At 41.8% G+C, this 115,343-nt stretch carries 105 protein-coding genes and 2 other annotated features (2 of these 107 cut by a window edge); of the genes, 82 read left to right on the plus strand and 23 right to left on the minus strand.

Features of this window, described 5'->3' with window-relative positions; translation table 11 throughout:
- The 7 genes from R2B72_RS00610 to leuS form a co-directional block, all read left to right on the plus strand.
- A protein-coding gene (locus tag R2B72_RS00610; RefSeq protein WP_318614155.1) for a 3-keto-5-aminohexanoate cleavage protein crosses the window boundary here: on the plus strand, window positions 1-72 show its 3' end. The gene continues 747 nt to the left of window position 1, outside the view; 72 of the gene's 819 nt are visible here — the last part of the coding sequence; its start codon lies off the left edge, out of view; the stop codon is at window positions 70-72.
- A 29-nt stretch (window positions 73-101) separates the two neighbouring features.
- Window positions 102-1,466 carry a TIGR00366 family protein gene (locus tag R2B72_RS00615; RefSeq protein WP_318614156.1) on the plus strand — a complete coding sequence of 455 codons (1,365 nt, stop codon included), beginning with the start codon at window positions 102-104 and terminating at the stop codon, window positions 1,464-1,466.
- Window positions 1,467-1,501: 35 nt separating this feature from the next.
- On the plus strand, window positions 1,502-2,458 hold the full coding sequence (locus R2B72_RS00620) for a 3-hydroxyacyl-CoA dehydrogenase family protein (RefSeq protein ID WP_318614157.1): 957 nt from the start codon (window positions 1,502-1,504) through the stop codon (window positions 2,456-2,458).
- A gap of 94 nt (window positions 2,459-2,552) precedes the next feature.
- Window positions 2,553-3,293 carry a 3-oxoacyl-[acyl-carrier-protein] reductase gene (gene fabG, locus R2B72_RS00625; protein WP_318614158.1) on the plus strand — a complete coding sequence of 247 codons (741 nt, stop codon included), beginning with the start codon at window positions 2,553-2,555 and terminating at the stop codon, window positions 3,291-3,293.
- A 132-nt stretch (window positions 3,294-3,425) separates the two neighbouring features.
- Window positions 3,426-4,112: a CoA transferase subunit A gene (locus R2B72_RS00630; protein ID WP_318614159.1), complete on the plus strand. Its 687-nt coding sequence runs from the start codon at window positions 3,426-3,428 to the stop codon at window positions 4,110-4,112.
- Window positions 4,113-4,131: 19 nt separating this feature from the next.
- Window positions 4,132-4,791 carry a 3-oxoacid CoA-transferase subunit B gene (locus R2B72_RS00635; RefSeq protein WP_318614160.1) on the plus strand — a complete coding sequence of 220 codons (660 nt, stop codon included), beginning with the start codon at window positions 4,132-4,134 and terminating at the stop codon, window positions 4,789-4,791.
- Between the two features lie 42 nt (window positions 4,792-4,833).
- Window positions 4,834-5,056: a binding site (T-box leader), on the plus strand.
- A gap of 71 nt (window positions 5,057-5,127) precedes the next feature.
- Window positions 5,128-7,545, plus strand: a complete 2,418-nt coding sequence (gene leuS, locus R2B72_RS00640) for a leucine--tRNA ligase (RefSeq protein ID WP_318614161.1) — start codon at window positions 5,128-5,130, stop codon at window positions 7,543-7,545.
- A gap of 167 nt (window positions 7,546-7,712) precedes the next feature.
- Here the strand turns inward: leuS and R2B72_RS00645 are convergent, their stop codons facing one another.
- Window positions 7,713-8,978: an NAD(P)/FAD-dependent oxidoreductase gene (locus R2B72_RS00645; protein ID WP_318614162.1), complete on the minus strand. Its 1,266-nt coding sequence runs from the start codon at window positions 8,976-8,978 to the stop codon at window positions 7,713-7,715.
- Between the two features lie 236 nt (window positions 8,979-9,214).
- Between R2B72_RS00645 and R2B72_RS00650 the strand changes: the two genes are divergently transcribed.
- The gene (locus tag R2B72_RS00650) at window positions 9,215-10,831 is read left to right on the plus strand and encodes a polysaccharide biosynthesis protein (RefSeq protein ID WP_318614163.1); all 1,617 of its coding nucleotides are present in this window, start codon (window positions 9,215-9,217) and stop codon (window positions 10,829-10,831) included.
- Window positions 10,832-10,837: 6 nt separating this feature from the next.
- A complete protein-coding gene (locus R2B72_RS00655; protein ID WP_318614164.1) occupies window positions 10,838-11,557 on the plus strand; it encodes a pseudouridine synthase in 720 nt (239 codons plus the stop codon).
- 50 nt (window positions 11,558-11,607) lie between these two features.
- Here the strand turns inward: R2B72_RS00655 and R2B72_RS00660 are convergent, their stop codons facing one another.
- The gene (locus R2B72_RS00660; RefSeq protein WP_203246612.1) at window positions 11,608-11,829 is read right to left on the minus strand and encodes a DeoR family transcriptional regulator; all 222 of its coding nucleotides are present in this window, start codon (window positions 11,827-11,829) and stop codon (window positions 11,608-11,610) included.
- A 320-nt stretch (window positions 11,830-12,149) separates the two neighbouring features.
- Here R2B72_RS00660 and dat point away from each other — a divergent pair, with 320 nt between their 5' ends.
- Genes dat through R2B72_RS00680 form a run of 4 tightly spaced genes read left to right on the plus strand, consistent with a single transcriptional unit; the run spans window position 12,150 to window position 15,577 of the window.
- Entirely contained in the window at window positions 12,150-13,004 is an 855-nt protein-coding gene (dat, locus tag R2B72_RS00665; protein WP_412177766.1) for a D-amino-acid transaminase, read from the plus strand.
- A gap of 34 nt (window positions 13,005-13,038) precedes the next feature.
- Entirely contained in the window at window positions 13,039-14,025 is a 987-nt protein-coding gene (locus tag R2B72_RS00670; protein ID WP_318614166.1) for a nuclease-related domain-containing protein, read from the plus strand.
- 27 nt (window positions 14,026-14,052) lie between these two features.
- Window positions 14,053-14,700, plus strand: coding sequence for a tRNA (guanosine(46)-N7)-methyltransferase TrmB (trmB, locus tag R2B72_RS00675; protein ID WP_318614168.1), 648 nt, complete (start codon window positions 14,053-14,055; stop codon window positions 14,698-14,700).
- A 34-nt stretch (window positions 14,701-14,734) separates the two neighbouring features.
- Complete coding sequence (locus tag R2B72_RS00680) at window positions 14,735-15,577, plus strand: YtnP family quorum-quenching lactonase (RefSeq protein WP_318614169.1); 843 nt, start codon at window positions 14,735-14,737, stop codon at window positions 15,575-15,577.
- Between the two features lie 132 nt (window positions 15,578-15,709).
- Here R2B72_RS00680 and R2B72_RS00685 read toward each other — a convergent pair whose 3' ends face one another.
- The gene (locus R2B72_RS00685) at window positions 15,710-16,024 is read right to left on the minus strand and encodes a hypothetical protein (RefSeq protein ID WP_318614172.1); all 315 of its coding nucleotides are present in this window, start codon (window positions 16,022-16,024) and stop codon (window positions 15,710-15,712) included.
- Between the two features lie 171 nt (window positions 16,025-16,195).
- On the opposite strand from R2B72_RS00685, the gene R2B72_RS00690 reads away from it, so the two are divergent.
- The 9 genes from R2B72_RS00690 (at window position 16,196) to R2B72_RS00730 (ending at window position 25,589) form a co-directional block, all read left to right on the plus strand.
- The gene (locus R2B72_RS00690; RefSeq protein ID WP_318614173.1) at window positions 16,196-17,269 is read left to right on the plus strand and encodes a M42 family metallopeptidase; all 1,074 of its coding nucleotides are present in this window, start codon (window positions 16,196-16,198) and stop codon (window positions 17,267-17,269) included.
- A 69-nt stretch (window positions 17,270-17,338) separates the two neighbouring features.
- Entirely contained in the window at window positions 17,339-17,857 is a 519-nt protein-coding gene (locus R2B72_RS00695; RefSeq protein ID WP_318614174.1) for a DUF84 family protein, read from the plus strand.
- 383 nt (window positions 17,858-18,240) lie between these two features.
- Complete coding sequence (locus tag R2B72_RS00700; protein WP_318614176.1) at window positions 18,241-18,768, plus strand: hypothetical protein; 528 nt, start codon at window positions 18,241-18,243, stop codon at window positions 18,766-18,768.
- Between the two features lie 4 nt (window positions 18,769-18,772).
- Complete coding sequence (locus R2B72_RS00705; protein ID WP_318614177.1) at window positions 18,773-19,591, plus strand: DUF1444 family protein; 819 nt, start codon at window positions 18,773-18,775, stop codon at window positions 19,589-19,591.
- Window positions 19,588-20,193: a YtpR family tRNA-binding protein gene (gene ytpR / locus R2B72_RS00710; protein ID WP_318614179.1), complete on the plus strand. Its 606-nt coding sequence runs from the start codon at window positions 19,588-19,590 to the stop codon at window positions 20,191-20,193. The genes R2B72_RS00705 and ytpR overlap by 4 nt, the downstream gene beginning before the upstream one ends.
- Window positions 20,194-20,305: 112 nt before the next feature.
- A complete protein-coding gene (locus tag R2B72_RS00715) occupies window positions 20,306-22,864 on the plus strand; it encodes a DNA translocase FtsK (RefSeq protein WP_318614180.1) in 2,559 nt (852 codons plus the stop codon).
- A 54-nt stretch (window positions 22,865-22,918) separates the two neighbouring features.
- On the plus strand, window positions 22,919-24,232 hold the full coding sequence (gene murC, locus R2B72_RS00720; protein WP_318614181.1) for a UDP-N-acetylmuramate--L-alanine ligase: 1,314 nt from the start codon (window positions 22,919-22,921) through the stop codon (window positions 24,230-24,232).
- A gap of 210 nt (window positions 24,233-24,442) precedes the next feature.
- Entirely contained in the window at window positions 24,443-24,907 is a 465-nt protein-coding gene (locus tag R2B72_RS00725; RefSeq protein WP_318614182.1) for a DUF948 domain-containing protein, read from the plus strand.
- Window positions 24,908-24,977: 70 nt separating this feature from the next.
- Complete coding sequence (locus tag R2B72_RS00730) at window positions 24,978-25,589, plus strand: YtxH domain-containing protein (RefSeq protein ID WP_318614183.1); 612 nt, start codon at window positions 24,978-24,980, stop codon at window positions 25,587-25,589.
- Window positions 25,590-25,648: 59 nt separating this feature from the next.
- Here R2B72_RS00730 and R2B72_RS00735 read toward each other — a convergent pair whose 3' ends face one another.
- The gene (locus tag R2B72_RS00735; RefSeq protein ID WP_318614185.1) at window positions 25,649-27,817 is read right to left on the minus strand and encodes a cell division protein FtsA; all 2,169 of its coding nucleotides are present in this window, start codon (window positions 27,815-27,817) and stop codon (window positions 25,649-25,651) included.
- Between the two features lie 131 nt (window positions 27,818-27,948).
- On the opposite strand from R2B72_RS00735, the gene R2B72_RS00740 reads away from it, so the two are divergent.
- Together R2B72_RS00740 and ccpA are read left to right on the plus strand one after the other, a co-directional pair.
- Window positions 27,949-29,031, plus strand: a complete 1,083-nt coding sequence (locus R2B72_RS00740; protein WP_318614186.1) for a bifunctional 3-deoxy-7-phosphoheptulonate synthase/chorismate mutase — start codon at window positions 27,949-27,951, stop codon at window positions 29,029-29,031.
- Between the two features lie 131 nt (window positions 29,032-29,162).
- Window positions 29,163-30,161, plus strand: coding sequence for a catabolite control protein A (ccpA, locus tag R2B72_RS00745; protein WP_318614187.1), 999 nt, complete (start codon window positions 29,163-29,165; stop codon window positions 30,159-30,161).
- Window positions 30,162-30,204: 43 nt separating this feature from the next.
- On the opposite strand, the gene R2B72_RS00750 is transcribed toward ccpA, so the two are convergent.
- The 4 genes from R2B72_RS00750 to tnpB form a co-directional block, all read right to left on the minus strand.
- Window positions 30,205-31,371 carry an acetoin utilization protein AcuC gene (locus R2B72_RS00750; protein ID WP_318614188.1) on the minus strand — a complete coding sequence of 389 codons (1,167 nt, stop codon included), beginning with the start codon at window positions 31,369-31,371 and terminating at the stop codon, window positions 30,205-30,207.
- Window positions 31,368-32,015, minus strand: a complete 648-nt coding sequence (locus R2B72_RS00755) for an acetoin utilization AcuB family protein (protein ID WP_318614189.1) — start codon at window positions 32,013-32,015, stop codon at window positions 31,368-31,370. Before R2B72_RS00755 ends, R2B72_RS00750 begins: the two co-directional genes overlap by 4 nt.
- A 16-nt stretch (window positions 32,016-32,031) precedes the next feature.
- A complete protein-coding gene (locus tag R2B72_RS00760; protein ID WP_318614190.1) occupies window positions 32,032-32,664 on the minus strand; it encodes a GNAT family N-acetyltransferase in 633 nt (210 codons plus the stop codon).
- Between the two features lie 156 nt (window positions 32,665-32,820).
- Window positions 32,821-33,969: an IS200/IS605 family element RNA-guided endonuclease TnpB gene (gene tnpB, locus R2B72_RS00765; RefSeq protein WP_318614359.1), complete on the minus strand. Its 1,149-nt coding sequence runs from the start codon at window positions 33,967-33,969 to the stop codon at window positions 32,821-32,823.
- Between the two features lie 226 nt (window positions 33,970-34,195).
- Here tnpB and acsA point away from each other — a divergent pair, with 226 nt between their 5' ends.
- Window positions 34,196-35,914, plus strand: a complete 1,719-nt coding sequence (gene acsA, locus R2B72_RS00770) for an acetate--CoA ligase (protein ID WP_318614191.1) — start codon at window positions 34,196-34,198, stop codon at window positions 35,912-35,914.
- Between the two features lie 60 nt (window positions 35,915-35,974).
- Here the strand turns inward: acsA and R2B72_RS00775 are convergent, their stop codons facing one another.
- Window positions 35,975-38,863 (minus strand): transglycosylase domain-containing protein, encoded by a 2,889-nt coding sequence (locus R2B72_RS00775; RefSeq protein ID WP_318614192.1) that lies wholly within the window; start codon window positions 38,861-38,863, stop codon window positions 35,975-35,977.
- A gap of 583 nt (window positions 38,864-39,446) precedes the next feature.
- On the opposite strand from R2B72_RS00775, the gene tyrS reads away from it, so the two are divergent.
- Window positions 39,447-40,712, plus strand: coding sequence for a tyrosine--tRNA ligase (gene tyrS / locus R2B72_RS00780; RefSeq protein WP_318614193.1), 1,266 nt, complete (start codon window positions 39,447-39,449; stop codon window positions 40,710-40,712).
- A 54-nt stretch (window positions 40,713-40,766) separates the two neighbouring features.
- On the opposite strand, the gene R2B72_RS00785 is transcribed toward tyrS, so the two are convergent.
- From R2B72_RS00785 to rpsD, 3 genes are all read right to left on the minus strand, one after another.
- Complete coding sequence (locus tag R2B72_RS00785) at window positions 40,767-41,579, minus strand: cobalamin-binding protein (RefSeq protein ID WP_318614194.1); 813 nt, start codon at window positions 41,577-41,579, stop codon at window positions 40,767-40,769.
- A gap of 114 nt (window positions 41,580-41,693) precedes the next feature.
- Window positions 41,694-41,921, minus strand: coding sequence for a hypothetical protein (locus R2B72_RS00790; RefSeq protein ID WP_318614195.1), 228 nt, complete (start codon window positions 41,919-41,921; stop codon window positions 41,694-41,696).
- 200 nt (window positions 41,922-42,121) lie between these two features.
- A complete protein-coding gene (rpsD, locus tag R2B72_RS00795) occupies window positions 42,122-42,724 on the minus strand; it encodes a 30S ribosomal protein S4 (RefSeq protein ID WP_318614196.1) in 603 nt (200 codons plus the stop codon).
- 344 nt (window positions 42,725-43,068) lie between these two features.
- On the opposite strand from rpsD, the gene R2B72_RS00800 reads away from it, so the two are divergent.
- Window positions 43,069-44,931, plus strand: coding sequence for a sensor domain-containing diguanylate cyclase (locus tag R2B72_RS00800; RefSeq protein ID WP_318614197.1), 1,863 nt, complete (start codon window positions 43,069-43,071; stop codon window positions 44,929-44,931).
- Window positions 44,932-45,014: 83 nt separating this feature from the next.
- The gene (locus R2B72_RS00805) at window positions 45,015-46,205 is read left to right on the plus strand and encodes an aminotransferase class I/II-fold pyridoxal phosphate-dependent enzyme (protein WP_318614198.1); all 1,191 of its coding nucleotides are present in this window, start codon (window positions 45,015-45,017) and stop codon (window positions 46,203-46,205) included.
- 80 nt (window positions 46,206-46,285) lie between these two features.
- On the opposite strand, the gene R2B72_RS00810 is transcribed toward R2B72_RS00805, so the two are convergent.
- The gene (locus R2B72_RS00810; protein ID WP_318614199.1) at window positions 46,286-46,765 is read right to left on the minus strand and encodes a GAF domain-containing protein; all 480 of its coding nucleotides are present in this window, start codon (window positions 46,763-46,765) and stop codon (window positions 46,286-46,288) included.
- Window positions 46,766-46,968: 203 nt separating this feature from the next.
- On the opposite strand from R2B72_RS00810, the gene ezrA reads away from it, so the two are divergent.
- The 8 genes from ezrA to rarD all read left to right on the plus strand — a co-directional run bounded on the left by ezrA (window position 46,969) and on the right by rarD (window position 55,090).
- Entirely contained in the window at window positions 46,969-48,660 is a 1,692-nt protein-coding gene (ezrA, locus tag R2B72_RS00815) for a septation ring formation regulator EzrA (RefSeq protein WP_318614200.1), read from the plus strand.
- A gap of 289 nt (window positions 48,661-48,949) precedes the next feature.
- Window positions 48,950-50,083 carry a cysteine desulfurase family protein gene (locus R2B72_RS00820; protein ID WP_318614202.1) on the plus strand — a complete coding sequence of 378 codons (1,134 nt, stop codon included), beginning with the start codon at window positions 48,950-48,952 and terminating at the stop codon, window positions 50,081-50,083.
- Window positions 50,083-51,285, plus strand: a complete 1,203-nt coding sequence (gene thiI, locus R2B72_RS00825; protein ID WP_318614203.1) for a tRNA uracil 4-sulfurtransferase ThiI — start codon at window positions 50,083-50,085, stop codon at window positions 51,283-51,285. The genes R2B72_RS00820 and thiI overlap by 1 nt, the downstream gene beginning before the upstream one ends.
- An 82-nt stretch (window positions 51,286-51,367) precedes the next feature.
- Entirely contained in the window at window positions 51,368-51,568 is a 201-nt protein-coding gene (locus R2B72_RS00830; RefSeq protein ID WP_318614204.1) for an alpha/beta-type small acid-soluble spore protein, read from the plus strand.
- A gap of 182 nt (window positions 51,569-51,750) precedes the next feature.
- Window positions 51,751-51,957, plus strand: coding sequence for an alpha/beta-type small acid-soluble spore protein (locus R2B72_RS00835; RefSeq protein WP_318614205.1), 207 nt, complete (start codon window positions 51,751-51,753; stop codon window positions 51,955-51,957).
- A 163-nt stretch (window positions 51,958-52,120) separates the two neighbouring features.
- Window positions 52,121-52,324 (plus strand): alpha/beta-type small acid-soluble spore protein, encoded by a 204-nt coding sequence (locus R2B72_RS00840; RefSeq protein WP_318614206.1) that lies wholly within the window; start codon window positions 52,121-52,123, stop codon window positions 52,322-52,324.
- 124 nt (window positions 52,325-52,448) lie between these two features.
- On the plus strand, window positions 52,449-54,017 hold the full coding sequence (gene mbcS, locus R2B72_RS00845) for an acyl-CoA synthetase MbcS (protein ID WP_318614208.1): 1,569 nt from the start codon (window positions 52,449-52,451) through the stop codon (window positions 54,015-54,017).
- A 167-nt stretch (window positions 54,018-54,184) separates the two neighbouring features.
- Window positions 54,185-55,090 (plus strand): EamA family transporter RarD, encoded by a 906-nt coding sequence (gene rarD, locus R2B72_RS00850; RefSeq protein WP_318614210.1) that lies wholly within the window; start codon window positions 54,185-54,187, stop codon window positions 55,088-55,090.
- A gap of 743 nt (window positions 55,091-55,833) precedes the next feature.
- On the opposite strand, the gene R2B72_RS00855 is transcribed toward rarD, so the two are convergent.
- A complete protein-coding gene (locus tag R2B72_RS00855; RefSeq protein WP_318614212.1) occupies window positions 55,834-56,634 on the minus strand; it encodes an NAD kinase in 801 nt (266 codons plus the stop codon).
- A 107-nt stretch (window positions 56,635-56,741) separates the two neighbouring features.
- Here R2B72_RS00855 and sppA point away from each other — a divergent pair, with 107 nt between their 5' ends.
- The 6 genes from sppA (at window position 56,742) to R2B72_RS00885 (ending at window position 61,927) form a co-directional block, all read left to right on the plus strand.
- Window positions 56,742-57,752 (plus strand): signal peptide peptidase SppA, encoded by a 1,011-nt coding sequence (sppA, locus tag R2B72_RS00860; protein ID WP_318614214.1) that lies wholly within the window; start codon window positions 56,742-56,744, stop codon window positions 57,750-57,752.
- Between the two features lie 13 nt (window positions 57,753-57,765).
- Complete coding sequence (locus R2B72_RS00865) at window positions 57,766-58,338, plus strand: RDD family protein (protein ID WP_318614216.1); 573 nt, start codon at window positions 57,766-57,768, stop codon at window positions 58,336-58,338.
- 44 nt (window positions 58,339-58,382) lie between these two features.
- Window positions 58,383-58,889: a thiol peroxidase gene (tpx, locus tag R2B72_RS00870; RefSeq protein WP_318614217.1), complete on the plus strand. Its 507-nt coding sequence runs from the start codon at window positions 58,383-58,385 to the stop codon at window positions 58,887-58,889.
- 65 nt (window positions 58,890-58,954) lie between these two features.
- Entirely contained in the window at window positions 58,955-59,866 is a 912-nt protein-coding gene (locus R2B72_RS00875) for a class I SAM-dependent methyltransferase (protein ID WP_318614219.1), read from the plus strand.
- A 52-nt stretch (window positions 59,867-59,918) separates the two neighbouring features.
- On the plus strand, window positions 59,919-61,109 hold the full coding sequence (locus tag R2B72_RS00880; RefSeq protein ID WP_318614220.1) for an acetate kinase: 1,191 nt from the start codon (window positions 59,919-59,921) through the stop codon (window positions 61,107-61,109).
- Between the two features lie 113 nt (window positions 61,110-61,222).
- A complete protein-coding gene (locus R2B72_RS00885) occupies window positions 61,223-61,927 on the plus strand; it encodes a class I SAM-dependent methyltransferase (protein ID WP_318614221.1) in 705 nt (234 codons plus the stop codon).
- A 57-nt stretch (window positions 61,928-61,984) separates the two neighbouring features.
- Here the strand turns inward: R2B72_RS00885 and R2B72_RS00890 are convergent, their stop codons facing one another.
- Entirely contained in the window at window positions 61,985-62,437 is a 453-nt protein-coding gene (locus R2B72_RS00890) for a universal stress protein (protein ID WP_318614222.1), read from the minus strand.
- 294 nt (window positions 62,438-62,731) lie between these two features.
- On the opposite strand from R2B72_RS00890, the gene ald reads away from it, so the two are divergent.
- Window positions 62,732-63,850 (plus strand): alanine dehydrogenase, encoded by a 1,119-nt coding sequence (gene ald / locus R2B72_RS00895; RefSeq protein WP_318614223.1) that lies wholly within the window; start codon window positions 62,732-62,734, stop codon window positions 63,848-63,850.
- Between the two features lie 134 nt (window positions 63,851-63,984).
- Here the strand turns inward: ald and R2B72_RS00900 are convergent, their stop codons facing one another.
- Window positions 63,985-65,085, minus strand: a complete 1,101-nt coding sequence (locus tag R2B72_RS00900) for a Xaa-Pro peptidase family protein (RefSeq protein WP_318614224.1) — start codon at window positions 65,083-65,085, stop codon at window positions 63,985-63,987.
- Between the two features lie 106 nt (window positions 65,086-65,191).
- Between R2B72_RS00900 and R2B72_RS00905 the strand changes: the two genes are divergently transcribed.
- Window positions 65,192-65,872 carry a metal-dependent hydrolase gene (locus R2B72_RS00905; protein ID WP_318614225.1) on the plus strand — a complete coding sequence of 227 codons (681 nt, stop codon included), beginning with the start codon at window positions 65,192-65,194 and terminating at the stop codon, window positions 65,870-65,872.
- Between the two features lie 157 nt (window positions 65,873-66,029).
- Complete coding sequence (locus tag R2B72_RS00910; RefSeq protein WP_318614226.1) at window positions 66,030-67,337, plus strand: DRTGG domain-containing protein; 1,308 nt, start codon at window positions 66,030-66,032, stop codon at window positions 67,335-67,337.
- A gap of 40 nt (window positions 67,338-67,377) precedes the next feature.
- Here R2B72_RS00910 and R2B72_RS00915 read toward each other — a convergent pair whose 3' ends face one another.
- Window positions 67,378-67,692 (minus strand): YtpI family protein, encoded by a 315-nt coding sequence (locus tag R2B72_RS00915; RefSeq protein WP_318614227.1) that lies wholly within the window; start codon window positions 67,690-67,692, stop codon window positions 67,378-67,380.
- A 92-nt stretch (window positions 67,693-67,784) separates the two neighbouring features.
- On the opposite strand from R2B72_RS00915, the gene R2B72_RS00920 reads away from it, so the two are divergent.
- The 8 genes from R2B72_RS00920 (at window position 67,785) to R2B72_RS00955 (ending at window position 77,994) form a co-directional block, all read left to right on the plus strand.
- Window positions 67,785-68,720, plus strand: coding sequence for a bifunctional oligoribonuclease/PAP phosphatase NrnA (locus R2B72_RS00920; RefSeq protein ID WP_318614228.1), 936 nt, complete (start codon window positions 67,785-67,787; stop codon window positions 68,718-68,720).
- Window positions 68,721-68,741: 21 nt separating this feature from the next.
- Window positions 68,742-71,783: a DNA polymerase III subunit alpha gene (locus tag R2B72_RS00925; RefSeq protein ID WP_318614229.1), complete on the plus strand. Its 3,042-nt coding sequence runs from the start codon at window positions 68,742-68,744 to the stop codon at window positions 71,781-71,783.
- A 163-nt stretch (window positions 71,784-71,946) separates the two neighbouring features.
- Window positions 71,947-72,606, plus strand: coding sequence for a FadR/GntR family transcriptional regulator (locus tag R2B72_RS00930; RefSeq protein WP_318614230.1), 660 nt, complete (start codon window positions 71,947-71,949; stop codon window positions 72,604-72,606).
- Window positions 72,603-73,463 carry an acetyl-CoA carboxylase, carboxyltransferase subunit beta gene (gene accD, locus R2B72_RS00935; RefSeq protein WP_412177767.1) on the plus strand — a complete coding sequence of 287 codons (861 nt, stop codon included), beginning with the start codon at window positions 72,603-72,605 and terminating at the stop codon, window positions 73,461-73,463. Before R2B72_RS00930 ends, accD begins: the two co-directional genes overlap by 4 nt.
- Window position 73,464: 1 nt before the next feature.
- A complete protein-coding gene (locus R2B72_RS00940) occupies window positions 73,465-74,418 on the plus strand; it encodes an acetyl-CoA carboxylase carboxyltransferase subunit alpha (protein WP_318614231.1) in 954 nt (317 codons plus the stop codon).
- Window positions 74,419-74,497: 79 nt separating this feature from the next.
- The gene (gene pfkA, locus R2B72_RS00945; protein WP_318614232.1) at window positions 74,498-75,457 is read left to right on the plus strand and encodes a 6-phosphofructokinase; all 960 of its coding nucleotides are present in this window, start codon (window positions 74,498-74,500) and stop codon (window positions 75,455-75,457) included.
- A 77-nt stretch (window positions 75,458-75,534) separates the two neighbouring features.
- A complete protein-coding gene (gene pyk, locus R2B72_RS00950) occupies window positions 75,535-77,295 on the plus strand; it encodes a pyruvate kinase (protein ID WP_318614233.1) in 1,761 nt (586 codons plus the stop codon).
- A gap of 315 nt (window positions 77,296-77,610) precedes the next feature.
- Window positions 77,611-77,994, plus strand: coding sequence for an FxsA family protein (locus tag R2B72_RS00955; protein ID WP_318614235.1), 384 nt, complete (start codon window positions 77,611-77,613; stop codon window positions 77,992-77,994).
- Here R2B72_RS00955 and R2B72_RS00960 read toward each other — a convergent pair.
- Window positions 77,984-78,958, minus strand: coding sequence for an AI-2E family transporter (locus R2B72_RS00960; RefSeq protein ID WP_318614237.1), 975 nt, complete (start codon window positions 78,956-78,958; stop codon window positions 77,984-77,986). The genes R2B72_RS00955 and R2B72_RS00960 overlap by 11 nt on opposite strands.
- Window positions 78,959-79,138: 180 nt before the next feature.
- On the opposite strand from R2B72_RS00960, the gene citZ reads away from it, so the two are divergent.
- The 15 genes from citZ (at window position 79,139) to dnaI (ending at window position 95,795) form a co-directional block, all read left to right on the plus strand.
- Entirely contained in the window at window positions 79,139-80,254 is a 1,116-nt protein-coding gene (citZ, locus tag R2B72_RS00965) for a citrate synthase (protein WP_318614239.1), read from the plus strand.
- 92 nt (window positions 80,255-80,346) lie between these two features.
- A complete protein-coding gene (gene icd / locus R2B72_RS00970) occupies window positions 80,347-81,615 on the plus strand; it encodes an NADP-dependent isocitrate dehydrogenase (RefSeq protein WP_318614240.1) in 1,269 nt (422 codons plus the stop codon).
- A 103-nt stretch (window positions 81,616-81,718) separates the two neighbouring features.
- Window positions 81,719-82,657, plus strand: coding sequence for a malate dehydrogenase (mdh, locus tag R2B72_RS00975; protein ID WP_318614241.1), 939 nt, complete (start codon window positions 81,719-81,721; stop codon window positions 82,655-82,657).
- 95 nt (window positions 82,658-82,752) lie between these two features.
- Window positions 82,753-83,229 carry a MaoC/PaaZ C-terminal domain-containing protein gene (locus R2B72_RS00980; RefSeq protein ID WP_318614242.1) on the plus strand — a complete coding sequence of 159 codons (477 nt, stop codon included), beginning with the start codon at window positions 82,753-82,755 and terminating at the stop codon, window positions 83,227-83,229.
- Window positions 83,230-83,244: 15 nt separating this feature from the next.
- The gene (locus R2B72_RS00985; protein WP_318614243.1) at window positions 83,245-83,961 is read left to right on the plus strand and encodes a response regulator transcription factor; all 717 of its coding nucleotides are present in this window, start codon (window positions 83,245-83,247) and stop codon (window positions 83,959-83,961) included.
- Window positions 83,961-85,376 (plus strand): two-component system histidine kinase PnpS, encoded by a 1,416-nt coding sequence (pnpS, locus tag R2B72_RS00990; protein WP_318614362.1) that lies wholly within the window; start codon window positions 83,961-83,963, stop codon window positions 85,374-85,376. The genes R2B72_RS00985 and pnpS overlap by 1 nt, the downstream gene beginning before the upstream one ends.
- Window positions 85,377-85,473: 97 nt before the next feature.
- A complete protein-coding gene (gene hflK, locus R2B72_RS00995; protein WP_318614244.1) occupies window positions 85,474-86,442 on the plus strand; it encodes an FtsH protease activity modulator HflK in 969 nt (322 codons plus the stop codon).
- Window positions 86,442-87,464, plus strand: a complete 1,023-nt coding sequence (gene hflC / locus R2B72_RS01000) for a protease modulator HflC (RefSeq protein ID WP_318614245.1) — start codon at window positions 86,442-86,444, stop codon at window positions 87,462-87,464. Before hflK ends, hflC begins: the two co-directional genes overlap by 1 nt.
- A gap of 139 nt (window positions 87,465-87,603) precedes the next feature.
- Window positions 87,604-90,228: a DNA polymerase I gene (gene polA, locus R2B72_RS01005; protein WP_318614246.1), complete on the plus strand. Its 2,625-nt coding sequence runs from the start codon at window positions 87,604-87,606 to the stop codon at window positions 90,226-90,228.
- Window positions 90,229-90,237: 9 nt separating this feature from the next.
- Window positions 90,238-91,110, plus strand: a complete 873-nt coding sequence (gene mutM / locus R2B72_RS01010; RefSeq protein WP_318614247.1) for a bifunctional DNA-formamidopyrimidine glycosylase/DNA-(apurinic or apyrimidinic site) lyase — start codon at window positions 90,238-90,240, stop codon at window positions 91,108-91,110.
- Window positions 91,111-91,122: 12 nt separating this feature from the next.
- Window positions 91,123-91,719 (plus strand): dephospho-CoA kinase, encoded by a 597-nt coding sequence (coaE, locus tag R2B72_RS01015; protein ID WP_318614248.1) that lies wholly within the window; start codon window positions 91,123-91,125, stop codon window positions 91,717-91,719.
- Between the two features lie 128 nt (window positions 91,720-91,847).
- Window positions 91,848-92,870 (plus strand): glyceraldehyde-3-phosphate dehydrogenase, encoded by a 1,023-nt coding sequence (locus R2B72_RS01020; RefSeq protein WP_318614249.1) that lies wholly within the window; start codon window positions 91,848-91,850, stop codon window positions 92,868-92,870.
- Between the two features lie 120 nt (window positions 92,871-92,990).
- Complete coding sequence (nrdR, locus tag R2B72_RS01025; protein WP_318614251.1) at window positions 92,991-93,452, plus strand: transcriptional regulator NrdR; 462 nt, start codon at window positions 92,991-92,993, stop codon at window positions 93,450-93,452.
- Between the two features lie 38 nt (window positions 93,453-93,490).
- Entirely contained in the window at window positions 93,491-94,849 is a 1,359-nt protein-coding gene (locus tag R2B72_RS01030) for a replication initiation and membrane attachment family protein (protein ID WP_318614253.1), read from the plus strand.
- 1 nt (window position 94,850) lies between these two features.
- Window positions 94,851-95,795 carry a primosomal protein DnaI gene (gene dnaI, locus R2B72_RS01035; RefSeq protein ID WP_318614254.1) on the plus strand — a complete coding sequence of 315 codons (945 nt, stop codon included), beginning with the start codon at window positions 94,851-94,853 and terminating at the stop codon, window positions 95,793-95,795.
- Window positions 95,796-95,867: 72 nt separating this feature from the next.
- On the opposite strand, the gene R2B72_RS01040 is transcribed toward dnaI, so the two are convergent.
- The 3 genes from R2B72_RS01040 to R2B72_RS01050 all read right to left on the minus strand — a co-directional run bounded on the left by R2B72_RS01040 (window position 95,868) and on the right by R2B72_RS01050 (window position 98,790).
- Window positions 95,868-96,083 (minus strand): hypothetical protein, encoded by a 216-nt coding sequence (locus R2B72_RS01040; protein ID WP_318614256.1) that lies wholly within the window; start codon window positions 96,081-96,083, stop codon window positions 95,868-95,870.
- An 81-nt stretch (window positions 96,084-96,164) separates the two neighbouring features.
- On the minus strand, window positions 96,165-97,742 hold the full coding sequence (locus R2B72_RS01045; RefSeq protein ID WP_412177768.1) for an FAD-dependent oxidoreductase: 1,578 nt from the start codon (window positions 97,740-97,742) through the stop codon (window positions 96,165-96,167).
- Between the two features lie 70 nt (window positions 97,743-97,812).
- The gene (locus R2B72_RS01050) at window positions 97,813-98,790 is read right to left on the minus strand and encodes a polysaccharide deacetylase family protein (RefSeq protein ID WP_318614258.1); all 978 of its coding nucleotides are present in this window, start codon (window positions 98,788-98,790) and stop codon (window positions 97,813-97,815) included.
- 180 nt (window positions 98,791-98,970) lie between these two features.
- Here R2B72_RS01050 and R2B72_RS01055 point away from each other — a divergent pair, with 180 nt between their 5' ends.
- From R2B72_RS01055 to R2B72_RS01090, 8 genes are all read left to right on the plus strand, one after another.
- On the plus strand, window positions 98,971-100,041 hold the full coding sequence (locus R2B72_RS01055) for a Fe(3+) ABC transporter substrate-binding protein (RefSeq protein WP_318614260.1): 1,071 nt from the start codon (window positions 98,971-98,973) through the stop codon (window positions 100,039-100,041).
- A gap of 68 nt (window positions 100,042-100,109) precedes the next feature.
- Window positions 100,110-101,741 carry an iron ABC transporter permease gene (locus R2B72_RS01060; protein WP_318614261.1) on the plus strand — a complete coding sequence of 544 codons (1,632 nt, stop codon included), beginning with the start codon at window positions 100,110-100,112 and terminating at the stop codon, window positions 101,739-101,741.
- A 1-nt stretch (window position 101,742) separates the two neighbouring features.
- Entirely contained in the window at window positions 101,743-102,486 is a 744-nt protein-coding gene (locus R2B72_RS01065; RefSeq protein WP_318614262.1) for an ABC transporter ATP-binding protein, read from the plus strand.
- A 492-nt stretch (window positions 102,487-102,978) separates the two neighbouring features.
- Entirely contained in the window at window positions 102,979-104,913 is a 1,935-nt protein-coding gene (gene thrS / locus R2B72_RS01070; RefSeq protein WP_318614264.1) for a threonine--tRNA ligase, read from the plus strand.
- A 70-nt stretch (window positions 104,914-104,983) separates the two neighbouring features.
- Window positions 104,984-105,131, plus strand: a sequence feature (ribosomal protein L20 leader region).
- Window positions 105,132-105,209: 78 nt separating this feature from the next.
- A complete protein-coding gene (gene infC, locus R2B72_RS01075) occupies window positions 105,210-105,728 on the plus strand; it encodes a translation initiation factor IF-3 (RefSeq protein WP_203246966.1) in 519 nt (172 codons plus the stop codon).
- Between the two features lie 27 nt (window positions 105,729-105,755).
- Window positions 105,756-105,956, plus strand: a complete 201-nt coding sequence (gene rpmI / locus R2B72_RS01080) for a 50S ribosomal protein L35 (RefSeq protein WP_203246687.1) — start codon at window positions 105,756-105,758, stop codon at window positions 105,954-105,956.
- Between the two features lie 41 nt (window positions 105,957-105,997).
- Window positions 105,998-106,357: a 50S ribosomal protein L20 gene (gene rplT, locus R2B72_RS01085; protein WP_318614266.1), complete on the plus strand. Its 360-nt coding sequence runs from the start codon at window positions 105,998-106,000 to the stop codon at window positions 106,355-106,357.
- Window positions 106,358-106,480: 123 nt separating this feature from the next.
- The gene (locus R2B72_RS01090; protein ID WP_318614269.1) at window positions 106,481-106,771 is read left to right on the plus strand and encodes a DUF1294 domain-containing protein; all 291 of its coding nucleotides are present in this window, start codon (window positions 106,481-106,483) and stop codon (window positions 106,769-106,771) included.
- Window positions 106,772-106,801: 30 nt separating this feature from the next.
- Here the strand turns inward: R2B72_RS01090 and R2B72_RS01095 are convergent, their stop codons facing one another.
- Window positions 106,802-107,182 (minus strand): sigma-w pathway protein ysdB, encoded by a 381-nt coding sequence (locus R2B72_RS01095; RefSeq protein ID WP_318614270.1) that lies wholly within the window; start codon window positions 107,180-107,182, stop codon window positions 106,802-106,804.
- Window positions 107,183-107,275: 93 nt separating this feature from the next.
- Between R2B72_RS01095 and R2B72_RS01100 the strand changes: the two genes are divergently transcribed.
- The 6 genes from R2B72_RS01100 to R2B72_RS01125 all read left to right on the plus strand — a co-directional run bounded on the left by R2B72_RS01100 (window position 107,276) and on the right by R2B72_RS01125 (window position 113,752).
- The gene (locus tag R2B72_RS01100; protein ID WP_318614271.1) at window positions 107,276-107,761 is read left to right on the plus strand and encodes a dUTP diphosphatase; all 486 of its coding nucleotides are present in this window, start codon (window positions 107,276-107,278) and stop codon (window positions 107,759-107,761) included.
- A 93-nt stretch (window positions 107,762-107,854) separates the two neighbouring features.
- Window positions 107,855-108,349, plus strand: coding sequence for a helix-turn-helix transcriptional regulator (locus R2B72_RS01105; protein WP_318614272.1), 495 nt, complete (start codon window positions 107,855-107,857; stop codon window positions 108,347-108,349).
- An 80-nt stretch (window positions 108,350-108,429) separates the two neighbouring features.
- On the plus strand, window positions 108,430-109,221 hold the full coding sequence (locus R2B72_RS01110) for a metallophosphoesterase (protein ID WP_318614273.1): 792 nt from the start codon (window positions 108,430-108,432) through the stop codon (window positions 109,219-109,221).
- Between the two features lie 128 nt (window positions 109,222-109,349).
- On the plus strand, window positions 109,350-110,327 hold the full coding sequence (locus R2B72_RS01115) for a zinc-binding dehydrogenase (RefSeq protein WP_318614363.1): 978 nt from the start codon (window positions 109,350-109,352) through the stop codon (window positions 110,325-110,327).
- Window positions 110,328-110,441: 114 nt separating this feature from the next.
- Window positions 110,442-112,121: a formate--tetrahydrofolate ligase gene (locus R2B72_RS01120; protein ID WP_318614274.1), complete on the plus strand. Its 1,680-nt coding sequence runs from the start codon at window positions 110,442-110,444 to the stop codon at window positions 112,119-112,121.
- Between the two features lie 173 nt (window positions 112,122-112,294).
- Entirely contained in the window at window positions 112,295-113,752 is a 1,458-nt protein-coding gene (locus R2B72_RS01125; protein ID WP_318614275.1) for a GGDEF domain-containing protein, read from the plus strand.
- 54 nt (window positions 113,753-113,806) lie between these two features.
- Here the strand turns inward: R2B72_RS01125 and R2B72_RS01130 are convergent, their stop codons facing one another.
- Window positions 113,807-115,343, minus strand: the 3' portion of a protein-coding gene (locus R2B72_RS01130) for a M3 family oligoendopeptidase (RefSeq protein WP_318614277.1). 161 nt of this gene lie beyond the right edge of the window; 1,537 of the gene's 1,698 nt are visible here — the last part of the coding sequence; its start codon lies off the right edge, out of view; its stop codon occupies window positions 113,807-113,809.

A 115,343-nucleotide genomic window follows, 5' to 3' on the forward strand; every position in this document is an offset into this window, starting at 1 on the left:
TCGACTATGTTAGGAAGAGAAGTTGCAACTCCTAATGAAGCAAGGGAGATTTTAGGACTGAAAAAAAGATAACTATCTGCAGAAGAGGTGGGTGAAAAGCTATGTTGTGGAAAATTTCGAAGAGGTTTCAATTTGCAGCTGATAGATATATTCCTGAAACATTGGTATTTAGCTTAATCTTGACGGTAGTAGTTATGGGGATGGGCTTATTTATAGCAAGTCCAATTGAAGTTGTTACAAGCTGGTATGGCGGGTTATGGAATATGATTGCATTTGCATTTCAGATGTCTATTATGGTTATTGCTTGTGGAGCCGCCGCCAAGGCCCCACAGGTCGATAAACTTTTAGTGAAAGTTGCAAAGTTAACGCAATCTAGAGTAGTTGCAGTTGTTGTTTTAATGTTAGTCGCAGTCTCAGCAAGTATTGTTAACTGGGCATTTGCTCTAATCTTGACGGCTATTTTATCTAAGAAACTTTCTGTCCATGTGAAGGGATTACATTTCCCTTTGTTGATCGCTCTTGGCTATTCGGCAATGCTTTTAGGGCAAAGTTGGTCACCAACTGCTTCTGTCTATGCATTACTTGCTACGCCAGGGCATTTTCTAGAGGATCAAATAGGTATACTTACTCAGTTTGAAACGACATATAATCCTATTAACACAGTAATTTTTTTTATTATTTTGATTGTGACATTATTAATCTCTATCTTTATTAAGCCTCCTTTGGAAGAAGTTGTTTCATACGATGAAACGAAAGACAATGATATTGCGCTAAAAGAAATGCAAGCAAAAGCAGACGCTGTAATAGTGAAAGAAGATAGAACTCCGGCGGATCGCATGAATAGTGGAAGATTTTTAATGTACTTCTTTGGGGCAGTTGGAATTGTAGTAATTATCAACTCCTTTATAACGAAAGGAGTTATTGGGTCATTAGATTTAAATTTTGCGATATTTCTTTTTATTGTTTTATGTTTATTTCTATATAACACTCCAGAATCATTTATGGGAGCCTTTAAAAGCTCAATTACATCTGCAACAGAGATTATGGTTATGTTCATTTTTTATGGTGGTATTATGGGGATTATGGCTGGAACTGGCTTAACAAAAGTAATGGCGGATTCTTTGCTTGCAGTAGCTACTACTGGTACTCTTCCTTTATTTACGTATTGGTCTGCCTCTTTCATTAACTTATTCGTACCTTCACAAGGCGGACAATGGATTATTCAAGGTCCAGTTCTTATCGAAGCAGCTCAGGCGTTGAAAGTGGATATTGGACTTATTGCAAATGCATTTGTTTATGGTGATGAAGCTACAAATCTATTACAACCACTGTATGCAATTCCTGCTCTCGCAATTGTAGGTATGAAACTTAAAGATGTATGGGGACTCATGGCATTTATTTGGGCTATCTGGTTCGTAGTCACTTCTCTAGCATTTGTTGTTCTTCCTCCGCTTTTTGGGTATTAAGATATAAGAGCATATTATGAATGAGAGGATGTCTAATGATGCTGAAAAAGATTGCTGTATTAGGTGCTGGAACGATGGGGCATGGAATAGCAGAGTCATTCGCAATACATGGTTACGAGGTAAACTTATTTGATAATGATGCAACACGTTTAGCTATTGCAAAAGAAGAAATAGAAGCAGAGCTTGAGTTATTAGCACTCGAGAAGTTTATTGAACCTGGTGTCGTACAGTCGATTCTAAATCGAATTACGCTAGTAACGGATTTGAAGCAGTGTGTAATAGATAGAGATTATGTTATTGAAGCAACTTTTGAGGAAATTGGATTAAAGCAAGAACTTTTTAAAACATTGGATGAGCTTTGCCCGCCACATACGATTCTTGCGAGTAATACATCTACATTGCAACTTTCTGAGATGACTAAATACGTTTCGGTAGAGCGAAAAGAGAAAGTGATTGTTAACCACTGGTATAACCCAGCGCATTTAATGCCGATAGTTGAGCTGTCTTACTTTGGGAATATGCCAGATTCAACGTATGGACAAATTGAAAAACTGTATGAGTCCATTGATAAAACAACTGTAAAGGTTCTGAAGGATATTCCAGGGCTAATTGCCAATCGAATTGCACAAGCAATCGCCCGAGAAGTCTTTTCACTTATTGAAATGGGAGCCGCCGCTCCTGAAGATATTGACAAGGCATTACAGGCCGGGCCAGCATTTAGATATGCAACAACAGGCCATTTAGAAATCGCAGATTTAGGCGGATTGGATATTTGGTATACTTCTGTCAACAACATACTGAAAGACATTGAAAGCACAACAGAACCAAGTAAATTATTAAAAGAAAAAGTGAATGAAGGAAAATTGGGAATTAAGACTGGTGAAGGTTTTTATAAATATGAAGCAGAAGAGGTTTTACTTACAAAAGAAAGATTTAATAAAAGATTAATCAATCAGTTAAAGGCAATGAAAAAAATGGCTGAAATCAGATAGTATGGAATAAATCTTGATCGACTCATAATATATTAATTGTTATAGATTGAACTAATCATTTTCTCACTAACTATCATTAAAGGGTGGAGTTACTATGAAATTATTGAATAAAGTCACACTCATTACGGGGGCTGGCAAAGGAATTGGCGCAGCGACGGCTAAAAAGTTTGCAGAAGAAGGTTCGAAAGTTGTTTTAGTAGACATTAATCGAGAAGATTTGGATCGTGTTGCGGACGAAATTTTTGAAATGGGTCAGGACGTATTAAAAGTCATAGTGGACGTCACAAAGAGATCGGAAGTTTTGAATTTATTTAAAGAAGCCAGCGAGCATTTTGGAAATGTAGACATTGTGATTAACAATGCAGGAATTGTACAGGATGCTCAAATTTTAAAAATGACTGAAGACCAATGGGATAATGTAATTGATGTCAATCTAAAAGGAGTATTTAATGTGGCTCAGGCAGCTGCCATTCTAATGAAAGAACAAGGAAGTGGGGTTATTTTAAATGCTTCTTCTATTGTTGGTACATACGGAAACTTTGGTCAAACTAATTATGCCGCTGCCAAATGGGGTGTGAACGGTATGACGAAAACATGGGCCAAAGAGCTAGGTAAACATGGTATCCGTGTAAACGCTGTTGCACCTGGATTTATTAGTACGGAAATGACGGAAAATCTTCCGGAAAAAGTTCAAGAAATGATGAAGAGTAAATCTCCACTGAATGCGATGGGTACGGTAGAAGATGTGGCAAATGGGTATGCATTTCTTGCATCAGATGAAGCAAAATTTATTACGGGTACCATATTGAGTATCGATGGTGGGCTTGTAATTTAAGTTGTGATATAAAGAGTGTAGATTATTTAAAAGTGGGTAGACATACTTTGAATTTAGCAAAATAACCTTTTAAAAGAACGACTATATTCAATTGGAAGGAACATGTACTATTAGTATAAGGGGGATGAAAGTATGAAACCGATTTATTCATCAGCTATGGAAGCGGTTACAAGTATTGGAGATGGTGCAACATTAATGGTTGGCGGCTTTGGATTAGTAGGCATTCCAGAACAGCTTATCTTGGCACTTGTTGACAAAGGAGTAAAGGATTTAACAGTTATTTCGAATAACTGTGGAGTCGATGATTGGGGACTTGGACTTCTACTGAAAAATAAGCAGATTAAGAAAATGATTGGCTCGTATGTAGGGGAGAATAAAGAGTTTGAGCGTCAGGTGCTGTCAGGCGAAATCGAAGTGGAGCTAACGCCGCAAGGCACACTTGCTGAAAAAATACGTGCGGGTGGGGCAGGTATTCCCGCGTTTTACACGCCTGCAGGTGTTGGGACAGTCGTTGCAGACGGTAAGGAAATTCGTATGTTTGACGGGAAAGAGTATGTGCTTGAGAAAGCGTTGCGTGCAGATTTTGCGCTGATTCGTGCAGCGAAAGCGGATAAGTTCGGTAACCTTATTTACAATAAAACAGCGCAAAACTTCAATCCAATGATGGCTGCTGCTGGCAAGTTCACGATTGCAGAAGTGGAAGAAATTGTTGAAACGGGTGATTTGGATCCGGCGATAGTCCACACACCAAGTATCTACGTGCAAGGGTTATTGCAAGCTGTGCAAGAAAAGCGCATTGAACGTCTGACAACACGCTAAGGGGAGGAGACTTTTGAGCATGACACAAGTAAACATAAGGGAACGCATAGCGAGACGAGCAGAACAAGAAATCGAAGATGGCAACTACGTCAATTTAGGTATTGGCATGCCAACACTTGTTGCGAACTATATTTCGGCCGATAAAACAGTCGTGCTACAATCGGAAAATGGACTGCTGGGTATTGGCCCTTATCCGACTGAAGATGAAGTGGACCCTGATTTGATTAACGCAGGGAAAGAAACGGTGACGACTATTCCGGGCTCTGCTTATTTTAATAGTTCGGAATCCTTTGCCATGATCCGCGGGGGACATGTCGATGTAGCAATCCTGGGTGCGATGGAAGTGTCTGAAAAAGGGGATCTTGCCAATTGGATGATTCCTGGCAAGATGATTAAAGGCATGGGCGGTGCGATGGATCTTGTGCACGGCGCGAAGAAAATCATCGTCATTATGGATCACGTTGCGAAAGATGGCTCTGCCAAAATTAAAAAACATTGCTCACTTCCTTTAACGGGGAAAGCTGTCGTTCATAAAATTATTACGGAGCGTGCATTGATAGATGTGACGCCTGCAGGATTAGAATTGAAAGAAGTTTTCGAAGGTTTCACAATTCAAGAGGTCGTTGATTCGACGGAAGCGCCATTGATTGTTAAAGATGTTATTGAAGGTGGAAAATGATTGTTGTTAAAATGATAAGATTCGGGTAAACTAATAGCAATAGCTTTGGCATTGATGAGGAATAGTAATCTTTGCTGTCGATTTTAGAGAGCAGGCGGTTGGTGAAAGCCTGTACGACAGAGATGAACTCGCCTTGGAGCCTGCATTGGTGAATTTATTAATCCATTAGTAACCCGTGCCGTTTTCCGCGTTAAGGAGTCAAGTTGGGCGGCATTGTCGTCAATTTGGGTGGCACCGCGGGAATTATAGTACTCTCGTCCCTTATATTTTTAAGGGACGGGAGTTTTTTATTTTCATTCAGCGGATGTCACAGATTTTGAATAGGAGGAGTTATACATGAGTTACAATCACGGTCAAATTGAAAAGAAGTGGCAGCAATATTGGAAAGATAATAAGGTATTTAAAATGACGGATGATCCGTCGAAACCGAAGTTTTTTGCGCTAGATATGTTCCCTTATCCATCAGGAGCTGGACTTCACGTTGGGCATCCGCTCGGCTATATCGCAACAGATATTTTGAGTTCATTTAAACGCAAACAGGGCTATAATGTGTTGCATCCGATGGGATGGGATGCCTTTGGTTTACCGGCGGAACAGTATGCATTAGATACAGGTAATGATCCTGCTGAATTTACAGCTAAAAATATTGCGACGTTTAAACGTCAGATGAATGACCTAGGTTTTTCGTATGACTGGGATCGCGAAATCAATACGACAGATCCTTCGTACTACAAATGGACACAGTGGATTTTCATTCAACTGTATAATAAGGGCTTAGCTTATGTAGATGAAGTAGCTGTTAACTGGTGTCCTGCGCTTGGCACGGTTCTTGCCAACGAAGAAGTTATTGATGGGTTATCAGAGCGTGGTGGACACCCGGTTGAGCGCCGTCCAATGCGTCAATGGGTATTGCGTATTACGAATTATGCGGATCGCTTGTTAGAAGATTTGGATGAATTGGATTGGCCGGAAAGCTTGAAAGATATGCAACGCAACTGGATTGGTCGTTCAGAAGGCGCACAGTTGACGTTTGACATTGATGGCACTGACTTATCATTCGAGGCATTCACTACACGTCCGGATACGATTTTCGGTGCGACTTATGCGGTGTTGGCACCAGAGCATAAGTTGGTTGCTAAAATTACGACAGCTGAACAACAACAAGCGGTTGAAAAATATTTGAATGAAGTGAAAATGAAGAGTGATCTAGAACGTACGGATTTGGCAAAAGAGAAAACGGGTGTATTCACCGGTGCTTATGCCATTAACCCAGCAAGTGGCGAAAAAATGCCGATTTGGATTGCAGACTATGTGTTAGCTACGTACGGTACAGGTGCAATTATGGCAGTTCCTGCACATGATGAGCGTGATTATGAATTTGCGAAAGAATTTAATCTGCCAATCATTGAAGTTGTAGCAGGTGGCGATGTTGCGAATGAAGCGTATGTTGGAGATGGGGAGCATATCAATTCGGGCTTATTGGATGGCTTAGGCAAAGAAGAAGCGATTGACAAAGCAATCGCTTGGTTTGTTGAACAAGGCAAAGGCGAGAAGAAAATTACGTTCCGTCTACGTGATTGGTTATTCTCGAGACAGCGTTATTGGGGAGAGCCGATTCCAATTATTCATTGGGAAGATGGCACGATGACACCAGTTGACGAAGCTGATTTGCCGTTGAAATTACCGGTGACAGATGACATTAAACCGAGTGGTACAGGTGAGTCACCACTGGCGAATATTACGGAATGGGTGAACGTAGTCCATCCGGTGACAGGCATGAAAGGTCGTCGTGAGACGAATACAATGCCACAATGGGCAGGTAGCTGCTGGTATTACTTGCGCTACATCGATCCTGATAATGATGAAATGATTATTGATCCAGAGTTGGCGAAACGTTGGTTGCCAGTCGACATTTACGTCGGTGGCGCAGAACATGCGGTTCTTCACCTGCTATATGCACGATTCTGGCATAAAGTGTTGTACGATATTGGTGTGGTTCATACGAAAGAGCCATTCCAAAAATTATTTAACCAAGGAATGATTCTTGGTGAAGGTAATGAAAAAATGTCGAAATCAAAAGGTAATGTTGTCAATCCTGACGATATTGTTCATTCACACGGAGCAGATTCACTTCGTTTGTATGAAATGTTCATGGGACCGCTAGAAGGTTCAAAAGCATGGACGACAAATGGTCTTGATGGCGCACGTCGATTCCTTGACCGCGTATGGCGTCTATTGGTCAATGAAGATGGCACATTGAGTGCAAAAATTAACGGCGAGCCAGGCGGCGAGCTTGAAAAAGTCTATCATCAAACGGTGAAAAAAGTGACCGAAGACTTTGAAGCAATGCGCAATAACACAGCGATTTCTCAGTTAATGGTGTTCATTAACGATGGCTATAAAGCTGATTCAATTCCACAAGAATATGTGGAAGGCTTCGTTAAAATGATTTCTCCAATTGTGCCGCATTTAGCGGAAGAGTTATGGGAGAAATTAGGTCATAGCGATACGATTACGTATGAAGCATGGCCAACGTATGATGAAACGAAATTAGTCGATGATACAGTTGAAATGGCTGTTCAAATTAACGGTAAAGTTCGTGCGAAAATCGTTGTATCAAAAGATGTGACAAAAGACGAGCTTGAAAAGTTAGCCGTGGAAGATGAGCAAGTCAAGGAGCTTCTTGCAGGTAAAGAAGTGAAAAAAGTTATCGCGATTCCAGGAAGACTGATTAATATTGTTGTTGCTGGTTAATTAAAATAAAGAAATCCGCGGAAGAGGTGATTCGCCTCTTCCGCGGATTTTTTGTTGTGTAGTTAATGGGATTAACAGCATAGATAGGTCGTACAGTTCCTACAGGGTAGCCCAGTTTCCCACAAAGGTAGTCCAGTTTGCTAAAAAGGTATCCCGGTTCGCCAAGATCATTGCCCCAAAGCATATTCTCCAGCACTCATCCCGGCAATTCGTCCGGTAACCAGCGCCGACGTAATATTATAGCCACCTGTGTAACCGTGAATATCTAAAATTTCACCGCAGAAATAAAGACCGTCTTTTTTACGCGATGCCATCGTCTTCGGAACAATTTCTTTCACAGACACACCGCCGCCTGTGACGAAGGCTTTTTCAATAGGCTGTGAGCCATTGACGTTCATCGAGAAGGCTTTTAATAATTTTGCCAGTGCACGCATTTTCTCAGCGGACATTTGAGCGCCCGTTTCGGCTAGATCAATACCAGCTTGGTCGAATAAAAAGAGCAACCAGCGTTCAGGTGTGAGTCCTTTTAACACATTTTTTATAGCTTTTGTTGAATCTTCTTTTAGCATGGCATGTAACATTTGAAATACTTTTTCTTCATTCATCGAAGGCAGTGAATCGATGCGCATTTCAACAGGCTGATTGCCATTTTTCATGCGTTCTTTGACGACGAATTGGCTACAACGTAAAATGGCAGGGCCACTCAATCCGAAGTGCGTAAACAGCATGTCCATTTGATGGGTAATCAATGTTTTGCCTTTGGCATTCAAGACAGAAACGGCGACATCGCGTAAAGCAAGGCCTTGTAATTCTTTTGAGACGATGAATCGCTCGTTGGATAATAGAGGCACTTCCGTAGGGTAGAGTGTTGTCACTGTATGGCCGGCTTTTTGAGCCCATGGATAACCATCTCCTGTTGAACCCGTTTGAGGAACTGCTTTCCCGCCGACAGCTAATACGACAGCCTGTGAGCGGATTTCCTCGCCAGAATCTAGTCTGACACCTAGAATTTGTTCATCATCCATTAGTAATTTTTTAACTCGTGTCTCTAGTCGAACTTCAACGTGTAAACGATCCATTTCCGTTAGCAATGCATTGACAACATCTTTTGCCTTATTGGAAACGGGGAACATTCTACCATGATCCTCTTCTTTCAACGCGACACCAAGACCTTCAAAGAATTGAATGATGTCTTCATTATTAAATACGGAGAACGGTCCATATAAAAATCGACCGTTGCCTGGAATGTTTTTCACGATTTCTTCTTGTGGCAGTCGATTCGTTACATTACAGCGTCCCCCGCCAGAGATCGCTAGTTTGTTACCTAGTTTTTTTCCTTTTTCGAGCAGTAGAACTTTGCGACCATTTTCAGCCGCAGCGATAGAAGCCATCAATCCTGATGGACCTCCACCGATGATTATGACGTCATACATATTAGAAACCACACTTTCAGTTTTTCTTCATTATACACAAATGACCGATAATTATTGTGAAAAACATTTCTTGAGGGTAAACTGTATGAAGTAGATTTACCTGTTTTCAGTTGAATACAGGTAAAGCCTCCGGCGGATGTCACGGATTTTTTAGGGGAACTTTTCGAGCTCGCTCGAAAAAAATCCGGACGCAATTACGCCGAGGCGTAATTGATAGGAGAATGGAAGGATAAAAAATGTCATCGAATCTTTTAAAAGGCACTGCGATATTAACAATTGGGTTATTTCTTTCAAAAGCGCTTGGGCTGTTGTATGTTATTCCGTTTTATGCAATCGTTGGGCTAGAAAGTGTAGGGCTCTACCAATATGCATATATTCCGTATAATATAGCACTGTCTGTTGCGATTGCAGGAGCACCACTCGCTTTTTCAAAATACGTTGCAAAATATAATGCACTTGGTGATTATGCGACTGGACGGAAATTGATGAAGTCTGGCATGAGCGTCATGGCCATTACGGGCGTCTTATCATTTCTGGTCCTTTACTCTTTAGCGGAGCCGCTTGCCCATCTCGTGCGGAAAAGTGATGAACAAGATTTCACCATTAACGAAATTGCTTCCGTCATCCGGTGGGTAAGTTTTGCATTGCTTGTTGTACCCATGATGAGTCTTGCACGCGGTTTTTTGCAAGGCTATCAGAAGATGGAGCCAACTGCCGTTTCACAGTTAGTGGAACAAATTGTGCGGATTATTTTTGTGCTTGCTGGGGCATTTATAGTTGTCAATCTTATGGATGGATCGCCAAGAACGGCCGTTAATTTCGCAGTATTCGCTGCATTTATAGGAGCGCTTGCAGGGGGAGCGGTTCTATATAAGTATTGGAGAGGTTTTAAACCGGAGTTCGATCATCTACTAGCGAACAGTCCACCAGCAGAAGATGTGTCGTTTAGGAGTATGTATAAGGAGTTATTTGCTTATATATTTCCCTTCATTCTCGTGGGAGTCATTAACCCACTCTATCAATTTGTTGATATGATTACTTTCAACGACGCGATGGATTCTATAGGACTAGGGAGTGTGACGGATGACTATTTTACAATGCTGAATTTTTTAACGCATAAAATCGTGATGATTCCCGTCATGGTTGCTACAGGATTTTCAATGGCACTTATTCCGGTCATTACAGGATACTATGCGAAAAAAGATCAAAATGGCATCTCACGTTCACTTGATCAAACGTATCAAATTATGTTGTTTCTAACGATTCCTATGGTAATTGGAATGATGGTTTTATCTAATGAGCTATATTTATTCCTTTATGAAAAAGATGTGATGGGTGCAGAAATTTTAGCAAGTTACGCCCCTGTTGCGATTTTGTTTGGTTTGTACACGGTGACAGCTGCGATTTTACAAGGCATTGATCGTCATAAGTGGATTGTTTTCACATCATTGCTTGGCTTACTTTTCAAATTGGCGCTCAATATCCCGCTTATCAAATTATTTGAAACAAATGGAGCAATTCTGGCAACTACAATCGGCTACACCATAGCGGTTGGTATCAATATCCTAATTATTAAAAAGACTTTAAACTATAGGTCTAAGATGGTGTTTAGGCGATTGATTCTCATTTTTTTATTAAATGTGGCCATGTTTATTGCGGTAATTGCCTCGTTAAAAGGATTGACAGCAATCAGTCCCGCAGGTGGAAAAATGCATGCGTTTCTATACATTTTGATTTGCACGATTGTCGGTGCGGCTATTTACGGCTATTTGTCATTCAAAACAGGTTTGGCACAAAAATTATTCGGCGATCGCTTAACACGATTGACCAACAAGCTAGGGTTAAGGAGATAAAATTGCATGCGACTAGATAAATTATTATCCAATATGGGCTTCGGCTCGCGTAAAGAAGTGAAACAGTTATTGAAAAAAGGTGCGGTCCGTGTCAATGCGGAAGCGGTAAAAGATGCCGCATTGCACATTGATACAGAAAAAGACGAAGTGACGATACTCGGTGAGCGCGTTGTCTATAAAGAATTCATTTATCTAATGATGAACAAACCGCAGGGGGTGTTGTCTGCGACGGAGGATAAACATGATCAAACAGTCATCGATTTGTTAGATGCGGATAGTCAGCATTTTGAACCGTTTCCTGTTGGTAGGTTGGATAAGGATACAGAAGGTTTTCTGTTGCTAACGAACGATGGCAAGCTAGCTCATAATTTATTATCTCCGAAAAAAGGTGTGCCAAAAACGTATTATGCACATATTGAGGGTGTTGTGACCGAAGAAGATGTGGAACGATTCGCGGAAGGTGTCATACTGGATGATGCTTATTTAACGAAGCCAGGTAAGCTGCGAATCTTGAAATCCGCAGACGTATCGGAAATTGAATTGACAATTACGGAAGGAAAGTTTCATCAAGTGAAGCGGATGTTTGTGGCGGTGGGTAAACAGGTTGTCTATTTAAAACGACTATCCATGGGGCCTCTCTCATTGGATGAAAATCTACCACTTGGTTCTTACCGAGAGTTGACGGAAGAGGAATTACAACTCCTTCTAAGTCTTTCCGATCAATGAAAAAAGGCTGAGCCGCTTTTTCCGGTTCAGCCTCTCTTATTGTGCGCAGGTCAAGAAGATAATTTCACTTTCTTTGCTGTCGTCGTCCATTTACCGCGGATTGGACTCATAATGAGCCCGTTGTATTCAAGGACATTTAAATCCCTTTGGACAGTACGGTGAGTGATGCCAAATTCTTCGACCAAATTCTCTGTTGTGACTGTACCGTTATCATGGATATACATGTAGACATCCTTGATGCGGGTCAGCATACGATCAGTAGCAGGTTTCAAGTGTGGAATCACCCCTTCATCTTCATTTTCCAAAATAACAATGGACATGAGACTTATGAATGTTGCCTAAAGCACGTTGATAATATCCCTGACACTGCACATCCTTTCCGAATCAAAGCACTCTGTCAGAATCAAATCCTATATTATATGGAAGTTAAATGTTCTGACAATACTAGTATAACGTATTGTCAGATAGTTTGCATGCATTTTCTGTAAAAAAATAAATTGTATGGATTGCACTTTATTTTATGAGCTTAACGTGTGAGAATAGTATAATCGGGAAAAGAAAAGGAACATTAGCGTGTGGAAGGGGAATGACGATGACATTATATTTTATGGACGGCCAGTTTACAGAACGGGAAGAATTGAGAGTATCGATTGACGACCGCGGTTACTATTTTGGTGATGGTGTGTATGAAGTCATTAAAGTATACGGTGGTGAATTGTATACGGCCGAACAACATATCGCTCGATTATTTCAAAGTGCTTTGAAAGTGAAAATGACAATCCCGTATACAGAGGAGCAATTGGTGGAAATCGCACGTGAGTTGACTATGCGCAATGAGATTTCGGTTGGGCATGTCTATATTCAAGTAACACGTGGGGCTGCTCCTCGTACACATCAGTTCCCTGCGGCTACTGTTGCACCGGTTGTGACGGCATATGCTATCCAGAATCCGAGACCTGCGGCAAGCATCGAAAACGGTGTTGCAGTCAAGTCAGTGGAAGATATTCGTTGGCTTCGTTGCGACATTAAAAGTCTCAATTTACTTGGCAATGTACTTGCAAAGCAAGAAGCTCATGAAGCGGGCTGTATAGAAGCACTTCTTCATCGAGATGGTGTTGTCACGGAAGGATCCTCGTCCAATTTGTTTGGTATTAAGAATGGAACGATTTATACGCATCCCGCAAACAATCTAATTTTGAACGGTATCACGCGTCAAGTCGTGTTAGGACTGTGCCAGGAACTCGCAGTGCCAGTGGAGGAAAAGCCATTTACACTTAAAGAGTCATTCGATATGGATGAACTTTTCTTAACATCTACAACATCAGAAATAATGCCGATTACATCGATTGATGGGCGCCTAATTGGTTCGGGAACTCCAGGAAAATTGACAAGGCATTTACAAAAAGTGTTCGCTTTACAAATCCCTTCTTCAAATGTGGGTGAGTAAACGTAGATGCAATGTAAAATTGGAGTGATTGAAAATGGCGCAACTAGTCAAACTGGTCGATTATGTATCCAGATATGAACATGATTTATCCCGCTACCCTACGCAGTATATTCGGTTAAAAAAATACCAATGGGAACGCATGAAGACCCAATGGGAAAATGGCCCGGAATTAACGGAATGGCAACAAGAAGGGATAGAGGCGGTGGAAGAGCCTGAAGAGGGAAAATGGTTTGCGCCTCTTTTTCGGCTTTTTGGTCAACGGAAAACGGTTATCGATGAGGAAGTTCCAGAGGTTGATCATGAAGAAAATGAGGAACAAGATCATTTTGGGTTCAGTCCAAATATTGTCTACAATCCTAAAAACATTGAACAATTAAGAAAGCTCTATTTAGACCAGCTTTTTCATTTTCAGATTAAATGGGCAAGCTCTACACTAATGGACAAGTCGCGGGTTGACCCGCGTTATATGCGAGATTCCTTATTAAGGAGTTTCGCACAGTATTTACCTGATAATTATTTGCTGTTCTATTATCCAATTCTTAAGTTGAAAAAAGCGCCTGTTGAGCTTGATATTATTATGGTGACTCCAGTTGAATGCATGTGTATTACGGTACTGGAGGCAGAAGATATTTCAGCTTTTGTAGGCAGTGGTGATCGATTCTGGGTGAAAAAGTCAGGAGAGAAAGAAACGAAGCTGTTGAATCCGCTTATTGCATTAAATAGGAATGAGAAAATTGTTACTGGCGTTCTAAATGGACAAGAAATTGATTTTCCCGTTAAAAAGTATCTGATTTCCCGCAACGGTTATATTGATTATCCGAGTGCGCCGTTCGACGTGACGATTATTGATAGACGCTCCTATGAAAAATGGTTTTCGGCGTTACAAAAATTGTCTGTTCCATTGAAGTCTACTCAATTTAAAGCAGCGCAAGCTATATTAGATATCGGTCATACAACATCGATGAGTCGATTTTTTGAAGAAGATGAAGAGCAACAACGAGAAGAAGACAACGAATCATAACATTGAATAGAAAAGAGAGTGTGTGTAATGCGGCTTCGCAATAAACCATGGGCAAGGGATTACATGGCTGAACACCCAGATATCCTATTAGCAGAACCTGAAAAAATGAATAACGGCTGGCATGATCTTTTTGGTAATAATCATCCCATCCATATTGAAGTAGGAACGGGTATGGGGCAATTTATCATTGGTATGGCCATTGCCAACCCAGATATTAATTATATTGGCATTGAACACTTTGACAATGTCATTGTTTCAGCACTTGAAAAAGCGATTGAGGCAGGCAAACCGTCCAATTTACGGTTATTCCGAGCAAATGGAATGGACCTCGCGAACATTTTCCACAAAGGCGAAATCGACAGAGTGTACTTAAACTTCTCTGATCCTTGGCCGAAAAAGAGAAATGCCAAACGTAGATTGACACATGAAACCTTCTTAAAGTTGTACGAAACGGTACTGATTGCTGGAGGAGAAATTCACTTCAAAACGGATAATCGTAGCTTGTTTGAATATTCGCTAGTGTCACTATCCGATTACGGTATGAAACTGAAAGACGTATCGCTCGATCTGCATGCGCAAATGCCGGAAGATAATATTATGACAGAGTACGAAGAAAAGTTTTCTGCAAAGGGGCAGCCGATCTACCGGCTGGAAGCGCAATTCAATAATTTGTAATTCGTATAACAAAGGGAATGGGAGGATGTTTTCGATGGATGCATATACATTTCATGGCATGGAGTTGACGTGGTTAGACGGGGGAGTCAACTACTTAGATGGCGGAACGATGTTTGGTGTTGTTCCGAAGGCACTTTGGTCGAGACGCTATGAGGTGGATGACGATAACTTAATCGAGCTGCGCACGGATCCAATTTTAGTCCGTTATGCGGGCAAGACTATTTTAATTGACGCAGGCATCGGAAAAGGTAAGCTTGATGACAAAAAGAAGCGTAATTTAGGTGTACGAGCCGAATCGAGGGTCGAGGAGAGTCTTGGGGAACTCGATTTGACGCCAGAAGCGATTGATATTGTACTGATGACACATTTACATAATGACCATGCGGCGGGTTTGACGGAGTGGCAAGGGGAAGAGCTCGTTTCGGTTTTTCCGAATGCTGACATTTATGTATCTCAGATTGAATGGGACGAGATGCGCAATCCTAATATTCGCTCGCGAAATACGTATTGGAAAGAAAATTGGGAGCCGATTCAACAACAAGTGAAAACTTTTGAGGGAAGTATAACCGTTGTCCCGGGTATTGAAATGATTCATACGGGCGGTCATAGTGATGGTCATAGCATTATTAAGTTGACGCAAAATGATGAAACGGTTCTCCATATGGGGGATATTATGCCAACGCATGCGCATAGCAATCCATTGTGGGTACTGGCCTATGACGATTACCCGATGACATCCATCTTCGCGAAAGAGAAGCTGATGAAAGAGGCCATTCCAGGAGGTTACCGATTCGTTTTTTATCATGACGCGGTGTATAGACTTGTGAAGTGGAATGAAACAGGTAAAGAGATTGTAGAATCTGTTAAACGAACATAAAGATAAAACCGTCACACGACCAGGGAAATCTGGTTATGTGACGGTTTTGTTAAACTCTCGGTTGCCGGGCCACTGAAACCATTCGCGTCCTTCCGCGAATTATAGCAGTGACTGGCACCCGACTATTATTACTCACATTTTCGTTAGTTCAACGACAGAGCCTGTTTTAGCATCGGCAGCGAATTCAAATTGTTCCAGTTCGCCATCTTTAATGCGTGAAATCCCACCACGGTAGACGTCCATTGTAATGACATTGTTTGTGAATGGTTCTGTTTTCATGATGATCCATGAACCATCTATTGGACCTTCGTTTTTAAATGCACTTTTGACTGTATTCAAGACGGTATCAGCTGCAACATTGCGGTTTGTGCGGTCAATGGCTTCGTTGACAACGATTCCAGCTGCAACACCTGTTAATACACCTGCTAGAAAATCTTTTACTTTCATGATTAGGTAGCCCCCCTACATTATTCTTTTCACCAGTGTACCACAATTTTACACAATATAGCAGAGAGTGAGGCTTTTAGATAATTCGATTTCCTAAATAAAAAGATGGAAAATGTCTGAATAATCGACTACACTATTTACAGTACGTACATAAGTGGGGAGGCTAATGCAATGCATAAAGAGACAATTGAAATGTTCAAGACGTTAACTGAACTTCCGGGGGCGCCAGGGAATGAGCATGCCGTTAGAAAGTATATGCGCAGTGAGCTTGAGAAGTATTCTGATGAATTAATTCAAGATAATCTTGGGGGTATTTTTGGAGTAAGAAGAGGTCCAGAGGATGGTCCACGCATTATGGTTGCCGGTCATATGGATGAAGTTGGCTTTATGGTAAGCGCTATCACAGATAACGGGATGATCCGATTCCAACCACTAGGCGGCTGGTGGAGCCAAGTTTTATTGGCACAACGTGTTGAAATTATGACGGATAATGGTCCAGTCGTTGGTGTAATCGGTTCAATTCCACCACATCTGCTAAGTGATGCAGTGCGCAACAAGCCAATGGATATTAAAAATATGCTCATTGATATTGGAGCAGATGACAAAGAAGATGCAGAAAAAATAGGCATTCGACCTGGTCAGCAAATTATTCCTGTTTCTCCGTTTACACCGATGGCAAACGGCAAAAAAATTCTTGCGAAAGCGTGGGATAACCGTTATGGCTGTGGGCTTGCTATTGAACTATTGAAAGAACTACATGGTGAAAAATTGCCGAATAATTTATATTCGGGTGCCAATGTTATGGAAGAAGTCGGGCTTCGTGGTGCGGCAGCCGCAGCAACGATGATTAACCCGGATTTGTTCTTTGCATTAGATGCCAGTCCTGCAAATGATGCTTCAGGTGATAAAAATGAATTTGGGCAACTTGGTAAAGGGACATTGCTGCGTATTTTTGACGGCTCGATGGTTACCCATCGCGGTATGCGGGAGTTCATCCTTGATATGGCAGAAACGCATAACATCCCTTATCAGTACTTCATTTCTCCAGGTGGGACGGATGCAGGGCGTGTCCATATGTCAAATGAAGGTGTGCCAAGTGCAGTGATTGGCATTTGTTCACGTTATATCCATACATCTGGTTCGATTATTCATACGGACGACTATGCGGCGGCAAAAGAACTGCTTGTTAAGCTTGTCAAAGCATGCGATAAAACGACGGTGGCAACGATTAAAGGTAACGTATAAGTAATCCGTCCTTCTACTCTCATGTGGAGTGAAGGACGGTTTTTTATTCAACCATAGGGGGGATTATAGATGGAATTTATGATTGGAACGACAAATCCAGCAAAAGTGAAGGCGGCTAGACGTGTCATTACTAGTCAATTTCCACAAGCAACTGTTTGGGAAGTCGAAGTTAACTCGGGGGTTTCAGACCAGCCTTTTGGGGATGAGGAGACGCGACTCGGCGCTATCAATCGGGCATTACGCGCAACAGAGACGAAAGAGGATGTTATTGGAATCGGCTTGGAAGGTGGCGTCCGGATGTTGGAGGGGCAGATGTACCTTTGCAACTGGGGAGCGTTGGTCCTTCCAGGTGGGAAACGTTTTACAGCAGGTGGTGCGCAGATTCCATTGCCGCAGGAAATCGCCAATGAGCTACTCGAGGGTAAAGAGTTGGGACCGGTTGTCGATGACTATTTCACGGCGAATGGCATCCGTCATAAAGAAGGTGCAATGGGCATGTTTACGGCTCATACAGTGAATCGAGATCAGCTGTTTGAACATGTATTGCTATTGTTAATAGGTCAATTGAAATATGCCACGAAAGAGTAACAAGCCCGTAGTTTCAATGAGTCGCATGAATCCCAAAGGTTGCAACTGCACGGGGATAACTTTAAAATAGAGTTGATGTTAACTTTATTCAACAGTTCAAAGCCCTGCTAAATAAGGAGGAATGAAGTTCAATTCCTCCCTGTTAAGCCTCCGGCGGATGCCACAGATTTTTTAGGGGAATTTAAGAAGGCAGTCTAAGTGCGCGACGTCCTAATCATGTGCCTTAATTTCTGCAAAAGCACAGAAATACGGCAAATCGAACCCTTCGCAGTTCGATTCGCAACGACTGCATGACCTACTTCCTGTAGGCCCCAAGCACGATAAAAATCTGGACCAAATACGCCGAGGCGTATTTGATATAAATAATGATTGGAGGAAATCGAATGTTCCGGAAATGGAAGTTCATATTCCTGCTAGTGATGTCAGCATTGCTACTTACGGCATGTAGCGAATCACTCGGTGAAAGGGCAAAAGTCGGCATCAATGCGGCGGAGGAAGCCTTTCATACAAACGATAAAGAACCTACGGAAGAAATCGATGGTGTCAAATTATACAAGCCTATTGGATTAATGATTAGCGAAAAGTCTGATGCGCAAAATATCGTTTTTACAAAAGGTAAAGAAACTTTCATTTTGTTCATCAATCCTAATGAAAAAAGTGATAGTCAACTGTTTTATGATTTGTTACTGGCAGATCAAAACAAGGAAATTATCGAGCAAGCAACGTTTACGGATAAAGACATATTCGGCTTTGCGGCAGTTGTGAAAAGTGAAGATGACCATGTTGAACTTATAACGAGTGTGGGCGGCTCGAAAATGACTACACTGACAACCAAAAAGAACATCGAAGAAAACTTAACAGAGATGATGGAAGTCGTGCGTTCTGTTGAGAAAGAGAATGGAGGGAATTAGGTAGATGAATTCTGAACAACTACTAGACATTTTAAAAGAACATCTTCCGTCCGACCATTTTCAATGGCGGTTTGATCGGAAAACGGATAAGGTTCGCCTTGAACATGCTGTTTTAAAAAAAGGCATGGATATCTCACTACCAGAAATCCTCGTGAAATACGAAAAGAAGAAAGATGCGGCGATTGAAGAACTCGTCCATATCATCCGGGAAACCTTTACTGCGATGGAAAAAGAACAAACAGAAGGGTTTGTCAGTAGTTCCGCCATCTATCCTGTTATTCGGTCGACATCCTTTCCAAAGGAGTCAGCTGCAGGGCAACCATTTTTAATGAAAGATCATACGGCGGAAACTCGTATCTATTATGCACTAGATCTAGGAACGACGTACCGATTGATTGATGAAGGCATGCTAGCAGCCATAGGTCTAACTGAAGTGGAAATAATGGAATCGGCTATGTTCCGAGTAAGGTCGTTACCAACCGCTATGAAACGGGATGAAGTCTCGGATAATATCTATTACTTCATCAATAATAATGATGGCTACGACGCCAGTAGATTGTTAAATAGTGCATTCCTGAAAGAAATGGAAGGCAAAATTGAAGGTCACATGACGGTTTCAGTCCCACATCAGGATGTCCTGATCATTGGCGATATTCGTAATGACACAGGGTACGATGTACTAGCGCAGATGGCGATGCATTTCTTCACAACAGGTTCTGTTCCGATTACGTCTTTGTCATTTGTCTATAAAGATGGTAAGCTTGAACCTATTTTCATTATGGCTAAAAATCGTTTGGCAAGAAGGGAAGGAAAGAACAAGTGAATATATTTTATAACAGGGATGGTGTAGGAGATGTGCTGTTGATTCAGCATACTGTTACACGTCCAGATGCAGTGACAACAGCCTCTTATGGAGATGTGACAGTAGTCCGAAATGCGGAGACTGGAGAGGTAGCTGCTATTAACTTATTTAAAGCGTCCTCTTACTTCAAGGTTGAAGCGATTGGCAAAGTGGAGCTGACAGAAGACTTTGTGCAGCAGTTGCAAGCGGCATTCGAGAAGAATGGAGCAAATGTTGAACTTGACGCCGATTTTTCACCAAAATTTGTTGTCGGACATGTATTGACGAAAGAAAAGCATCCGAATGCAGATAAATTAAGTGTTTGCACAGTTGATATTGGAAGTGAAAGGGTTCAAATTGTTTGTGGAGCACCGAATGTAGAGGCAGGGCAAAAGGTCGTCGTTGCAAAAATCGGGGCAGTGATGCCATCAGGAATGGTTATTCGTGATGCGGAGTTACGTGGTGTGGCTTCCACAGGTATGATTTGCTCGGCGAAGGAACTTGCATTGCCTGATGCACCTGAAGAAAAAGGGATTTTAGTGTTAGATAGTCAGGCTGTTGTTGGCGAAGCATTTACAAAATAAGCAAAAGAAAAACGTGCCGTCATGGTACGTTTTTCTTATTTCAAAGATTGATTTGATTTAGTAGTGTCGGTACTGTTAAAATAGATTGATTGACACGAAAAGAGTGATAGTCTTGAGTTGGTTTAATACACTAATGAACCGGCTTTTTGGGCCGGATGATAACAGTAAAGAAGAAGTGGTTTATGAAGAATCTAAGAATGATTATGAAGTGGATGAAGCGGTAGAACAACTGGAGCGGAGGCAAGCCTCATCATTCCGTTTTCCAATTGTCTCTGATGCGGAAATATACGGATGGGATGAGGAGCCGTCGAAGGAACGTCAAGTGCCGCAACCTGCAGCAAATCATACGGATGCGGACGATGATTACGAACCGACGCCTCTTTATGAAAATGATAGATGGCAGGGTGATCCGACGGTGTCCAATGTTTTTCGGGCTGGATCAACGCCGAAATATGGGACAGCATCAGTGCCTAAAACGACTATCTTTGGATCTGATGAAGAGGAATATCGAGAGAAACAACCTGCACAAGTAAAAGCACCTATACAAAAACGTTCTAGCAGACCCTTCAGTCCAACGTCCGTACCTTCTCCAGTCTATGGTTATAAGAATCCGAGAAAAGAAGTATCATCAATTCCAGATGAAGAGGATATGAAGCTGTCGCAATTGGAAGAAGCTGTTATACCTATTGAATCAGTCATTTATGAAGACAATGCAGTACAACAACAGTTTGCTCATGCCGATGAAGACGAACAACTTACTATTGTGCAGCCTATAATGGAATTTCCAGTAATAGCATCAGACACCGTGGATGACAAAGTCGACGTAGTTGATGAAACTTACCAGACTACAGTAGAACTGCCAGTTACGGAGCCGGACAAACGGGACAACGAGCTAGATGTTGTTGAAGTGAATTCAACTGTAATTGAACCTTTGGAAATGGCGCATACTAATGACTCATTTCCGAAGGTTAAGGAAGAAGTTTTTGTTGAACAGACGGATTTACCAGAACAACCAGTAATAGAACAACCAGTACCAGAACAGAAAAAAGAACGGATTGTTCCCTTCAATGTATTAATGTTAAAATCCGATAAGGAAAAAATAACACGGGATTATCCTCTGGCAGCAAAATTAGATACATCTATAAAAATGAATGAGCCGATTGCCCCTGCACCTGTGTTCCGTGTAGTGGAAGAGGTTTCGCAAGAGGTACCAGAACAACCAAGTGATGATGAACATATAGACGAACAACCTTATTATGCATTCCCTTCGCTTGATTATTTAATCCCACCTGAAGCGCAAATTGAGGATAGTGAGTGGTTGGAGTCTCAGTCGGAAAAACTGGAAGAGGCATTATCCCATTTTGCAGTCCAAGCAACGGTTATCGAAGCTGTTCAAGGACCGACCGTGACACGTTTTGAATTAACAGTTGGGCAGGGGACAAAAGTAAGCAAAGTCCGTAATTTGACGGATGATTTGAAATTGGCACTGGCAGCTGAAGATATTCGAATTCAAGCACCAATTCCGGGCCGTAGTTCAATTGGGATTGAAATACCGAATCGCAAAACGCGGGCGGTACGAATATCTGAAGTGATTGCGACGGACAGCTTTGAGGCCTCTACGTCCCCATTAGAAGCCGTACTAGGTCTTAGTCTAACAGGAACTCCAGTCACGCTAGACTTACGGAAAATGCCGCATGGGATGATTGCAGGGGCTACAGGTTCAGGGAAATCCGTGTGTATTAATTCGATTTTAGTCAGCTTGCTGTACAAGGCTACACCAACTGATTTGAAGATGATGCTTATTGACCCTAAAATGGTTGAACTTGCGCCATTCAATGGGATTCCACATCTCATTAGTCCTGTGATTACCGATGTTAAAGCCGCAACAGCTGCCCTGAAATGGGCGGTTGCAGAAATGGAACGTCGCTATGAGCTTCTTGCTCATTCAGGTGTAAGAGATATTGAACGCTATAATAAATTGGTCATGGACAGTCGACGTTTTTCATTGAAAATGCCCTATTTGTTGATTGTCATTGATGAGCTTGCTGATTTGATGATGATGGCGCCGGCGGATGTCGAGGTGTCCATTAGCCGGATCGCACAGAAGGCACGTGCTTGCGGTATCCATTTGATCATCGCAACGCAGCGTCCATCAGTCGATGTCATTACCGGGACAATTAAAGCGAATATCCCGACACGTATTGCGTTTTCGGTGTCATCTCAAATTGATTCAAGGACAATTATTGATTCCCCAGGAGCAGAGCGGCTACTTGGCAAAGGTGACATGCTGTATATCGGCAATGGACAGTCGGCTGGTGTCCGGCTTCAGGGGACGTTTGTCACGGATGACGAGATAGAACGTATAATAGAACACGTTCGCAACGAGGCGGCACCAGACTACTTGTTTGGTCAGGATGACCTTCTTGCAAGTGCCGTCGAGGAAGAAGAGACGGATCCACTATTTGAAGAGGTATGTCTATTCGTTCATGAACAAGGTAGTGCATCGACATCCTTATTACAACGAAATTTTAGTATCGGTTACAACCGCGCAGCTAAATTGATTGATCGAATGGAAAAGCATGGTTTCATCTCTGGGCAGCGAGGCAGTAAAGCGCGTGATGTCTTTTTGACGGAAAGCGATCTGGATCGGCTGACGGAGCGTTTAGAATAAAGTTTAGTTAGATTTATTATAGGGGAAACAGAAATGATCCCAGGAGGTTGCAATATGACATTGTTCCATTTTATAGGGATTAAAGGGTCGGGGATGAGTTCGCTCGCCCAAATTCTCCATGATTCCGCCAATGAAGTGCAAGGTTCAGATGTGGAAAAGTATTTCTTTACGGAAGATCCACTTCGTGAAAGAAATATTCCTATTTTGACTTTTGATGAAAATAATATTACAAAAGAAATGACAATAATTGCAGGAAATGCATTCCCAGATAGTCATCCAGAGATTGTGAAATCGAGAGAGCTTGGACTTGAAGTCATTCGCTATCATGATTTTTTAGGAAACTATATGGAAAAGTTTATCTCTGTTGGCGTAACGGGTTCTCATGGTAAAACATCGACAACAGGTTTGCTTGCGCATGTTCTATCAGGTCATTCACCTACGTCTTATTTAATTGGGGATGGCACGGGGAGTGGACCAGAAAACAGTGAGTATTTCGTCTTTGAAGCCTGTGAATACAAAAGGCATTTTCTGGCCTATGAACCAGACTATGCCATCATGACGAATATCGATTTCGATCATCCAGATTATTTTAAGGACTTAGCGGATGTGATGGATGCATTTGGAGAAATGGCGTTGCGTGTTAAAAAAGCACTCATCGCTTGTGGGGATGATAGCCATCTCCAACAAATTCATGCGAAAGTACCCGTTGTCTATTATGGATTTGATGAGTCGAATGATTTTGCAGCAAAAAACATAGTGAAAACAGTAGAGGGATCGACATTCGATGTTTTTGTGCGCAACGAATTTTATCATACGTTCTCAATCCCACAAGCTGGAGACCATACAATTTTGAATTCTTTAGGCGTGATTGCACTTTGTCACTATGAAGGCGTTGAGGCTTCAATTATCCAACAACGCTTATCCACTTTTGGTGGGGTGAAGAGACGCTTTACAGTTGCCGAAGTAGAGGACCGGATCATCGTGGACGACTATGCGCATCATCCGACTGAAATACAAGCCACTTTGCAAACAGCGAAGCAGAAATATCCGGACCGGGAAATTGTAGCGATATTCCAACCACATACATTTACACGGACAGCTGCTCTATTAACAGAATTTGCGGCTAGTCTTTCAGGTGCTGACCATGTTTATCTATGTGATATATTTGGATCTGCTCGTGAAAAGTCCGGAAATTTAACCATCAAGGATTTAGTGGATAAAATTCCAGGTGCAAAACATCTCGTGCTAGATAATATTCAAGTACTAGATACGACAGGACGTTCAGTGTACTTATTTATGGGTGCGGGTGATGTTCAGAAATTTATCAGTGCGTTTAAAGCGCATTTGAATAAAGCGGCAACAGATTGAAAAGGAAGCAGCTGGATCGGGAATCAAGGCCATATACCTTGATTCGGAGACGGCTGTTTTTTGATGTGAAGGTCAGGAAAAAGAAAAAGTTTCTATTTCTATGCAGGGAAATCGACAATGGTGTCGAAGAGGTTATAGAGACATAACGTTTAATTTCCCTTTAAATAGGGTAAACAGTACTTATGTGTAGTAGTTGAAGGAGGCAATACCATGGAAAATTTATTGTACATAGCGGCTATTGTTGCTGCCATCGCATTTTTAATTTTATGCGTGAGCTTGGCGATGACGTTGTTCTCGGTGAAGACAACATTGCAAACCGTTTCGGAAACGATGGATGGGTTAACGACCCAATTAGAGGGTATCACAAAGGAGACAGCAGATCTTCTTCATAAGACCAATAGTCTTGCCGAGGACATCCAACATAAGGCGGAGAAATTGAACTCAGTTGTCGATGCTGTTAAAGGGGTTGGCGACTCTGTTACGGGACTAACTTCTTCTGTGCGTCGGGTTTCCGATACCATTACGACGGAAGCAGAACGCAACGGCGATAAAATTGCACAAGTTGTTCAATGGAGCAATGTAGTAATTGATATTGTCGGTAAAGTGAAAGAACGTCAACCAAAGAAAACGGCTGGTTGGACGGCGTATAAGCCTGTCACAGGGAAGAAAAAGTAAAGTCTTTTTAAAGATTGCCTATCATAATAACTAATAGAGACATTAGACATAAAACTAGGAGGAATTAACTATGAATGAGAATCGCAATCATGAACATGACACAGAAAAAAAACAATATGAAAATTCTTTTGGTGAACCATCTTATTTGCCGGTGAGCTATGAATACGACCGTAATCATACGGATTCATTCTATGAGGAAAAGGATAGCTCTGCAGCTGGTAGCTTTTTGTTTGGTGCTCTTGTTGGAGGAATAATTGGTGCGGCAACAGCCTTGTTCTTAGCGCCGAAATCAGGCAGTGAAATGCGTGTAGATTTTACAACACAGGCTGTACAATTGAAGGATAAAAGTATTGAAATTAGTTCGGTTGCCAAAGAAAAGGCAACTGAATTCACTTCTGTTGCAAAAGAGAAAACAGGTGAATTGTCAAAATCAATTCAAGAGCAGTCCGAACAACTCGTTGAAAAGGTTAAGTCGATGAAGTCAAAAACTTCTGTTCCAATGGATGATGGCACTGCCTCATCTGAAGGGGAAGAGCCGATGGAGTTTATTGAGAAGGCGGTATCAAAAGATGAGGATGCAGTTGAAGTAGAAGAACTAGAAACCTCTACTGCAGAAGCATTCCATCAAGCAGTTGTTGGACAAACGGATACTGTGTCCGATAGTACTGATACTGAGAAATAAATAACCAGCTCAAATCACATAATAAAGGCCCGTCTACCAATAAGGTGGACGGGCCTTTATTATGTGAAGAGAATTTCAAGTACATCCCCACCGAAAATCTGGTCATTAAATCCGATTTGAGAGCCATTTCGAAGCAGTTGGTAATTGCTTGAAGAATTTTCTGGTAAATTGTAATCTGTAAAAGCAAAGATATCACTAAAGAAAATAGGGCTATCGTCAAGCGAGGTAAAATCAAGTTTGTTGCCTAGCTGAACAACTTCGATTCCTGTTGCCGGTTGTCCATTTAGCAAAATGGATAGCCGCGGTTTTCGAATAGTAAGGGCTGCCCCATTAAATGTCACAGTTATTTCATCAAATAATTTTTTCCCGATTTCTAATGCAACTTCAGCTACACTGGGAAGAGGTTGCTTTTGTAATGTAATCACATCTCCATCATTTATTACATAAGAGGGACGTATAGGCATATTGCCAACAAAAAACTCTAAATTACGTTTTTTTAATGTCATTGATTTTTGATTGATGGTGACTGTGAAATCATCTTCTTCCAATAGCTTGTTTCGGTTGACTTTTGCTAATGCAGTAGCTAATGTCCTTGTTTGCGAAATTATGATTTTATCCCGATCTTGTACGTTTGTGTCAATAGATTTTTGTTGTCCGTTGATGATGATTTCAGGTTCTAATACGATTGGCACTCCGTCGATTGTTGCATGGATTGACACTGTTTCTTCTAGCAAATCCCGTATAGTTGCACTAGCATCCACACCGTTTTGCCCTGGCACTAATTCGATTTGATCGCCATCTGTAATACAGTCTTTTGTACTAGCTGATTTGCCATTTAAGAGAACGGTAGATGGCGTACCATGCTCTCCGGGGATGAGGATATCATTACCATTTATAGATACGGACATACCTAGGCCGGGCATACCGTATAGTTGACGGCTTGTAATATTGGCGGCAAGAAGTGCATCACCGACTGTCATTTCCTTTAGTTCGAAAAGTCGTATCGTCTTGTTATTTACGGAAACAGACATGTAGTGAATAGGAGCTCTTCTAGCTGCAATGGCAATCCCGATTGGCGTCACAAGTTCGGGTGAAGAGACGATACCTGGCTCCAGTGTGATACCAGTGAGTGCATCCAATCCCCGAATGCCAACCCTATTTTCCGGAAGCTCAAGACAACTACTAATATCTTTTGTCAGTCCTGGCGTGAGGCTACCACCACCAACAACCATGACTGCTTTAGGCGACTGTCCGTTATTAAGTCGCTTGATTTCACCAGCGATTGATTTTGCCAGGCGCTCAACAGCAGGCTTGATAATGGCGGTTACATCGGCTGCCGGAACATGTTGTTCAAAGCCAAGAATATCTGTTAGCACAATGTCATCGCCAGCCGATATTTTCCTTTTAGCAATTTCTGCGAGTGGAAAATCAAGAAGATAGTGATTGCTAAGTTCTTCTGTAATTTCATCTCCTGCAAGTGGTACCATGCCGTAAGCGACAACGGTGTTGTTATCGGTTATGGCAATATCTGATGTTCCAGCCCCAATATCAACGAGTGCGACGTTGAGACGTCTCATGGAAGGAGGAATTAGAACACTGATAGCTGCAATAGGCTCCAGTGTTAATGCCTCCATCTCCAGTCCAGCTCGTTTTAGTGCAGATAGCAATGATTCGACGACGACTCGTGGTAGAAATGTCGCGATAACGTCCACAGATGCGGAACGTCCTGCTTGGTCAATCAGGCTACCGATTTCTTCACCTTCCAGTTTGTAGTGAAGGACGGAATAGCCAACACAATAATAATATTCATCTTTTGAAATGGAGTTGGACGATAATAATTTTTGTTGGGCTTGTTGGACTGCTGCCAGTTCCAGTCGGTTGACATCCTCGATTGAAATAAGCGAGTGCTCAGAAATGTCGACAGCCATTGTACCTTCCGCTGTTTTTAAAGCACGACCCGCGGCAGCGACACTCACACGATTAAGTGAGCCATGTTTGTCCTCAAGAGTAGTTTTAATTTCTGAAATGACGCTGGCAACACTTAAAATATTATGTATTTGTCCATCAATCATTGAACGCTCTTTATGTTCAATCGAAATGAGATCAGCAATATGATAAATACCATTATCCTCCTTGAGGATAATGCCAACGACGGAACGAGTCCCGATATCAAGTGCGAATAATGTAGTAGCCAGAATAATTCCCCCTTTCTGTCGATAAATAACCAATATAAAAAATAATTTGAAGAAATAACGTGACTTTTCAAATAGTCTTCTTTATACTAGGTCTATTATCTAAAAATGTAACATATATTCCCCTCTTCGGAAAGGGAATCATATGTGGGGGAGGAGACGGACAGATGAAACAGAATGAACTAGATGAATTACGTGGCCGTATAAACGAGCTAAACATCAAAGTTTTGGATCTCATTAACGAAAGAACAGCTGCAGTGCAAGAAATTGGTAAAGTGAAAGAGAAGCAAGGTGTTAATCGTTATGACCCAATTCGCGAGCGAGAAATGCTTAACTCGTTGAAAGAGTATAACAACGGTCCGTTGCCAAATGGAGTTCTCGAGCAGATTTTTAAAGGGATCTTTATGTCTGCACTTGAAATACAAGAAGATGAACAACGCAATGCATTACTTGTATCACGTAAACGCAAAGCGGAGGATACAATTATTGATATTAATGGTCACAAAATTGGTGATGGCAATCCATCATTCATTTACGGTCCATGTGCAGTTGAATCGTATGAGCAAGTACTAGCTGTCGCAAAATCGATTAAAGCTAAAGGGTTGACGATGATTAGAGGTGGTGCTTACAAGCCACGTACATCGCCATACGACTTCCAAGGCCTCGGCTTAGAAGGTCTGAAAATTCTAAAGCGTGTATCTGATGAAACAGGTCTTTCAGTTGTAACGGAAATCATTACACCTTCACATCTAGAAGAAGCAATGGATTATATCGATGTCGTTCAAATTGGCGCACGAAACATGCAAAACTTTGAATTGTTGAAGGAAGCTGGTATGATTAATAAACCAGTCCTTCTGAAACGTGGTTTAGCTGCAACAATCGAAGAATTCATTCATGCTGCTGAATACATTATGTCAAAAGGAAATAGCCAAATTATTCTTTGTGAACGTGGTATCCGAACTTACGAACGGGCAACTCGTAACACATTAGATATTTCAGCTGTTCCAATTTTGAAACAAGAAACGCATCTACCAGTATTCGTTGATGTAACGCATTCAACAGGTAGAAAAGACTTGTTACTACCGACAGCAAAAGCTGCAATTGCAGTAGGCGCAGACGGCGTAATGGCGGAAGTACATCCTGATCCAGCAGTCGCATTGTCCGATTCTGCACAACAGATGGACTTGCAACAGTTTGATGAATTTTACGAAGCAATTGCACGATTCATGAACACTCATCAAACCGTTTAATAAGTACAGACGCCGGACCTTCATGGTTCCGGCGTTTTAACTTAATTTACACCTTGGCGTAATTGATTTATTATAGTAGTACAGGACTGGCCCTGCTGCATACATAGAAGGATGAAAGGAGTTAAAAACTAATGGCTGTAACAATTTATGACGTTGCCAGAGAGGCAAATGTGTCGATGGCAACTGTTTCACGCGTAGTAAATGGCAATCAAAACGTCAAGCCCGCAACGCGAAAAAAAGTATTGGATTGTATTGAACGACTTGGCTACCGCCCAAATGCCGTGGCGAGAGGACTTGCGAGTAAGAAAACGACGACAATCGGAGTGATTGTCCCTGATATTTCAAAAAACTTCTATTCTGAACTTTCTCGAGGGATAGCAGATGTGGCGACGATGTACGAATACAATATTATATTGTCAAATTCTGATGAGCGTACAGCGAGGGAAGTAGAATTGATTGAGGACCATCTTGGTAAACAGGTAGATGGGCTTATTTTCATGAGTGATTCGATTTCTGATGAAGTGCGACAGGAGATGTCGACAGCGAGTGTTCCAATTGTTTTAGTGGGGACGCTAGATGTTGAAAAGCAATTGGCGACAGTGAATATTGATTATGAAGAAGCTGCTTTTGAAGCGGTTAATAAACTAATTGCCAACGGTCATAAAAGTATTGTTTTTGCTTCAGGGCCACTGACGAAGGATATCAACCGCATTAGTAAAAGAGCGGGTTATATTCGCGCTCTACAAGCTGCAGGACTTGTTGTGAATGAAGAACTGATTATTGAAATTGAAAATACGTATGATGGCGCCTATGAAGATTGTAAAAAAATCTTTCAATTACCGGGTAAACCGACGGCTATTTTTACAGGCAGTGATGTATTGGCAGTCGGCTTGCTGAATGGTATAAGGGACAGTGGTCTATCTGTACCAAGCGACTATGAACTGATTTGTTTTGAGCATTCCATTTTACCAAGAGTCGTCAGACCGCAATTGACGTCGATTGTCGTGCCGCTCTATGATTTAGGTGCAGTTTCGATGCGTCTATTGACGAAATTGATGAACGGCGAAGAGGTCGATGACAAGCAAGTCATTTTACCATTCAGGCTTGAAGAACGCGATTCAACAAAATAATAAAAGAGCAATGTCATTAATTGGGATGGCATCGCTCTTTTTTTCATTTATTCATTTTTTCATTGCGAATCATATGTAAGGCCCGACTAAGCATTTGTTCATTTTTCTCGGTTATTTCTGCTTTCCGTGGGATGGGCTCATAAAGTGGATTGGGGTCTTCCCATGTCGGAATGAGCGGCACAGGAGACTGTTCTTGCCATGCTGTGAGCCAGTCCGCAGGGAGAGGGCCAGTAGGGGCTGAATCCGTAGTCATAGCTAACCAAATATGAGCCCAAGCTCTCGGTACGACACGCCAGATATCGTAGCCCCCCCCACCAACGGCAATCCATCGGCCATTACAATATTGATCGGCTATTTCCCGGGCAATACGAGGAATTTCTTTGTAAATTGCCATCGTTCCATATAAATGAGTAAGAGGATCGAAGTAATGTGCGTCAGCCCCGTTTTGTGTCAAAATAACATCCGGTTTAAAAAATTCAGTCACTTCCGTGATAGCAGCTTTATAAACGGATAGAAATGACTCATCCTCCGTAAAAGCATCAATTGGAAAATTGAAAGATGTACCATAACCAGTCCCATTGCCACGCTCCGTGATATTACCAGTGCCAGGAAAGAGGTAGCGGCCGGTTTCGTGGATAGAGAGTGTGCAGACTGATGGATCATCGTAGAAGCTCCACTGGACACCATCCCCGTGGTGAGCATCGGTGTCGATATATAGGACACGTGCCCCGTACTTCTCTTGCATGTATTTAATAGCGACGGAACTGTCGTTATAGACACAAAAGCCGGAGGCCCGGCCATGGAATCCGTGATGGAGTCCGCCGCCAAGATTCAAGGCATACTTTGAGCGGCCTTCCATCACCTCGTCGACTGCTGTCAATGTACCTCCGACTAGCATAGCGCTTGCTTCGTGCATGTTTGGGAAGATAGGGGTATCATCTGTGCCGATGCCGTAAATGTCACTCACATCTTCATGTAACTCCCCTTTTCCAGCTTTTTTAACAATGTCAATAAATTTACTATCATGAGCAAGCAGTAATTCATCATCCGTTGCCATTCGTGGCGGAACGATATCGCTGTCCTGTATGGCTCCAGATTTCTTTAATAAATCAAGTGATAATAGAATTCTCTTTTGATTGAAAGGATGGGTATCTGAAAAGGAATATCCAAGTTGTTCTTCAGAAAAAATAAATGTGGCTTCTTTTTTCATAGGACTACTCCCGGCACGTTTGGCCAAAGGACCTCAAATCCGCTGTCTTTCAATCCTTGGATAATACTAAGTGGATTCATAGAATTTATGCGGATCACGAGAATCTTCGTTGCATCACTTTCTTTATCAGGATAGACAAGTACGCTCAAGACATTTGTTTTCTGTTCATGAAAGACTTTGGATACTTCAAAAAGGATACCTGGTACGTTAGGTACTCGGACCTCAATTTGCGAACCAGGCTGATGTGCTCCTGTCAATTCAATATATTTATAGAGCAAGTCAGTTTCTGTGATAATACCAACTAGTTGGTTGTTTGAAACGATTGGAAGGGCACCGATTTTATTGTCATAAAATATGACAGCTGCTTCTTCCACAAAATCCATAGGGTGACCGATAATTAAGTTTGTCGTCATAACATCAGCAAGAGCAGTATCGTAAACACTATGGTCGATTATTTCAGAAATAGAAGATGGGACAATTTCTTTTAAGTCTCGATCTGTCACAATACCGATAACCATACCTTCCGTCGAGAGAATGGGTATATGACGGATTTTTTTGTGGTGCATCGTTTGAAGAGCATCTTTCACTGTGTTGGAAGGTGAAAGTGTTGTGACCTCTTTAATCATGATTTCTTCAATCAGCATTTGAATACCTCCACTTTCAATACATGAATCGATTCATAAACCGTAAACTATCGAATTGTTGGATGGAATCTTGGGTAATTCTTTTTCCAATCCGTGCCATTAAACAATTGGCAGGATGCGAACATATTTCTGGGTCATCTGTTGCATAGTACACTAAACCACCTTCGTTCATCATTTTCTCCATAACTTTGCGGTATTCCCAAACATTTAGCTTCGTACCTTTCAAATCCCAATGCCAATAGTATTCGGTTGTCAAAATGATATAATCCTCCATTGCATCATCCATCATGGAAACCCGCAGTAGTGATTTACCAACACCGCCACCTCGAAATTTAGGAATGACTTCAATAGCCCCAAGTTCAATTAGGTTTTCCATACTCCCTTGTGACCAGCGCTCCAGTGGATCAGGATACAAATACGTGACGTAACCAACGACTGTATTCATATCGCGCACGATTAGTATGCGTCCTTCCGGCAGTCCGGCGATTTCAACTAACGCTTTATGTTGCTGGGCAGGAGGTCTAAATGCGACAAGATCTTCGTGGAAGTCCAATCCTTCAAGATCGCCTGCCGATATCGGTCCTTCAATAATAATATCACCGTTCTTATGCTTAATTTCCATTGCGTTATACGTTTTTACATGTTCCAACACGATCACCGCCTCATTAGGTATGCACATGCTCTAAGTATACAACAAAATCAACAATTAAAAGCCCGCTGTTTCTTACAAATTGAACTACCCCCACCTTAACTACGTTTAGAGGTGGGAGATTCCTAAGAACACCTTCGTAACCGAAAGTTTGGATTAGGCTAGCCCCGCAGTCCCTGCGGTTAGAAGTCTTATAGCTTCATTTTCAAGATTGATACTTGCGTTACGATCACGGTCGTGACTTGAATTGCATTCTGGGCATACCCATTCACGTAATGCGAAATCCTTAACGTCTTTATGGCGGTAGCCGCAGCTTGAACAAAGCTGACTCGATGGAAAGTTTTTCGCTACAGCGATGACTGTCTTCCCATACCACTTTGCTTTGTATTCAAGCATTGTGCGGAACTGTGACCAACTCACTTCACTAATCGCTTTGGCTAAGTTATGGTTTTTTAATAGATTTGATACCTGCAAATCTTCAATTCCGATAACATCGTGGTTTTTGATGATTTCAGTAGAGGTTTTATGCAAGTAATCATTTCTTTTATTCGCAATTTCTTCATGAATACAAGCGACTATTTTTCGTTGTTTCTGATAGTTCTTCGCCTCATGTAAAGGTTTTTGTTGCCGGATGGCTTGTTCTTGTCTTCTGGATAGAATCCGCTGTGCTTTGGCCAATTTCTTTTCCAACGTACGAAAAAATTTAGGATTTTCATAGACGGTTTTATCTGATAGTATGGCGAAATTCTTTAGACCCACATCAATACCGATAGAAGTATGGGTTTTAGGTAGCTCACACACTTCTGTTTCAACAAGAATCGAAACAAAATATTTTCCACTAGGATTTCTTCTGACGGTCGCATTTAGTATACGTCCCGTGATTTCACGGCTTTTGGCAAGTTTAACAAGCCCCAGCTTGGGCAATTTAATGGCATTGCCAATAACCGCGATATTTCCATTTGTGTGTTTTGTCGTGTATGACTGGACGGGATTTCTTTTCGATTTAAAACGAGGTGCATTATTTTGCTTCTTAAAGAAACGGTCAAAAGAGTCTGCCAGATTACGAACGGATGATTGAAGGGCAATGCTATCTACTTCTTTTAACCAAGACAATTCCTTTTTCAACAAGGGATGACCAGCTGAACAAGTGCCATAAGCTAGTCCTTTACCCGTTTCTTTATAAGCGCAATTCCATTTATCCAAAAAGTGATTGAAGACAAAGCGACTGCATCCAATTGTTTTAGCAATGATAACTTGTTGGGCTTGATTTGGATAGATACGAAACTTATAAGCTTTGTTGATCAGCATGGACTTTCACCTCGCTTCAAGATAATCCAATTATAGAATATACGTTCCTTTAAAGCGAGTGTTTTGGGCTGTCGCCCAACCGAAATTCATCTCCCGCTTATCACTGGGAGTCTTCTTTCAGCAAATCGATAAAAACTATTAGAAAAGTGATATTAGTTAACTAATTTAGTAGTAGATGATGTAGAATGAATAGTGTAAATATTTTTTCGGAAGGGTGAGATGGATGGTCATGAAAACGTTGCCGGTCGTTCAAGGGGAATATCAATTGGGGAATTATGACCGTATGGTTGCAGATTTTAGTTGGGCTGAAGTAGAAAAAGAGTTTAGTTGGTCTGAAAGTGGACTATTTAATATTGCGCATGAAGCAGTAGATCGCCACGCAGATTCCTATCGTAGAAATAAGGTTGCACTTTACTATAAAGATGCTGATCGCAAAGAATCATATACTTATAGAGATATGAAAAAGATGTCTAATAAGGCTGCAAACGTGTTGCGTAATCAATCTCCGCTTGAAAAAGGAGATCGCATTTTCATCTTCATGCCACGTTCTCCAGAACTGTATTTTGCGTTACTGGGCGCATTGAAGTTGGGGGCTATTGTGGGACCACTTTTTGAGGCATTCATGGAAGGAGCGGTTTACGATCGACTTTCGGATAGCGAGGCGACGGTGATTATTACAACGCCAGCACTTGTTGACCGGATACCAGTGGACAAATTGCCACATCTGAAAACCGTTTTCCTGGTAGGAGATAATATTAAAGAAGAGGGAATTTTTGTTGATTATAACAAATATATGGGAGATGCTTCATCAGACTTCCGGGTAGAATGGATGGAGCGGGAAGACCCGACACTTCTTCATTATACGTCTGGATCGACGGGCAAACCTAAAGGCATCCTGCACGTTCAGGAAGCAATGGTACAGCAACTTCAAACAACGCGTTGGGTGCTCGATTTGAAGGATGAGGATACGTTTTGGTGTACAGCAGATCCAGGTTGGGTAACGGGGACAGCTTATGGTATTTTTGGACCGATGCTTGTTGGAGCGACAATACTTGTTGTCGGCGGCAGATTTTCGGCAGATGCTTGGTACGAAGCAATTGAAGAATATGGTGTGACGGTATGGTATAGTGCTCCGACAGCATTCCGGATGTTAATGGGCGTGGGAGAAGGACCGATGAGTAAATACGATCTTTCCTCATTGCGTCATATCTTGTCAGTTGGCGAGCCACTTAACCCAGAAGTAATCCGTTGGGGGTCAGAAGCGTTCAAACTTCGTATTCACGATACATGGTGGATGACAGAAACGGGTGCGCAGACGATTTGTAATTTTGGCTGCCTGCCAATTAAGCCAGGTTCCATGGGGAAACCAGTTCCGGGTATTGAAGCGGCAATCGTCGATGACCAAGGGAATATACTACCCCCGAATCATATGGGCAATTTAGCGATTAAAAAAGGTTGGCCGGCTATGATGCGTCAAATCTGGAATAATCCTGAGAAATATGATTCCTATTTCATGAATGGCGAGTGGTATGTGTCGGGTGACTCGGCATATATCGATGAGGATGGCTATTTCTTCTTCCAAGGCCGTGTAGATGATGTGATTATGACAAGCGGAGAGCGTGTAGGGCCGTTCGAAGTAGAAAGTAAATTATTGGAGCACCCTGCAATTATTGAAGCAGGTGTCATTGGCAAACCGGATCCTGTCCGGGGGGAAATTATCAAAGCATTTGTCGCGCTACACGAAGGCTATGAGCCGACAGAGGAATTGAAAGAAGATATTCGTCAATTCGTAAAAAAAGGACTTGCAGCCCACGCAGCGCCGCGTGAAATTGAATTTAAAGATAAATTACCAAAAACGCGAAGCGGAAAAATTATGCGCCGCGTATTGAAGGCTTGGGAATTGGACTTGCCAACGGGCGATTTGTCAACAATGGAAGACTAATACTTATGTGAAGAATAAAAGGGCTTGTTCGCTATTACTCTAGCGAACAAGCCCTTTTAGTTATTCATCCCCGACATCATCAGGGTTTTCTCCATCAGATGGGGGAGTACTTCCTTCATTGTTATCCCCATTTTCAGGTGGAAGTATTTCTGGAGGTATAACATCTGGCGTTTCTACATCAGGTACAATGACCTCCATCATGACGCTATTAGAGGCATCTGAAAGTTTTCCTGTAATATCCACGGCTCTTACAGTATACGAGCCTCCACCAATGTTGAAGGATTTTGGTGCGCCATCTCTAATGACCAAGATTTGTGCGCCATCTTCATAGACATAATAGCCAATTACATCATCTGAAGCGGAAGCATCCCATGTGGCGGTCATACCATTTAACGTCAGTTTTACTGGGGCGGGAGCCGCATCGTCCACTTCAAAAATGGAGCCAGCCACAATGTTGGATGAGAAAGCGGATTTCACAGGAAATAGCTTTGATGCATCTCCTTTCCACGGTCCAAGCATCCGTTCGATAAATGATTCACTTACTCCCGTGCCACCTGATGATACGAATTCAATAGGTGTTGAAGGGTGTGCAAGATATTTAACGCCATTTACTAAGACATATGAAGAAGAGATGATACTATCATCTGCTTCTGTTGGTAACATTGCCTTGGCATTGAATAAATCGGATTTTACGAGCCCGGCAGCTGAACATTCAGCCGAGGGTGCAAGACCAGATATGCCACAGAACGGCTTTGAGACAACTCCATCCGGTTGCGTGAATTTTGAAGAGGCGCCAACCAGTTCAGGAGCTACTTCATTCGCGGCATTCAAAATACGAGCGAACAGCGTACTTGTCCTTGTAGAAGGATGTAAGGTTTGCCTCTCAAGTCCGAAATAGAGGCTTCGCTTTCGCTCTTTATAGCCAAGCCAAACCCCAAGAGAAACATTTGGATTGTAGCCAACAAGCCAAGCATCCCCGTAACCTTGTGTTGTTCCTGTTTTAACCGCAAGATCTGTACTAAAATTCATATGTCTAGGAACTTGAGCCCCTGTGCCCCCTGTTTTTAGAACATCTCGAAGCATGTCGGTGATGATATAACTTGTTTCTGGACTGAATACGTCGACAGGTTCAACAATATGTTCATAGACAATTTTGCCATCCATATCTTCAATTTTCTCGATGATATATGCATCAATGAATTGTCCACCATTGGCAAATGTTGCAAAGGCATTTGTATTTTCCTCCACACTCATACCGATGTCCATTCCACCATAAGATGTGGAATAGTTTACATAGTCGCCAGGAGTTAATTTCGAGATACCCATCTTTTTCAAGAATTCAGCAGGCTTTTGATCGATAATATCGCGGTATAGCCTTGCGGTCGCTAAGTTTAATGACCTTGCGAGAGCTTCTCTTGCCGGTACAATACCGAGTTCTAGTGATTGTGTATAGTTATTTGGTGACCACATCGTGCCATCTGGTTGTTGGACACTGAATTTAACATCGACAACAGGACTACCAGCCCCGATGAAGCCATATTCGATAGCTGGTGCATAGACAAGAAGTGGTTTCATTGCGGAACCATTTTGTCTGAAAGCTTGTGTCGCGTGGTTAGTCGCTTCTTTGCTATGATCACGTCCACCGATAAAGGAGAGAATTTTCCCAGTATGATTCTCAATCATAATGGCCCCGACTTGAACTGGATCTTCCTTCAATTCGACTTCACCAGAGTGTGGGTCTTTCTCTTCGCGGGTATAAGTGAATCCGTAGTGTTCAAAGGACTGGCCAACTTTATTCATCTCGTCATACAAGGTCTTATTGACCGTTGAATAAATTCGATAGCCGTCGTTTTGCATAGAACGTGTCGCTAAAATTTTATATTTTTTTTTGAGCTTTGCTTCCTTGTCTAAACGTTCTGGATCAACACCATCTTTTTCGGCAATAATTTTCATTAAAATATCGATGGTGCGGTTTTGAATTTCTTGTGTTAAGTACGGATACTTTTCATTGGCACGTAAGACAGGTTGGCGGAAGTCTTGTGTAATATCATAGGCAATGGCTTCCTTGTATTGCTGTTCCGTAATATATTCGGTTTCTTTCATTCTGAAAAGAACGGTCTTCATCCGGTCGATTCCAGGCTTGAGATATTGTTCGTCTTTGAGCCCACCGCCACTTTTAAAAGGTGTATAAGCGAAAGGGGCTTGTGGAATGCCTGCGATGAATGCGGCTTGCGGTAAATTCAAGTCGGCTGCTTTTTTAGCGAAAATCCCACCGGCCGCCGTTTCAATCCCTGCAATATTTTGCCCATTGGCGTTACGTCCATATGGAATGATGTTTAAATAGGCTTGTAGGATTTCGTCTTTCTCCATAAAATGCTCTATTCTCATAGCGAGAAGAATTTCCTTCGCTTTTCGCTCATACGAGACTTCATTTGTTAAAATTTGATTTTTTATTAATTGTTGTGTAAGCGTCGACCCACCTGTTTGGTTATCGGAATTTGCTACGTCTTGAAGAAGTCCGCGGAAAATGGCTTTAGGCACAACTCCATTATGTTCTTGAAAGTACTCATCTTCTGTTGCAAAGACAGCATCAATGACAAAAGGAGAAACCCGATCAAGTTGTGTATCTTTTCGCTCGATGTCAGAGTTAATTTTTCCAATATAAACATTGTCTGCAAGATAGATTTCGGATGTTTCCTCGTAATTGAAAATAGCATCCCTCATTTCCTCTTTAGACCGAAGCGGCTCTTTTGCTACTAAGGATGCAAAATAACCAGCACCGACTGAAGCGGCAAAAACAGAGAGTGTTAGTCCGAAAACAATGAATAGTAGAAACAGGTTCCAAATCACTCCTGAAGTGATGCGCATTCCTTTTGCCCATTTTGTTTTAGTCATTAATTCAATTTTTTCTTCTATAAGATCAATTCGGTTTTTTCTACGTTCGCGCAAGTAATCGCCCCCTAAAATCCTTCCTATTATAGCACATTTTTATTGAGTGCTATCGATAATATTTGACAACCTTTATATTTCAGTTAGAATGGGGAATATATATTTATTTGCATGTTGAAAAAGTCGAAGTAGTGGCGATGGAACCGTTTAGAGAGACAGCGGGTGGTGAAAGCTGTTCGGAACCTTGTGCATGAATTACAACTTTGGAGTGTGACGCGGATGCGGCGTTAATGCATATTGAGCGGAGAAATCATGTATTTCTCAAGCTGGGTGGTACCGCGTTAATGATGTGATTAGCGTCCCTGCATGATTTTTTAATCGTGCAGGGGCTTTTTAATTTGAACTAGTAGGGAGCTCAAACTCCCTACTGGTTCAAACTAAGCCTCCGGCGGATGTCACAGATTTTTAAAGGAACTAAAGAAGGCAGTCTAATTGCGCGACATCCTGTCGCACGACTGCATGACCTACTTCCTGTAGGCCACGGGCTCGAAAAAATCTGGACACAATTACGTCGAGATGTAATTGATTATCTAACACAAGTACCTTAAGAATACGTTTATCTAACATTTTAGGGGGAATTCAAATGACGAATGCATTGATGGAAGATTTAAAGTGGAGAGGCTTATTATATCAACAAACAGATGAACAAGGCCTTGAAAAAGTATTGAATGAGGAGAAGATTTCTTTATACTGTGGCGTTGATCCAACGGCAGACAGTATGCATATTGGACATATTGTTCCTTTATTGACGCTTCGTCGTTTCCAGATGCACGGGCATCGTCCGATTTTACTTGTTGGTGGAGCAACGGGCATGATTGGGGATCCATCGGGCCGTTCTGATGAAAGGCAGCTTCAGACAACAGAGCAAATTGCGAAAAATGTTGAAGGCATTAAAGGGCAGTTGGAACAAATTTTTGATTTTAATGCCGATAACGGAGCGCAAATGGTCAATAACAATGACTGGGTTGGTTCAATGAGCGTTATCGAGTTTTTACGTGATTACGGTAAACTTCTAGGCGTGAATTACATGCTGGCAAAAGACAACGTGGCTTCACGACTTGAAGGTGGAATTTCCTTTACAGAGTTTTCTTATATGTTAATTCAAGGAATCGACTTTAATCATCTATTCAACCATTACAATTGTCGTGTGCAAATCGGCGGCTCAGACCAGTGGGGCAATATTACAACAGGTCTAGAAGTGATTCGTAAAACACATGAAGAAGAAGTGAAGGCATTTGGAATTACGATTCCACTTGTTACGAAAGCCGATGGTACAAAGTTTGGGAAAAGTGCAGGCGGTTCAGTCTGGTTAGACGCAGCAAAAACATCTCCGTACGAGTTCTACCAGTTCTGGATTAATACAACAGACGCTGATGTTATTAAATACATGAAAATTTTCACATTTATGGAGCGCGAACAAATTGAAGCGCTAGAAGTGTCTGTGCAAGAAGAACCGCATTTGCGTAAAGCGCAACTGACATTAGGAGAAGAAATGACACGTTTGATCCACGGCCAAGAAGCACTAGATCAGGCAATTCGTATTTCGAAAGCGTTATTCAGTGGTGATCTAAAGGCGTTAACGGCTGGTGAAATGAAGGATGCATTTAAAGATGTCCCTTCATTTGAAATGGTGAAAGAAGCTAAAAACATCGTTGATTTTATTGTTGAATCAGGTGTGTCGCCATCGAAACGCCAAGCGCGTGAAGATGTGACGAATGGCGCGATTTCTTTGAATGGTGAACGCGTGACGGATACGGCTTACGAAGTAGATGCAGGGGATCGTCTAGAAGATGCGTTTATCATTGTCCGCCGTGGGAAGAAAAATTATAAAATGGTGAAGTTTGTTTAATAGCAGCACAAAAAAGCTATTTCCTTATGATATAGGGAGAATAGCTTTTTCAATTTAGGCTTTTGTGACCCAGTCGGGCAATTTCAAATCTGCATAGGTTGCTGGATGAATCATATTCCCTAGCTTTAAAGCCCCTTCAAGTAGACGTGGGGAAGGGCGGCAATAGAGTTCTTCTTCCATTTTGGCGAGACGTCCATTTTTGACAGCAGCAAGTTCTTGCCAACCGGTACGCTTTAGGACGACTTCTGTTTTCACTTTATCAGCTCGAACACCAACCCATGCGAGCAAAATATAATCAGGATCTCTCTTTAAGATATCTTCCCAATCTGACTGCACACTGGCAAATTCAACATCACGGAATTCGTTGAGCCCACCTGCGATGGTGCTAATTTCAGTCAGCCAATTAATGCGACCAGGTGTAAAGACAGGTTTTGGCCACCATTCCCAGTAAAGAGAGGGAGTAGTTTCAACAGTTGATGCACGCTTTTTCATGTCATCAATAAAAGCGAGGTATTCAGTTTGAACCTCAAGTGCATGTTTTTCTATGCCGCATGCTTGACCGACAGTGAGTAAATCATCTGCAATATCGTCTAAACTTTGCGGGTCTAGTACAAGATGAGGGATGTTGCGCTTCTGGAGCTCTTCAACATTCTTTTCCATGCCGGGTACACTAAGTGAAGCGAGGACAAGATCGGGCTTATACGACTCAAGCGCATCCATATCAATCGACAAATCGGGTCCAAGACGAGGAAGAGTCGTCACGCTTGCGGGCCAGTCCGAAAAATCATCGACCGCGACGAGTTGGTTAACGAGGCCAAGATAGGCTAGTAGTTCTGTGTTGCTTGGGCAAATTGAAATCAGTTTCATAACGTCACGACCTTTTAGAAAGTTTCAACGACTTAACTTGTTATTGGTTTAGTTGAAATCATGTTTGATTTTGAATAACTCCATTTCATTTTTAGCCGTCTTTTGATAAGTGAATTACACTTCGCTTTGGAGTTCGGATAGCTGTTCTTTGATAGAGGTTACATCTCCGTGCATTTTGTGAACGTCCATCGATAGGTTTTCTAACTTAGCTTCTGTTTCTTCATGACGGTCGAGCAGTGCTACTACGATTTCTTTTAATTCCTGCTGTCCAGTTTTTAAATTATTTTGACCAGATTCCAATGTGACTAGTTTTTGTAAAATTAAATCTAACTTCTTATCCATAATAATCATTCTTTCAATTTGTATTCGCTTATGAATCAATCCTCGTGTATTAGTCTCATTTAACATTCACTTTAAATATAACATATTATACGTGACGGGCAGTGAGATAATAGATTCAAGTGCCAACCCATCCTATGTAGTATTGTTATTGTAACACGAAAAAAAAGAGCCCTGTGAAGGACTCTTTTCTGGAAAAACTATTAACGGTTGTAGAATTCAACGATAAGTGCTTCGTTGATTTCAGCCGCAAGTTCGCTGCGCTCAGGCATACGAACGAATTGACCAACTTTAGTGTCCTTGTTGAATGTAACGAATTCAGGAACATAGTTGTTCACTTCAAGCGCTTCATTTACAATATCAAGGTTTTGAGATTTCTCGCGAAGAGAAATTTCTTGTCCTGGTTTAACGCTGAAAGATGGGATGTCAACGCGTTTACCATCAACCAATAAGTGGCCGTGGTTAACAAGTTGGCGAGCTGCACGACGTGTGCGAGCAAGGCCCATGCGGTAAGCAACGTTGTCAAGGCGAGTTTCAAGAAGAATCATGAAGTTCTCACCGTGTTTACCAGGCATTTTACCTGCTTTGATGAACATCGTTTTGAATTGGCGTTCGTTTACGCCGTACATGAAACGAAGTTTTTGTTTTTCTTGTAATTGCAATCCGTACTCGGAAAGTTTTTTACGTTGGTTAGGACCGTGTTGTCCTGGTGCGTAAGGGCGTTTTTCGATTTCTTTACCTGTTCCTGAAAGTGAGATTCCAAGACGACGGGATAATTTCCAAGCTGGACCTGTATAACGAGCCATGAATGACTCCTCCTCTGTTTTTGGTTTTATTTTGTTGTAAAATAAGAACCAGATGTGTTCAATTCAAATGCCATTCTATTATCTTGCAACTTCGCCTCCGCAGCCAGGAGGTTACGTGGTGCACCTTGTAAAAGGAATAGACTGGACAATCTGAAACACACAACTGCTGCAACTATTTTACACAATTTTTATCATAACAATTATTAAGGTTTGAGTCAAGCGACATCCTTCGGAAATTAAATAAGCATAAGTACCTACTAAAATAGGTAGTATATGTAGTCCGATTGCATTAAAATATAGAAAGATACACATAATGATACATATACTACCATAGAGGTGAGGGCATGATAGATTATCAATTAACGCTGTTTCAAATTAAAAGTGAATTACTGGATTTAGTAACGGAAGATGTTAGTTTGGATAGTTATGAACAATGGTTTGACATACTGAAACCGAAATTAAGGCAGCATTTCGATATTAAGGAAACAGATTTCTTCATTAATAATCAAACAAAGTTTATGCCTATTGCCGGACATCGATCTGCAACTGAAATACGAAAAGCGGTTCCAATCAGTGATATGGATTGCACGGCACTATATTCAGGTAGTGCTTACATAATGGAATTTGTAGACAGGGGATATGAATATGCAGATGATATTTTACTCATTCGTGATGAGCAATCCAACTTACTAGGTCTTTTACTTGTTAAATCGACGGATAAATGGCGAGAATTTAAGAAGTCGATTTATATAGATGAATTCGAACGAGTCATTAGTCGTTTGATTTTAACAGTTAAACGATTACTTACATTGGATAAAAAAGAAAAAGAGGCAAGGAGGATTCAAAGAGTCACGGATCTGTTCAACGCAACGATGGACAACCAGGTAATCCTAGATGGCATCGTAGGGGCGATATCCGAACAGTTTCCCGATTATTCTGTTGAATTATTATTATCCCATGAACAGAAGAAAGTTATGCATTCTTATAAGATGATTGACTACATTAACGAAAGACCGTTGACGATGAATGCCTTTGTTTCAGGAAATGTCACGGTGGAGGATTTGTCAGAACGCGAAGGCAGGTTCATCAATGTACCCATAGTTGGAAGACAAGGGATTTATGGTGTGCTGCGCATAGAAGCTCCTATCGATTTTGTGCTTTCTTTGGCGGAAGAAAACTTCATTCGCATAGTGGCGACTACGGCAGGTAATGCGTTGGAAAATGCAAGCCTTTACGATCAATCCCATCGTGTTATTGAAGACTTACAACTTATCAATGAAACATCTAGGAAGTTGAATAGTAATCTATCTTTTGGTGAGATGATTTCATTTTTGAAACAGCAGTTACTATCTTTCAACCCAATGGAAACGGCATTCGTTTTTTATGATGAAACAGGAGGGTATAATATCTCTCAGATGAGCTCGGATTTCTTTAGAATGAAGCTTGGTAGCAAGTATATCGAACTGGTTTCTTCTAGCTTGAAAAATGGAAAGGAGGCATTGTTTGAGGCGAATTATAGTAGCACTTACGGCGAACGGGTTCATTATGAGTCGATTATCGCCATCCCGATTATGAATCAGGAGAAAGTGGCCGGATTTGTTATTTTAGTGCACGAAGAACCATATTTTTTCTCTTTTGATAGTTTCAAGCTAATCAACGCGCTCATTGGACATTCCTCGCTAGCACTTGCGAACACGATTTTGAAGGGGCAGCTTCAGGAGTTGGTCGATAAGGACAACTTGACAAAGTTATATACGCGAAGTTACCTAGATAAGGTTGTTGAGGAGGCTATTGCGAATGATGAAGTCGGGGTGTTCTTATTATTGGATGTCGATAATTTTAAGTTTGTCAATGATACTTATGGTCATGCAAAAGGTGACGACGTATTAAGGCAAATTTCGTCTGCTATTTTATCGGAAGTGGCTGACAAAGGAATTGCGGCCAGATGGGGAGGAGAAGAACTCGCTGTTTATTTACCATTGGTGGGTTATTCTGAAGGTGCAGAACTGGCAAATCGACTTGTCAATCTCATCCCAACAGTGACAGAACCACAAGTGACTGTTTCCATCGGGGTGAATAGCCGAACGAAGGAGCAACAGATGACATTCCAAGAGCTTTTTCACTACTCCGATACCGCCTTGTACATGGCTAAAAACAATGGTAAAAATCAGTTCGTTATCTACGGGACAGCAATTTCGCAACTGTGAAATGGGCGTTGTCCCTTTTCCTTTCCTGAAACAACGTGTAAACTGAAAGTACAGAACATTATGAATGCGGAGAGGTGGATAACATGAAGGAATATAATCTACACAAAGATACGGTCGTTGTGCATGGGGGCTATGAAGATATGGCGCATCACGGTAGTCTCACAGTTCCGCTCTATCAAACATCAACATTCTCGTTTGAAACAGCTAGTCAAGGAGAAGATAGATTTTCAGGAGCTGAGGAAGGAAATATTTATTCCAGACTTGGCAATCCGACGGTGCGTGTGTTAGAAGAGCGGGTGACAGCGCTGGAGAATGGCAAAGGTACGCTTGCTTTCGGTTCGGGGATGGCGGCTGTTAGCGCAATTTTAGTACATTTGACCAAGTCGGGTGATCATATCCTATGTTCGCGTGGAATTTATGGTTGCACATTTGGCTTGCTTGGTATTATGGAGCGCAAGTACAACATCAAGCATGATTTGATTCAGATGAGAACTGAGGGGGAAATCGAACAGGCTGTTAAACCAGAAACCGTTTGCATCTATGTAGAAACACCAATTAACCCGACGATGGAGCTTGTTGACCTTCAGGCAGTTGTCAATGTTGCGAAACGTCATGGGTTGCGTGTGGTCGTTGATAATACGTTTTCATCGCCTTATTTGCAAACGCCGCTTGATTTTGGTGCCGATTTTGTTCTGCATAGTGCGACGAAATATATGAATGGTCATGGAGATGTCATTGGAGGGCTGCTCACTGGTAATGACAAAGAAGAAATGGAGTCCATTCGGATGTCTGTGCAAAAGGATTTTGGCGGAATTATGTCACCGTTCGATGCGTGGTTACTCATTCGTGGTTTAAAAACTTTACCGGTTCGGATGGAACGTCATTCAGCTAATGCAGAAAAAATAATTCGTTATTTAAAAAAGCAGAAGTTGGTTGAAGAGGTTTTTTACCCATTTGATGAAGATAATCCGCAATATGCGCTTGCGCAACAACAGATGCGGGCGGGTGGCGGGATTATTTCATTTTCGGTTACAGGTGGCAAAGAGGGTGCGCAGTTATTTATGGATAGCCTGTCTCTTATTAAAATTGCAGTCAGTCTTGGAGATGCAGAGACGCTCATCCAGCATCCCGCAACAATGACTCATTCAAGTGTTCCTGAACAGGAGCGTCTTCGCATGGGCATTACGGATTCCTTACTTCGTCTTTCCGTCGGCCTCGAACATGCTGACGATTTAATCAGGGATATGGAATCGGCCTTTTCAAACATGAAATAGCAACCAAAAACAGCCTTGGTCACTTTAGGAAGCCAGAACCAAGGCTGTTTTTCTCATCAAACATATTGGGCTTACTTCATTCAAATATGGTTGACGAGAACTTGAACAACCTTTTCAAGGCCGATGCGGTCGTCTTCAGTAAAACGATTGAGTTCGGGACTGTCGATATCAAGCACACCGATGATGTTTTCATTCTTTACTAGTGGGATGACGATTTCGGACTGTGAAGCTGCATCGCATGCAATATGTCCAGGGAAAGCATGGACGTCTGGTACAATAATCGATTCTCGCGTTTTTGCGGCTGTTCCGCAGACACCTCTCCCAAGTGGAATGCGAATACACGCTGGAAGGCCTTGGAAAGGGCCAAGTACAAGTTCTTCGTTGTCTAGTAAATAAAAGCCGACCCAATTGATGCGATCGAAAAATTGATTAAGCAATGCAGAAGCGTTGCTTAAGTTGGCGTATCTATTATTCTCACCAGTTAATAAAGCATCTAATTGACTTGCAAGCTGCTCATACTTTGCATTAATATCAGTGGCATAATCGATTTCTACGAACAAATAAAGCACTCCTTTACACAATATTTTGTAGAGTAAGTATACATTTTAAGCTGTTGATAAACAAATCTTTCGGGTTTTATGAAGGAAAACAGATTTTTCCCTATAAATCATTCATTTTTGCAACTAAAAGTCTTTAAACGTGGTACTATATAGGATATATATCAAAGGCACAGTGACTCGGGGATAGGGGGCAACGGACCACGATGATATACTTCATCATTCCAATTATAGTACTCATCATAGTAATAACAATCGCCTTCTTATTCAGGCGTAAGCATATTCAGGAAGTCGGTCGATTGGAACAGGAGAAATTGCAAATTCAGCACAAACCGATTTTGGAAGAAATGACGAAAGTTAAACAACTGAATATGACAGGTGAAACCGAGGAAAACTTTGAACGCTGGCGCAACGAGTGGACTGAAGTGATGGACATACATATGCCAAAGATTGACTCATTATTATTCGATGTAGAAGATTCAGTCGATCGTTTTCGATTTGGAAAAGCGACGGAAGTAGAAAAAGAAATCCAAGACAAAATTCGTTTTTGTGATAAAAAGATGAATGACATCTTGCAGGAATTAAACGAACTAGTAGGCAGTGAAGAGAAAAACCGTATTGAAATGGAAAAATTGAAAGAGCAGCATCGTGCTGCACGAAAAACAATTTTGGCCCATCAGCATTCATTTGGCATGACAGTTAATCCGTTAGAGAAAGAACTTGAAGCGTTTAATCCGAAGTTTGAAGAATACGATAAGTTGACGGAAAATGGTAATTATTTGTTAGCAAGGGAAATCGTAATTTCGTTATCGACAAAAGGTAATCGCTTGTTTGAAATTATTCAAGAAACACCATCGTTGCTTACAGAGCTGCAAAATAAGATTCCGGCTTCCATTCGTGAATTGCGGAACGGAACAAAAGAGATGGAAGAACAATCGTATTATTTGCAGCATCTTGAATTAGCAACGCATCTAGACGCTATTGAGACTGAACTTGAAGAATTGCTATCTAAAATGGGCGAACTCCAAATTGAATCTGTCCAGCAGCAAACTTTAGCAATTAATGATCGTATCGATTCTTATTATGATGCATTGGAAAATGAAGTGACTGCAAAACATTATATCGATGAAAACTACGAAAAGATTGCCGCGAAGCTGTCAGATATTACAGCGCTGACAAAAGAAACTTCAAACGAAGCCGCTTATGTCCAGCAAAGTTATCGATTGAATGAACAAGAAGCGCAAATCCCACAGCAATCGCTAAAAAAATTGGGCATCATCAACAAACGATTTGAAGTGCTAATAACTCGAATCGAAGAGCAAGTATCTGCTAATTCCAGTTTACAGGAAGAATTACAGCATATTTCCGAAGAGCTCGGTCGAATTGCTGAAGAACAGGATAGCTTCGCAAATCGACTGAAAAATTTACGAATCGATGAAAATAATGTTCGAACGAAGCTGGAAGAACTATCGAGAAGATTGCAAAATACGGATAGAATGCTTCATAAAGGGAATATTCCAGGTATTCCAGATGAAATGGAAGCCCGTCTCGAAGAAGCTGACGAACAGATTTATATTGTGACGCAAAGTTTGCAGGAAGTACCTCTGAATATGAGCCTTGTGGACACTTACTTGGAAAATGCCGGGAAAGCAGTCAATGAGGTCAGTGCAAAAGTAGAAGAGTTACTGGATAATGTGATGCTGATCGAATGGATTATTCAATATGGCAATCGCTATCGTGCTTCTAACCCTGAAATGCATGCTCGTCTGTTGGATGCAGAAGAGTCATTTAGACAATTCCGTTATGCCAAAGCATTGGAGCAAGCGGCAACAGCGGTGGAGGAATTTGAACCGGGTGCCATGAAGCGAATTCAAGAACTTGTCAAAGAACATGTGTAAGATGATACAATAGAAAAAGTATGAAGGTTAAGTAACAGAAAAATAGCCACCGGCATATAATTGCGGGTGGCTTTGTCACGCTTATCTTCATTCAGCAGGAGACCCCTGCTGAATAAGGAGGAATGAAGTTCAATTCCTCCCTGATAAAGCCTCCAAGGAAGGATTCAGTTCAATCCTTCCCCGATGTCATGGATTTTTAGGGGAGCTTTTCGAGTGAACTTGAAAAAAATCCAGACACAATTACGCCAAGGCGTAATTGATATTTGTGACGAGTGAAAGGATGGAACGAATGATTTATTTTGACAACAGCGCAACGACAGCTCCAGATGAAAGCGTACTTACTTCCTTCATTGAAGTGAATAAACGTTTTTTTGCAAATCCCGCTTCGATTCATCTGGCAGGAAAGCAAGCTGAAGCATTGCTAGAAAAATCCAGAGCACAAATATTATCAATTCTTGGTGCGCCAGATGGCAATATCATTTTTACTTCTGGAGGCACAGAAGCGAATAATTTAGCCGTTATCGGTTTCGCACGAGTGTTTCGTTCGAGGGGAAACCATATCATTACGACTAAAATCGAGCATCCTTCTGTTCTATACGCAATGGAATACTTGGAAACACAAGGATTTGAAGTCGATTATTTAGCGGTGGATGAGCAAGGAATGATTTCTACCGAAGAATTAAAAAGTAAGCTTCGCGCAGAGACGATTGTTGTCAGTATTATGCATGTCAACAATGAAATTGGCACGATTCAGCCATTAGCTGAATGCGCCCGTATTATTAAAAAACACTCACGTGCATTATTTCATTCAGATACAGTGCAAAGTTTTGGGAAATTGCCTGTTTCGCTGACAGGCGATGGTCCAGATGCCATTACTATTTCAGCCCATAAAATCAATGGTTTAAAGGGTTCGGGCCTGTTAGCGTTTCGAAAAGGCATTCCGCCACAAGCGCTTAACTTTGGTGGTGGACAAGAACATGGGTTACGCAGTGGAACGGTAGCTGTTGCAGATGCGGTTGCCCTTGCTAAAGCGATGCGAATTAGCGCACTTGATGAAGAACATCAGGAGTTTAGACAATGGAGAAACAGGCTGCTTGATTTTATTGATCTCTACAAAGATGTAATTGTTCTCGCTCCTGACAAAGCAGCGCCACATATAGTATCGATTGCTTTTTATAAAGTAAAAGGTGAAGTCGCCGTGAATTATTTTCAAGAAAAAGGGTTCACAGTGTCGACTTCTAGTGCTTGTTCATCTAAAAGTGGTGCTGCAGGACATGTAATAGAAGCCATTAGAGTGGCTGATAAATATAAAAATGGCGTAGTTCGCATAAGTTTTGGCAAAAATAATAGTGAACAACATGTAGTGGAATTCGAGCAAGTATTAGCTCAGTTCATGGAGCTACTTGGAAGGGGAAATGACTGATGGAATGGAACGAATTATTAATCCGTTATGGAGAAATATCATTAAAGGGTCGCAATCGCAATGTATTTGTGAAGAAATTACGTAATAATATTAAAAAGGCTTTGAGTGATTTGCCAACAGTTGCACTGAAATCGGAACGTGATCGCATGTTTTTGTTTGCGGATGACAAGCGGGATATGGACGAAGCGATTGTTAGGTTGCCACATATTTTTGGCATCCAGTCATTTAGCCCGGTTGCTAAATGCGAAGCAACACTTGACGCTATAAAAGCAAAAGCACTCGATGTTATTGGTGCAGGTGAAACAGCAGGGAAAACATTTAAAGTTGAGATTCGACGGACTGATAAATCCTTTCCGCTTGAAACGGGTGAGTTGCAGCAAGAAATTGCGGCGCATGTCCTGAAAAGTTTCCCTGAATTAATTGTACAAATGAGAAAACCGGAAGTGTTATTACATGTGGAAATTAGAAGTGAAGGTGCATTCCTAACAGCTAAAGTACATAAAGGTGCGGCTGGTATGCCTGTTGGTTCGAATGGGCATTCGCTTCTAATGTTATCGGGTGGTATTGATAGTCCGGTCGCTGGCTACTTAATGATGAAACGTGGTGTGTCGATTGATGCGATTCACTTTGCAAGTCCGCCATTTACAAGTGAAATGTCAAAAAAGAAAGTGATGGACCTAGCTGAAAAACTAAGTTCCTTCGGTGCAGCGGTGCGCCTTCATATTATTCCATTTACTGAAATTCAGCAAACCATTGTCAGCCAAGTACCGGACAATGTGTCGATGACAACAACGCGTAGGCTGATGTTGCAAATTGCGGATCAAGTACGTGAGGAAATTGGTGCGCTGGCAATTGTCACAGGTGAAAGTCTAGGGCAAGTAGCAAGCCAGACGCTTGAAAGTTTGACGGCTATTAATGCAGTGACGGCGACGCCGATTTTGCGACCGCTGATTGCTTCAGATAAGCTGGACATTATTGAGATTGCACAAAAAATCGGTACTTATGATATTTCAATTCAACCGTATGAAGATTGCTGTACAATCTTCTCACCTTCAAACCCAAAAACAAAACCGAAGCTTGAAAAAGTCATGCACTATGAAAGCTTTACTGATTTCGCGCCGATGCTTGAAGAAGCAGTGCAAAATAGGATAACCGTCGACTTACCACTTCAGCAAGTAGACGAATTTGATGACTTACTGTAAGCGTTGAAAAAATTACCATATAAACCTTGTGCATGAATTTCCGTGTGCGGTACATTCTACATGCACAAGGAGGTGACACACAATGCCAAACAGCGGTAATTCAAATCAACTATTAGTTCCAGGTGTAAGACAAGCTCTTGATCAAATGAAATATGAAATTGCAAACGAATTTGGTGTACAGATGGGGCCAGACGCTACATCGCGTGCCAACGGATCCGTCGGCGGAGAAATTACAAAGCGATTAGTACGTCAAGCTCAGCAACAAATGAAAGGCAATAGCTAAACCTAATAAAAATATGAAAAGCTGTTTCAGAATTTATCTGGAGCAGCTTTTCGCTTCTAAAGTATAGGCTAAAATATAGCGATTTAAACCGCATTAACCGAGTTGGTTAAAGTTACTAACCCGGAAGATTGTATGAATTTTTGTCATTGGCACATTCTATATGCACAAGGAGGTGACACACAATGCCAAACAGTGGTAATTCAAATCAATTAGTAGTTCCAGGCGTAAGACAGGCTCTTGATCAAATGAAGAATGAAATTGCAAACGAATTTGGTGTACAATTGGGGCCAGATGCTACGGCGCGTTCTAATGGATCCGTTGGTGGAGAAATTACAAAACGATTAGTACGTCAGGCGCAGCAACAAATGAACGGTTATAGTCAGAAATAATGACTATCTAGTAAGGGGTTTGGAAATCGGTTTCTCCCTAACAGTGTAGGCACAAGTGTAGTGTTTTAAACCACTTTAGCCGGTTTGTTGAAAGTTACCAATTGAATACTTGCATGAATTTTCACCAACGACACATTCTATATGTACAAGGAGGTGACATACAATGCCAAACAGTGGTAATTCAAATCAACTTGTAGTTCCAGGCGTAAGACAAGCGCTGGATCAAATGAAAAACGAAATTGCAAATGAATTTGGAGTACAAATGGGGCCAGATGCTACATCGCGTGCCAACGGTTCCGTCGGCGGAGAAATTACAAAGCGATTAGTACGTCAGGCTCAAGAGCAAATGAAGGGTTACCAACAATAAATGATTGACTGAAAAGCTGTCCCTGTTAGTTGAGGGACAGCTTTTTATTTTGAAAAAAAATTATTTTTGAATTATCCGATAGTTATTTGTATAATCGATATAGAGAGAAAAAGGGGGAATTTTTATGAACCGTGAACAATTGATTGCGCCAGAAGAATACAATATTGTTGATGAATTCGAAAAGCATGCAACGGGAATCGGTAAGAAAGCACTTATTTACATAAATGCGCAAGGCGATAAAAAAGAAATTACGTATGATGAATTAATGATATTAGCAAATAAAGCTGCTAACGTATTCAAAGCTAATGGTCTCCAAAAGGGGGATGTCGTTCTTGTTATGGTACCGCGATTAATTGAGGCTTATGTGACATATATAGGCGCATTGAAAGCGGGGCTTGTTGTCATTCCTAGTTCTGAAATGCTACGAACTTCGGATATTGAGTACCGTCTAGCGCATAGTGATGCAAAGGCGATTGTGGCATTTGAAGCGTTTACAGATCAGTTTAGTGAAGTCGGGAATATAAAGGATGTTCAACTTTTTGTTGTTGGCAAAGCAGGAGAAGGGCAATTGTCGTTAACTGGACTGATGGAGACTGCTTCGCCAGAATTTTGCGCTGCTGACACTAAAAGCGCAGACATGGCATTTCTGTCGTATACATCAGGGACAACGGGCAAACCAAAAGGTGTGGTTCATTCACATGGCTGGGGCTATGCGCATTTACGTACGACCGGTACGAGCTGGCTTGGCATTGAAGAAGGAGATGTCGTTTGGGCAACAGCTGCTCCAGGTTGGCAAAAATGGATTTGGACGCCATTCCTATCAGTGCTGGGAAGTGGAGCAACAGGGTTAGTTTATGATGGGAAATTCGATGTCAAAACGTATTTGGAGCTTATCGCGAGTTATGGTGTCAATGTGCTTTGCTGTACGCCGACGGAATATCGCTTCATCGCAAAAGAGGAGCGGCTTCAGGATTATGATTTGTCATCCATTCGAAGTGCCGTATCGGCAGGGGAGCCTTTGAACCGTGAAGTCATTGACATCTTCGATAAGTTATTCTCATTGTCGGTAAGGGATGGCTACGGTCAGACGGAAAATACATTATTGGTAGGTACGATGTTGGGGATGGAAGCGCGACCGGGCTCGATGGGTAAACCAACACCTGGCAATAAAGTTGACATTATTGATGATGAAGGAAATCCTAGTGCGACAGGAGAAGTGGGTGACATCGCGGTACATGTGTCGACTCCTGCGTTGTTTAAGGAGTATTTGAAAGACCCAGAACGGACACGTATGCAGTTCCGCGGAGAGTATTATGTAACAGGTGACCGTGCAAAAATGGATGAGGACGGTTATTTTTGGTTTGAAGGTCGTGGCGATGACATTATTATTAGTTCGGGCTATACAATCGGGCCATTTGAAGTGGAAGATGCTTTAACCAAACACTCGGCGGTTCGTGAGTGTGCCGTCGTTGGTAGTCCCGATGAAGTGCGTGGTCATATCGTCAAAGCGTTTGTTGTGTTGCGTAATCCCGAACGGAAAAACGAGGGTGGACTCGTTGCAGAGTTGCAAGAACATGTGAAGATGTTGACAGCGCCTTATAAATATCCCCGTAAAATTGAGTTTGTGGATGAATTGCCAAAGACTGCTTCTGGGAAAATTATGCGTGTGGCATTAAGAAAGCAGGAACAGTAGGAATTTAGAAGTAAAATCGCCCTTGTCAAAACGGAATGCTCCGTTTAGACAAGGGCGGTTTTTATTCTATAATGAAAAAGTAAATGAAAACTTCAGCTTTACCTGACAACAGAATGGGGCTATACTTAGTTTGTTATTTCGAGAGTCAAAACAAAGGGGATGTCGTTATGCAGACAGAAAAAAGCGGTGTCCTTTGGGCGGTTGGGTCGTACCTTATTTGGGGAATTATGCCGATTTACTGGAAGAATCTTGAGCATGTCAGTAGTACCGAAATAATTATCAGCCGTATCATCTGGGCATTTGTCGTGACGTTATTACTTATTCTCATTTTAAAGGGTGGACGTCATTTAAAAGAAGATATACAAAGACTGTGGCAATCACAACGAGATTTTTGGTCTCTATTTTTCGCGTCAGTCTTGATATCGGCTAACTGGTTTATCTATATCTGGGCTGTGAATCATGGTTATATTGTACAAGCGAGCCTTGGTTATTATATGAATCCACTTGTTTCAGTGCTGCTTGGCATCTTTTTCTTAAAGGAAAGGCTTAGCAGGGCGCAACAAGTTGCATTTTTACTGGCAACAGTAGGTGTCGCTATTTTGACGATTTCGTATGGTCAATTTCCGTGGCTATCATTTTCGTTAGCGACTAGTTTTGCAGTCTATGGACTCATCAAGAAAAGAATCCATTTGGACGCATTGCGTGGCATGACAATTGAAACATTCTTCATCACACCTTTTGCAATCATTTATTACATATGGTTATTCATGGACGACGGTGCGGTGTTTTTACACGCGAATATAAAGACAGATATTTTGCTGATTTTAACAGGCGTAGCTACGGCCTTACCTCTTGTCATGTATGCCAAAGGTGTCCAAAGAATACCGCTCTATATGGCAGGTTTTTTACAGTATATTGCACCAACGTTAATGCTCTTTATCGGAGTTTTCATCTTTAAAGAAACATTCGAGAAAATCGAGTTACTGTCATTTTCTTTTATCTGGGCTGGACTAATTTTGTTTACAGCGTCAAAAGTGTTAGAATTTGTGAAGATGAAGAAAAACCAACCGTAATGGATGGCTTTTTTACACGTTTGTTGATTAATCATTTGCTTGCATAAATCACAAGCAAGGTTTGGAAACCATCTTTTTCTCTAAATCATTTCCGGTTCGCTTCCGGCGGGATATTCACGACATAATTACCGAGGAGGAATTGCAGTTCATTCCTCCCTCGGGCAGCAAGCATGGTTAGAAACGACTTCGTCATTTCTAGCCATGCTTTTTTCGGTCATCTTGTTATGAATAGTTGCTCGTCACGTACCTGCAATGCTTAAGTGAAAATGCAGTTGCTTGGAAAGAACAGAATAGAGGACTTTTTATAAAGATTGTAAGTGACCGAAGATGAAATTTCGGTCACTCTTATACTATGAACAAGCTATTACTACTTTACTTTTTAGCAAGTCAAATAAGAAAGTGACACTTCTCAAAATAAAAATAGAAAAGACTATGGTAAAAGATTCGGCCGCCAAAATTGTATCTTTGGCGGCCCTCTCTAGTTCAGAAGCCCTCTATTCCTTCTTCCCGAAACGCATTAGCACCTCGTGTATCTGCGTTTTGGAGAGCGGCGGGTGAACGACTACCATACGATTATCGAAAAAATGCATAGTGATGCGGCAAAGTCGCATCACTATGCATAAAAATAGCACGGTTATTGTATAGAAGTCGTTAGACCCAAAGTGATACAGAAGCAACTGTACACGTAGTACCTAGTAGGTAATTAAGTTAATTTTGGTTAATCAACACGTGTGACTTTTTTATTATAAATAGATTCGTTGTACTTTTTCCCAAAAGGAGTTGTCCTTTAGCTTGACGGTTTTAATTGTTTTATCGCTTAAACGAATTTCCACATGTTCGACTTGTCGGATACCGAGTGCTTCGTTATCTGCGGCCATCGAAGGGAAGTCATTGCCGTCTTGATGGACTTTAAGTTGCAGCTTTCTGTTGCCACTCATGATGAATGACGAGCCGAGTGTGCGGTATTTATTGTTATTGACAGATGCTAATTCGCTTACTTGGAAACACGGCAATAAGGGATCAACAACAGCGCCTTTGACCGATTTATTGTAAGCTGTACTGCCGGTCGGTGTTGAAATGATTAACCCGTCACCAAGGAATGTCTCAAATAATTTGTCGTCGATGATGACATCGAGGACGAATGTACGAACAATATTTGAGCGAATACTGAATTCATTCAAGCAATAGAATGGTTGGTGGTTGTCAATCGTCACTTCGATGAGAGGATATCTTCTCACTTCAAGTTTTGCTTGATGAATAGCCTGCGTCATTTCGTAAAGATTGTTATAATGGAAATCACAGTATAATCCATGTTTGCCGGTTAGTGATAGTCCTGCATATAAGCAATCTTGGCGAAAGCCTGTTTTACGGACAGCTTGTAAAAAAGAGCCGTCGCTGCCAATACTAATGATAATATTGGCCTCTTGGTCATTGTCCGTCATTGTAAAGCCTTCGTGGATGAGCGCGTCTTCAACTTTTGATTTTTTATCAAGTGAGTCTTCGTCGTGCTTGCTGTAGATGTAGATGTTCATCCGTTCTGTCATTTAGTCCTACTCCTTCCGAATGAGGTATCTTTATCTTACCACGGAGTGAAACATTTGGGGCTTATAGAACGTATAGAATGATGTTATTGAAAAAGGAGGAATAGTAAATGACAATGAAACGATGGATTGCTATCATCGTCGCGGCAGCACTTATTTTTGTATCAGTAGGTGTTAATTCGTTATCGTACATATTTACACGTGATTTTAATGGTGTTTTTGAAGAACTGATGGCGAAGTCATCAGGCTACAGTGAAATCGTATTAGAAGAAGGTGTGGCAGGGGATCGAATTGCCGTCCTAACACTGGATGGTGTGATTCAGGATTTGGGGAGTTCTTCTTCGATATTCCAACCAGCAGGCTATAATCATCAGTTTTTCATGAGCCAGTTGCATGAAGTATTGGAAGACCAAAGTGTAAAAGGTCTGGTGCTACGGGTTAATTCTCCGGGTGGTGGAGTAGTTGAATCGGCAGATATTTATGATGCCATACGTGAAATACAGCTAACAAGAGAAATTCCGATGTATGTTTCAATGGGGGGCATGGCGGCATCAGGCGGCTATTATGTGTCAGCACCGGCCGATAAAATCTTTGTCAATCGAGAAACGATTACAGGGTCAATCGGTGTCATTATGGAAAGTGTCAACTATGCTAAATTGGCCGAAAAATACGGTATTGATTTCAATACCATCAAAACAGGGCCGTACAAAGATATAATGAGCGGTTCTCGTGAAATGAAAGAAGAAGAACGCGTTATGTTACAAGAGATGATCAATGATTCTTATGAACGTTTTGTTGATATTATCGAAGAAGGTCGTGGGATGACGGAAGCGCAAGTCAAGGCTGTTGCAGATGGCCGTATCATGAATGGACGTCAAGCGATTGAAGCAGGACTGGCAGATGAAATCGGTAAGGCGGGAGATGCCATCGCTGCGATGAAAGAAGACTATGATCTCCAAGACGCAACGGTATTTGAATATGCAGTGGAGGACAGTTGGGCTTCTATGTTTGGTGTGAAAGCAGGAAGTCTGGTTGGTAGTAACATTGAATCGGAGCTAATTGGTAAATTATTATCTGATTATAATGCGCCGCGGATGATGTATTTATATGGTGAAAGATAAGGAGGAGACGCGTATGTCAGAGTATATCGAACAACCACCGCATCTTCCGGAACAGCCCGTCACCGTGAAATCAGCTGCGGACTATTCAACTGTTCAAACAGAGTATTTTCGGCCGAAGTATGCTGGATTTTGGACGCGTTTTTGGGCGTATACCATCGACCTTCTCGTCCTTTATGCAATAAGTGGAATCCTCATTAAACCGATTTTCAGAGTGGTAGGTATCGACATTAGCAACCCGTCATTTTTATTGTTTAGTCCATATAAGGTGACGGCACTATTGTTGTTGTTACTCTATTTCGCGCTGATGACAAAGTTTTTTGGGCAGACCGTTGGAAAAATGATTATGGGCATAAAAGTTGTGGCAAAGAACGGAGAACCGCTAACATGGGGTACTATTCTTTTCCGTGAAGTCTTTGGTCGATTTATTTCTAAAATGTTGGTGGTTCCTTATTTGCTCGTCTTATTCATGCCGAAAAAAGAGGCTTTGCATGATGTATTTGCAGAGACAGTCGTTGAATATGAGCATGTCTATGAAAAAGAGATTCGAGGCAGTCAACAACTTGAGGGACAACAGTTGCAAGAATAGACTGCCCTTTAGTATGATAGAAGTATGAAAAAGGAGGCGTCTTAATGGCTAACGTTACATTCAAGAATAATCCTGTTACATTGGTAGGAACAGAAGTTGCAGTAGGTGATACAGCACCTGATTTCACAGTGCTTGCAAATGATTTAAGTCCGGTGACATTGGCTGATTCAAAAGGTAAAATTCGTTTGATAAGTGTAGTCCCTTCAATTGACACAGGTGTTTGTTCAACACAGACACGCAAGTTCAACGAAGAAGCAGCGTCTCTTGGTGATGATGTCCAAGTGTTGACGATTTCAGTGGATTTGCCATTTGCACAAGCAAGATGGTGTGCGGCAGAAGGCATCGCGAATGTTCAAACGCTATCTGACCACCGTGATTTGTCATTTGGAGAAGCATATGGCACAATTATTCAGGAACTTCGTTTACTTGCACGCTCTATTTTTGTTATCGATAAAGACGATAAAGTGACATACGTTCAATATGTCAGTGAAAATACAGATCATCCTGATTACGATAAAGCGATTGAAGCTGTCAAACAACTAACAAACTAATTATAATTACTGAAATCCACTCGGAAACGAGTGGGTTTTGTTGATAGAGGGATAGGGATAGAGAAATGACAACAGATACAGAACAAATTTTTTCATTCATAGATACATATGCACAAACGACAGATAAGCTCTATTTGGAAGCGATTATTGAAGCGTGTGGACAATGGCTTTCAGGTGAAGCAAGTCCAGTCGTGTCAGAATCTGTATCAAAAGAAGATATTCGAAGAGGCATTCAACTTGCTATTTTGAAGGGGATGAAGCAAAATGCTCAACCGCATCATCAGATGACGCCCGATTCCATTGGGATGTTAATGGGGCATATCGCTAGTAAGTTGGCGGTAGATGAGCAAAACTTGACGCTACTTGACCCGGCAGCAGGAACAGGTAATTTACTGTATACAGTGATGAATGCGATTGGTAACCATGTCACTGCGACGGCGGTTGAAATTGACGAATTACTTGTTCGGTTATCTGCTGTTGTGGCCGAATTGCTGGAACACCCTGTGACATTTTATGTTCAAGATGCATTGCGACCGTTACTTGTTGACCCCGTAGATATTATTGTGAGTGATGTGCCTGTCGGCTATTACCCAGATGATGATAATGCATTGAATTTCACATTGATGCCGACTGAGGGACATGCATACGCCCATCACCTGTTTATCGAACAATCAATGAACCATACAAAACCAGGCGGACATGGATTATTTATCGTTCCTGCTAACTTGTTTGAGTCTGAACAGTCATCTTTGTTACATCCGTTTTTGAAAAAACAGACTGTAATCCGAGCAGTTATTCAGCTGCCGGATTCATTATTTAAAAGTGCAGCACATGCAAAAAGCATTTTAGTCCTTCAGAAGCCTTCTCCTGAAATAGTTGCAACGCCGGACGTTATGCTTGCGAAAGTTCCAAACATGACAGATAAGCGTGCTATGGCGCTATTTCTTCAAAAAATTGATATGTGGGCTGCAGAATAACCAGTTTTAAATTGAGAATAAAAAAGTATCTTGTTGAAATGAGGCATTGATGATGCAAAACATTTTAGCGATTAACGCGGGAAGCTCTTCTTTAAAGTTTCAGCTTCTTCAAATGGAAAATGAGCATGTAGTAGCAAAAGGACAAGTTGAACGAATTGGTCTTTCAGAATCTGTTTTTACACTGAAATCCGAAAAAGGTAAAGTTGAAAAAATTCAGGATATCTCTAACCATGCGGATGCGGTTGCTATACTCCTGACTGTGTTGTTGGATGAAGGGATTGTCCGTTCATTCGATGAAATCGACGGCATTGGTCATCGTGTTGTACACGGTGGGGAAGTGTTCAGTGATTCAGTATTAATTACTGACGAAATTCTTCTTAAGCTCGAGGAACTATCAAATCTTGCGCCACTCCATAATCCAGCTAACATTACGGGAATCAAGGAATTTAAAAAGGCTTTACCAGCTGTGCCGGCTGTTGCCGTTTTTGACACGGCATTTCATCAAACGATGCCAGAGAGCTCTTTCCTTTATCCTTTGCCATATGAGTATTATGAAAAATACGGCATTCGAAAATATGGATTCCATGGGACAAGTCATAAGTATGTCACGGAGCGTGCGGCGGCAATATTGAATCGACCACTTGAAACAACGCGGCTTATTTCTTGTCACCTAGGAAACGGTGCGAGTATTGCAGCAGTTGAGGGCGGCAAATCATTAGATACATCGATGGGCTTTACGCCGCTTGCAGGTGTGACGATGGGGACGCGTTCTGGTAATATCGATCCGGCGCTCATTCCGTATATTATGGAGCAAACGGGGAAATCAGTCGAGGAAGTACTCGATGTGTTGAATAAGCAATCGGGTATGCTGGCCATTTCAGGGTTTTCGAGCGATTTACGTGATATTGAAGTTGAAGCATCGAATGGTAATGAGCGTGCACAGCTTGCGTTAGACGTTTTTGCGGATCGAATCCATAAATATATCGGGTCCTATGCAGCGCGAATGGGTGGTGTCGACGCCATTATCTTTACGGCTGGAATTGGTGAAAATAGTGATGTTGTTCGACGGAAAGTATTGGAAGGCCTTGAATTTATGGGTGTGTACTTTGATCCGGATTTGAATAACATAAGAGGAAAGGAAGTTCATATTAGCTTCCCGTATTCTCCTGTGAAAGTACTTGTAATACCGACGAATGAAGAAATTATGATCGCCCGTGATACCGTTCGAGTTGCGGGGTTGTAAATTTGTTGATTTATTAGTAAAAATAGAATAGTATGGAAAAACACCTGTCACCTCATAATAACATGGGATGATAGGTGTTTTTTTACAAATAATAGACTAGAGGGGGAAGGTAGATGGAAACAACATGGCAACGACAAGACGTGACACAGCATTACCTTGAACAAGTGAGAGGCGGCATTCCTTTTGGAGCTGAACAAGCTAAATTGATGCTTCAAGTCGTCAATCATTTTACGCCTAATCCAAAAAGAGTGATGGACTTAGGATGCGGAAATGGATTTTTAGCTGAAGTCTTATTGAAATCCTATCCGGAGGCTTCTGCTATCCTACTGGATCATTCTGAACCTATGATTGAACATGCACGTATTCATATGGAAGCGTACAAAGATCGTTGTGAGATCATCCCCAATGATTTTAGTCAATCGATAGGACGGTATGCTGAGCCGGGAACAGTGGACTGCATTGTTTCAGGGTATGCCATTCATCATCTCCCTCATGCGAAGAAAAAGGAACTCTATCAGGACATCTATAATCTGTTAGCACCCGGTGGAATTTTTATAAATGTTGAACATACAGCCTCTGCGACACCTGAAATTGAAAAATTGCATGATGAATTGTTTATTGATCATCTTGCGGCCTATAATAAAAAAGACCGACATCAAGTCGCCAAAGAATACTATAACCGCACGGATAAGAAAGATAATATATTGGAAAGGGTAGATATTCAGGTGAACTGGCTGAGAGACATTGGTTTTAAGCATGCAGACTGTTATTTTAAATGGATGGAGCTTGCTGTTTTTGGTGGTGTAAAACAACAATGAAGGCTTCATATTAACAAAAAGAGTTGCCCGATAACGATCACCGAGCAACTCTTTTTGTCATTTTACTTCTTCAGGTGTACGCACGACAAGTACATCGCATTTCGCAGAGCGGACAATACTTTCGGAGACGCTACCGATAAGGAAGCGTTCAACTGCATTCAATCCTGTTGCTCCACAAATGATAAGATCTGCTTGTAATTTCTTAGAAAGATCACGTGAAATCATTGTTTTAGGTGAACCATACTCAACCACGATGTTGACATTTTGTACGCCTGCTTTTTCGGCTTCAAGTTTGTACCCGTTTAAAAGCTCTTCTGCAAACTTTTGTGCTCGTTGTGCAATCGATCGGTCATAAGCTTCCACAGCAGCATAAGAACGTGTATCGATGATATTTATCAAATTCAAAGTCGCATCATTTCGCTCTGTAATAGCCACTGCTTTTTTGAAAGCCCACTCAGATTCTTTTGATCCGTCCACGGCAACGAGAATTTGTTTGTATACTAATGTCATAGTTCTCACTCCATCCTTAATTGGTATAGTTACTACTTCGATAACAAAATTCGAAATCCTCTAGAAGTCTTAAATAAATTGTTCGCATATATGTAGTTTTAACAAATTTAGTGCGATTTTTGTCACAATACTCATAATACTGTCTAATCGCAGTGTGCATCAAGATTATTTATTCTGTGAATATAGAAAAATAGAGCGAAACGATTTCCTTTCTGATAGAATTAAATAAACATTGGTTTGTGCAAAAAAAGTTGCCGTGTGACCAAAGAAATAATTATTTTAGGGGGAAAAACAATGCGTATTGGGGTTCCGAAAGAAATTAAAAATAATGAAAATCGTGTTGCGATGACACCAGCTGGAGTTTTCAACCTGAAATCAGCGGGGCATGAGGTCTTCATCGAAACAGGGGCTGGCCTTGGATCAAGCTTTACAGATGAACAGTATAGCGCATCGGGTGCACAAATCGTCGCAACGGCAGAACAAGCATGGGATACCGATATGGTTATGAAGGTAAAAGAACCAGTAGCTTCTGAATATGGCTATTTCAGAGAAGGACTCATTCTGTTTACCTACTTGCATCTTGCACCTGAAATAGAACTAACAAAAGCGTTGCTTGATAATAAAGTTATTGGAATTGCCTACGAAACTGTTCAACTTCCGAACAATACGTTGCCTCTTCTAGCGCCAATGAGTGAAGTGGCGGGACGTATGGCAATACAGATTGGTGCACAATATTTACAGCAAACGAGTGGTGGAAAAGGAATTCTACTAGGTGGTGTACCAGGCGTTTCGCGCGGTCAAGTAACAATTATCGGCGGAGGACAAGCTGGAGCAAATGCAGCTCGAGTTGCAGTAGGGATGGGAGCGAACGTGACTGTATTAGATTTGTCTGTTGATCGTCTACGTTATTTAGATGAAATCTTTGGCAATGATATTCAGACGCTTGTCTCCAACCCATTCAATATTGCTGAATCTGTGAAGAATGCTGACCTTGTTGTCGGAGCAGTATTGATCCCCGGGGCAAAAGCACCGAAGTTAGTGTCAGAGGATATGGTGAAATCGATGAAACCAGGTTCTGTACTCGTTGATATCGCGATTGACCAAGGCGGAATTTTTGCAACTTCAGACCGCGTCACAACGCATGATAATCCGACGTATGAGAAACACGGGGTTATTCACTATGCGGTAGCGAATATGCCTGGTGCAGTTCCGCAAACATCAACAATCGCGTTAACGAATGTGACTGTTCCTTATGCACTGCAAATTGCTAACAAAGGCTATAAACAGGCTTGCTTGGACAACCTTGCCCTTCAAAAAGGGATTAATACAATGGAAGGCCATGTAACCTATAAAGCAGTGGCGGTTGAGCAAGGCATTGACTATGTAGCAGCAGAAACATTGTTGAATAGATAATAAAATGATAAAGGCTGTCCATCTGCTATTAGATGGACAGCCTTTTCATGGTCGCCGGTAATCCGAGAACTCACTTGTAAATCAGCAGAGGTACCTTAAAAGATGCGACTAACCGTATTTAGAAAAGTTCTTTGTTATGGCTGGATAATTTGTAGCTCTTTAGGGAACTTCGTCAACACTTCAACGCCGTTTGCGGTGACAACAACGTCATCCTCGATTCGAACACCTGTGATATCGGGATGATAAATGCCGGGTTCAATGGTGAAAACCATTCCTTCTTCAAGTTCAAGTTCGTTGGTGCCTGTAATCGATGGGAATTCGTGAACTGAAATCCCTAGACCGTGACCAACACGGTGTGTAAAGTATTCACCATATCCAGCCTCATTAATGACATCCCTTGCCGCCTTGTCGATTTCGAATGCTTTGACACCTGGTCGTACCTTATCGATGGCAGCTTGTTCCGCATTCTTAACGGTTTCGTAAACTTCACGCATTTTCGCGGACGGTTCACCGAAGGCAACCGTTCGGGTAATATCAGAGCAGTAGCCGTTATAGACAACGCCGAGGTCGAATAGAATGAAATCCCCGCGTTGAATTTTACGATCTCCCGGTGTGCCATGCGGTGAGGCTGTTTTGGGGCCGGAAAGAACCATCGTATCGAATGACATTTTCTCGGCACCTTTTCTTTTCATCTCAAACTCGATTGCCATGAGCACTTCGAGTTCCGTTTTACCTTCTGCAATTTCTTTACAGCCAACTGCAATTGCGTAATCGGCAAGCTCGGCAGCTTTCCGCAAGTTGGTTAGCTCATCCTCACTCTTGATATTGCGCATGCTGTTAAGCTGTTCATCGAGACGGACGAATGTTGTACCTGGCAATAGTTGTCCCATACGCTCGAACCGTTCAACAGTTAGATGAGATTTTTCGATGGCGATGGAAGCAGGAAGATCCCCGCGTTTACGAACAGCATCCATAACAACATCCCATGCATCTTGCGTATCTTCGTGTCCTACAGCTTCAAATGACCAGCCAGCTGCCTTCACGTCAGGCACTTCCATCAATGGGCAAATGATAAAAGGATCTGCAGAATCCTTGAATACCATAACACCCAATAACCGTTCGTGTGGATTGCTGTGGAATCCCGTAATGTAAAAAACATTATCAGGTGTTGTAATGAAAGCGGCATCTACGTTATTATTATGCAAATACTCTTGAATTTCTTTGACTTTACTCACTTTAATGACCTCCTTTTTAGATAGTACAATCATAACAAAAAAGAGGGTTTTGGGGTTGAATAACGAAAAATATATCAAGCGGATAAATAGGGAGGGGGATATTCTCATGCAAATTTCTTATCATGGACATTCTATTGTGAAAATAGTAACGGGTCATCATACGATTATCATCGATCCTTTCATTACAGGAAATAAGCTGACCGATCTCGTTGTGGGTGATGAAAAACCAGATATTATATTGTTGACACATGGGCATAATGATCATGTTGGGGACACGGTTGCACTCGCCAAAGCAAGTGATGCACTCGTCATAGCACCGAATGAGCTTGCTAACTATCTCGGTGGGCAAGGCGTGAAAACACATGGTATGAATATTGGGGGATCCTGTACATTTGATTTTGGGACCGTAAAATATACACAAGCCTTTCATAGCTCGTCTTACACGACAGAGGATAATGACATCATTTATACAGGGATGCCGGCAGGGATTTTATTGACTGTGGAAGGGAAAACAATTTATCACGCAGGGGATACGGCTTTATTTAGTGATATGGAGATGATCGGCAAGCGCCATCCTATCGACGTTGCCTTCTTACCGATTGGCGATAATTTCACGATGGGGCCAGAGGACGCGGCTTGTGCCGTGGAATTGCTGAATCCAAGGCTGACAGTTCCTATTCATTTTGACACGTTTCCGCCCATTGAACAGGATCCGGAAGTGTTTAAAGGACTTGTTACCAATCATGCAGTGAAAATTATGGAGGTAGGCGAGACATTTGAGTGTTGAGCCTCCAATAGCTGCCATGGATTTTGAAACTCATAGGCACAATTCGGAATTCGGACGCAATTAAGCCGTGCGTATTTGATTAGGGGAGTGTCATGTGCTTTTTTTCCACCTTTTGTGGTAGAATGGCTGTAAGGTCATGATAGGAAAAGGTGAAAACATGGCAACGAAGCATGAATTAATATTGCAACATATTGAAGGACTTGCCGTAGGTGAAAAAATATCCGTTCGTCAAGTAGCGCGTGCGCTGTCAGTTAGCGAAGGAACGGCATACCGAGCCATTAAAGAAGCGGAAAATCAAAAGCTCGTCAATACGATTGAGCGCGTTGGTACGATTCGAATTGAGAAAAAAAAGAAGGAAAATATCGAACGGCTAACATTTGCGGAAGTGTTAAATATTGTCGACGGACTTGTGCTTGGAGGACGTGGTGGCTTACATAAAACGTTAACCAAGTTCGTAATAGGGGCAATGCAACTAGATGATATGATGCGCTATATTGACGCCGGCAGTTTACTTATTGTCGGCAACAGGTTGAAAGCGCATGAAACAGCGTTGCTAGCAGGTGCAGCGGTGTTAGTGACAGGTGGATTTGATGCAACTGACGATGTAAAGAAATTAGCAGACGAACTGGAGTTGCCGGTGATTTCGACAAGTTACGACACATTTACCGTAGCGACAATGTTGAATCGCGCAATCTATGATCAGTTGATTGAAAAAGAGATTTTACTGGTGGAAGATATTTTGACGCCACTACCGGAAACCATCACTCTATCGACAAAGGACAAGGTTTTTCATTTCAATGAAGTGAATCGTAAGACTTCCCACTCGGGTTATCCTGTTATTGAAAAAGGTGGCAAACTCGTAGGGATTATTACTTCACGTGATGCCATCGGTAAATCGGAAGATGAACTGATTGAAAAAGTGATGACACGCCATCCCATAACGGTTACAGGCAAGACAAGCGTTGCATCGGCTGGGCATAGTATGATTTGGGAAGGTATCGATCTGATGCCGGTTGTGACGGATGCTGGCATGCTTGCGGGAATTATTAGTAGGCAAGATGTCTTAAAGGCGTTCCAAATGACGCACCGCCAGCCACAACAAGGGGAAACCATCGATGATATCGTCAAAACCCAAATGAAAACCTCGACTGATCAGCAAATGACTGTGGAATTTACAGTTATCCCGCAGATGACTAATCAGTTTGGCTCGTTGTCATATGGTGCATTGACAACCCTATTAACCGAAGCAGGCAATAGGGCTATCAAAATGCGTAAGCGTGGAGAAAGTGTTCCTGAAAATATGACTTTGTATTTCATTAAACACGTTCAACTTGGCAGTATCGTTGTCGTGGAACCACGTATTTTGCATATGAGCAGACGTTTTGTCAAAGTAGATTTCGATATTTTGTCAGAGGGCGATCTTGTGGCAAAGGCCGTGTTTATGTATCAATTGTTTGAACGATAAGCGAAAAAAACGTAAAAAAAAACTGATGCACGACAGCGCATCAGTTTTTGTTCAATTCGTTTTCTTCATCTACAAAGTTTAAATAATGTTTATAGGCACGGTAATTGAAAATACCTACATAGGCCCCTAATGCAATAAATAGGGCAGCAATTACATACGTCACAATACCGTTAAAGAGGATTAGTTGATTGATGCCGAAAAATGCTAGCAACCCTCCGAGAGAAGAACCAGCCATGCTAGCAAACATTTTTTTACGGATTGGGAATACGGATCTTGTTCTGAATTGCCGGGTCTTAAAATAGAAGTAGAAGACACCAGAAGCAATAATTAGAAATACTAAAATGAAATTTAACATAAAAGCCCTCCATAACGTACAAACTTCTCTTATTGTAGCGGCTTTTAGCGTGAATTGCGACCGGAATATATCGAGACCTGGAGGAATCAGATTTGAAAAGACAAATCATTGACACAATTGAAAAGTACGACAAAATAATTATTCACCGTCATGTAAGACCAGATCCAGATGCGTATGGGTCCCAAATGGGGCTGAAGGAATTGATACAAGCAAATTATCCGGCGAAGCAAGTGTATGCGGCGGGGACACATGATGAGTCTCTTACATATTTAGCGCGCCCTGACCAAATTGACAAAGCATTGTATGAAGGAGCCCTTGTCATTGTGACAGATACGGGTAATACAGAACGTATCGATGGAGAATTTTATACACAGGGCGCTCTTCTTATGAAAATTGATCATCACCCTGATGCAGATCCGTATGGCGATGTGAAGTGGGTGAACACTGCTTCCAGTTCGACTTCAGAAATGATTCATTCGTTGTTTGCAGTAGGACAAGCGGAGTATGGCTGGAACATGACGACGGCTGCAGCTAGATTGCTGTTTGCGGGAATTGTCGGAGATACGGGGCGTTTTATGTTCCCAAGTACGACGGTTCATACGTTTGAAGTTGCAAGTGATCTCATTAAATTTGATTTTGATCGACCGGAATTGTTTGCAGGAATGTATGAAGTGAAGCGAGAATTACTGCATCTAAAAGGGTATATTTATCAAAACTTCGAGATGGATGATAATGGCGCTGCGTTCGTTAAAATAGATAAAACGATACTAAAACAGTTTGGTGTGACAGCTTCCGATACGTCCCAGCTTGTAGGAGCACTTGGAGATGTCAAAGGGATTTGTGCATGGGTTATTTTCATCGAGGAAGAGGATCAAATTCGAGTGAGATTGCGCTCGAAAGGTCCTGTTATTAATCAATTAGCGGCTCAATTTGGAGGCGGTGGCCATCCAATGGCTTCAGGCGCATCGGTGTATTCTTGGCAAGAAGCGGATGAAGTAATCACAGAGTTAAAGCAATTATGTAAGTAAAAAAAGGGCGGAGGGATTGCATTGACACTTGTCTATCCGCAAATAGTGACTGGCGCAGATCTTTTGCGCGGTATTATAAAGCTCGATCGACTAGCCCCACTTCTGCAAAGGAGAGGGGCTACCTCTGTTGCAATCGTCAATTCAAAATTATATGGAACTCGTTCGTTTTATAAGGTGATGACGAAGTATGGGATTCGTCCTGTTATTGGCCTATCTATTTATGTGGAGGTCGGCGAGTCGGAAAGAGTCTTGCTGTATCTCTATGCAAAAAATGACGAAGGTTATCGTAATCTGCTAAAAATGAGTAGCGCTATAGCTGTTAGAGATTCTGAAACACTTCCGTTGCAATGGTTAAAGGCATATAGTGCGGGTTGTATCGTCGTTTGCCCGCTGACGGATATTTCGTGGGATACTTGTCGCAATAAGAATGTATTTCAACGCGTGTTAACAGTTTGTGGCGATTCGCTGGTCGCTATTGGAGTTGCGAGATCAGGAGGAAACCAGCATTCTGAAGAAGAGGGTATTGAAGTGTTGGCGGATGAAATGAATGTGGCGATTGTGGCGGTCTATGAATCCCGTTACCTCCATAAAGAAGATGCTTTCGCCTATGAGGTTGCAGAAGCGATTCGAACGGGTTATAAGTTGAATGATCCGGCAAGGCCTGTCAATAACCAGCTAGCTTCGCATGTCCCTGAAGAGGCGGAGCTTGCAGAATGGTTTGTGGATAGACCTGAATGGCTCAAAAACATGTCAGACATTTTATTGGCTTGTGATGTCAGTTTGCCGCCAAGTCAATCACTAATGCCTGTGTTTCCGGTTCCAGTGGGAGAAACAGCTAGTTCTTTATTGGGTAAAAATAGTATGGCTGGATTACAAAGAAGGTTCGGAACGATAGAGGAAGTCTATCGTGAACGACTTCGCTATGAAATAGCAGTCATTAGTGAGATGGGTTTCGCTGACTACTTCCTCATTGTTGAAGATTTCATGCGATATGCGAAGGAAAATCAAATATTAACCGGTCCAGGACGAGGATCTTCAGCGGGCTCACTTGTTGCTTTTGCGCTCGGGATAACAGATGTTGATCCTCTCAAATATGGATTGATATTTGAACGATTTTTAAATCCGGATCGGGTGACAATGCCTGATATTGATATTGACTTTGCGGATAATCGTCGTGCCGAAGTCATTGACTATGTTGCGCGGAAATACGGTAAAACGCATGTGGCGCAAATCATTACATTTGGCACGCTGTCAGCACGATCGGTTGCTCGCAACGTGGCGCGCGTATTTGATTTTTCCAATGAAGAAATGGCCTTTTTATCGAAAGAAATTCCAGCTAGGCATGAGGGGACATTGGAAGAGGCGGTTGCACATTCGAAGGCGCTTCGTGACTGGATGGCGATTGACCCGATGCGAAGTAAGTGGTTAGAGGCGTCAACGACGATTGAAGGGTTACCTCGTAATGCCTCTACACATGCGGCGGGTGTTATTTTATCTCCCGTACCGCTTGTAGAGATTGTTCCATTACAAAATGGCGGAGATGATATTTATCTTACCCAGTGGCCGATGGGTGATGTTGAGGCGCAAGGGTTATTGAAAATGGATTTCCTTGGTTTGCGTAATTTAACGTTATTGGACAGAATTAGAACGATGATTCACTATGATAAGCGTACACGCTTAGATTTTGAAACTATTCCGCTTGATGATGAAAAAACATTTAACCTTTTCAGAGCGGGTGATATGACGGGCATTTTTCAATTTGAATCTGAGGGTATGAGAGAGGCGTTACGACTCATTCAGCCCACTACATTTGAAGATTTATTTGCTATTAATGCCTTATATCGTCCTGGTCCGATGGATAATATACCGATGTATAGTCGCCGGAAGAATGGGAATGAAGGTGTCACGTATCTTCATCCGCAACTTGAGTCGGTATTAAAAGAAACGTACGGGGTAATTATTTATCAGGAACAAATTATGCAAATCGCCGTTCGTGTCGCTGGATTTACGATGGGAGAAGCAGATTTGTTAAGAAGGGCAATTAGTAAGAAAAACCGTGAAATTATGCAAAAGGAAAGAGTGCATTTTACGCAAAGTGCTGTGAATAATGGGTTCCCGGAAAGCGCAGCTGTTGCAGTGTACGATTTAATTGTCAAATTTGCCGACTACGGTTTTCCGAAAAGCCATGCTGTTGCTTACTCGATCATTTCGTATCGATTAGGCTATTTGAAGGCCAATGAGCCCGCCTATTTTTACGCGGCGTTACTGTCGTCGATGACGGGTAATCATGATAAGACGATGGAGTTGTTACGTGAATCAGAAGCCCGTGGTATTCGAATTCTTCCTCCATCTGTGAAGCGCAGTCAATATATGTACACAGTAGAGAATGGGGCAATCCGGATGGGATTGGGTGCCATTAAAGGTGTAACACCTATTTTCTTTGAAGCGTTAAAAGAGGCTAGGAAATCCAGTGGCGGCTGGCAAACGTTATTTAATCTGGCAGATGGGCTTGGCGTAGAGGCCTTTACAGAGAAGGCAATAAGTCCATTGATTAAGGCAGGTGCTCTTGATGAATTCGGGCAATCACGGGCAGCTTTGCTGGCATCTATAAAAGGGGCAACTAGTCATCTGTTATTTGGCGGGGAGTCAATTCCGAAGTATAGCCCAGCTGAAAGCCAGAATCGTATGGAAATACTTGAATCCGAAAAGCAAGTGCTTGGTTTTTATCTTTCTGATCATCCTGCAACGGAAGTGAAAAAAGCAGCGGGCGGAGGATTTAACGCAATTTCTACACTGGCAACAAGCAAGGATCGTGAACAAGTGAAAATGGTTGGCCTCATTACGGATATTAAACGCATCCGTACAAAAAAAGGGGAAGCAATGGCATTTGTCACGATTCAAGATGAGTCAGGGGATGTATCATGTACCTTTTTCCCAAAACAGTATTCACTTTCGGAAGGTCAACTTGTTGAGATGACGATTATTCAACTGGAGGGGACTGTTGAGCGCCATAGAGGTAAACCGCAGATACTTGTACAACGAATCAATTACACTCCAACATAAAAATTAGACAGAGGCTTGCGTAATTAATGCAAGTCTTTTTTTGGAAGCGGAGGAATTGGACGTTTGTTATTTTTCGCTTTACGCCGCGCATTCTTTTCGGTATGCTATAAAAAGAAGTGGTCAGACCACTCTATGGCTTGTATACTTTTAAAGGGGTCCATTCATGCAAAATCCAAAACCACCGTCGAAAATGTTTCTCGATATTGTCGGTGAACTGAGAACAATCATAAGAGAAGAAGGAATAAAAACCGGCGGTAAACTACCATCAGAAAGAGAATTGGTAGAGAGGCTACAAGCAGGAAGGTCGACAATCCGCGAAGCTTTACGAAGTCTGGAACTGCTTGGGCTAATTGAAACGCGCCGTGGAGAAGGGACGTTTTTGGTAGATTTTCAGAAGCATCAGCTCGTTGAAGTCCTTGCGGCATTTATCATGCAACAACCTAAATCGGTAATTGATGTGCGAGAAACTAGAAAGATTCATGAGACAGCTGCAATTGCTTTAGTTTGCAAGGATAGTTCATTAAGGTCCTTACCTGTATGGCAAAGTTTGCTAACAAAAATCGATGCAGATGGGGGAATCCTTCGGGAAGACATCATTCGTGAAATGATTGTTGCAACAGGGAATAGACTATCGCTTAAAATCTGGTTTTTATTGAAACAATATAGTAAGGCCCCTTATCAGGAGATGACGGGTTCTGATGAAAATGACATCGTTAGAGAGCTACTTAACAATGTGCTCGATGGCGATGAACTGCAAACGTTGAACGCTTATTCAAAATGGATGGAACTAGTTGATGGTGAAAGAGGGGAAAGAAAGCAATGATTCGCGATATATTCATGAAAAATAAAAAGAGACGCCCGATAACGATACCTTCTAAAGAGGCAAAAAACGATGTGCCAGAAGGAATTATGACAAAATGCCCGCAATGTAAAAATATTATTTTAACGAAAGATTTAATGAAAACATTAAAAGTTTGTCCGAAATGTGATCATCATTTGAAGATGACAGCAGCAGAGCGTGTGACATGCTTATTTGATGAGGGGTCATTTGAGTCGATAGACAATCATCTGAAAACCGAAAACCCATTGCAATTTCCAGCTTATACGGAAAAAATCGAATCAGATGCCAAAAAGACGGGGCTGAATGAAGCTGTTTTGACGGGGATCGGGAAAATTGATGGGTATGAAGTGGCTGTTGCCATTATGGATTCCCATTTCCGAATGGGATCGATGGGATCTGTCGTTGGTGAGAAAATTACGCGTGCAATAGAACAAGCGACAAAGCTTGGGATTCCGATGATTATCTTTTCTGCGAGTGGCGGTGCGCGTATGCAAGAAGGCGTGTTGTCGCTAATGCAAATGGCGAAAACGAGTGTTGCATTGAATCGTCATGCTACGAAAGGATTGTTGTTTATTTCTGTTATGACCTATCCGACAACGGGTGGCGTATCGGCGAGTTTTGCATCGGTGGGCGACATTAATATCGCCGAGCCAAAAGCACTTATTGGATTTGCAGGCAGACGAGTCATTGAGCAAACTGTGCGGGAGAAGTTGCCGGAAGATTTCCAAACGGCAGAGTTTTTGTTAGATCATGGTCAATTAGATGCAGTTGTTCATCGTAGCGATATGCAGCATACACTGGCTAAAATCGTGAGACTTCATGCGAAGGGGGCGAAGTGATATGAGCAAAACATTGGCATTTGAAGAACCAATCGTCAGACTTCGTGAAAAAATTAAAGAACTTGAAGAGTTTACGGAGACAAACACGGTGGATTTGTCTGAAGAAATCGGAACACTTAAAACACGTTTAGCAAGCCTAGAAGCAGATATATATGGTAATATGGAACCGTGGGACCGAGTTCAAGTAGCTAGACACCCGGAACGTCCCACAACATTAGATTATATAAACGAACTATTTGAAGATTTCATGCAGTTGCATGGAGACCGGGCATTCGGCGATGATGCCGCCATTGTAGGGGGGATTGCTTCGTTTGAAGATACTCCGATAACGATTATTGGTCATCAGCGTGGAAAAGATACAAAAGAGAATGTCAAACGGAATTTCGGAATGCCACATCCAGAGGGATATCGGAAAGCATTACGCCTGATGAAGCAGGCAGAGAAATTCGGACGCCCAATTATTTGTTTCATTGACACGAAGGGGGCATATCCTGGTAAGGCTGCCGAGGAGCGTGGACAAAGCGAAGCGATTGCTCGTAACCTCGTTGAAATGGCTGGATTGACAGTGCCGGTTATCTCAATCGTCATCGGAGAAGGCGGTAGTGGAGGTGCATTAGCACTTGGGGTGGCTAATCATATTCATATGCTAGAGCACTCGACATATTCAGTAATTTCTCCTGAAGGCGCGGCTTCAATTCTGTGGAAAGACTCAAGTCTTGCTAAGCAAGCGGCAGAAGCGATGAAAATTACGGCTCCACATTTGAAAGAGATGGGGATTATCGATGAAATCATTCCGGAAGTACTTGGCGGTGCGCATCGTGATTTACAAGCTCAGGCAAGTTATATGAGGGATGTCATTCGTGTTTCAATGGAGAAGTTGGGAACACTAGACGGAGAGGGACTTGTTGATGATCGTTACAATAAGTTCAGACAGATGGGTGTGTTTTCCGGCTAAAGGAAGAGGTGCGGAGAGACCGCATCTTTTCGTGTTCAGTGAAAGAACTTATCATACATAACTAAGAGGAGCGATTTTAATGAAAAAGATTGCTGTTTTGACTAGTGGAGGAGATGCCCCGGGCATGAATGCAGCAGTCCGTGCAGTTGTCCGGAAGGCGATTTATGAAGAGTTCGAAGTTGCAGGTATTTACAATGGCTACCAAGGATTGATTGAAGGGAAAATTGAGCCATTACAGCTTGGTTCTGTAGGTGACATTATCCAACGTGGTGGAACAATGCTACGTTCTGCCCGCAGTGTAGAGTTCCGGACGCCAGAGGGGCGCGAGAAAGCTTTCCAGCAATTGAAGTCACATGATATTGAAGGCGTTGTTGTCATAGGTGGAGATGGCTCATTTATGGGAGCCTATGAATTAACAAAACTTGGTATCCCTTGCGTCGGTGTTCCGGCAACGATTGACAACGATATTAAGGGTACTGATTTTACAATCGGTTTTGATACTGCGTTGAATACAGTCATTGATGCAATTGATAAAATTCGGGATACGGCTTCATCGCATGAACGAACATTTATTGTAGAAGTGATGGGCCGCGATGCGGGTGACCTTGCTTTATGGGCAGGACTTGCCGGTGGTGCGGAGACGATTTTGATACCTGAAGAAAAGTATGATGTACCTGCAATCATTGAGCGGCTGAAAAGTGGGTCTGGGCGTGGCAAGAAGCATAGTATTATCATTGTTGCGGAAGGTGTTATGCCCGCTGTTGAACTTGCAGACTTATTGAAACGTGAGGCGGATATTGATACACGTATATCCGTTCTTGGTCATATTCAGAGAGGTGGATCGCCTTCTGCCCGTGATCGTGTGATTGCAAGTCAGTTTGGTGCCAGAGCTGTAGAGGTTCTAAAAGAAGGTCGTGGTGGCGTTGCGGTTGGTATGAAAAACAATGGTATTGTAGAATGTGATTTGAAAGCTGTTGTTGAATCAACAAATGCTTGGAAATCAGACATGTACAGACTTTCGAAAGAATTATCTATTTAAGGTTGATTATATGGAAGTCTATTTATTTCAAAAGAATTACCTGAATGTTTTTATCATTGGAGAAGAGGCGATAGTAGATGAGAAAGACGAAAATAGTTTGTACGATTGGTCCTGCAAGTGAATCACCAGAAGTATTAGGGCAACTAATTGACGCGGGTATGAATGTTGCACGTTTGAATTTTTCACATGGTGATCATGCCGAGCATAAAGCGCGCATCGATACGATTAGAAAAGTAGCACGTGAAAAAGGAAAAGTAGTCGGTATTTTATTGGATACAAAAGGCCCTGAAATCCGAACGCATTCTATGAAAAATGGCGAAGTTGAACTTGTCGCTGGACAGCAAATTGCTATTTCTATGCAGGAAGTCGAAGGAGATCAAGAGAAATTTTCAGTTAGCTATGAAAAACTGATTGAAGATGTTGAGGTAGGTTCGGTTATTCTTCTGGATGATGGACTGATTCAATTAGAAGTGACGGCTAAAGACGAAGCACAAGGGCTTATTCATACACTGATTGTCAACACAGGCACATTAAAGAACAAAAAAGGTGTTAATGTCCCAGGTGTTTCAGTACAACTTCCGGGAATTACGGACAAGGATGCAGCGGATATCTTGTTCGGTATTCAAGAAGGTGTTGATTTTATAGCGGCATCATTCGTTAGACGCGCTTCAGATGTCATGGAAATTCGTGAAATCCTAGAAAGAAACGATGGATCACATTTACAAATTATCCCTAAAATTGAAAACCAAGAAGGCGTCGATAATATTGATGAAATTATTAGTGTATCTGATGGTTTGATGGTTGCACGTGGTGATCTTGGGGTAGAGATTCCTGCGGAGGAAGTACCTATTGTCCAGAAAGATCTTATTAAAAAATGTAATCAGGCGGGAAAGCCGGTTATTACTGCTACTCAAATGCTCGATTCTATGCAGCGTAACCCACGCCCTACTCGTGCGGAGGCGAGTGACGTTGCGAATGCTATTATGGATGGCTCTGATGCAATCATGTTGTCAGGAGAAACGGCGGCAGGATTGTATCCAGTCGAATCAGTCCGCACGATGGATCGAATCGCTACGACAACAGAAGATGCGATTGACTATCGTTCAGTCGTATCGACTCGACGCCGTGAAAAACATGGCAATATGACAGATGCGATTGGACAAGCAGCGGCTTACACGGCTATCAATCTTAAAGTGAAGGCTGTTCTTGCTCCTACTGAAAGCGGTCATACAGCTAAAATGATTGCCAAGTATCGTCCAGGATGCCCTGTGATCGCGGTTACGTCTTCCGAGGCATGCTCAAGAAAACTAACTCTTGTGTGGGGCATTTATCCGATTGTCGGTAAAAAAGTGTCATCCATTGATGAAGTTTTGCAAGAGTCTGTTGAAGAAAGTGTTAAGCATCAGTATGTCGGTCATGGCGATATAGTTATCATTACTGCGGGTGTCCCAGTTGGTGAGGCTGGAACATCGAATTTGATGAAAATCCATGTCATTGGCGATTTGTTAGCTCGTGGACAAGGAATTGGTCGAACAGTTGCATTTGGACGGACAGTTGTTGCACGCAATGCGGCGGAAGCATTAGCACTTGATACAACAGGTGCTATCCTCGTTACAGTTGGTTCTGACCGAGATATGATGCCAGCTATAGAAAAATGTGCTGGGCTTATCACAGAAGAGGGTGGGTTGACAAGTCATGCGGCGGTAGTCGGACTGAGTCTAGGTATTCCTGTGATTGTTGGCGTTGAAAATGCGACAAAACTAATTAAGCACGGTAATGAAGTAACAATGGATGCTGAATCTGGCGTTATTTATAACGGACACGCAAGCGTCCTGTAATTAACTTGATTCAGCAGAAGTTCCTGCTGAATCAAGTTATGCCTCCGGCGGATGTCACAAATTTTGAAGGGAGTTAGGAAGGCAGTCTAAGTTCGCGACGTCTAGAAAATGCCTTGATTTCTGCAAAGAACGCAGAAATACGGCAAATCGAACCCATCGCAGTTCGATTCGCAACAAGGAAGGATGCATTTCAAGCCTTCCCCCTGTAGGCCTCAAGCGCAATTCAAAATTTGGACGCAATTACGCCGGGGTGTAATTGATTAAAGGCTGCTTCCGATCTGTTCGGTAGCAGTCTTTTTAGGAGGTAAATGAATAATGAAGTGGCTAATACTGACATTTATTGCGGTTCCAACAGCGGAGCTAGCGTTGCTTATTTATTCAGGGAAAACGCTAGGGCTTTTTTCAACGATAGCGATTATCCTTATCACGGGAATTGGCGGTGCTTACTTTGCAAAAAGGCAAGGGATGAGGGCTTGGAATGAATTGAGAAGTCGGATGGCAACAATGGAAACCCCCGGGAATGCCCTGATTGATAGTGTTTGTATTTTCCTTGGGGGTATTTTACTAATCATGCCTGGTTTTATAACGGATATTGTTGGCTTTTTGTTACTCTTCAATGGACCGAGAAATATTATTCGGCCCTTTATCCAAAAGTGGATTTATAACAAAATGAAAAATGGTCGAATTGTCATGATGTGAATAAAGGATGCTGTTTCACTTTTAGCGCGGCAAATAATAGGAATGGTGTTAGCAAAATGCCAGGTAGTCCAAACAGATAGACAGAGCATGCTGTGATGAAAAAGGCGTGAATCGGTTTTAATTGGAATGTTGAAGCCCACATATAGGATTCAGCCATCTGGCGGGTAATCATTGTGAATAGGTAAAGAAAAATGATTGCAATTCCAACGTACAGATTATTTGTGTAGATGAAGAAAGCCGCCATGGGAAGAAGGAATAAGCCGATTCCAAGAAAAGGTAAACTGTCTGCGAGCGAAATAAGAAAAGCAGTACCGATTGGTGATGTGAACTGCAGAAAGTAGAGACCAGCTGTCATTAGTAAGAATGTCAGGAAAAATAACCGGATTTCAACGGATATGAAAGTCCCAATCAGTTGGCCAGCTGTTGTGAACATTCTTTGCGCAGGTTTACGAATAGCGGCGGGAAAATAGACAAGAAACCAGAATCGGTTTTTCCCGGATTCTCGCAATGCAAAGAAATAAGCGACTAAGAAAATAAAAAGGCTAAATAATTGCTGAAATACCGTGCTAATCATCGTCACGGCGTATTCCAATATGGCATGTCCATATTGGACGACTTTCTCTTCAAGAAAAGTGAGTAGTTTGCCCGCGATATCGGTATTTTTGGTAAATGGTGCAATATGACGTTCGACAGCTGGGATTGTGTCAATCAACCCGTGAAGAGCGACGAAGGTGAATGCGCTAAATAAAAATACGATTAGTGCCATCACGAATAGTGTTGCAATTGTTAAAGGTAGTTTTACCATGGAGCGTAACCCCAAAAGAATTGGCGCGGTAAAATAAGCTACAATGACTGCGATAGCAGCTGGAGGAACAGTAAAAAGAAGAATTCCGGTCAAAATAACGGGTATCCACTTAAATAAAATTAATTGAAAAATTTGTTGTTTTTCGCGGTTTACAGCCATTTTACTCTCCTTTTTTACAAATATTAAAACAAAAAATAAGCGTATCCATTCACAAAGATGACAAAATTGATTATAATGGTCGTTGTAAGCGTTTTTTAACTAGTGTTTTATTATAAGCGGGCAGACCGTCCTTCGTTTTTTAGGGATTGAACGGCCACACTGAAAGAGGGAGCGATTTACATGACATCAACCAAAGGGTTGGAGGGAGTCGTAGCGACACAGTCAGCAATCAGTTCAATTATTGATGACACACTTACATACGTCGGCTATGATATTGACGATCTCGCAGAGAATGCTAGCTTTGAAGAAGTTATTTATCTTCTTTGGCATCAACGTCTACCAAAAGAGGACGAGCTTGCAGAGCTGAAAAAACAGCTTGCGGATCATATGGCTGTTCCACAGGAAGTACTTAATCATTTTAAAACGTATCCAATCGGGGACGTACATCCGATGGCTGCGCTACGCACGGCTGTCTCACTTCTAGGATTATACGATGACAAAGCTGAAGATATGTCTGATGAAGCGAACTACGAGAAAGCAATTAAGCTACAAGCGAAAATGGCAACAATCGTTACTTCATTCGCGCGTATTCGTAAAGGTCTTGAGCCTGTTGCACCAAAAGCAGGTATTAGCTATGCTGAAAACTTCCTGTACATGCTATCAGGAAAAGACCCAGAAGCGATTGCGATTGAAGCATTTGACAAAGCACTAGTTCTTCATGCTGACCATGAATTGAATGCATCAACGTTCACTGCACGTGTTTGTGTAGCAACACTTTCAGATTTGTATTCTGGTGTGACAGCTGCGATTGGTGCCCTAAAAGGACCACTTCACGGCGGTGCAAACGAACAAGTCATGAAAATGCTAACGGAAATCGGTTCTGAAGAAAATGTAGAGCCTTACATCCGCGAAAAATTAGCGAACAAAGAAAAAATTATGGGCTTTGGACACCGTGTATACCGTAAAGGTGACCCGCGTGCGAAGCATTTACGTGCAATGTCTAAGAAATTGACAGCACTTCGTGGTGAAGAGAAGTATTACAATATGTGTAGTCAAATCGAAGCGATTGTAACAGGCGAAAAGAACTTGCCACCAAACGTAGATTTCTACTCGGCATCCGTTTACCACTCACTTGATATCGATCATGATTTGTTTACGCCGATTTTTGCAGTTTCTCGCGTATCTGGCTGGATTGCACATATTCTTGAGCAATATGCAAACAATCGTTTGATTCGCCCACGTGCAGATTATATTGGACCTGGTATGCAAAAATACGTACCGATTAACGAGCGCTAAGATCTAGAGTTGAAGCAGTAGATGCTTACTTTCTATGGGGCGGCATATTCATATACCAGCCTTATGATTTTGACATTAGGAGGAAATTATTCATGACTAACGGTGGGAAAATTACAGTAACTAACGGTGTACTAAACGTTCCAGATCACGCAACAATTCCTTTCATTATCGGTGACGGTACTGGACCAGATATTTGGCATGCGGCATCACGTGTACTTGAAGCGGCTGTTGAAAAAGCATACGACGGTAAGAAAAAGCTAGTGTGGAAAGAAGTTCTTGCAGGAGAAAAAGCATTCAACGAAACAGGCGAATGGCTACCACAAGAAACACTTGACACAATTGAAGAGTATTTGATCGCTATTAAAGGACCACTTACAACACCAATCGGTGGCGGTTTCCGCTCATTGAACGTGGCACTTCGTCAAGAGCTAGATCTTTACACTTGCTTACGTCCAGTTCGTTACTTTGAAGGTGTTCCTTCACCAGTAAAACGTCCTGAAGATTGTGATATGGTTATTTTCCGTGAAAACACAGAAGATATTTATGCAGGAATTGAATACAAAGAAGGCACTCCAGAAGCGAAAAAAGTAATTGATTTCCTTCAAAATGAAATGGGCGTTAAAAATATTCGTTTCCCTGAAACTTCAGGAATCGGTATTAAGCCAATTTCTGAAGAAGGTACAAAGCGTCTAGTACGTGCTGCGCTTAACTATATCATCAAAGAAGGCCGTAAATCATTGACGCTTGTTCATAAAGGGAACATCATGAAGTTCACGGAAGGCGCATTCAAAAACTGGGGCTATGAAGTGGCTGAACAAGAATTCGGCGATAAAGTGTTTACTTGGAACCAATATGATGCAATTAAAGATGCTGAAGGAACAGACGCTGCAAACAAAGCACAAGCAGATGCTGAAGCAGCTGGCAAAATCATCGTTAAAGATGCAATTGCTGACATCTTCCTACAACAAATCTTGACACGTCCAAAAGAGTTTGATGTTGTTGCAACAATGAACTTGAATGGTGACTATATTTCTGATGCACTTGCAGCACAAGTTGGCGGAATCGGTATCGCACCTGGTGCGAACATTAACTACGATACAGGTCACGCGATCTTTGAAGCAACACACGGTACTGCACCGAAATATGCAGGCCTTGATAAAGTAAACCCATCTTCAGTACTTCTTTCAGGCGTTTTAATGCTTGAGCACCTTGGATGGAACGAAGCGGCTGCAATGATTACAGCTTCAATTGAACAAACAATTGCATCTAAAGTTGTTACTTACGACTTTGCACGTCTAATGGACGGCGCAACAGAAGTAAAAGCATCAGAATTTGCAAATGAATTGATCAAAAACCTATAATTTATCTGAATCAAGATAAAGCCACTAGCGGGTTTATCTTGAACGAAGAGGGAGGGCCACAGGGGCCCCCCTTCATACATATGAAGAAAAGGGGAGTTTACTCATGACAATGCAGCGAAAAAAAGTCTCAGTTATCGGTTCTGGTTTCACAGGTGCGACTACGGCGTTTCTGTTAGCTCAAAAAGAGCTTTGCGATGTAGTCATCGTTGATATCCCGCAAATGGAAAACCCGACAAAAGGGAAGGCGCTTGATATGCTCGAAGCCGGTCCTGTGCAAGGTTTTGATGCGAACATTATTGGAACTTCAGATTACGCAGATACGAGAGATTCTGACATTGTCATCATCACGGCAGGTATTGCCCGTAAACCGGGTATGAGCCGTGATGACCTTGTTCAAACGAACCAAAATGTAATGAAAATTGTAACAGCTGAAATCGTTAAGCATTCTCCAAACACGACAATCATCGTGCTGACGAATCCAGTTGATGCGATGACATATACAGTGTACAAAGAATCAGGATTGCCAAAAGAGCGTGTTATTGGACAATCGGGTGTACTGGATACGGCACGTTTCCGTACGTTTGTCGCACAAGAATTGAACTTGTCTGTGAAAGATGTAACTGGCTTTGTGCTTGGTGGACACGGGGATGACATGGTTCCTCTTGTACGTTATTCATACGCAGGTGGTATTCCACTTGAATCGTTGATTTCCGCTGAACGACTTGAAGAAATCGTAGATCGTACACGCAAGGGTGGGGCAGAAATCGTTAACCTTCTTGGTAACGGTTCGGCTTACTATGCGCCAGCAGCATCACTTGTTGAAATGGCCGAAGCAATTTTAAAAGATCAGAAACGCGTATTACCGTCGATTGCATACCTTGAAGGTGAATATGGCCTTGACGGTATTTATATTGGCGTCCCCACAGTTCTTGGTGCGGGTGGAATTGAAAAAATTATCGAACTGGACTTGACTGAAACCGAGAAAGTAGCGTTAGCAAAATCTGCTGAATCGGTGAAGGCGGTTATGAAAGTTTTAGTATAGTCCCTAAATAAAATCGGGTAGCAGATGCTACTCGATTTTTTTTAACAATATTGCTAAACTTAAACTATATTTGTACAACTAAAGGGGGAATTCAGTTGATACTAGGGAAGAAAAGGCGCCTCGGGAGAAAAATCGAGGAGATTACTGTTGGAGAAAAATTAAAATTGACAGAGAAAATTGAAGACAAAGATTTATTACTTTATCTCGGATTGACAAACGATAGTAACCCACTTTATATTCAACATGATTATGCTTCACAGACAGCTTTCGAAAAACCGATTGTACCAACAATTATGCTAACTGGAATCGTGACATCGGCTGTCTCAAAATATTTGCCTGGACCTGGTTCGCATGTTGTGGAACAGCATCTGTCTTTCCCGAAGCCAGTCTACCACTATTCAACGATTGATTTTATATTTGAAGTGACCAAAGTCACTAAAGAAAACAATCATATTCAAATTTCAGTAGAAGCTCGTGATGAGCAAGAAGAGATTGTGATTTCAGGAGTGATAACTGTTCTACCGCCGAAAATGGAAGAACGTTTGACTTCACAAGCGATGGATAATTTTTGACAGGGGCGCAGATGCATGACGATGACTAAACAAAAAAAAATTTTAATTGTCGATGACGAACAACCGATACGTACACTTCTCGAATACAATTTGAAGCAGGCACAATATGAAACGGTTTCTGTCGCTGATGGTGAAGAAGCTGTTCGACAAGCAGAATTGGAAAAGCCTGATTTGATATTACTTGATTTGATGCTTCCTAAAATGGATGGTATCGATGTATGTAAAACATTAAGGCAACGCGGCGTCGATATTCCTATTATCATGCTAACCGCAAAAGGGGATGAGCTTGACAAAGTCTTAGGTCTTGAAATTGGTGCCGATGATTATATGACCAAACCGTTTAGTCCACGTGAAGTAGTAGCACGTGTAAAGGCCGTATTGAGACGTAGCGGGGACCCCGTGGATCGTAGTGAAGAAGACAACGGAATGATTAGTTCTGGGGCATTGACAGTCCATCCTGAACAATACGGGGCATATCTTGACAAAGTAGAACTCGAATTCACGCCAAAGGAATTCGAATTACTTGTCTATTTTATGCAAAACAAAAACCGAGTACTGTCGCGTGATCAACTACTGAGTGCAGTATGGAATTATGACTTTGCAGGCGACACGCGTATCGTCGATGTTCATGTGAGTCATTTGCGTGAGAAAATTGAAGAAAATACGAAGAAGCCAACCTTCATCAAGACCGTAAGGGGAATTGGCTATAAGTTTGAGGAGCAAAAAGTGTGATGAAAAGTCTCTATTCGCGTCTTGTTATCGCTTGTGCCGTCCTTCTTTCTGTATTATTAACTGGCCTTGGTATCGTCCTTGGTCAGTTTTTCCCGTTATTTGCGGAAGATAGTGATCTACTATTACAGCGACAATACTGGTTCTTTTTAATTTTGACGTTAGCTATTGCTTTTGTTTTATCTTTATTTATCGCGACAAGAATGATGATCCAATATGCCCGCCCCATCGATGATATGACCAAAATAGCGACTCAAATTGCACATGGCGATTATTTGGCAAGAGTCCAGACGAGTGAACTGGAATATGACAATGATTTAGCGAAGGCGATTAACAAAATAGCGAGCAATTTGCAGGAAATGTCTACAATGCAGGCTATGGAAAAAGAGCGCTTGAAAACACTGATTGAAAGTATGGGAAGCGGTCTTCTCATGTTTGGTCGTGGAGGAACGGTTAATCTGCTCAATGAAGTATTTGAAAAAACGTTCGGATTATCGAAAAATGAAGTGGTCGGTAAGACTTTTAAAGATATTGGTTTGCCGATTGCGATTGAAAATCTGATTGAAGATGTTTTCATGAAGGAACAAGTGCGTGCTGAACAAGTAAAAATTGATAGTAGTGATCACCAATCGTATATGAGTGTGTACGGAGCACCTGTTATCGGTATTCATGGAAACTGGTTAGGAATTGTTGTGGTTATCCATGATATTACTGAGCTTGTTCGGTTGGAAGAGGTGAGGAAAGACTTCGTAGCCAATGTTTCCCACGAATTACGCACACCTGTTACCTCCATTAAAGGATTTACAGAAACATTGTTAGATGGTGCGATGGATGAGCCTGTTATACTGAAAGAGTTTCTAGAGATTATTCAGAAGGAAAGTGACCGGTTGCATTTGCTGATTGATGATTTGCTTGAATTATCGGGCATTGAAAGAGAAGGGTTTTCTCTAACGTATGCAGCTGTTAATGTGAAAGAAATGATAGACGATGCCATGAGAATTGTTTCTAGGGGCATGGAGCAAAAGAAGATGCGTATTGTAGCGGAGGTTCCTGAAGATTTGATCATTGAAGCCGATGCAGGTCGGTTGATCCAAGTGATGGTTAATCTGTTATCAAATGCTATTAATTATTCGAAAGAAAAGACGACGGTGACAGTCACGGTTACCAGTTTCATGAATGAGGTTGTGATGACGGTTCGCGATCAAGGGATTGGGATTGAACAATCGGAGTTACCACGGCTATTTGAGCGGTTTTACCGGGTGGATCGTGCTAGAAGCCGTGATTCGGGTGGAACAGGTTTGGGTCTTGCAATCGTCAAGCACCTTGTGGAAATTCACGGTGGTCGCGTTGAAGTGGAGAGTAAGTTAGGTGTAGGGACTACGTTTTGTATTCATTTACCGATATTACACAACAAGTGAACGGTCCAACTTATTGGGCCGTTTTTCATGTTATATGAAACTTCCACCAACCTAATCCGTATAACATAGATATACATAAGAGGAGGAGGGTTTTTACATGGGGACTAAACGAATTTTGATGACACTTGGCATGGCGATTGCCGGTCTATTGCTAGTGGTCATTGCATTTACAACTTGGTATACCGTTGATGAATCTGAGCAGGCAATGGTTATCACTTTTGGGAAGGCAGATACGCCTGTGACTGATTCAGGACTTCATTTTAAATTGCCATGGCCAATCCAAAGTGCAGAAATATTGTCGAAGGAGACATTTAGTTTGCAGTTTGGATTTAAGCAAGATAAGGGTGGAGAACTCGTTTCGTATGATAAAGAGACGAAAATGATTACAGGGGATGAATATATTGTACTCGCAGATTTAATTGTTCAATGGAAAATTATTGATCCCCAAAAGTATTTATTTAATGCAACAAATCCGGAAGAGATTTTACATGATGCAACTTCGGCATCGATACGGTCTGTGATTGGTAGTTCAAAAATAGATGCTGCACTAACAGATGGTAAGGCGGAAATTGAGTCACAAACACGTGAATTATTAACGACTCTTATTAATAAATATGATATTGGTATCGGCATTCAAGGTGTTAAATTACAAGATGTTGAGCTTCCAAATGCAGAAGTTCGTGCTGCATTTACCGCGGTGACAGATGCACGTGAAACGAAAGAATCCAAAAAAAATGAAGCGCAAAAATATGTGAATCAGAAGATGAGTGAAGCAAAAGGTGAAGTTGAAGCGATTAAATCGGCGGCAGTTGGACAAAAAACAGCCCGTATTGAACAAGCGATTGGAGATGTAGCGTTGTTTAAGGATCTCCATGCTGAATATGCCAAAAACAAAGAAATTACACGCCAGCGTCTCATTCTTGAAACGCTTGAGCAAGTGTTGCCGAGAGCTAAAATTTATATTATGAACGATCAAGGTGAAACGGTGAAATATTTACCGCTACAGCAATTGGAAAACCAAACACCTCCAGTAATCGAACCAAAAACAGAAGGAGGCGGTAACTGATGACGAATGATAAAAACCCATTTAAAAGTATGGAAGAAAAATTTCTTGAGAAACAACGTGCAAAACAAGCGCAAGGCACGTCGAAAGTAGCGGGAACGATTCCACCGACCAAAAAGCCGATTGAAGTAAAGAGATTTGCTAAGCTGGTCATCTTACTAACGGCTGTCTTTGCTATTGCTATCATTTTGGTCTCCAATGTGTTCATTGTAAAAGAAAATGAATACCGTGTTGTCCGCCAATTCGGGGAAATTAAACGGACAATCGATGAGCCAGGCATCAATATGACAATTCCATTTATTCAAAGTGTGACCTCCTTGCCAAAAAATCAAATGTCGTACAATGTGTCCGAATCGGAAATTAATACAAAGGATAAGAAACGGATTATTATTGATAATTATGCCATTTGGAAAATAACAGATGTTGGGAAGATGATTTCCAACGCTCGTAACATTGACAATGCTCAAATGCGCATGGATGAATTTATCTACTCAGTTGTTTTATCGGAGTTGGGGCAGTTAACGTATGTAGAAGTCATTAACGATGATAAAGGTACAAATAAAACATCTTCTCGTGGTGACTTGAATGATCGTGTCACAGCACGTGTCAATGAGTTGTTAGACGAAGGGAATTTTGGTATTGAAGTTGTAGATGTCCGCATGAAGCGAATTGATTTGCCACAAGAAAACGAACAATCCATTTACACACGAATGATTTCAGAGCGTCAATCGACTGCACAAACGTATCTTTCTGAAGGGGATGCAGAAAAGCGTCGGATTCAAGCGGACACTGATCGTGAAGTGACCGAAATGCTAGCGACTGCTAAAAAAGATGCGGCTGTTATCCATGCGGAAGGCGAGGCGGAAGCTGCAAAAATTTATAATGATACATTTTCCAAAGACCCTGAGTTTTATAATTTATATCGTACACTTCAGTCATATAGCAAAACAATCGGTGAAGATACGATGATTATTTTGCCGGCTGATTCACCGTATGCGAAAGTGTTGACGGGATATTTTGAGTAAATACCAATAAGCTAGCCTACAAGAACTGCGTCATTTTCACTTATCCTTACCGCATGGTAAGATAAATGAAGATGACGTTTTTAACTTTATGTAGCTGCGCCGAGGCGTAGCTGATTAAGATGAGGAGTGGAGTATTTACATGACAACAAAGAAAATTTTGCTTTTAGACGGCAACAGCTTGGCTTATCGCGCCTTTTTTGCCTTGCCTTTATTGACAAATGATAATGGAGTCCATACGAACGCAGTGTATGGTTTTACGATGATGCTACAAAACATTCTCGCGGATGAAAAGCCGACCCATATACTGGTGGCATGGGATGCCGGGAAAACGACATTTAGACATACAACATACGGGGAATACAAGGGAGGACGTCAAAAGACGCCACCTGAATTATCCGAGCAATTTCCTTATTTACGTAAGCTGCTAGACGCATATCAGATACCTCAATATGAATTGGACCAATACGAGGCAGATGATATCATCGGCACACTAAGTAAAACTGGCAATGCAGATCAAGCGGAAGTTGTTGTCATTTCGGGTGATAAAGACTTGACGCAACTGGCGAGTGATCATACGACAGTATATATCACTCGTAAAGGGATGACGGATATTGAGAAATATACACCAGATCATGTACGGGAGAAGTACGGCATTGAGCCACATCAAATCATTGACATGAAAGGCTTGATGGGCGATGCATCCGATAATATTCCTGGTGTTCCAGGAGTAGGAGAGAAGACAGCCCTTAAGCTATTAATCGAATACGGTTCGATTGAAAATGTCTACCAATCACTCGATAAAATTACGGCTAAAAAGTTGAATGAGAATTTGACGAATAATGAAGCACAAGCATTTATGAGTAAACAACTCGCAACGATTGAAGTTGAGGCACCTATTACGGTGACATTGGATGATTTGGCGTATGACGGGCCTGATATGGATGAAGTGGCTGCTATCTACCAAGAATTAAAATTCAAAACACTGTTAGAAAAAATTGCACCTCAAGCGGCTGAGGAGCCACAAGTTGCGATTGACGTGACGATCGTCAGTGACTTAACGCAAGCTGATTTAACAGATGACATGGTCATCCATATTGAAATGATGGATGAAAATTACTTAACAGCAGACATTCTTGGCATTAGCCTAGCCGATGCTATGGGTACGCAGTTCGTCCCATTACATGTTGCAAAGGAGTCTGTTGCATTCCAAGCATGGATAAAAGATCCTGCTAAAAAGAAATACGCCTCGGACTCAAAAGCTGCCATTGCCGCACTTGCTCGTGAAGGGCTAGAGGCACAGGGCTTTGAATTTGACTTCTTGCTGGCGACGTATATTGTCAATCCATCGACGACGTATACAGATGTCGCTTCGATTGCGCGTGAGTTCGGCTATATGGACATTCAGCAAGACGAAGTGGTCTATGGTAAAGGTGCTAAGAAAGCGATTCCCGATGAACAGGCAATCGCAGAGCATGCTAGCCGCAAAGCGCAAGCCATTTGGCAGCTACGGCCAATCATTGAAGAGAAATTGCAAGAAAATGACCAATATAATTTGTATCATGGGCTTGAATTACCGCTAGCGAAGATTCTTAGTAAAATGGAATCCACAGGAGTTAAGACTGACTTGGCAACATTGCAAGAAATCGGTGTTGATTTGACGGCAAAGTTAACTGAACTGGAAGCGGCTATTTACGAAGCGGCAGGGGACAAGTTCAACATTAATTCACCGAAACAGCTCGGTGTTATACTATTTGAGAAAATAGGGCTCACGCCAATCAAAAAGACCAAAACGGGTTATTCAACGGCAGCAGACGTCCTAGAAAAACTCGAAGGTGAACATGAAATCATTAGTTTGATTTTAATGTATCGTCAGTTAGGTAAACTAAATTCGACGTATATCGAAGGTTTATCGAAAGAAATTCATGAAGACGGAAAGATCCATACGCGTTTCCAGCAGGCACTGACAACAACAGGCCGCCTAAGCTCCATTAATCCAAACTTGCAGAACATCCCTGTTCGTCTGGAAGAAGGCAGAAAAATTCGTGCAGCATTTGTCCCGTCAGAACCAGGTTGGTATTTATTCGCGGCGGATTATTCCCAAATTGAGCTACGTGTACTCGCGCATATGGCGCAGGATGTCAAAATGATTGAAGCATTCCGTGCAGATGTCGATATTCATACGCAGACAGCGATGGATGTATTTGGGGTTGATAAAGAGTCAGTGACATCTGATATGCGCCGTGCTGCTAAAGCGGTCAACTTTGGTATCGTTTATGGCATTAGTGATTATGGCTTGTCACAGAACTTGGATATTACACGAAAAGATGCAGCGAAATTTATTGATACCTATCTCAATAGCTTCCCGGGTGTGAAACAGTATATGGCGGATATCGTCACAGATGCGAAGCAGAAAGGCTATGTGACAACGCTTATGAATCGTCGTCGCTATTTGCCAGAAATAACGAGTTCAAATTTCAATTTGCGAAGCTTTGCAGAACGTACGGCTATGAATACACCTATTCAAGGAAGTGCTGCAGATATCATTAAGAAAGCGATGATTGATATGGCGAAAAGACTTGAAGAGGAAGGGTTACAGACGCGTATGCTCCTGCAAGTACATGATGAATTGATTTTTGAAGCACCAGAGGACGAAATCGAAAAACTAAAAGAAATTGTACCAGAAGTGATGGAATCTGCGCTTGAACTCGACGTGCCACTAAAAGTCGAGTGGGCATTTGGATTGTCTTGGTACGAAACAAAGTGAGGGAATGAAATGCCTGAATTACCAGAAGTAGAAGGGGTTGTCCGCGCGCTTGCACCAATTGCAACGGGCAGGACAATTTGTGAAATAACTGTTTCGGACACAGTCATACAGTCAAAACAACTCGGTAAAGAAGCGGTGCTCAAAGGAATTACAACAGAGGATTTTGCTACCGATTTGGTGGGCATGACGATTGCCAATGTCACACGTCGTAGTAAATACATTTACTTTCATTTGATAAAAGACGGTAACACTTGTCTTCTCGTTAGCCATTTAGGAATGACGGGAGCATGGTTCACGGTCAACTCTGTTGAGGATATTACGGAAACGAAATTCCGCAATCATGTCCATGTTATTTTTACGATGGACGACGGGGGGCTGCTTGTTTATTCGGACATACGAAGATTTGGAGAACTGCGGCTGATTGGCTGTGAAGCGGATCATCCGCCTCTATTAAAAATGGCGCCGGAGCCGTTTGCGGAAGATGCATGTCAGCACTTTTTAGACATGGCTACTACGCAGAAGTACGCGCGCAGGGCGATTAAAGACGTCATTATGGACGGGCAAGTGATTTCGGGCTGCGGCAACATTTATGCAACGGAAGCATTGTTTAAGATGAATATGCATCCCGCGAAAATGGCTGAAAAGGTTAGTTTGGGGCGGAAAAAAGAATTGTTCCAAGTGATTGTGGATGTGCTACAAGAGAGCATTGATGCGGGCGGTAGCTCCATTTCAGATTATCGCAATATTAATGGACAGGCGGGGACGATGCAAGATCGTCTGAAGATGTATGGTCGGAAGGTATGCTTTACGTGTGGAGCTGAAACTGAAAGCGTGAAAATTGCAGGCAGGACATCGGTGTATTGCCCGACTTGTCAGAAGTGAGGAGTGTGTTACATGATTATTGGTTTGACAGGTAGTATTGCCAGTGGGAAAAGTACAGTGTCTGCCATGTTGAAAAGAAAAGGGTTTCCGATTGTGGACGCAGACGAGATTGCCAGGCTTGTAGTGGAGCCGGGCAGTCCTGTTTTGCTGGACATCAGTCGCCAGTTTGGGGCGGATATAATTAAAGAGGATGGCTCGCTAAACCGTGAAAAACTGGGTGGTCTAATATTTGGCAATGCCGAGGAGCGCGAAAAGTTGAACGGCATTATCCATCCTGCTATACGCCAAGAAATGCTGAGGCAAAAAGACGAGTGGTTGTCGCGTGGGGCGCAGACGGTCATTATGGATATTCCGCTGTTGTTTGAAAGTAAGCTCCAATCTTTTGTCGATAACATCATTGTGGTGTCTGTGTCACCAGAAATCCAAAAAGAACGGCTTATTGCGCGAAATGTGTTATCGCAAGAAGAAGCGGATGCGCGCATCAGCTCACAGCTGCCTATGGAAATCAAGGAACAGGGAGCAGACGCGGTTTTATCGAATAATGGAACGGAAGAAGAAACGGAGAAACAACTAGTAGAAGTGCTATTAGAATGGCAAGTTAGCCCATAATTTATATTCTGAAAAGTGAAACATTGTTAATGTGCTCACAAACTCGTTGCTTCTTCATAAAATGTGTTATACTAATTAACGGATAGCAATTAAAAAGTATAACATACATGCGGGAGGACTGGTTTTATATGACTACTTCTATAGCGATTAACGGGTTTGGACGGATTGGACGGATGGTTTTCCGCCAAATGATCACAGAGGAAGATGTTACAATAGTAGCGGTGAACGCAATGTACGCACCAGAAACTCTTGCCCATCTATTAAAGTATGATACGAATCATGGACCATTTGATGGTGAAATCATTGCTGAGGAACATGCACTTGTCGTCAATGGCAAACGCGTATTTATCGTTTCAGATCGGGATCCACTAAATCTACCTTGGAAAGACCTTGGCGTTGACATTGTGATTGAAGCGACGGGTAAATTTAATTCGCGTGACAAGGCGGCCCTTCACCTTGAAGCTGGTGCTAAAAAAGTTATTATTTCTGCACCAGGTACCAATGAAGATGTAACGATTGTTCTTGGAGTGAATGATGACAAGCTTGATGTTGACAAACATGATATTATTTCAAATGCTAGCTGTACAACAAATTGTCTAGCGCCGGTAGCGAAGGTTTTGAATGATGCTTTCGGGATTGAAAATGGCCTGATGACTACTGTACATGCGTATACGAATGACCAGAAAAATTTAGACAATCCACATAAAGACTTACGTCGTGCACGTGCTTGTGCACAGTCGATTATTCCAACTTCTACAGGGGCGGCGAAAGCGTTATCATTAGTTCTCCCTGAACTTGAAGGGAAAATCCACGGCTTAGCACTACGTGTGCCAACACCGAATGTATCACTAGTTGACCTTGTTGTAGACGTTAGACAGGATGTAACGGTTGACATGGTGAACGATGCATTTCAACAAGCATCTGCTGGGGCAATGGCTGGTATCCTTCGTTTTACGACAGAACCGCTTGTGTCCATTGATTTCAACACGACAACGGACTCCGCAATCATTGATGGTCTTTCAACCATTGTCATGGGGGATCGGAAAATAAAAGTATTAGCTTGGTATGATAATGAGTGGGGCTACTCCGCACGTGTTGTCGATTTGACAAAGAAAGTTGCGAAGGCATTGAAAACAGTCGTCAACGCATAAGAAAGAATCCGTCGTCTACCCCAGATGGCGGATTTTTTTACATTGCGCTGTTTTTCGATGTTTTTCGCGATGTTCTGCTATAATTAAGAATATATCTATGGAAAAGCGGAGGATACCATTATGAAATGTCCAGCTTGCCAGTATAATGGCACCCGGGTCATCGATTCTAGGCCAGCCGAAGAGAATCGCTCGATTCGGCGTCGCAGGGAATGTGAGCAATGTGCGTTCCGATTTACGACATTTGAAAAAGTGGAGGAAACACCACTAGTTGTCGTTAAGAAGGATGGATCACGGGAAGAATATAGCGGAGAAAAAGTATTAAGAGGCTTGATACGTGCATGTGAAAAACGACCCGTTTCTCTTGAGGATTTGAAAACAATTGTTTATTCAATTGAAAAAGACTTAAGAAGTGCAGGCGTTGTGGAAATCAATTCTGACGAAGTCGGGGAAATGGTTATGAAATTGTTAGCGGATATTGATGAAGTGGCGTATGTGCGATTTGCATCCGTGTATCGTGAATATAAAGATGTGACGGTTTTCATCGAAGAGCTACAACATTTACAACAACGTTCGAGAAAATAATGTGATCCGTAAGAGTTAGAGAGAAAGGAGGGGTTTCGATGGCACCCCTTTACAAAGAATTACAGGCAATTGATTCGTATACTATCAGGTTGGCGCATCCATTTTCGGACTATGATCGTCAATTGTTAACGTTATTTTATCAGCCGTTGATTGGGCGGGATGCCATGAGTTTATTTATGACGCTGTGGGCAGATGCAGAGCAACAGGATAGCACGGTCTATAATCACTACCATCTGATGAACATTTTGACGCTGCCGCTAGGACCTGTATTCGAAGCGCGGATTTCTCTTGAAGCGATAGGACTAATGCGTACATCGCGAAAGAAAAATGGCGATGCAAGGGAGTTTATGTACGAACTACTACCTCCTCTCGATGCCAAAGCCTTTTTTGCAGATCCGTTACTTTCAACATTTCTTTTTAGTAAAATAGGGGAGCAGGCCTATCGCAATTTACGTGCTCGATTTATGCTGGATGTTAAACGGGAAGATGACTTTGAGGATGTTTCTAGAACTTTTTTGGACGTTTACACACCTGTGCAACAGGGATTTAGTACGGACATGAACGAAGATGTTCATTATAAAGGACGTAATGAACCGATGGGTGTGCCATTTGTGCAGTCGGAATTTGATTTTGATCTATTGCGCTCTGGTTTATCTGAGCAAATGGTACCGCAAGCTGCATTGTCTACTGTTTCAAAGGCGATGATTGCCAAAATGGCATTTCTGTATACATTAAATCCACTCGATATGCAAAAAGTGGTGATGATGGCGCTAGACGAGGATCTTAAATTGCCGGAAGAACGGTTGCGTAAAGCTGCTGCCGAGTTTTATAAAATGAATGTCACAAAAGAGCCTCCTGTGTTGCAGAAAGTTTTTGTGCAGGAGCCAGCTAAACCGCAGGCAGAATTAAAAACGCGGGACGATGAACAGGCGCATTATCTCGAAAATACTGCACCCATTGATATGCTTCGTGATTTGAGTGGTAAGGAGCCGCTATCAGTAGATGTGCAGCTTGCTGAAAGGCTGATTAATACCCATGGTTTGTCGATTGGCGTCGTCAATACACTTTTGCAATTCGTTTATCTTCGCAATGATGGAAAATTGACCAACAAGTACGTGGAGCGAATTGCTTCCCATTGGATGAACAAAAAAGTGGAGACCGCAGAAGCGGCCATGGAAATGGCTCGACAAGAGCATGATAAGTATACGAAATGGAAAAATGAAGGCCAAAAACCTTCACCGCAAAGAAAGCCAACACGCGAAGAAAAAGTGCCAGAATGGTTTCACAAAAAAGAACAAGCGAAAGACGATAAAGTGACGAAGAAATCAGCAGCTGTTGATGAAGAACGTCGTCAATTATTGAAGGAATTAGGCGTAACAGGAGACGGGGTGGAATGAAATGGAACGAATCGGAGATACGATGAAACGCGTTGTTAAAGCACCGGCATTTGCTGCCCGGCTTGAAGAATTACGCAATGAAGTGATGGAAAATCCGGGCGTGCAGCAATTTTTAACGGATCATGCAGATGACGTTAACAAAGATGTTGTTGACCGCAGTCTGACGAAATTATACGACTATGCATCCGCCTCGCATGATTGTGGCAAATGTTCTGACCTTGAAAATTGTGTCAATACGCTAAAAGGGTTTGAACCAAAATTAATGCTCTCGCGAGGGTTTATTGATGTGGAGTATGTAAAATGTAAGAACAAACTGGTGGATGAAAATAATCGTAACGTTGCTAAAATGATCGACAGTCTTTATATGCCAAAGGATGTCATGGAGGCAAGACTGCAAAATATTGATATGTTTTTTGATGATAGTCGTGTAAGAATTGTTCGTGTGGCCAAAGACTTTCTCAATGCTTTTGATGAAACGGGCCAACTTCCTGAGCGAGGAATGTATATTTACGGTCCATTTGGGATTGGGAAGTCCTTTATTTTAGGTGCTTTGGCTAATGAATTAGCTAACCGCCAAATTCGTACAGTCGCGGTGTATGTTCCGGAATTTTTACGGGAGATGAAACAATCGATCCAAGATCAGTCGCTCAATGAAAAAATCGACTTTGTAAAAAAAGCGCAAGTGCTAATGCTTGATGATATCGGTGCGGAAACGATGTCTGCTTGGACGCGAGATGAAGTGCTAGGTACAATTTTACAATTTAGAATGGCTGAAAAATTGCCGACATTCTTTACATCGAATTTCAGTTATGAAGAATTAGAACATCACTTGACGTATACACAGCGCGGCGAAAAAGAAGCGGTTAAAGCGGCACGAATCATGGAAAGAATTCGAATGGTCAGTAGTCCGCTGCGACTTGATGGGGAAAATAGGCGTGGAAAATAATAAAGAGGCGTATGACTAAGCATTTATTCTTAATCATACGCTTCTTGTTGTTATTCATGTAATGAGTTGATTTTAATAATTCCCTTTCCCAGGGTCTAAATCATTATTGTTTCGTTTTTTATTATTATTGTTGTTGTTTTGTTCTTTCAACTGATTGACTTCAAATAAAGACCCGAATTCCCCGCGCATGTCGTTGTTGTCAGGGTTTTGATTTTGATAAGGGTCTTGTTTTCGTTTTTGGTTGTTATTTTGGTTTTTTTCCTTGTTTCTGTCCTTATTTTTAGGCAAGATTAATCACCTCCATGAACATATCATGTGTTTGTTAGGGGTTTTAATCCCAGTAAATTAATTCCAAAATATATTTGGAAATCAATAACCAGAATCCTCTGATGTCAAATTATCCAACATTGTATAGTCATATTGTTGTAACGGTTTTTCAGCAGGACCTTCAATGACTTCTCCAGTAAATGAAAATCTAGAACCATGACAAGGGCAATCCCAGGTCCGGTCGCCATTATTCCATTCCACTTCACATCCGATGTGTGTACAGGTTGTATCTACAATATGTAGTTTACCGGTATCATCTTTGTAAGCACCTTTTCTATGCCCTTCCAACGTAATAACGGCACCTTCTCCATTGGCTAAATCTTCAGGAGATCTTTGCGGTGAATCTAACTTCCCTTTTATTAGCTGACCGACAACATTGGCGTTCTCAACTAGAAAGTTTTTCAGACTTGGATGTGCATAGAAACGGGAAGGGCTATATAGCTTCTGGAATGTATTTTCTTTTCCTACAATCATATCCCGGAATAGAAGGGCAGCTGCGGTGCCGTTGGACATCCCCCATTTCCGAAAACCGGTCGCAAGTAGGATATTGGGTTGTCCAGAAGTTAATTCGCCGATATAAGGAAGTTTGTCCAAGGTCACTAAATCTTGTGCCGACCATCGGTAAACGATGTCATCTAGTCCAAAAACTTCTTCGCCGAAGGTTTCTAGTGCCTTGTAGTGTTCCATTGTCTCAATACCTTGGCCGGTCTTATGGCTCTCTCCAACAATTAGCACCAATTCCTCGCCGTTCACTGTTACGGAACGAAGGGAACGTGTTGGCTCATCAGCGCTTATATAGATTCCGCCTGGGAATTTCTTGGTCGTTTTGACCGCAAGCGCGTACGATCGATCTGCATGTAGCCTTGTCGAATAAAGCCCCAAACCTTCATAAAAAGGGAAGTGCGAACAAACAAGTACATGTTTGGCTGTCACACGGTGATCCTTGCTAGTTAGAACAGTCGGTTGCTCTCCCGTTTCTATGTTTACAGCTGTTGTATGTTCAAAGATGAGGCCAGCCTTGTCCTTAAAATCTTGGATAAGGTGGATTAAATATTTTGTAGGGTGAAATTGAGCTTGGTCTTTCATCACAAGTGCATTTTCTATGTCAATATCAAATGGGATACTAGCAACAAGACCTCCGTTAATTCCAAGCTTTTCATAGGCTTCTGCTTCTTTTTCAATCTTGCGTGCGTATTTTTCGGTCGTAGCGTAAATATAGGCATCCTGAATACTGAAATCACAATCGATGTTATGTTGTTCTATTGTTTCTTTCATAAAGTGTAAGGCTTCTGCATTCGCTTCATAATACAATCTTGCATTACTTCGTCCAATATTATGGATGAATTCATCGTATATTAAATCATGCTGGGCTGTAATTTTGGCAGTCGTATGTCCTGTTGTGCCGTTCAACACTTTCCCAGCCTCCAAAACGGCGACCTTCAATCCTTCTTTTGCTAAAAGGGAAGCAGATGTAATCCCTGTAATCCCTGCCCCTACAATGACAACATCCACATTGATATCCTCTTCTAAACTTGGGAACTTTGGAAATGTCATATTGGCCCTCCAATATGACTCAGTACCTTGTGGTAATTTTCCATTTTCCAGATGATTATGGGTCACTAAAAATCCTCCATTCGTCAATTAACTAGTGCTAGGATTCCCATTCACCATTGGACTATACACAAATTAACTATTTGACACTTTTATAGGGGCGATTGTACTTGTCAATGCGTTTTTCACTCATGAGATCACTAACCGTACCTAGTTGGTATCCTTGCTCTTGAATACCGTTTATCATCTCCTTCAGCCCCTCTGCGGTAGGTTTTGTAGGATGCATCAGAACCATTGAACCGTTTCCTACGCCAGTCAAAATCCGGTGAACCATTTCCGATGTTGCAGGTTTTCTCCAATCCACTGTGTCGACCGTCCAAAGAATGGTTTTCATTCCGAGTTCATGAGCGACATCAATGGTTTGCTGATTAAAACTTCCACTTGGCGGCGCAAACCATATTGGTTTTATCCCCAAAGTTGCCTCAATGACATCATTTGTTTTTTTCAATTCATCTATTGTCTCGCCCCTAGAACGTTGTTGAAGGTCGGGATGGCTGTAAGCGTGATTCCCAATTTCATGCCCTTCCAGGCTAATCATAGTAGCTAAGTCGGGGTTCTTTTTAACCCAACTGCCATCAAAAAAGAATGTTGCTTTGACATTGGAATCTTTCAGCGTTTTGAGGATGCCGGGGATGTATTCGTTGCCCCACGCGACATTGATGAGTAAGGCAACCATAGGTTTTTCAGGATTGCCTTTAAAAATAGGGGAGGGAGGCAGGTCATCCAAATGAACTTGTGGTGACACTTCCTTATAAACGAGTTGGCTCTCATCAAAATCGTTGCTGGTTAACATTCTTTTGGCACTAGTTTCGATATCAACGACTAATCCGTTATAGCCTGGAATTGCTTTCCATACTCGATCTACAATCGCATCAATTGGTTTTATATCATGCTCCATTGCGTAGGATTGAATCTTTTTTCGTACTTTTTCATTGTCAATCGTGATGGATGTTGCCATAGTTGTTATGGTGTCAGAGGGGAGGTTTTTTAAGTTGCTAACCATCCATATAATTGAACCAACAGCTAATACGCATACTATCGGAAATATTTTCTTCATGTTTGCCTCCTTTATTTTGCGGTCATTACATCGTAATTTTCCCTAACTTTGAATTTCAATACCTTATTGATTCAATATATACATATATTTAATATTGACTTCCATTGAATTTCATTATATATTGTTAGTGAGATTGAGAATCATTTTCAGTCAAAAATAAACGTTTGGAGATGGAAGTTTATGAAGAAGAGTTTGATCCTACTCGTTGTTGCCATGATGCTCGTACTTGCTGCATGTGGAAGCACAACTAAAAAGGAAAGTGGAACTGAAAAAGACGCAGTTGCTAATAAACCTGAGAAATCGGAAGTGAATTTGTATACAAGCCGTCATTATGATGTTGATAATGAATTATATAAGAAGTTTGAACAAGAAACAGGCATTAAAGTGAACGTCATCAAAGACGAAGCAGACGTACTAATCGAGCGCATTAAACGTGAAGGAACTGCAACGAAAGCAGACCTATTACTAACAGCTGACGTCGGCAGACTGTACCGTGCGAAAGAAGAAGGACTTCTTCAACCTGTGTCAAGTGACATATTATCGAAACAAATACCTGAAAAATTCCGTGATGTTGACGATATGTGGGTTGGTTTGACGAAACGTGCGAGGATTCTCGTGTATAATAAAGATAAGGTCAAACCTGAAGAGCTTTCCACATACGAAGCGCTTACAGAAGGTAAGTGGAAAAGCCGTGTTCTCGTTCGCTCATCTGAAAGTGTTTATAACCAATCACTACTCGCTTCATTCATCGAGATAAATGGTGAAGAGAAAGCAAAAGAATGGGCACAAGGTATCGTCAATAATTTTGCCCAAAATCCTGAAGGTGGAGATCGTGACCAGGCGAAAGCAATCGCTGCGGGCATCGGTGACATCGCAATAATGAACTCATACTATTTTGGTCAAATGCTTAATTCACAAGAACCAGAAGAAGTGAAAGTAGCAGAAGGTCTTGGCGTCTTCTTCCCGAACCAAGAAACAACGGGTACACATGTAAATATTAGTGGAGCTGGAGTTGTCAAAGGTTCGAAAAATGCGGATAACGCACTTAAATTACTTGAGTTCCTTACAGCAGAAGAGGCGCAAGGCGAGTTTGCTTCAGCGAATTTTGAATACCCTGTGAATGCAAATGTAGAACCTTCAGAACTTCTCAAATCATGGGGAGATTTTAAAGAACAAGATATACCCTTAACGACTCTCGGAGAAAACAACGCGAAAGCGATTATGATTTTTAACGAAGTCGGCTGGAAATAAAAGTCGAGCCCCCTTCCGTATATTCGGCTAGGGGGTTATTGCTGAAAAGGTAAAGGATGGGTTTTGTTATGAACAAGCATTTAGCGAATGTGAACGGGTGGACAATTGGTGCAGTACTTATCATCATCTTGCTTTTTCTACCAAATATGTCGATTGTAGTTGGCGTTTTTTCGCCAGCAAGTGATAATTGGGCGCATATTAAGGAATTCATGCTTCTTAACTATATAAAGTCGTCGCTCACACTCGTTCTCTTTACAGCGCTGTTCACAATTGTAATTGGGCTCAGTCTTGCTTGGCTCATTGCCCAATATCATTTTCCACTCAGGAACTTTATGAAATGGGCGCTTATTCTACCTTTATCAATTCCGCCATTCATTGGTGCTTATACATATCATGGCATCATTAATTACACGGGCGTTATTCAAAAGACACTTCGTAATCATTTTGAAATCACACCGAATCCTGCTTATTTTGACATTATGAATGTCCCAGGTGCGATTTTCATTTATACACTTTTTCTTTTTCCATACGTCTATATGATTACGAGAATTTTTCTTTCCCATCAAGCAGCATCTTTAATTGAAAGTGCACGAACACTTGGCAAGGGTCCTTGGGAAATTTTCTTCAAAATCGTACTGCCTATTTCCCGTGTGTCCATAATTGGTGGGGCAAGTCTGGTTGTATTGGAAGTGCTAAACGATTACGGAGTCGTAAAATATTTCGGAATTCAGACGTTTAGTACGGCTATTTTTCAAACATGGTTCGGACTTGGTGATTTAGAGTCATCCATTAAGCTAGCTGCTTCACTTATGGGGATTGTCATTGTCATTCTTATTATTGAACGTTTACTCCGAGGAGGTAAGCAGTACAGTTATTCGACAACAAAAGTGAGGCCACTACCGCTTGTTAAGCTGACAGGGAAGAAAGCGTTCTTTGCAACTTCTTATACGCTTGTCATTTTTAGCATCGCATTCCTGATTCCCATCCTCCAGTTGTGCAGCTGGGTTATACTGACATTTGGTAAGGTGCCCATGGGAGATGTATTGCTGTATACAAAAAACTCTGTAATCGTGGCAGGTCTAGGTGCTTCCCTCATTATTGTCTGTTCATTAATTGTCGGTAACTTTAGTCGGGTTGTGAATCATAAGTTTGCGAAAGTATTGCCGAAATTGACAGTTCTCGGCTATTCAATACCAGGAGTAGTTGTTGCTGTCGCTGTTATCACAACATTCATTGCGCTCGACCGGCTCCTCGCACCTGTCTATCAATTTTGGGGTCTGGATTCGGAGCTTGTGTTAAGTGTCAGCCTTTTCATGCTCATAAGCGCATATGTCATCCGCTTTTTTGCAATCGGTTATAATTCAATTGAAGCAGGTTTCGATAAAATCGGAACCGATTTCCGTGATGCATCGCGCATGCTTGGGGCGAAAAGCCTTCGGACATTTTTCAAGGTAGACGTTCCGATGATGAAGGGTGCAATTATTAGTGGATTTATCCTCGTGTTTATAGATATACTGAAAGAGATTCCGTTAACGCTAATTTTGCGACCGTTTAACTATGATACACTCGCCACAAAGGCGTTCCAATATGCAAGTGATGAAAAGATTATGGAAGCATCTCAAGCTTCATTACTGATTGTCGGTGTGAGCACAATTGCGATCTTCGTTTTCCATAAGTTACTCAGAGAGGAGCCAGAATAATATGTTTATGGATATTAAAAATTTGCAGTTCTCTTATCCCAAATCTCCATTGAAAACAGTTGATAATTTTTCCTTCACAGTGGAAAAAGGGGAAGTTATTTCAATACTTGGACGCAGTGGAAGTGGGAAAAGTACTCTCTTACGATTAATTGCAGGCCTTGAAATGCCAGTAGGGGGTTCACTAACCCTGAACGGTAAGAAAATGTTTTGTAATCAAACTTTCCTGCAACCGGAAAAACGGGGAATTGGTATGGTGTTTCAGGATTATGCACTTTTCCCGCATATGAGTGTTGAAGAGAATATATTATTCGGTCTCTCAAAAATGAGTCGGAAAGACAAGAAGAAACGAGTGCAAGAAGTACTTGAGCTAGTTGAATTGATTGGATTTGAAAAACGATACCCACATCAATTAAGTGGCGGTCAGCAGCAACGGGTTGCACTTGCACGAGCAATGGCTCCGGAACCAGAACTAATTCTTCTTGATGAGCCATTTAGTAACCTGGATACAGATTTACAGGTGAAAATACGTGGTGATCTTCGACGGATTTTAAAGAAAGCAAAAACCACTGCTATATTTGTTACACATAATGAAAATGATGCTCATGCACTTGCAGACCGCATTGTGAAAATTAAAGACGGTAAGATTGACAAAATTGGACGCCCATGCGATTTATTGGGCGTTTCACCTACAGAAATTCCTGGTATGGTTGAAATTACTTACGATGAGCTTGTCGGTGTTCGGTAAAGTGAAACTTTAATCAGTGGGGGCTTCATTTCCACTGATTGTTAGTTGAACCATCGGGCTTTTACGGGCAGTTAATCCAAAATTTCTGCCCCTCGGATTCAGCTTGTTTTTGTACTGGGATTGTACTGCCCGTTAATGCAGGATAAAATGAACTTGCATTTAATACGTAATCAAAGTATACTCAATTTTAATTAACTGAAATGCTTAGAAGAGGACAATAATCGAAATATCGAACTATAGAGAACGGGGCCATTGGCTGGAAGCCCTGAAGGATAGATATACGATTTACCACCTTGGAGCAGCGATGGCGAACATTTTTAAGTAGCTATCGACGGTACCGGCCCGTTAGCCGACGTCAAGCTTCATCTTTCCGATGCTTTTTTTGTCGTATCGGTTTGAAGAAACAAGGGTGGAACCGCGAGCTAAAGCTTCGTCCCTTTCCAGGGATGGGGCTTTTTTTATTCCCAAAAATAATAAATAGGAGTGTTACCAATGGCAGATATGATTAAATTACAATTTCCAGATGGCGCAGTAAAGGAGTTCCCGCAGGGGACAACAACGGAGGACGTAGCCGCATCCATCAGCCCAGGACTTCGCAAAAGTGCATTAGCAGGTAAAGTAGGGGACAAACTAGTTGATTTGAAAACACCACTGACTGAAGGTGGCGACTTTGGAATCATTACACCTCAATCAGCTGAAGCTCTAGAGATTTTACGTCATAGTTCGGCGCATCTTTTGGCGCAAGCGGTAAAACGTAAATTCCCAGATGCGAAATTGGGCATTGGACCTGTTATTTCTAGCGGTTTCTATTACGATATCGATTCACCAACACCGATTACAGCGGAAGATTTACCTGAACTTGAAAAAGAAATGCGAAAAATTATTGCTGAAAATGTGGAAGTCATCCGTCACGATGTGTCACGCGAAGAGGCGGCAGAAATTTTCGAGAAAATCGACGATCAATACAAATTAGAGTTGCTTGAAGCAATTCCATCAGGCGAGCAAGTATCCCTCTACGAACAAGGCGATTTCATCGACCTATGCCGTGGGGTTCACGTGCCATCGACTGGGAAATTAAAAGAAATCAAATTGCTTAGTATCGCAGGTGCTTATTGGCGCGGCGATTCTAATAACAAAATGCTGCAACGTATTTATGGTACAGCATTCTTCAAAAAAGAAGAGCTAAAAGAGCATCTACGTCTATTGGAAGAAGCGAAAGAACGTGACCACCGTAAAATCGGTAAAGAATTGAATTTGTTCATGAACTCGCAAAAAGTGGGCCAAGGCTTACCGATGTGGTTACCAAAAGGTGCAACAATCCGCCGCATTATCGAACGTTATATTGTCGATAAAGAACAGAAGCTTGGTTATGACCATGTATATACGCCTGTTCTTGGAAGCGTAGAATTGTATAAAACGTCAGGTCACTGGGATCACTATCAGGATGGCATGTTCCCTGTCATGAGCATGGACAACGAGGATCTTGTGTTGCGTCCGATGAACTGCCCTCACCATATGATGATTTACAAAAATGGCATTCATTCATATCGAAACCTGCCATTACGAATCGCGGAACTAGGAACGATGCACCGTTATGAAATGTCGGGTGCGCTATCAGGATTACAGCGTGTTCGTGGAATGACATTGAATGATGCACATATCTTTGTCCGTCCCGATCAAATTAAGGATGAGTTCAAACGCGTTGTGCAACTTGTCATTGACGTTTATAAAGATTTCAAGATTGAAGATTATTCATTCCGCGTGTCATACCGTGATCCGGCAGATACAGAAAAATACTTTGATGACGATGCGATGTGGAATCGTGCACAAACGATGTTAAAAGAAGCAATGGACGAAATGGGTCTGGATTATGTGGAAGCGGAAGGCGAAGCGGCATTCTACGGACCGAAATTGGACGTTCAAGTAAAAACGGCAATTGGTATGGAAGAAACTTTGTCAACTGTACAGTTGGACTTCTTGTTACCAGAACGTTTTGACTTAACATATGTCGGTGAAGATGGTAAACAACATCGTCCGGTCGTTATTCACCGTGGTGTCGTGTCCACAATGGAACGCTTTGTTGCATTCCTAATTGAAGAATACAAAGGCGCATTCCCGACTTGGTTGGCGCCTGTTCAAGTAGAAGTAATTCCGGTATCCCCAGATGCGCATTTCGATTATGCAGATGGCGTACGTGAAAAACTAGTGGCATCTGGCTTCCGCGTGGATATTGATAGCCGTGAAGAAAAAATTGGTTACAAAATCCGTGAAGCACAAATGCAGAAAGTACCTTACATGCTCGTCCTTGGTGATAAAGAAGTAGAAACAGGTGAAGTAAACGTACGTAAATACGGTGAGCAGAAATCAGAAAGCATGCCGTTTGATGAATTTATTACTAGATTGCAAGAAGAAGTAACTACAATCTAATTAAAATCGTTGACACAGAAAACATCCCGTGTTAAAGTAATTAAGGTTAGTAATGACTGAATACAGTTTGTGGTATAAGAAGAGGCTACCCGCTTCTCACCTGTTTGACGCCTAGACGTTGTTGACAGGTCAACACATGAGTGAACGTGCCGTGCATTTTGATGCACGTACACATACGCGGGTAGACAAATCTAATTTGTCTACCTTTTTTTATTGGATGGACCTGTGGGAACGACTTAATTGGTCGATATACCCAAACCATGTATTCGCGAGATAACATCCGGAGGTGGATTACTATTAGCAAAGACATGTACGTAAATGAGGGCATTCGTGCCCGCGAGCTGCGAATTATCGATCATAACGGCGATCAGCTCGGAATCAAAACCCGTACCGAGGCACTAGAAATCGCCGCTCGTGCGAATTTGGATCTTGTCCTTGTCGCTCCACAAGCGAAACCCCCAGTAGCTCGTATCATGGACTATGGGAAGTTCAAATTTGAGCAACAGAAAAAGGACCGCGAAGTACGTAAAAATCAGAAGATTATCCTACTTAAAGAAGTTCGGTTAAGCCCGACAATCGATGAGCACGATTTTCAAACGAAACTACGTAACGCGATCAAATTCCTTGAAAAAGGCGACAAAGTAAAATGCTCTATCCGTTTCCGCGGACGTGCGATTACGCACAAGGAAATCGGTCAGCGCGTCCTTGACCGCTTCGCTGAAGCGTGTAAAGATGTATCTACGGTTGAACAACGACCGAAGATGGAAGGTCGCAGCATGTTCTTAGTGCTCGCACCAACTGCTGAGAAACAGTAACAACGAAAGATTTAGGAGGAACAGAACATGCCAAAAATGAAAACTCACCGCGGCTCAGCGAAACGTTTCAAAAAAACCGGTTCTGGTAAATTGAAACGCGGCCGTGCTTACACAAGTCACCTTTTTGCAAACAAATCGACAAAAGCAAAACGCCACCTGCGTAAAGCTTCACTCGTATCTTCAGGAGACTACAAACGTATCCGTGAAATGCTCACATACGTAAAATAATTCAAACCATAATCGGACAGAAAAGCAGGAGGTAATGAACTATGCCACGCGTAAAAGGTGGAACAGTGACGCGCAAGCGTCGTAATCGAGTATTGAAATTAGCAAAAGGTTATTACGGTTCAAAACATAGACTTTACAAGGTAGCAAACCAACAAGTGATGAAATCACTTAACTATGCATACCGTGACCGTCGTCAAAAGAAACGTGAATTCCGTAAACTATGGATTACACGTATCAACGCGGCTGCACGTATCAATGGTCTTTCATACAGCACATTGATGCACGGCTTGAAAGTAGCTGGTATTGATGTTAACCGTAAAATGCTTGCTGATCTTGCAGTAACTGACGCACAAGCGTTTGCACAACTTGCAGATGCAGCTAAAAAATCAATCGCAAAATAACAGTACTACAAGAAGCCGCCACGAGAACCGGAGTTAATCCGGCCTCGGGGCGGTTTTTGATTATCTGCGCGTTCCAGTGAACAAATAGTGTAAAATGGAGCAAGACAGAAGGAGGGGAAATGAGTGGAATCAGTAGCAATGAGTTGGATTATTTTTATGTCCATTTGGGCATTTGCGGCAATGGGCTTTGATAAACGACAGGCAAAAAAAAGAGGGCGCAGAGTGCCGGAAAAAAATTTATGGCTATTGGCCTTTGTTGGAGGAGGTATAGGTGCTTATCTCGGCATGCAAATGTTTCGGCATAAGACGAAGCATACATCATTCCGTATCGGCTTTCTCCTTTTAGCAATGGTCTACGTAACGGGTATTCTGTATCTGTTAGGTGTCCGGATGCCAGCTGTTTTTGAGGTATAAGAAAAAGCCCGTCAACTAAACGGGCTTTCATCAAGAATTCATCAATTGCTCAATTGGATTTTTCCAACTGATATCAGCTTGAGGGTAGTTAGATAGAATTTCTGATTTTAGGAAATGAAAATCATCTTTCGTGAATCCTTGAAGTTTTGCTTCGTCTTTTACCCAGATAAAAATGGAAACGACATCAAAAGAATCCTCAGTTGTTCCTAAATATTTTTCACCTTCAAATAGAGCACCCTTATACGTGATGAAGAAGTTTTTTCGGACATTTTTTACATCATCATAAAAATAAAATTGCTGTTGCTCATAGGCTTCATCCAATTTGCGCTTAGGATCCGTCAAATAACGAATACCGCGGTAAAATAAGTAGACAACGAAAGCGATGATGACAAAACGGATCAGCAACGCCATAACAGATCCCCCTTCACTTTATACGTAGTACTCTCTTATACGGATGAAATGGGAATTGGTTTCACTATTATTACATTTTTCGGAGGTTTTTTTATGCAATTGACAAAATTATTTTCTATGCAGCGACAACTGGATTCATTTATTCAAAATAATCGGCAACAGCAGACCGATGTTTTTCAAGAAAAAGGGTTGGCACTTCTTATAGAACTAGCAGAATTGGCGAATGAGACACGTTGTTTCAAATTTTGGAGCACGAAAGGCCCGTCGGCTGATGCTGTTATTCTGGAGGAGTACGTGGATTCCATTCACTTTCTCCTGTCTCTAGGTATTGAAAAGGATCTTCATTCGCTAGAAAATTGGCCTATAGGTGAAATTGAAGGAGAATTGACGCAGTTATTCTTGAAAACAACGGCTGCTATTCACCGTTTTTTAGAGGAACTAACAATGGATTCCTATGAGCAAGTGTGGGTCTATTATGGTGCCATTGCGAATAAGTTAGGATTTACAAATGAAGACATTATACAGGCCTATATAGCGAAAAATGAAGAAAATTATAAACGGCAGAAAACAGGCTATTAAAAAGTTTTATAGAAAAATCAAAAAATTGATTGACAGAATCCTCTTAATAAAAAATAATAGAGATAGTAAGTGGAATATTAGGGAGGCGTCAATATGAACGAATGGAACAAAGAAGACTTTGGGGTGCGCTTAAAAACATTGAGGGAGCAACGTGGATTATCCATGATGGCATTTGGGACGGCTATCGGGACATCGGCAAGTCGTATTAAAGATTGGGAAAAAGGAAAGAATGCCCCATCTGCTGCTTGGATTGCAAAAATATCGGAACGATTCAATGTTTCGACTGATGAGCTAATCCTTGGTAATGCGAAAATATCAAAAGCATTTAAAAACTCTGGTTCTCCAAATGTCGATCTACTGTATGATAAGCTACGCGAAACGATTGCGGATGAGCTAGAAGTGGATGAAGAGTCAGATCAGACTGCTGAATTGTACGCTCAACTGGATGCTATTAATAAGGAACAATATAGAAGTGGCAAGGGAAGAAGACGTGCGGAGCGAGAATTGCTTGCAATCCTAACTGAACTTCCAAAGAAAGAAGTGCTTGAGCTGTTGGAGCTTGCTAAAGTGAAAAAACGCTGGTTGTAATGGCGCCTACTAGTAAACTGAAAAAGAAGAGGAGACCTATATGGTTACGAATCATAGTAATTGTAGGCCTTCTTACTTTAATGACGTATTGGGGCAATACAACAGTCGGCGTGACGACATACGATATCATTTCCGATAAACTTCCCGCTGATTTCGACCACTATAAAATCATTCAGTTATCGGATTTGCATGATGCGGAATTCGGTGACCATCATGAACAAGTTGTCAATAAAGTGACAATGCTTGCACCAAATGCGATTTTCATCACAGGTGATTTTATTGACAGTAATCGTTACAATCTTGAACAAAGTTTAGTCTTAGTTGAAGAGCTTCAATCGGTTGCGCCGATGTATTATGTTACGGGTAATCATGAAATTGCAACGAATGATACGGAGCGCATCAAAGGTGCACTAGAGAATTTGGGTGTGAAGGTTTTATCGGATGAAGCTGAAATCATTACATCGAGTGAGGGGAATGCCATCGCGATTGGTGGAATCGAAGATCCGATGTCCAGTTCCTTGGACGACAATGAAGCGGTCGAGGCTTCGATTCGTCAAGCATTTGAACAAGTCCCAGATGAAGTATTTAAACTATTGTTGTCGCATAGACCGGAACAATTTGAGGTTTATGCTGAGCGAGGCATCGACGTGACATTCAGCGGTCATGCCCATGGAGGTCAATTTCGCATTCCGGGACTTGGTGGACTTGTCGCACCAGGGCAAGGCTGGTTTCCAGTATATACATCAGGAGTACATGACAACAATGGCAGTCGTATGATTGTCAGCCGGGGGCTTGGGAATAGTATTATTCCAATCAGAATTTTTAATCAACCCGAGATTGTTGTCGTCACATTAAGAAAAGAAAATCGATAATAATAAACGCAAAGAGCATAATGCTGTTTGCGTTTTATTATTGTATGAATAATTGGGAAAACTATGAAAGTGCTAGCGCTTTCATGTTATGATGGAAGTAAATGAAATGGTAGGGAAGGATGATCACTGTGAAAGCGCTTGTCCATGAAGCAGGGAAATTGAAAATTAGTGAAATGAAGGAGCCGGTCGCGGGAGTTGGTGAGGTTGTCGTCGCAATACGAGCAGCAGGTTTGAACCGTCGTGATTTGTACATACCTGCTCGTAGAGGGAATGCAACTGAAGCTTTGACGTTAGGTTCTGACGGGGCAGGTGTGATTGAGTCGTTAGGTGAACGGGTGACTACATTTAATGTAGGGGATGAAGTCATTATCAATCCCGCGCTTCGGTGGTATGACAATAGTGATGCACCACCAGCTGACTTTGATATATTAGGAATGCCTGATCATGGAACATTCGCAGAGAAAATTGTTTTATCAGCGGAGCAAATCGAAAGGAAGCCGACTCACTTAACCTGGGAAGAGGCAGCAGTACTATCCCTAGCAGGAGTGACGGGCTATCGTGCTTTATTTACAAAAGGGGGTTTGCGGGCTGGCGATACGGTTTTCATCCCGGGTGCGGGGAGTGGTGTTGCGACATATCTCATTGCATTTGCTAAAAATAGTGGAGCACGCGTGATTGTTACATCGCGTAGCGAAGAAAAGAGGAAGCAGGCCCTTGCACTTGGAGCGGATATTGCGCTTGATACAGCGGGTGATTGGCAACAGCAATTAGCGGGCGAAACGATTGACTTGGTTATTGAAAGTGTCGGGCGAGCAACATTCAATCGTTCGTTAAGTGTGTTGAAAAAAGGTGGGCGCATCGTTGTGTTTGGGGCTACAACAGACGATGTAGTCGACTTGGATTTAAGGGCATTTTTCTATGGTCAATACCAACTATTTGGCTCAACGATGGGGAGCCGAGAAGAGCTACGTGACATGCTGGCACATATTGAAAAGTATGGGACGCGTCCAGTCATTGATGCTGTGTTTAACTTGGATGATGCGTTGTCGGCATTTGACTATATTGAAGATAGTAAGCATTTTGGAAAAGTGGCGCTGCGACTATAAAGGAATGACTATGGTGATACAATTGACTGAAATCTTCATGCAAATGTCAGAAATAAAGGCCTATTACAAAACATGAATGCGCTATACTGTAAATAAAGAAGGGTGGAGTTTGTTATGACAGAAGAGGTTATTCCATTGACGGATTTAGAAATCGCATCAAAAGCGGTAATGAAGCCAATTTGGGAAATTGCTGAAAAAGCAGGCATCCCAGAAGAAGCGGTTGAGCCATATGGTAGGTATAAAGCAAAAATTGATGTAACCAAGCTAGCTGGAACAAGTAAGAATGGAAAAGTGGTGCTCGTTACCGCGATTAGTCCAACACCGGCTGGTGAAGGCAAGTCGACTGTTACGGTTGGATTGGCAGATGCACTTTCTAGATTAGGAGAAAAGACGATGATTGCCTTACGGGAGCCTTCTCTTGGTCCAGTCATGGGCATGAAGGGTGGCGCAACGGGCGGTGGTTATGCACAGGTGTTGCCGATGGAAGAAATCAATTTGCATTTCAACGGAGATATTCATGCCATTACAACAGCGAATAATGCATTGAGTGCCATGATTGATAACCATCTTCACCATGGTAATATTTTGCGAATTGATCCACGAAGAATTACATGGAAACGTGTGCTGGATATGAATGATCGTGCACTGCGTCATGTGACTGTCGGACTTGGTGGGCCAACGCAAGGTGTTCCAAGAGAAGATGGCTTTGACATTACAGTAGCCTCTGAAATTATGGCGATATTTTGCCTAGCAACGAGTCTAACAGACTTGAAAGAACGGATTGCTCGGATTGTCATCGGCTATACATATGACAAGGAAGCGGTTACGGTTCGTGATCTTGGCGTGCAAGGTGCACTAACTCTGCTGTTGAAAGAAGCATTTAAACCTAATTTAGTTCAGACCATTGAAGGGACTCCAGCGTTGATTCACGGTGGTCCATTTGCGAATATTGCACATGGTTGCAACTCGTTGATGGCGACAAATACAGCGCGTAAACTAGCAGATGTTGTTGTTACCGAAGCAGGGTTCGGAGCAGATTTAGGTGCCGAGAAATTTATGAATATTAAAGCACGGCAAGGAAATTTCGCACCTGATGCAGTTGTCATTGTCGCGACAGTGCGTGCGTTAAAAATGCATGGTGGAGTGCCAAAAAATCAGCTTAAAGAACACAATACCCAGGCAGTAAAAGACGGCATGAAAAACTTGGCAAAACATATTGATACGGTACATGCTTTTGGCGTAAAGCCTGTGGTGGCGCTTAATCACTTCATTACGGATTCGCCTGATGAACATAAAGTCGTTATGGAATGGTGTGCAGCAAACAATATCCGTGTGGCATTGACGGATGTATGGGAGCATGGAGGACAAGGTGGATTGGCATTAGCACAAGAAGTTATTAGTCTGTTAAACGAACCAAACAACTTTGCCCCGCTCTATCATGTAGAACAATCCGTACATGATAAGATTGTAACAATTGTTCAAAAAGTATACGGTGGGCAAGGCATTATCCTAACAGATAAGGCGTTGAAAAATCTTCAGGATATCGAAAAGAATGGTTGGGATGTGTTGCCAATTTGTATGGCGAAAACCCAATATTCATTTTCAGATAATCCGACAGTACTTGGTCGTCCCGAAGAATTTACAATTACGATTCGAGAAGTTATCCCGAAACTAGGAGCTGGATTCCTCGTTTGCTTAACAGGAGATATAATGACGATGCCAGGATTACCAAAAACTCCAGCCGCGCTTGCCATGGATATAGACGCTGAAGGCAATGCTGTTGGTTTAATGTAAAATGATTGCAATAGAAGAGAGGAAAAAAAGACTATCATCGGGTAGTCTTTTTTTATTAATAATGAACGAATTATGAAAATTACATATTTATGTGCTTTTTATCACAGCAATAAGTTATAATATATGTAGTTAATAGGTACTGAAATAATGTAAATGGAAGGGGAAAGGATTGGGTGAATAGACATTTTAGAATTCAGCTGACAATGGTTCTCATCGCCTTTTCTCTAGTTCTCTCTTTAATGATTACTTGGTTTGATTATGGCAAGCTGAAAGAACGCGTGTTGATTGGACATGAAACGAAGATTGGGATGGCAGAAAGTAAAGTCGTTGACTCGCTGACTACGATTGATAATGTTTACAACTTAATGGACTATCAAATGGCTGATGAAATGGAAATCTTCTCCAACGAATTACTTGCGAAGTATGAAGAGCAGCCTGATTTTGATAAATGGGATTTCCAAGAACTGAAAGAGCGTATGGGTATGGAGATTTTTATAATTGATGAAAATAATAGAGTTATCAATAGTAGTATGGATAAAGATATTGGATTAGACTTTCAAAAATGTTGTACGGGTCTTGCGAAGCTATTAACTGAAAGAAGGACAGGTACTGCCTTTACGCATGACGGAATGGACTTGCAACAAAGAACAGGTGAAATAAAAAAATTTAGCTATATGCCAACGCCAGACCATAAATATATTATTGAGCTGAGCTTACCGCTTGAAGACAAAGAAATTTTTCAACAATTTAATTTTATGAAAACAATTGCTTTTTTGGAAGAGAAATATGATGAAATTAACTCCATACGTGTCTATAATTCGGCAGGACGTCAACTTGGAGTTAAGGAAGTACGAAAGGTATTACCTGCCATGCGCTCGGTCATTCGGGAGACGTTAAGTACTGAAGAGCCGCAAGAACGTAGTGATGGGAATATTACGTATCGTTATATTCCTTACTTTGCTGATGATCCACGTGGCTTATCGACGAGGCGTGTTGTTGAAATAGTCTATAATAATGGAGAATTAGCGGGTCTGCTGGGTATCTATCGCAATGAATTTATTTTACAATTATTTATCATAATTGTTGCATCCGTAGGTCTTTCCTTCATCATTGCACGTCTTGTTGCAAAACCAATCTATCTTGCGTTTCATGATAGTTTGACAGGGCTGAAAAATAGGGCAGCATTTGACGAGGAAATTAAAAGAAGATTAGCGAAGAAACAGGGTAGTGTGGCTTTGATGATGATTGATATTGATAACTTTAAAACAGTGAATGATACGCTCGGACATGGAGAAGGGGATCGTATTTTGAAGCTGGCCGCAACAACAATTCAAGATATCGTAGGGCCAAGTCATGTGATTGCAAGGGTAGGGGGCGATGAATTTGTCGTCGTCTTATCAAAAATAAAAGAGCGTGATTTGAAACAGCTTGCTGAGAAAATGGTGGACAAACTCAAAGAAGAGCTGCTGGCACAGCGTCAACTTGAAAATATGAATGTATCAATCAGTATGGGAATTGCTTATGCAACGATGCATGATGAGGCGGATACGCTGTACGAAAAAGCTGATTATGCGTTATATAAATCGAAAGAAAATGGTAAAAATCAATTTAACTTTTACACAGTGGCATGATATAGATATAGAAAGAGGGCTATCCAAACTAACTGGATAGCCCTTCTTTTCTGTTTAAAGTGCCTTATCATCCACTGAATCAAGCCATGATTCGATAGTGCCAATGACAGATTCCACACAACCATCCTCAAATGGGGAAATTAGGTTTGCTTCAGCAACGAGTTTTGTAAATGATTTAGAACCGCCAAGTGTGCAGAGATGTAAATAGTCTTTCCAAGCAGCTTCGTGGTCTTCACGTGAACGTTTCCAAAATTGGAACGCGCAAATTTGTGCCAATGTGTAATCAATATAATAGAAGGGACTTGCATAAATATGCCCTTGACGTTGCCATGCTGCACCCGATTCCAAGTATTCGATGCCATCATAATCGCGCATTGGTAAATAGATCTGCTCAATTTCTTTCCAAGCGGCTTTACGCTCGGTTGGCGTCATTTGTGGGTTTTCATAGACAACATGTTGGAACTCATCGACAGCAACACCGTATGGTAAAAAGAGCAGTGCGTCGCTAAGATGTGAGAACTTATACTTATCTGTTTGTTCTTTGAAAAAGAGTTCCATCCAAGGCCAAGTGAAAAATTCCATACTCATGGAATGGATTTCAGCACCTTCATAGGTCGGCCACATATATTCCGGAATGCCAATGTTGCGACTAGAATACACTTGGAACGCGTGTCCTGCTTCATGCGTCAGTACATCAATGTCTCCAGAAGTACCATTGAAGTTGGAGAAGATGAACGGTGAATCGTAGTCATCGATGAATGTACAATAGCCACCCGCTTCTTTCCCTTTCTTCGCTTCAACGTCCAATAAATTTTTGTCCGTCATAAATTTGAAGAATGTATCTGTTTCAGGTGACAGTTCAGCATACATCTTTTTCCCGTTGTCAATGATCCATTCAGGAGAGCCTTGCGGCGTCGCATTGCCTGTTAAGAAATTAAGAGACTGGTCATGGTATTTCAATGAATCTACACCAATCCGCTCTGCTTGGCGTTCGTAGAGACGGTTAGCAAGGGGCACGATGAAATCCCGTACTTGATCGCGGAACTTTTTCACCATAACCGCATCATAGTCAATGCGATTCATACGTACATAGCCGAGTTCTACATAATTTTTATAGCCAAGTGTTGTTGCGATTTGGTGGCGAAGTGTAACGAGATCATCATAGATGCTATCGAATTGCTCTCCGTTATCTGCATAGAATTTTTGAGTGGCTTCCAATGCAGACTTGCGAATGGCACGGTCTGTCGATTCTGCATAAGGTCCCATTTGTGCAAGTGTTAATGTCTTGCCATCAAATTCGATTTGTGCGGAAGCTACGAGTTTAGAGTAGTCAGATGCCAATTTATTTTCCTTTTGGAGCAGCTCGACAATTTCGGGTGCAAATGATTTGATAGCATTATCCGCAAGCGCGAATAACTGACTGCCCCATTGTTCCTCAAGTTGTGCTCTAAAGGGTGTTGAGACAAGCTCCTTATAGTAAGCAGTTTCAAGCTCTTGGTATTGGGGCCCAATTTCATCGAAATAATCCCGTTCTTTTTGATAGAATTCGTCATTCGTATCAATGGAAGCACGAATATAGACCAAATTAGAC

The organism is Sporosarcina sp. YIM B06819, from assembly GCF_033485175.1.
Classification (GTDB): domain Bacteria; phylum Bacillota; class Bacilli; order Bacillales_A; family Planococcaceae; genus Sporosarcina.

Coding starts and splice junctions, on each gene's coding strand:
- mutM (WP_318614247.1), top strand. CDS start 90,238: ATGCCTGAATTACCAGAAGTAGAAGGGGTTGTCCGCGCGCTTGCACCA.
- R2B72_RS01120 (WP_318614274.1), top strand. CDS start 110,442: ATGACAGAAGAGGTTATTCCATTGACGGATTTAGAAATCGCATCAAAA.
- R2B72_RS00685 (WP_318614172.1), bottom strand. CDS start 16,024: ATGAAAGTAAAAGATTTTCTAGCAGGTGTATTAACAGGTGTTGCAGCT.
- R2B72_RS00960 (WP_318614237.1), bottom strand. CDS start 78,958: ATGGCTGTAAACCGCGAAAAACAACAAATTTTTCAATTAATTTTATTT.
- R2B72_RS00785 (WP_318614194.1), bottom strand. CDS start 41,579: ATGAAACTGATTTCAATTTGCCCAAGCAACACAGAACTACTAGCCTAT.
- R2B72_RS01100 (WP_318614271.1), top strand. CDS start 107,276: ATGCAATTGACAAAATTATTTTCTATGCAGCGACAACTGGATTCATTT.
- rpsD (WP_318614196.1), bottom strand. CDS start 42,724: ATGGCTCGTTATACAGGTCCAGCTTGGAAATTATCCCGTCGTCTTGGA.
- R2B72_RS00930 (WP_318614230.1), top strand. CDS start 71,947: ATGCAAAATCCAAAACCACCGTCGAAAATGTTTCTCGATATTGTCGGT.
- nrdR (WP_318614251.1), top strand. CDS start 92,991: ATGAAATGTCCAGCTTGCCAGTATAATGGCACCCGGGTCATCGATTCT.
- R2B72_RS00630 (WP_318614159.1), top strand. CDS start 3,426: ATGAAACCGATTTATTCATCAGCTATGGAAGCGGTTACAAGTATTGGA.
- rplT (WP_318614266.1), top strand. CDS start 105,998: ATGCCACGCGTAAAAGGTGGAACAGTGACGCGCAAGCGTCGTAATCGA.
- R2B72_RS00910 (WP_318614226.1), top strand. CDS start 66,030: ATGGCAACGAAGCATGAATTAATATTGCAACATATTGAAGGACTTGCC.
- R2B72_RS01055 (WP_318614260.1), top strand. CDS start 98,971: ATGAAGAAGAGTTTGATCCTACTCGTTGTTGCCATGATGCTCGTACTT.
- R2B72_RS00840 (WP_318614206.1), top strand. CDS start 52,121: ATGCCAAACAGTGGTAATTCAAATCAACTTGTAGTTCCAGGCGTAAGA.
- R2B72_RS00985 (WP_318614243.1), top strand. CDS start 83,245: ATGACGATGACTAAACAAAAAAAAATTTTAATTGTCGATGACGAACAA.
- coaE (WP_318614248.1), top strand. CDS start 91,123: ATGATTATTGGTTTGACAGGTAGTATTGCCAGTGGGAAAAGTACAGTG.
- fabG (WP_318614158.1), top strand. CDS start 2,553: ATGAAATTATTGAATAAAGTCACACTCATTACGGGGGCTGGCAAAGGA.
- R2B72_RS01030 (WP_318614253.1), top strand. CDS start 93,491: ATGGCACCCCTTTACAAAGAATTACAGGCAATTGATTCGTATACTATC.
- mbcS (WP_318614208.1), top strand. CDS start 52,449: ATGAACCGTGAACAATTGATTGCGCCAGAAGAATACAATATTGTTGAT.
- R2B72_RS00915 (WP_318614227.1), bottom strand. CDS start 67,692: ATGTTAAATTTCATTTTAGTATTTCTAATTATTGCTTCTGGTGTCTTC.
- tpx (WP_318614217.1), top strand. CDS start 58,383: ATGGCTAACGTTACATTCAAGAATAATCCTGTTACATTGGTAGGAACA.
- murC (WP_318614181.1), top strand. CDS start 22,919: ATGACATTGTTCCATTTTATAGGGATTAAAGGGTCGGGGATGAGTTCG.
- R2B72_RS01020 (WP_318614249.1), top strand. CDS start 91,848: ATGACTACTTCTATAGCGATTAACGGGTTTGGACGGATTGGACGGATG.
- R2B72_RS01060 (WP_318614261.1), top strand. CDS start 100,110: ATGAACAAGCATTTAGCGAATGTGAACGGGTGGACAATTGGTGCAGTA.
- R2B72_RS00635 (WP_318614160.1), top strand. CDS start 4,132: ATGACACAAGTAAACATAAGGGAACGCATAGCGAGACGAGCAGAACAA.
- polA (WP_318614246.1), top strand. CDS start 87,604: ATGACAACAAAGAAAATTTTGCTTTTAGACGGCAACAGCTTGGCTTAT.
- R2B72_RS00820 (WP_318614202.1), top strand. CDS start 48,950: ATGATTTATTTTGACAACAGCGCAACGACAGCTCCAGATGAAAGCGTA.
- trmB (WP_318614168.1), top strand. CDS start 14,053: ATGCGGCTTCGCAATAAACCATGGGCAAGGGATTACATGGCTGAACAC.
- R2B72_RS00875 (WP_318614219.1), top strand. CDS start 58,955: ATGACAACAGATACAGAACAAATTTTTTCATTCATAGATACATATGCA.
- R2B72_RS00700 (WP_318614176.1), top strand. CDS start 18,241: ATGTTCCGGAAATGGAAGTTCATATTCCTGCTAGTGATGTCAGCATTG.
- R2B72_RS00695 (WP_318614174.1), top strand. CDS start 17,339: ATGGAATTTATGATTGGAACGACAAATCCAGCAAAAGTGAAGGCGGCT.
- R2B72_RS00645 (WP_318614162.1), bottom strand. CDS start 8,978: ATGTATGACGTCATAATCATCGGTGGAGGTCCATCAGGATTGATGGCT.
- dnaI (WP_318614254.1), top strand. CDS start 94,851: ATGGAACGAATCGGAGATACGATGAAACGCGTTGTTAAAGCACCGGCA.
- R2B72_RS00620 (WP_318614157.1), top strand. CDS start 1,502: ATGATGCTGAAAAAGATTGCTGTATTAGGTGCTGGAACGATGGGGCAT.
- pnpS (WP_318614362.1), top strand. CDS start 83,961: ATGAAAAGTCTCTATTCGCGTCTTGTTATCGCTTGTGCCGTCCTTCTT.
- R2B72_RS00880 (WP_318614220.1), top strand. CDS start 59,919: ATGCAAAACATTTTAGCGATTAACGCGGGAAGCTCTTCTTTAAAGTTT.
- R2B72_RS00655 (WP_318614164.1), top strand. CDS start 10,838: ATGCGACTAGATAAATTATTATCCAATATGGGCTTCGGCTCGCGTAAA.
- R2B72_RS00865 (WP_318614216.1), top strand. CDS start 57,766: ATGTCAGAGTATATCGAACAACCACCGCATCTTCCGGAACAGCCCGTC.
- R2B72_RS00615 (WP_318614156.1), top strand. CDS start 102: ATGTTGTGGAAAATTTCGAAGAGGTTTCAATTTGCAGCTGATAGATAT.
- R2B72_RS00940 (WP_318614231.1), top strand. CDS start 73,465: ATGAGCAAAACATTGGCATTTGAAGAACCAATCGTCAGACTTCGTGAA.
- R2B72_RS00725 (WP_318614182.1), top strand. CDS start 24,443: ATGGAAAATTTATTGTACATAGCGGCTATTGTTGCTGCCATCGCATTT.
- hflC (WP_318614245.1), top strand. CDS start 86,442: ATGACGAATGATAAAAACCCATTTAAAAGTATGGAAGAAAAATTTCTT.
- icd (WP_318614240.1), top strand. CDS start 80,347: ATGACTAACGGTGGGAAAATTACAGTAACTAACGGTGTACTAAACGTT.
- acsA (WP_318614191.1), top strand. CDS start 34,196: ATGGTCATGAAAACGTTGCCGGTCGTTCAAGGGGAATATCAATTGGGG.
- R2B72_RS00650 (WP_318614163.1), top strand. CDS start 9,215: ATGTCATCGAATCTTTTAAAAGGCACTGCGATATTAACAATTGGGTTA.
- R2B72_RS00955 (WP_318614235.1), top strand. CDS start 77,611: ATGAAGTGGCTAATACTGACATTTATTGCGGTTCCAACAGCGGAGCTA.
- R2B72_RS00670 (WP_318614166.1), top strand. CDS start 13,039: ATGGCGCAACTAGTCAAACTGGTCGATTATGTATCCAGATATGAACAT.
- rarD (WP_318614210.1), top strand. CDS start 54,185: ATGCAGACAGAAAAAAGCGGTGTCCTTTGGGCGGTTGGGTCGTACCTT.
- R2B72_RS00890 (WP_318614222.1), bottom strand. CDS start 62,437: ATGACATTAGTATACAAACAAATTCTCGTTGCCGTGGACGGATCAAAA.
- mdh (WP_318614241.1), top strand. CDS start 81,719: ATGACAATGCAGCGAAAAAAAGTCTCAGTTATCGGTTCTGGTTTCACA.
- R2B72_RS00855 (WP_318614212.1), bottom strand. CDS start 56,634: ATGACAGAACGGATGAACATCTACATCTACAGCAAGCACGACGAAGAC.
- R2B72_RS01095 (WP_318614270.1), bottom strand. CDS start 107,182: ATGGCGTTGCTGATCCGTTTTGTCATCATCGCTTTCGTTGTCTACTTA.
- citZ (WP_318614239.1), top strand. CDS start 79,139: ATGACATCAACCAAAGGGTTGGAGGGAGTCGTAGCGACACAGTCAGCA.
- R2B72_RS00790 (WP_318614195.1), bottom strand. CDS start 41,921: ATGGATAAGAAGTTAGATTTAATTTTACAAAAACTAGTCACATTGGAA.
- pfkA (WP_318614232.1), top strand. CDS start 74,498: ATGAAAAAGATTGCTGTTTTGACTAGTGGAGGAGATGCCCCGGGCATG.
- R2B72_RS00800 (WP_318614197.1), top strand. CDS start 43,069: ATGATAGATTATCAATTAACGCTGTTTCAAATTAAAAGTGAATTACTG.
- ccpA (WP_318614187.1), top strand. CDS start 29,163: ATGGCTGTAACAATTTATGACGTTGCCAGAGAGGCAAATGTGTCGATG.
- R2B72_RS00690 (WP_318614173.1), top strand. CDS start 16,196: ATGCATAAAGAGACAATTGAAATGTTCAAGACGTTAACTGAACTTCCG.
- R2B72_RS00835 (WP_318614205.1), top strand. CDS start 51,751: ATGCCAAACAGTGGTAATTCAAATCAATTAGTAGTTCCAGGCGTAAGA.
- ezrA (WP_318614200.1), top strand. CDS start 46,969: ATGATATACTTCATCATTCCAATTATAGTACTCATCATAGTAATAACA.
- pyk (WP_318614233.1), top strand. CDS start 75,535: ATGAGAAAGACGAAAATAGTTTGTACGATTGGTCCTGCAAGTGAATCA.
- thrS (WP_318614264.1), top strand. CDS start 102,979: ATGGCAGATATGATTAAATTACAATTTCCAGATGGCGCAGTAAAGGAG.
- R2B72_RS01065 (WP_318614262.1), top strand. CDS start 101,743: ATGTTTATGGATATTAAAAATTTGCAGTTCTCTTATCCCAAATCTCCA.
- R2B72_RS00705 (WP_318614177.1), top strand. CDS start 18,773: ATGAATTCTGAACAACTACTAGACATTTTAAAAGAACATCTTCCGTCC.
- R2B72_RS00740 (WP_318614186.1), top strand. CDS start 27,949: ATGAAACAGAATGAACTAGATGAATTACGTGGCCGTATAAACGAGCTA.
- R2B72_RS00750 (WP_318614188.1), bottom strand. CDS start 31,371: ATGAAAAAAGAAGCCACATTTATTTTTTCTGAAGAACAACTTGGATAT.
- R2B72_RS00830 (WP_318614204.1), top strand. CDS start 51,368: ATGCCAAACAGCGGTAATTCAAATCAACTATTAGTTCCAGGTGTAAGA.
- hflK (WP_318614244.1), top strand. CDS start 85,474: ATGGGGACTAAACGAATTTTGATGACACTTGGCATGGCGATTGCCGGT.
- R2B72_RS00680 (WP_318614169.1), top strand. CDS start 14,735: ATGGATGCATATACATTTCATGGCATGGAGTTGACGTGGTTAGACGGG.
- sppA (WP_318614214.1), top strand. CDS start 56,742: ATGACAATGAAACGATGGATTGCTATCATCGTCGCGGCAGCACTTATT.
- R2B72_RS00730 (WP_318614183.1), top strand. CDS start 24,978: ATGAATGAGAATCGCAATCATGAACATGACACAGAAAAAAAACAATAT.
- R2B72_RS00905 (WP_318614225.1), top strand. CDS start 65,192: ATGCAAATTTCTTATCATGGACATTCTATTGTGAAAATAGTAACGGGT.
- R2B72_RS01050 (WP_318614258.1), bottom strand. CDS start 98,790: ATGAAGAAAATATTTCCGATAGTATGCGTATTAGCTGTTGGTTCAATT.
- rpmI (WP_203246687.1), top strand. CDS start 105,756: ATGCCAAAAATGAAAACTCACCGCGGCTCAGCGAAACGTTTCAAAAAA.
- leuS (WP_318614161.1), top strand. CDS start 5,128: ATGAGTTACAATCACGGTCAAATTGAAAAGAAGTGGCAGCAATATTGG.
- accD (WP_412177767.1), top strand. CDS start 72,603: ATGATTCGCGATATATTCATGAAAAATAAAAAGAGACGCCCGATAACG.
- tyrS (WP_318614193.1), top strand. CDS start 39,447: ATGACGAATGCATTGATGGAAGATTTAAAGTGGAGAGGCTTATTATAT.
- thiI (WP_318614203.1), top strand. CDS start 50,083: ATGGAATGGAACGAATTATTAATCCGTTATGGAGAAATATCATTAAAG.
- dat (WP_412177766.1), top strand. CDS start 12,150: ATGACATTATATTTTATGGACGGCCAGTTTACAGAACGGGAAGAATTG.
- R2B72_RS01110 (WP_318614273.1), top strand. CDS start 108,430: ATGACGTATTGGGGCAATACAACAGTCGGCGTGACGACATACGATATC.
- R2B72_RS00805 (WP_318614198.1), top strand. CDS start 45,015: ATGAAGGAATATAATCTACACAAAGATACGGTCGTTGTGCATGGGGGC.
- R2B72_RS00755 (WP_318614189.1), bottom strand. CDS start 32,015: ATGCTGATTGAAGAAATCATGATTAAAGAGGTCACAACACTTTCACCT.
- R2B72_RS01105 (WP_318614272.1), top strand. CDS start 107,855: ATGAACGAATGGAACAAAGAAGACTTTGGGGTGCGCTTAAAAACATTG.
- R2B72_RS00885 (WP_318614221.1), top strand. CDS start 61,223: ATGGAAACAACATGGCAACGACAAGACGTGACACAGCATTACCTTGAA.
- ald (WP_318614223.1), top strand. CDS start 62,732: ATGCGTATTGGGGTTCCGAAAGAAATTAAAAATAATGAAAATCGTGTT.